100 protein-coding genes and 3 tRNA genes (2 of these 103 only partly in view) are annotated in these 115343 nt (G+C 65.7%); 41 read left to right on the forward strand and 62 right to left on the reverse strand.

Features of this window, described 5'->3' with window-relative positions; translation table 11 throughout:
• Together ACQR1F_RS09505 and ACQR1F_RS09510 are read left to right on the forward strand one after the other, a co-directional pair.
• Positions 1–195, forward strand: the 3' portion of a protein-coding gene (locus ACQR1F_RS09505) for an SDR family NAD(P)-dependent oxidoreductase (protein WP_316237726.1). It extends 591 nt beyond the left edge of the window; the window shows 195 of its 786 coding nt (coding positions 592–786); the start codon falls outside the window, past its left edge; its stop codon occupies positions 193–195.
• 1052 nt (positions 196–1247) lie between these two features.
• On the forward strand, positions 1248–1526 hold the full coding sequence (locus tag ACQR1F_RS09510; RefSeq protein WP_315800988.1) for a hypothetical protein: 279 nt from the start codon (positions 1248–1250) through the stop codon (positions 1524–1526).
• A gap of 114 nt (positions 1527–1640) precedes the next feature.
• Here ACQR1F_RS09510 and ACQR1F_RS09515 read toward each other — a convergent pair whose 3' ends face one another.
• Together ACQR1F_RS09515 and ACQR1F_RS09520 are read right to left on the reverse strand one after the other, a co-directional pair.
• On the reverse strand, positions 1641–2699 hold the full coding sequence (locus tag ACQR1F_RS09515; RefSeq protein WP_434912913.1) for a phosphotransferase family protein: 1059 nt from the start codon (positions 2697–2699) through the stop codon (positions 1641–1643).
• A gap of 226 nt (positions 2700–2925) precedes the next feature.
• Complete coding sequence (locus tag ACQR1F_RS09520) at positions 2926–4161, reverse strand: acyl-CoA dehydrogenase family protein (protein ID WP_434912914.1); 1236 nt, start codon at positions 4159–4161, stop codon at positions 2926–2928.
• 226 nt (positions 4162–4387) lie between these two features.
• Here ACQR1F_RS09520 and ACQR1F_RS09525 point away from each other — a divergent pair, with 226 nt between their 5' ends.
• Positions 4388–5056 (forward strand): TetR/AcrR family transcriptional regulator, encoded by a 669-nt coding sequence (locus tag ACQR1F_RS09525; RefSeq protein WP_316216031.1) that lies wholly within the window; start codon positions 4388–4390, stop codon positions 5054–5056.
• Positions 5057–5089: 33 nt separating this feature from the next.
• Entirely contained in the window at positions 5090–5335 is a 246-nt protein-coding gene (locus tag ACQR1F_RS09530) for a hypothetical protein (RefSeq protein ID WP_315800992.1), read from the forward strand.
• A gap of 164 nt (positions 5336–5499) precedes the next feature.
• Here ACQR1F_RS09530 and ACQR1F_RS09535 read toward each other — a convergent pair whose 3' ends face one another.
• Positions 5500–6726, reverse strand: coding sequence for a CaiB/BaiF CoA transferase family protein (locus ACQR1F_RS09535; protein ID WP_434892427.1), 1227 nt, complete (start codon positions 6724–6726; stop codon positions 5500–5502).
• 370 nt (positions 6727–7096) lie between these two features.
• Here ACQR1F_RS09535 and ACQR1F_RS09540 point away from each other — a divergent pair, with 370 nt between their 5' ends.
• The gene (locus ACQR1F_RS09540; RefSeq protein WP_434912915.1) at positions 7097–7672 is read left to right on the forward strand and encodes a hypothetical protein; all 576 of its coding nucleotides are present in this window, start codon (positions 7097–7099) and stop codon (positions 7670–7672) included.
• A gap of 138 nt (positions 7673–7810) precedes the next feature.
• On the opposite strand, the gene ACQR1F_RS09545 is transcribed toward ACQR1F_RS09540, so the two are convergent.
• Positions 7811–8551 (reverse strand): NUDIX hydrolase, encoded by a 741-nt coding sequence (locus ACQR1F_RS09545; protein WP_434912916.1) that lies wholly within the window; start codon positions 8549–8551, stop codon positions 7811–7813.
• Between the two features lie 107 nt (positions 8552–8658).
• Between ACQR1F_RS09545 and ACQR1F_RS09550 the strand changes: the two genes are divergently transcribed.
• On the forward strand, positions 8659–9696 hold the full coding sequence (locus ACQR1F_RS09550; RefSeq protein ID WP_434912917.1) for an SPFH domain-containing protein: 1038 nt from the start codon (positions 8659–8661) through the stop codon (positions 9694–9696).
• Complete coding sequence (locus ACQR1F_RS09555) at positions 9683–10612, forward strand: sugar kinase (RefSeq protein ID WP_315800997.1); 930 nt, start codon at positions 9683–9685, stop codon at positions 10610–10612. The genes ACQR1F_RS09550 and ACQR1F_RS09555 overlap by 14 nt, the downstream gene beginning before the upstream one ends.
• 85 nt (positions 10613–10697) lie before the next feature.
• On the opposite strand, the gene ACQR1F_RS09560 is transcribed toward ACQR1F_RS09555, so the two are convergent.
• From ACQR1F_RS09560 to ACQR1F_RS09580, 5 genes are all read right to left on the reverse strand, one after another.
• Entirely contained in the window at positions 10698–12653 is a 1956-nt protein-coding gene (locus ACQR1F_RS09560) for an alpha amylase C-terminal domain-containing protein (protein ID WP_434913006.1), read from the reverse strand.
• A gap of 20 nt (positions 12654–12673) precedes the next feature.
• Positions 12674–13045 (reverse strand): tRNA-binding protein, encoded by a 372-nt coding sequence (locus tag ACQR1F_RS09565; RefSeq protein ID WP_315800998.1) that lies wholly within the window; start codon positions 13043–13045, stop codon positions 12674–12676.
• A 509-nt stretch (positions 13046–13554) separates the two neighbouring features.
• Positions 13555–14547, reverse strand: coding sequence for an AraC family transcriptional regulator (locus ACQR1F_RS09570; RefSeq protein WP_316237719.1), 993 nt, complete (start codon positions 14545–14547; stop codon positions 13555–13557).
• A gap of 155 nt (positions 14548–14702) precedes the next feature.
• On the reverse strand, positions 14703–15677 hold the full coding sequence (locus tag ACQR1F_RS09575; protein ID WP_434912918.1) for an AraC family transcriptional regulator: 975 nt from the start codon (positions 15675–15677) through the stop codon (positions 14703–14705).
• Between the two features lie 188 nt (positions 15678–15865).
• On the reverse strand, positions 15866–16042 hold the full coding sequence (locus ACQR1F_RS09580; protein WP_434880624.1) for a hypothetical protein: 177 nt from the start codon (positions 16040–16042) through the stop codon (positions 15866–15868).
• A 371-nt stretch (positions 16043–16413) separates the two neighbouring features.
• Between ACQR1F_RS09580 and ACQR1F_RS09585 the strand changes: the two genes are divergently transcribed.
• Positions 16414–16821 (forward strand): hypothetical protein, encoded by a 408-nt coding sequence (locus tag ACQR1F_RS09585; protein ID WP_434912919.1) that lies wholly within the window; start codon positions 16414–16416, stop codon positions 16819–16821.
• Positions 16822–17421: 600 nt separating this feature from the next.
• On the opposite strand, the gene ACQR1F_RS09590 is transcribed toward ACQR1F_RS09585, so the two are convergent.
• The 8 genes from ACQR1F_RS09590 to ACQR1F_RS09625 all read right to left on the reverse strand — a co-directional run bounded on the left by ACQR1F_RS09590 (position 17422) and on the right by ACQR1F_RS09625 (position 26814).
• Complete coding sequence (locus ACQR1F_RS09590) at positions 17422–18396, reverse strand: ABC transporter ATP-binding protein (RefSeq protein WP_315801003.1); 975 nt, start codon at positions 18394–18396, stop codon at positions 17422–17424.
• Entirely contained in the window at positions 18393–19382 is a 990-nt protein-coding gene (locus ACQR1F_RS09595; protein ID WP_434912920.1) for an ABC transporter ATP-binding protein, read from the reverse strand. The genes ACQR1F_RS09590 and ACQR1F_RS09595 overlap by 4 nt, the downstream gene beginning before the upstream one ends.
• Positions 19383–19665: 283 nt before the next feature.
• Positions 19666–20583: an ABC transporter permease gene (locus ACQR1F_RS09600; RefSeq protein ID WP_434884247.1), complete on the reverse strand. Its 918-nt coding sequence runs from the start codon at positions 20581–20583 to the stop codon at positions 19666–19668.
• Positions 20580–21521, reverse strand: coding sequence for an ABC transporter permease (locus ACQR1F_RS09605; RefSeq protein ID WP_316237714.1), 942 nt, complete (start codon positions 21519–21521; stop codon positions 20580–20582). The genes ACQR1F_RS09600 and ACQR1F_RS09605 overlap by 4 nt, the downstream gene beginning before the upstream one ends.
• Before the next feature lie 12 nt (positions 21522–21533).
• Positions 21534–23135 (reverse strand): ABC transporter substrate-binding protein, encoded by a 1602-nt coding sequence (locus ACQR1F_RS09610; RefSeq protein ID WP_434912921.1) that lies wholly within the window; start codon positions 23133–23135, stop codon positions 21534–21536.
• Between the two features lie 225 nt (positions 23136–23360).
• On the reverse strand, positions 23361–24317 hold the full coding sequence (locus ACQR1F_RS09615; RefSeq protein ID WP_434912922.1) for an N-carbamoyl-D-amino-acid hydrolase: 957 nt from the start codon (positions 24315–24317) through the stop codon (positions 23361–23363).
• Positions 24318–24392: 75 nt separating this feature from the next.
• Complete coding sequence (locus ACQR1F_RS09620) at positions 24393–25922, reverse strand: aldehyde dehydrogenase family protein (protein ID WP_434912923.1); 1530 nt, start codon at positions 25920–25922, stop codon at positions 24393–24395.
• 10 nt (positions 25923–25932) lie between these two features.
• Positions 25933–26814: an NAD(P)-dependent oxidoreductase gene (locus ACQR1F_RS09625; protein ID WP_434912924.1), complete on the reverse strand. Its 882-nt coding sequence runs from the start codon at positions 26812–26814 to the stop codon at positions 25933–25935.
• A 107-nt stretch (positions 26815–26921) separates the two neighbouring features.
• On the opposite strand from ACQR1F_RS09625, the gene ACQR1F_RS09630 reads away from it, so the two are divergent.
• The gene (locus ACQR1F_RS09630) at positions 26922–27878 is read left to right on the forward strand and encodes a LysR family transcriptional regulator (RefSeq protein ID WP_434912925.1); all 957 of its coding nucleotides are present in this window, start codon (positions 26922–26924) and stop codon (positions 27876–27878) included.
• A gap of 83 nt (positions 27879–27961) precedes the next feature.
• Positions 27962–28285 carry a hypothetical protein gene (locus ACQR1F_RS09635; RefSeq protein ID WP_434912926.1) on the forward strand — a complete coding sequence of 108 codons (324 nt, stop codon included), beginning with the start codon at positions 27962–27964 and terminating at the stop codon, positions 28283–28285.
• A 137-nt stretch (positions 28286–28422) separates the two neighbouring features.
• Here ACQR1F_RS09635 and ACQR1F_RS09640 read toward each other — a convergent pair.
• From ACQR1F_RS09640 to ACQR1F_RS09650, 3 genes are all read right to left on the reverse strand, one after another.
• A tRNA-Gly gene (locus ACQR1F_RS09640) sits at positions 28423–28496 on the reverse strand.
• Between the two features lie 418 nt (positions 28497–28914).
• A complete protein-coding gene (locus tag ACQR1F_RS09645; protein ID WP_434912927.1) occupies positions 28915–29526 on the reverse strand; it encodes a TMEM175 family protein in 612 nt (203 codons plus the stop codon).
• A 159-nt stretch (positions 29527–29685) separates the two neighbouring features.
• Positions 29686–30492 carry a hypothetical protein gene (locus ACQR1F_RS09650; protein WP_434912928.1) on the reverse strand — a complete coding sequence of 269 codons (807 nt, stop codon included), beginning with the start codon at positions 30490–30492 and terminating at the stop codon, positions 29686–29688.
• Between the two features lie 372 nt (positions 30493–30864).
• Between ACQR1F_RS09650 and ACQR1F_RS09655 the strand changes: the two genes are divergently transcribed.
• Positions 30865–32766 (forward strand): acyltransferase family protein, encoded by a 1902-nt coding sequence (locus tag ACQR1F_RS09655; protein WP_434912929.1) that lies wholly within the window; start codon positions 30865–30867, stop codon positions 32764–32766.
• On the opposite strand, the gene ACQR1F_RS09660 is transcribed toward ACQR1F_RS09655, so the two are convergent.
• The gene (locus tag ACQR1F_RS09660) at positions 32763–34661 is read right to left on the reverse strand and encodes an acyltransferase family protein (protein WP_434912930.1); all 1899 of its coding nucleotides are present in this window, start codon (positions 34659–34661) and stop codon (positions 32763–32765) included. The genes ACQR1F_RS09655 and ACQR1F_RS09660 overlap by 4 nt on opposite strands.
• 234 nt (positions 34662–34895) lie before the next feature.
• Between ACQR1F_RS09660 and ACQR1F_RS09665 the strand changes: the two genes are divergently transcribed.
• On the forward strand, positions 34896–35375 hold the full coding sequence (locus tag ACQR1F_RS09665) for a hypothetical protein (RefSeq protein WP_315801373.1): 480 nt from the start codon (positions 34896–34898) through the stop codon (positions 35373–35375).
• A gap of 110 nt (positions 35376–35485) precedes the next feature.
• Here ACQR1F_RS09665 and ACQR1F_RS09670 read toward each other — a convergent pair whose 3' ends face one another.
• The 7 genes from ACQR1F_RS09670 to ACQR1F_RS09700 all read right to left on the reverse strand — a co-directional run bounded on the left by ACQR1F_RS09670 (position 35486) and on the right by ACQR1F_RS09700 (position 58643).
• Positions 35486–50557, reverse strand: coding sequence for a VCBS domain-containing protein (locus ACQR1F_RS09670; RefSeq protein WP_434912931.1), 15072 nt, complete (start codon positions 50555–50557; stop codon positions 35486–35488).
• A gap of 411 nt (positions 50558–50968) precedes the next feature.
• On the reverse strand, positions 50969–51319 hold the full coding sequence (locus ACQR1F_RS09675; RefSeq protein ID WP_315801018.1) for a hypothetical protein: 351 nt from the start codon (positions 51317–51319) through the stop codon (positions 50969–50971).
• Between the two features lie 80 nt (positions 51320–51399).
• Positions 51400–52383 carry a transglutaminase-like cysteine peptidase gene (locus ACQR1F_RS09680; RefSeq protein WP_434912932.1) on the reverse strand — a complete coding sequence of 328 codons (984 nt, stop codon included), beginning with the start codon at positions 52381–52383 and terminating at the stop codon, positions 51400–51402.
• Between the two features lie 298 nt (positions 52384–52681).
• Entirely contained in the window at positions 52682–54016 is a 1335-nt protein-coding gene (locus tag ACQR1F_RS09685; RefSeq protein WP_315801020.1) for an HlyD family type I secretion periplasmic adaptor subunit, read from the reverse strand.
• Between the two features lies 1 nt (position 54017).
• Positions 54018–56201: a type I secretion system permease/ATPase gene (locus ACQR1F_RS09690; protein ID WP_410051411.1), complete on the reverse strand. Its 2184-nt coding sequence runs from the start codon at positions 56199–56201 to the stop codon at positions 54018–54020.
• Positions 56202–56453: 252 nt separating this feature from the next.
• Complete coding sequence (locus ACQR1F_RS09695; RefSeq protein WP_316237701.1) at positions 56454–57983, reverse strand: TolC family outer membrane protein; 1530 nt, start codon at positions 57981–57983, stop codon at positions 56454–56456.
• A 574-nt stretch (positions 57984–58557) separates the two neighbouring features.
• Positions 58558–58643 (reverse strand) — tRNA-Tyr (locus ACQR1F_RS09700).
• Positions 58644–58860: 217 nt separating this feature from the next.
• On the opposite strand from ACQR1F_RS09700, the gene rlmB reads away from it, so the two are divergent.
• The gene (gene rlmB / locus ACQR1F_RS09705; RefSeq protein WP_316177041.1) at positions 58861–59691 is read left to right on the forward strand and encodes a 23S rRNA (guanosine(2251)-2'-O)-methyltransferase RlmB; all 831 of its coding nucleotides are present in this window, start codon (positions 58861–58863) and stop codon (positions 59689–59691) included.
• Positions 59692–59747: 56 nt separating this feature from the next.
• Here rlmB and ACQR1F_RS09710 read toward each other — a convergent pair whose 3' ends face one another.
• Both ACQR1F_RS09710 and ACQR1F_RS09715 read right to left on the reverse strand, forming a co-directional pair.
• On the reverse strand, positions 59748–60206 hold the full coding sequence (locus ACQR1F_RS09710) for a hypothetical protein (protein WP_315801024.1): 459 nt from the start codon (positions 60204–60206) through the stop codon (positions 59748–59750).
• Between the two features lie 67 nt (positions 60207–60273).
• Positions 60274–60735, reverse strand: a complete 462-nt coding sequence (locus ACQR1F_RS09715; RefSeq protein ID WP_315801025.1) for a hypothetical protein — start codon at positions 60733–60735, stop codon at positions 60274–60276.
• A gap of 370 nt (positions 60736–61105) precedes the next feature.
• Between ACQR1F_RS09715 and ACQR1F_RS09720 the strand changes: the two genes are divergently transcribed.
• Entirely contained in the window at positions 61106–61570 is a 465-nt protein-coding gene (locus tag ACQR1F_RS09720; RefSeq protein ID WP_316177037.1) for a hypothetical protein, read from the forward strand.
• Between the two features lie 194 nt (positions 61571–61764).
• Positions 61765–61839, forward strand: a tRNA-Thr gene (locus ACQR1F_RS09725).
• A gap of 53 nt (positions 61840–61892) precedes the next feature.
• Here the strand turns inward: ACQR1F_RS09725 and ACQR1F_RS09730 are convergent.
• The 3 genes from ACQR1F_RS09730 to ACQR1F_RS09740 all read right to left on the reverse strand — a co-directional run bounded on the left by ACQR1F_RS09730 (position 61893) and on the right by ACQR1F_RS09740 (position 64045).
• Entirely contained in the window at positions 61893–62489 is a 597-nt protein-coding gene (locus tag ACQR1F_RS09730) for a DUF2147 domain-containing protein (protein WP_434892408.1), read from the reverse strand.
• A gap of 94 nt (positions 62490–62583) precedes the next feature.
• A complete protein-coding gene (locus ACQR1F_RS09735; RefSeq protein ID WP_434912933.1) occupies positions 62584–63246 on the reverse strand; it encodes a DUF3313 domain-containing protein in 663 nt (220 codons plus the stop codon).
• A gap of 211 nt (positions 63247–63457) precedes the next feature.
• On the reverse strand, positions 63458–64045 hold the full coding sequence (locus ACQR1F_RS09740) for a TetR/AcrR family transcriptional regulator (RefSeq protein WP_316177033.1): 588 nt from the start codon (positions 64043–64045) through the stop codon (positions 63458–63460).
• Positions 64046–64364: 319 nt separating this feature from the next.
• On the opposite strand from ACQR1F_RS09740, the gene ACQR1F_RS09745 reads away from it, so the two are divergent.
• The gene (locus ACQR1F_RS09745; RefSeq protein ID WP_316237696.1) at positions 64365–64877 is read left to right on the forward strand and encodes a hypothetical protein; all 513 of its coding nucleotides are present in this window, start codon (positions 64365–64367) and stop codon (positions 64875–64877) included.
• A 67-nt stretch (positions 64878–64944) separates the two neighbouring features.
• Here the strand turns inward: ACQR1F_RS09745 and ACQR1F_RS09750 are convergent, their stop codons facing one another.
• A complete protein-coding gene (locus ACQR1F_RS09750) occupies positions 64945–65052 on the reverse strand; it encodes a hypothetical protein (protein WP_041750859.1) in 108 nt (35 codons plus the stop codon).
• A gap of 180 nt (positions 65053–65232) precedes the next feature.
• On the opposite strand from ACQR1F_RS09750, the gene ACQR1F_RS09755 reads away from it, so the two are divergent.
• Positions 65233–65478, forward strand: coding sequence for a hypothetical protein (locus tag ACQR1F_RS09755; RefSeq protein ID WP_315714645.1), 246 nt, complete (start codon positions 65233–65235; stop codon positions 65476–65478).
• A 227-nt stretch (positions 65479–65705) separates the two neighbouring features.
• Here the strand turns inward: ACQR1F_RS09755 and ACQR1F_RS09760 are convergent, their stop codons facing one another.
• The 4 genes from ACQR1F_RS09760 to ACQR1F_RS09775 form a co-directional block, all read right to left on the reverse strand.
• On the reverse strand, positions 65706–65945 hold the full coding sequence (locus tag ACQR1F_RS09760) for a DUF6719 family protein (protein ID WP_315737532.1): 240 nt from the start codon (positions 65943–65945) through the stop codon (positions 65706–65708).
• A 218-nt stretch (positions 65946–66163) separates the two neighbouring features.
• A complete protein-coding gene (locus ACQR1F_RS09765; protein WP_315801032.1) occupies positions 66164–66877 on the reverse strand; it encodes an outer membrane protein in 714 nt (237 codons plus the stop codon).
• 283 nt (positions 66878–67160) lie between these two features.
• Entirely contained in the window at positions 67161–67607 is a 447-nt protein-coding gene (locus ACQR1F_RS09770) for a hypothetical protein (protein ID WP_315801033.1), read from the reverse strand.
• Positions 67608–67768: 161 nt separating this feature from the next.
• Complete coding sequence (locus ACQR1F_RS09775; protein WP_316237695.1) at positions 67769–68110, reverse strand: hypothetical protein; 342 nt, start codon at positions 68108–68110, stop codon at positions 67769–67771.
• Between the two features lie 290 nt (positions 68111–68400).
• Here ACQR1F_RS09775 and ACQR1F_RS09780 point away from each other — a divergent pair, with 290 nt between their 5' ends.
• Both ACQR1F_RS09780 and ACQR1F_RS09785 read left to right on the forward strand, forming a co-directional pair.
• Positions 68401–68946 carry a tetratricopeptide repeat protein gene (locus ACQR1F_RS09780; protein ID WP_315801035.1) on the forward strand — a complete coding sequence of 182 codons (546 nt, stop codon included), beginning with the start codon at positions 68401–68403 and terminating at the stop codon, positions 68944–68946.
• Between the two features lie 146 nt (positions 68947–69092).
• Positions 69093–70481: a serine hydrolase domain-containing protein gene (locus tag ACQR1F_RS09785; protein ID WP_434907084.1), complete on the forward strand. Its 1389-nt coding sequence runs from the start codon at positions 69093–69095 to the stop codon at positions 70479–70481.
• A 97-nt stretch (positions 70482–70578) separates the two neighbouring features.
• Here ACQR1F_RS09785 and ACQR1F_RS09790 read toward each other — a convergent pair whose 3' ends face one another.
• Complete coding sequence (locus ACQR1F_RS09790; RefSeq protein ID WP_316216004.1) at positions 70579–72150, reverse strand: S10 family peptidase; 1572 nt, start codon at positions 72148–72150, stop codon at positions 70579–70581.
• A 238-nt stretch (positions 72151–72388) separates the two neighbouring features.
• Between ACQR1F_RS09790 and ACQR1F_RS09795 the strand changes: the two genes are divergently transcribed.
• From ACQR1F_RS09795 to ACQR1F_RS09815, 5 genes are all read left to right on the forward strand, one after another.
• On the forward strand, positions 72389–73072 hold the full coding sequence (locus ACQR1F_RS09795; RefSeq protein WP_315801038.1) for a hypothetical protein: 684 nt from the start codon (positions 72389–72391) through the stop codon (positions 73070–73072).
• Positions 73073–73090: 18 nt separating this feature from the next.
• Positions 73091–75238: a CHASE2 domain-containing protein gene (locus tag ACQR1F_RS09800; protein ID WP_434892405.1), complete on the forward strand. Its 2148-nt coding sequence runs from the start codon at positions 73091–73093 to the stop codon at positions 75236–75238.
• A 161-nt stretch (positions 75239–75399) separates the two neighbouring features.
• The gene (locus ACQR1F_RS09805) at positions 75400–76179 is read left to right on the forward strand and encodes an NAD kinase (protein WP_315714654.1); all 780 of its coding nucleotides are present in this window, start codon (positions 75400–75402) and stop codon (positions 76177–76179) included.
• A gap of 123 nt (positions 76180–76302) precedes the next feature.
• Complete coding sequence (locus ACQR1F_RS09810; protein WP_172107934.1) at positions 76303–76848, forward strand: response regulator; 546 nt, start codon at positions 76303–76305, stop codon at positions 76846–76848.
• 124 nt (positions 76849–76972) lie between these two features.
• The gene (locus ACQR1F_RS09815) at positions 76973–77557 is read left to right on the forward strand and encodes an Hpt domain-containing protein (RefSeq protein WP_315801040.1); all 585 of its coding nucleotides are present in this window, start codon (positions 76973–76975) and stop codon (positions 77555–77557) included.
• A 170-nt stretch (positions 77558–77727) separates the two neighbouring features.
• On the opposite strand, the gene ACQR1F_RS09820 is transcribed toward ACQR1F_RS09815, so the two are convergent.
• The 4 genes from ACQR1F_RS09820 to folE form a co-directional block, all read right to left on the reverse strand.
• Positions 77728–78903, reverse strand: coding sequence for a DUF2336 domain-containing protein (locus ACQR1F_RS09820; RefSeq protein ID WP_315801041.1), 1176 nt, complete (start codon positions 78901–78903; stop codon positions 77728–77730).
• A 289-nt stretch (positions 78904–79192) separates the two neighbouring features.
• A complete protein-coding gene (locus ACQR1F_RS09825; RefSeq protein ID WP_315801042.1) occupies positions 79193–80218 on the reverse strand; it encodes a lytic transglycosylase domain-containing protein in 1026 nt (341 codons plus the stop codon).
• A 149-nt stretch (positions 80219–80367) separates the two neighbouring features.
• Positions 80368–80793, reverse strand: a complete 426-nt coding sequence (gene hisI / locus ACQR1F_RS09830) for a phosphoribosyl-AMP cyclohydrolase (RefSeq protein ID WP_315801043.1) — start codon at positions 80791–80793, stop codon at positions 80368–80370.
• 27 nt (positions 80794–80820) lie between these two features.
• Positions 80821–81528 carry a GTP cyclohydrolase I FolE gene (folE, locus tag ACQR1F_RS09835; protein WP_315801044.1) on the reverse strand — a complete coding sequence of 236 codons (708 nt, stop codon included), beginning with the start codon at positions 81526–81528 and terminating at the stop codon, positions 80821–80823.
• Positions 81529–81755: 227 nt separating this feature from the next.
• Between folE and ACQR1F_RS09840 the strand changes: the two genes are divergently transcribed.
• Complete coding sequence (locus tag ACQR1F_RS09840) at positions 81756–82217, forward strand: iron-sulfur cluster assembly scaffold protein (protein WP_315801045.1); 462 nt, start codon at positions 81756–81758, stop codon at positions 82215–82217.
• Between the two features lie 134 nt (positions 82218–82351).
• Here the strand turns inward: ACQR1F_RS09840 and ACQR1F_RS09845 are convergent, their stop codons facing one another.
• A complete protein-coding gene (locus ACQR1F_RS09845) occupies positions 82352–83245 on the reverse strand; it encodes a hypothetical protein (RefSeq protein ID WP_315801046.1) in 894 nt (297 codons plus the stop codon).
• A 262-nt stretch (positions 83246–83507) separates the two neighbouring features.
• Between ACQR1F_RS09845 and yidD the strand changes: the two genes are divergently transcribed.
• Positions 83508–83858 (forward strand): membrane protein insertion efficiency factor YidD, encoded by a 351-nt coding sequence (yidD, locus tag ACQR1F_RS09850; RefSeq protein WP_315801047.1) that lies wholly within the window; start codon positions 83508–83510, stop codon positions 83856–83858.
• 163 nt (positions 83859–84021) lie between these two features.
• Positions 84022–84234 carry a hypothetical protein gene (locus tag ACQR1F_RS09855; protein ID WP_434912934.1) on the forward strand — a complete coding sequence of 71 codons (213 nt, stop codon included), beginning with the start codon at positions 84022–84024 and terminating at the stop codon, positions 84232–84234.
• Between the two features lie 9 nt (positions 84235–84243).
• Here the strand turns inward: ACQR1F_RS09855 and ACQR1F_RS09860 are convergent, their stop codons facing one another.
• Together ACQR1F_RS09860 and ACQR1F_RS09865 are read right to left on the reverse strand one after the other, a co-directional pair.
• Positions 84244–85482: a hypothetical protein gene (locus tag ACQR1F_RS09860; protein WP_434912935.1), complete on the reverse strand. Its 1239-nt coding sequence runs from the start codon at positions 85480–85482 to the stop codon at positions 84244–84246.
• 1 nt (position 85483) lies between these two features.
• Entirely contained in the window at positions 85484–86857 is a 1374-nt protein-coding gene (locus ACQR1F_RS09865) for an APC family permease (protein ID WP_434846315.1), read from the reverse strand.
• Between the two features lie 340 nt (positions 86858–87197).
• On the opposite strand from ACQR1F_RS09865, the gene ACQR1F_RS09870 reads away from it, so the two are divergent.
• Positions 87198–88409 (forward strand): alpha/beta hydrolase, encoded by a 1212-nt coding sequence (locus tag ACQR1F_RS09870; RefSeq protein WP_315801051.1) that lies wholly within the window; start codon positions 87198–87200, stop codon positions 88407–88409.
• A 21-nt stretch (positions 88410–88430) separates the two neighbouring features.
• Here the strand turns inward: ACQR1F_RS09870 and ACQR1F_RS09875 are convergent, their stop codons facing one another.
• From ACQR1F_RS09875 to ACQR1F_RS09885, 3 genes are all read right to left on the reverse strand, one after another.
• Positions 88431–88790: a hypothetical protein gene (locus tag ACQR1F_RS09875; protein WP_315801052.1), complete on the reverse strand. Its 360-nt coding sequence runs from the start codon at positions 88788–88790 to the stop codon at positions 88431–88433.
• Between the two features lie 138 nt (positions 88791–88928).
• Entirely contained in the window at positions 88929–90116 is a 1188-nt protein-coding gene (locus tag ACQR1F_RS09880; RefSeq protein ID WP_315801053.1) for an MFS transporter, read from the reverse strand.
• Between the two features lie 101 nt (positions 90117–90217).
• Entirely contained in the window at positions 90218–91633 is a 1416-nt protein-coding gene (locus tag ACQR1F_RS09885; protein ID WP_409997879.1) for a hypothetical protein, read from the reverse strand.
• A gap of 198 nt (positions 91634–91831) precedes the next feature.
• On the opposite strand from ACQR1F_RS09885, the gene thrS reads away from it, so the two are divergent.
• Entirely contained in the window at positions 91832–93904 is a 2073-nt protein-coding gene (gene thrS, locus ACQR1F_RS09890) for a threonine--tRNA ligase (protein WP_434912936.1), read from the forward strand.
• A gap of 105 nt (positions 93905–94009) precedes the next feature.
• Here thrS and ACQR1F_RS09895 read toward each other — a convergent pair whose 3' ends face one another.
• Positions 94010–94918, reverse strand: coding sequence for a hypothetical protein (locus ACQR1F_RS09895; RefSeq protein ID WP_434912937.1), 909 nt, complete (start codon positions 94916–94918; stop codon positions 94010–94012).
• Positions 94919–95224: 306 nt separating this feature from the next.
• Here ACQR1F_RS09895 and ACQR1F_RS09900 point away from each other — a divergent pair, with 306 nt between their 5' ends.
• Positions 95225–95788: a nitroreductase family protein gene (locus ACQR1F_RS09900; RefSeq protein ID WP_434912938.1), complete on the forward strand. Its 564-nt coding sequence runs from the start codon at positions 95225–95227 to the stop codon at positions 95786–95788.
• 198 nt (positions 95789–95986) lie between these two features.
• Here the strand turns inward: ACQR1F_RS09900 and ACQR1F_RS09905 are convergent, their stop codons facing one another.
• The 3 genes from ACQR1F_RS09905 to ACQR1F_RS09915 form a co-directional block, all read right to left on the reverse strand.
• Positions 95987–98458, reverse strand: coding sequence for a putative bifunctional diguanylate cyclase/phosphodiesterase (locus ACQR1F_RS09905; RefSeq protein ID WP_434912939.1), 2472 nt, complete (start codon positions 98456–98458; stop codon positions 95987–95989).
• A gap of 915 nt (positions 98459–99373) precedes the next feature.
• Entirely contained in the window at positions 99374–99544 is a 171-nt protein-coding gene (locus ACQR1F_RS09910) for an RNA polymerase sigma factor region1.1 domain-containing protein (RefSeq protein ID WP_315801056.1), read from the reverse strand.
• Between the two features lie 73 nt (positions 99545–99617).
• Entirely contained in the window at positions 99618–100694 is a 1077-nt protein-coding gene (locus ACQR1F_RS09915; protein WP_316215997.1) for a hypothetical protein, read from the reverse strand.
• A 273-nt stretch (positions 100695–100967) separates the two neighbouring features.
• Between ACQR1F_RS09915 and ACQR1F_RS09920 the strand changes: the two genes are divergently transcribed.
• Complete coding sequence (locus ACQR1F_RS09920; RefSeq protein ID WP_315801058.1) at positions 100968–101987, forward strand: patatin-like phospholipase family protein; 1020 nt, start codon at positions 100968–100970, stop codon at positions 101985–101987.
• Here ACQR1F_RS09920 and ACQR1F_RS09925 read toward each other — a convergent pair.
• Together ACQR1F_RS09925 and ACQR1F_RS09930 are read right to left on the reverse strand one after the other, a co-directional pair.
• The gene (locus ACQR1F_RS09925) at positions 101974–102402 is read right to left on the reverse strand and encodes a CBS domain-containing protein (RefSeq protein WP_434912940.1); all 429 of its coding nucleotides are present in this window, start codon (positions 102400–102402) and stop codon (positions 101974–101976) included. The genes ACQR1F_RS09920 and ACQR1F_RS09925 overlap by 14 nt on opposite strands.
• A gap of 304 nt (positions 102403–102706) precedes the next feature.
• Entirely contained in the window at positions 102707–103504 is a 798-nt protein-coding gene (locus tag ACQR1F_RS09930; RefSeq protein WP_434912941.1) for a rhomboid family intramembrane serine protease, read from the reverse strand.
• A 523-nt stretch (positions 103505–104027) separates the two neighbouring features.
• Here ACQR1F_RS09930 and ACQR1F_RS09935 point away from each other — a divergent pair.
• The 7 genes from ACQR1F_RS09935 (at position 104028) to ACQR1F_RS09965 (ending at position 110405) form a co-directional block, all read left to right on the forward strand.
• Positions 104028–104585 carry a PAS domain-containing protein gene (locus tag ACQR1F_RS09935; RefSeq protein ID WP_434912942.1) on the forward strand — a complete coding sequence of 186 codons (558 nt, stop codon included), beginning with the start codon at positions 104028–104030 and terminating at the stop codon, positions 104583–104585.
• A gap of 241 nt (positions 104586–104826) precedes the next feature.
• Positions 104827–105441 (forward strand): PilZ domain-containing protein, encoded by a 615-nt coding sequence (locus ACQR1F_RS09940; RefSeq protein ID WP_315801062.1) that lies wholly within the window; start codon positions 104827–104829, stop codon positions 105439–105441.
• Positions 105442–105773: 332 nt separating this feature from the next.
• A complete protein-coding gene (locus ACQR1F_RS09945; protein WP_434838385.1) occupies positions 105774–106400 on the forward strand; it encodes a transglutaminase-like cysteine peptidase in 627 nt (208 codons plus the stop codon).
• A gap of 271 nt (positions 106401–106671) precedes the next feature.
• Positions 106672–107583: a hypothetical protein gene (locus ACQR1F_RS09950; protein ID WP_434890700.1), complete on the forward strand. Its 912-nt coding sequence runs from the start codon at positions 106672–106674 to the stop codon at positions 107581–107583.
• A 420-nt stretch (positions 107584–108003) separates the two neighbouring features.
• On the forward strand, positions 108004–108426 hold the full coding sequence (locus ACQR1F_RS09955) for a hypothetical protein (RefSeq protein WP_434890701.1): 423 nt from the start codon (positions 108004–108006) through the stop codon (positions 108424–108426).
• A gap of 254 nt (positions 108427–108680) precedes the next feature.
• Entirely contained in the window at positions 108681–109196 is a 516-nt protein-coding gene (locus ACQR1F_RS09960) for a hypothetical protein (protein ID WP_315801066.1), read from the forward strand.
• Positions 109197–109592: 396 nt separating this feature from the next.
• On the forward strand, positions 109593–110405 hold the full coding sequence (locus ACQR1F_RS09965) for a dienelactone hydrolase family protein (RefSeq protein ID WP_410051410.1): 813 nt from the start codon (positions 109593–109595) through the stop codon (positions 110403–110405).
• Positions 110406–110512: 107 nt separating this feature from the next.
• On the opposite strand, the gene ACQR1F_RS09970 is transcribed toward ACQR1F_RS09965, so the two are convergent.
• The 3 genes from ACQR1F_RS09970 to ACQR1F_RS09980 all read right to left on the reverse strand — a co-directional run bounded on the left by ACQR1F_RS09970 (position 110513) and on the right by ACQR1F_RS09980 (position 111691).
• On the reverse strand, positions 110513–110665 hold the full coding sequence (locus ACQR1F_RS09970) for a hypothetical protein (protein WP_434913011.1): 153 nt from the start codon (positions 110663–110665) through the stop codon (positions 110513–110515).
• A 129-nt stretch (positions 110666–110794) separates the two neighbouring features.
• On the reverse strand, positions 110795–111094 hold the full coding sequence (locus ACQR1F_RS09975; RefSeq protein WP_315801068.1) for a hypothetical protein: 300 nt from the start codon (positions 111092–111094) through the stop codon (positions 110795–110797).
• 159 nt (positions 111095–111253) lie between these two features.
• Positions 111254–111691: a hypothetical protein gene (locus ACQR1F_RS09980; RefSeq protein WP_434892399.1), complete on the reverse strand. Its 438-nt coding sequence runs from the start codon at positions 111689–111691 to the stop codon at positions 111254–111256.
• Positions 111692–111766: 75 nt separating this feature from the next.
• On the opposite strand from ACQR1F_RS09980, the gene ACQR1F_RS09985 reads away from it, so the two are divergent.
• Entirely contained in the window at positions 111767–112072 is a 306-nt protein-coding gene (locus ACQR1F_RS09985) for a hypothetical protein (RefSeq protein WP_434907075.1), read from the forward strand.
• Complete coding sequence (locus tag ACQR1F_RS09990) at positions 112069–112236, forward strand: hypothetical protein (RefSeq protein WP_434912943.1); 168 nt, start codon at positions 112069–112071, stop codon at positions 112234–112236. Before ACQR1F_RS09985 ends, ACQR1F_RS09990 begins: the two co-directional genes overlap by 4 nt.
• Before the next feature lie 33 nt (positions 112237–112269).
• On the opposite strand, the gene ACQR1F_RS09995 is transcribed toward ACQR1F_RS09990, so the two are convergent.
• Positions 112270–112800 carry a gamma carbonic anhydrase family protein gene (locus tag ACQR1F_RS09995; RefSeq protein WP_315801072.1) on the reverse strand — a complete coding sequence of 177 codons (531 nt, stop codon included), beginning with the start codon at positions 112798–112800 and terminating at the stop codon, positions 112270–112272.
• A gap of 83 nt (positions 112801–112883) precedes the next feature.
• Positions 112884–113213 (reverse strand): DUF6949 family protein, encoded by a 330-nt coding sequence (locus ACQR1F_RS10000; RefSeq protein WP_009027540.1) that lies wholly within the window; start codon positions 113211–113213, stop codon positions 112884–112886.
• A gap of 196 nt (positions 113214–113409) precedes the next feature.
• On the opposite strand from ACQR1F_RS10000, the gene ACQR1F_RS10005 reads away from it, so the two are divergent.
• A complete protein-coding gene (locus tag ACQR1F_RS10005) occupies positions 113410–114108 on the forward strand; it encodes a hypothetical protein (RefSeq protein ID WP_315801073.1) in 699 nt (232 codons plus the stop codon).
• A 388-nt stretch (positions 114109–114496) separates the two neighbouring features.
• Here ACQR1F_RS10005 and ACQR1F_RS10010 read toward each other — a convergent pair whose 3' ends face one another.
• Positions 114497–114709: a DUF3126 family protein gene (locus tag ACQR1F_RS10010; RefSeq protein WP_006611186.1), complete on the reverse strand. Its 213-nt coding sequence runs from the start codon at positions 114707–114709 to the stop codon at positions 114497–114499.
• Positions 114710–114986: 277 nt separating this feature from the next.
• Positions 114987–115343 carry the final stretch of a serine O-acetyltransferase gene (gene cysE / locus ACQR1F_RS10015; protein ID WP_434895352.1) on the reverse strand. The gene runs 474 nt beyond the window's last position, so only the last 357 of its 831 coding nucleotides appear in the window; its start codon lies beyond the right edge, outside the window; the stop codon is at positions 114987–114989.

Genomic DNA, 115343 nt, shown 5'->3' on the forward strand with positions numbered 1-115343 from the left:
GACGGCGCCAAGGAGCGCGGCACCGAAGGCAAGATCGGCCAGCTCAATCCGTTGAAGCGCGCCGGCCAGCCGCATGAGATCGCCGCCATGGCCCTGTTCCTCGCCAGCGACGAGGCCTCCTACGTCAACGGCCAGGCGTTCCCGGTCGACGGCGGCCTCACCGCGTCGATGCCGTATGCGGGCAAGCCGATCTAATTGAATGGCTGCCTCACTCTCCGCTGTCGTCCCGGCGAACGCCGGGACCCATAACCACCGGCCGGAGTGAGGCAGGTAACCGACAGCGACATCCCTCGATGGATCACGCGGTATGGGTCCCCGCGTTCGCGGGGACGACACCTGTTGTTGCCGCACGACTGCGGCCCCTAAACCACGATTGCCCGCCATCCCCACCGCTGTCGTCCCCGCGAACGCGGGGACCCATACCCCCAGGGAGCGGTTTGAGGCAGGCTGACGGTTGGCTTTTGGCCCAACACATCTGCTGCGGCGTATGGATCCCGGCTCTGCGCACCGCCAGCGCGTTCACGCTGTCGATGCTTGGCCGCAATGACGATATCCAAACATGCGCGTTCATTCCCGCGACGCATCCGCGCCCGAGTGATCCCGAAATTCACCGCCCTCAAACAGAGGGCGCAGGGAAGGCCAGGCGTCGGCTGACGCCTGCGGCCCGCCTGCGAAAGAAATGCAGGCGGCAGGTACCACAGGTGCAGCCGAGAACACCCGGCCTTCCCTGCGCGATGGTCTTAACGCTTATACGCAGTCTCCCTGGTGCGCCGGGCTTGTTGGCCACCATCGCCGCGCGGCGCTCAGGCCAACGCGACTTGATACCAGCATCGGGGTATCAGGACCCTGCGACTTCACGTCCGCGAACTGCCGTTCGTCCGCGTAGCAAGCTACGCTGCGACATCTCCGCGGCCACCGCCTCCCCGCCTCGCGTGTCGTGACGATCGCGCGCAACGCCCCTCTCGTTGAGGCGGGATGGCGGCCATCAAATCACAAATTCCGAAAAAGCGAAAGTAAAATCTTTCGCCTGCCCAGGCTGAACGAGGCGATCACCTTGATCACGCTCGCAAACTTTCTTTGCCGGCGCGACCGCGTCGTGTCGCAGCGGACAGCGGTCCGGTTCAAGCGCAGGCATCGGCGCTCGCTGCGATTTTTTCAGCCCACGTCTTCGAACCGCCTGCTTCGAGCCTCCGTCGAACTTCGCAAGCGGACCATTCCGGCCTCGCCGAAACCGAAGGATGGATCAGATGTCGAGATTGTCGAAACTAGCCCTGCTCACCTTGGGCGCCCTGGCGGCCGGCGCGGCCATGACGAGCGCGAGCGCGCGCGAGACCCAATGGCCGGGCTGTGAGCTGGTCTCCTGGACGGCCTGCGGCACCGACGCACAGGTGCAGCAATCGCAGCGCCGCCAGAGCCGCGATACCTCGCCGATCTACATGAAGCAGACCGATCCGCGCTACAGCAACGCGCTGACCGCGGCCGGTGGTGGCGGCGGAGGTGGTGGTGGCGGCGGCGGTGGGCGCTGAGCCCGCGCCAACGCGGGCCTGATGAGGAGCCCGGATGAGCGAAGCGACATCCGGGTTCAGCACTTCTGCCGGTGAAGAACCCGGATGTCGCTTCCGCTCATCCGGGCTGCCAAGCTACGCCGCTCCGGCCTTCTGCGCGTAGGCCCAGGCCTGCTTGGTCATCGGCACCATGCGCTTGACGGACTCGATGGCCTTGTCGTTGGCGGCGGTGCCGTCGCGGATGCGGCCGATGATGCCCTGCAAAATGCCGGCGAGCCGGAACAGATTGTAGGCGAAGTACCAGTTGAGGTCCGGCAGCTCCGTGCCGGTGACGCCGCGATAGATCGCGGCCGCCTCCTCCATGGTCGGGATGTTCAGCGCCTTCAGGTCGACCCCGTCGAGGCCCGGCATGATCCACTGCATCAAGAGATAGGTGAAATCGGCCATGGGATCGCCGAGCGTCGACAGTTCCCAGTCGAGCACCGCGATGACGCGCGGCTCTGATGCGTGGAAGATCATGTTGTCGAGCCGGTAGTCGCCATGCACGATCGAGACGCGCTGCTGCACCGGCAAGGTGCGCGGCAACCACTCGATCAGCTTCTCCATTTCCGCAAGGTGCTCGGTCTCGGAGGCGCGATATTGCTTGGTCCAGCGATCGACCTGGCGGGCGAAGTAGTTGCCCGGCTTGCCGAACTCGGCGAGGCCGATCGCCGCCGGATCATAGCTGTGCAGCTTCGCCAAGGTCTCGATCTTGCTGGTGAAGATCGCGCGCCGCTCGGGCGCTGCGACATGCGGCAGGGTCGGATCCCAGAACACCCGGCCCTCCTCCATCGACATGATGTAGAAGGCCGCGCCGATGACGCTGTCGTCGTTGCACAGCGCATAGGCCTTGGCGACCGGAAAGCCCTGCTTGCCGAGTGCTGCGATGACGCGGAATTCGCGATCGACCGCATGCGCCGACGGCAGCAGCTTGCCGAACGGCTTTCGCCTGAGCACGTAGGAACGCGCCGGCGTGTTCAGGCGATAGGTCGGGTTCGACTGGCCGCCCTTGAACTGGAGCACGGTCAGCGGGCCCTGATAGCCTTCGACATGCTCGGCCATCCAGGCCGCGAGCTTGGCCTCGTCGAAGCGATGCCGCTCCTCGACCGGCTTGGTGCCGGAGAATTCTTCGTCCTTCTTGACGCCGTCGGCCACGACGAACTCCCTTGGTGTTACGTCTCATCCTACGAGCCGCGGCGATTGCCGTTGCTCGTTTTTTTCGTCATTGCGGGCGTCGCCTGCGATGCCCGTGAGAGGGCTCAGTTACGTAGGGTGGGCAAAGCGAAGCGTGCCCACCATCTTGCTTCGCGCTCGACAATGGTGGGCACGCCTCCGACTGCGCGCTTTGCGCACAGCCGGAGGCTTTGCCCACCCTACGAGTTCAATGCCGCGGCTCGTTGGCGTATTTCTTCATCTCGAGCCGGGCGATGGCGCGGTTGTGCACCTCGTCCGGGCCGTCGGCAAGACGGAGCGTGCGGATGTTGGCGTAGTCCTTGGCAAGACCCGCATCATCCGACACGCCGGCGCCGCCGAACGCCTGGATGGCGTCGTCGATGATCTTCAGCGCCATGTTGGGGGCGGCGACCTTGATCATCGCGATCTCGCCCTGCGCGGTCTTGTTGCCGACCTTGTCCATCATGTCGGCCGCCTTGAGGCACAACAGCCGGCACATCTCGATATTGGTCCGGGCCTCGCCGATGCGCTGCTCCCACACCGAATGCTCGATGATCTTCCTGCCGAACGCGGTGCGCGTCATCAGCCGGCGCACCATCTTCTCCAGCGACTCCTCGGCCTTGCCGATGGTGCGCATGCAGTGATGGATGCGGCCGGGGCCGAGGCGGCCCTGCGCGATCTCGAAGCCGCGGCCCTCGCCGAGCAGGATGTTCTCCGCGGGCACGCGGACGTTCTCGAGCAGCACCTGGGCGTGGCCGTGCGGCGCGTCGTCGAAGCCGAACACCGGCAGCATCTTCTCGACCTTGATGCCGGGGGTGTCGAGCGGCACCAGGATCTGCGACTGCTGCTGATGCTTGGCGGCCGACGGATCGGTCTTGCCCATCAGGATCGCGATCTTGCAGCGCGGATCGCCGACGCCCGACGACCACCATTTGCGGCCGTTGATGACGTAATGATCGCCGTCACGCACGATCCGCGTCTCGATGTTGGTGGCATCCGACGACGCCACCGCCGGCTCGGTCATCAGGAAGGCCGAGCGGATCTCGCCGTCCATCAGCGGGCGCAACCATTTGCGCTTCTGCTCCTTGGTGCCGTAGCGGATGAACACCTCCATGTTGCCGGTGTCCGGCGCCGAGCAGTTGAACACCTCGGAGGCCCACGAAATGCGGCCCATCTCCTCGGACAGCAGCGCATATTCGAGATTGGACAGACCGGCGCCGCGGAACTCGTCGTCCTCATGTGGCGACGGCGGCATGAACATGTTCCACAGCCCTTCGGCCTTCGCCTTAGCCTTGAGGTCCTCCAGGATCGGGATCACCTTCCAGCGATCGCCCTCGGCGTCCTGCTGCTTGTAGATCGGCACCGCCGGGCGGACATGCTTGGTCATGAAGCTGCGCACGCGCTCCAGCCATTCCTGCTGCTTCGCCGACATCGTGAAGTCCATGGGACTCTCCTTGGGTGTTTCCTCTGAAATTTTGGCCGCAGTGTCGGCCCGCCCACGGCGTCCGCGCAAGTGTGATCTTGCGCGACACGACCGCGCGAACCGTCGCTGCAGCGCCGAAATGTCGCCCCACGGAAGAACCGTGATTGACATTGCGGCCGTCTCAAACAATAGTTTCATACAATTGTTTGAAACGCAACTCCCCGCTTCATCGTTCGGGAGGACGAGCATGGCGACCGACCAGACCCGGACTGCGATCCTGATCGCCGCCGAGCGGCTCTATGCCGAACGCGGCTTCTCCGACGTGACCTTGCGCGACATCGTGGCGGAGGCGAACGTCAATCTCGCCGCGGTGAACTATCATTTCGGCTCCAAGGACGAGCTGATCGCCGAACTGTTCGTGACGCGCTCGATCGCGCTCAACCGCGAGCGCCTGCGCGAATTGCGTGAAGCCGAGGATGCCGGCGGCGGCCGCGCCGACATCTCCGACATCCTGCGCGCCCTCGTCGGCCCGATCCTGCGCGGCTGCCTCGGCCCTGAGAACCAGCGCTCGGCGGTGGCGCAGTTCATGATCCGCGCCTCGATCGAATCGGTGCCGCCAATTCGCCGCATCAAGACCAAGGAAATCGACCATCTGCGGAAGTTCGCTGGCGCAATGCAGCGCGCCCTGCCCGACAGCTCCGAGGTCGATCTGTTCTGGGGCCTGCATTTTGCGCTCGCCATGGCGCATCACACCATCCGCGAGAGTGAGCGCCTCACCAAGCTCTCCGACGGTCAATGCGACCTCGACGATGTCGAGGATGTGATCGCGCGGGTGGTGCGCGGCGCCGTGCTCGGCTTGACCACGCGCGAGAGCGCGGCAAAGTCGAAGGTCAAGATTGCAGCGCGCAGCCCGTAGCCGGGATCCCACCATCCACCATGGAGTCCACTCGTGACGTACCGACCGCACCTGTTACTCGCCTTCGTCGCGTCCACACTCGTGATGGTGACCGCCAGCGAGCCGGTGCTGGCCCGCGGCGCCGCCGCCAGCATCATGAACTCGCCGGGCTATCAGCGCCGTCTGCAGGAATCGCGGCAGCAGCTTGGCGCGCCACCGCCCGCCCGGTACGTTGTAGAGCCGCGCTATCATGCGCCGCGGCACAAGGCGAAGCGGCACCGTCATCACAGCCACAATTAGGAGCAAACTCTCTCCACGGGTCGTCCCGGCGAACGCCGGGACCCATACCGCATGATCCGTCTTGAGGCACGCGGAGAGATATCGAGAGTCAGCACGCCGGCCGGTGGTTATGGGTCCCGGCGTTCGCCGGGACGACACCGGAGAATGACGCGACTAGCGGTGCCCTACACGACGCCCTGCTGCTTCAACGCCGCGATCTTGGCTTCGTCATAGCCCAGCCCCGACAGCACGTCCTGGGTATGCTCGCCGAGCAGCGGCGGCGCGCGGTAGTCGGTGATCGGCGTGCCCGAGAAGGTTAGCGCGTTGCGGATCAGGGACAGCTGCGGCTCGAACGGGTGCTCGACCTTCACCTCCATGCCGCGCGAGCGGACATGCGGATCGGCGAACACGTGCGCAAAATCGTTGACCGGCCCGCATGGCACGCCGGCCTTCTCCAGCTCCTCCAGCCAATGCGCCACCGAGTTCTTCAGGAACAGGCCGGCGAAGATCGCCATGATCTCCTTGCCGTTGACGACGCGGTCGTTGTTCCTGACGAATTTCGGATCGGTGGCGAGCTGGGGCGAGCCGAGCACGGCGCAGGTGCGCGCGAATTGCGCGTCGTTGCCGACCACCAGCATCAATTCGCCGTCGGTGCAGCGGAACACGCCGGCCGGCATGCCGCCATTGCCCCAGGTGCCGCGGCGCGGCGGCGACTTGCCGTTGACCAGGAAGATCTGGGCGTAGTGCGACAGCGACGCGATCACGGTATCGAACAGGCAGACGTCGATGTGCTGGCCGCCGCCGTCATTGACGTCGCGGTGATACAGCGCCGAAAGGATGCCGATCGAGGTGTTCATGCCGGTCATGTAGTCGACGATCGAGGGACCGACCTTCATCGGCCCCGCCCCCGGTTCGCCGTCCATGTGGCCGGTCACGCTCATCAGCCCGCCCATGGCCTGGAAGATCGCATCATAGCCGGCGCGCGGTGAATACGGCCCGGTCTGGCCGAAGCCGGTCACCGAACAGTAGATCACGTCGGGATTGATCGCCTTGATGGCCTCGTAGTCGAGGCCGTAGCGCTTGAGATCGCCGACCTTGTAGTTCTCCATGAACACGTCGCAGTCCTTGGCGAGCGCGCGGATGATCTCCTGCCCCTCCGGCGAGGCGATGTTGACCGTGACGGACTTCTTGTTGCGGTTGGCGCAGATGTAGAAGGAATTGTTATTGTTGGCCTTGCCGTCGGGATCCCTGAGGTAGGGCGGACCGAACGCGCGCGCGTCGTCGCCGGTGCCGGGCCGCTCGATCTTGATCACCTCGGCGCCGAGATCGGCCAGCATCTGCGCCGACAGCGGTCCGGCCAGGACGCGGGTCAGATCGAGAATCTTGATGCCAGAAAGCGGCAGGGCCGACATGGAGTTCCTCCGGGAGTTTTTATTCCTTGGCGCGGACATGCCCTGGCGAGGGCCCCGCCCGTCACTCGCCGATACACCATTTCGCGACTCGGAGCACTGCGCTGGCGGCATGCCGCCTTGCCCGGCACAGGACGTCACCCCGAGCACCGCGCCCCGGGCGACCCAAATCCTGGGCGGTGGAAACTCGTCGCCGCTCCAAGACGGCCGCTCCGGCGCGGACATTGCCGGATTCGCGACGGCCGGCCACTTTCTTGCTTCATTTTGTGTGCGACCGGAGTCCAGACACATCCGGACACAGGGAACAAGGAGCCGTTAAGCGTTACAGCCACAGCTGGAGGCAGGTTTGATGTCTTACCCTCTGGAGCACGCCATGACGTCGATCTCTGCCTCCTCGATGAGCGGCTTTTCCCCGCTCGACCTGCTCAAGCAGGAGCTCACCAAGGAAGTCTCGGCCGGCAAGGTCAGCTCGACCGACCAGACCGCCTTGTCGTCGGCGCTCGACGACATCGATTCCGCGTTGAAGAGCGGCAGCAGCAGCTCGTCCTCGTCATCGACCTCCAGCACACCGCCCTCGCCCAAGGAGATGCAGTCGAAGATCGACGATCTCATCCAGAGCGAGGTCGACAGCGGCAAGCTGACGACGGACCAGGCAAGCGAGCTGAAGAACGTGTTCGCCAACGCCTTCTCCGGCGGCCCGGGCGGCGCGGGTGGTGCCGGTGGCCCGCCACCCGGTCCGCCGCCGAGCGACGACAGCAGCAGCGACACCACCTCAAGCACCTCGTCCTCGTCGTCGTCATCGTCCTCGTCCCAGGTCGAGGAGCTCCTGAAGAAGCTGCTCGAGGCGCTGCAGAGCTCGAACAGCAGCACGACATCGTCCTACAGCGCCAGCGGCACCAGCTCGTCGAGCTCGACCAGCAAGTCGCTGGTGGTGGACTTCTCGGCGTGACCGAACGAAGACGCGCCGCGTAGTCCGCACGGCCTCGTGGCGCACCGCCTTCTCATCCTGGTCATTGCGAGGCAGCCGGGTTCTCCCAGCCAGCGCGTGAGCCCCGCATGTCGCTACGCTCATGCGGGCTACGGGGCTTCACTCCGGCGCGTTGAATGTCCGCGCAAAATACACCGGCGCGGCCGCCGCCTTCAGGCGGTAGAGCTGGGCCGGCCGGTTCGGTCCCTTGCGCATCTTGGCGACCGGCTCGATCAGGTCGGCCGAGAGCATGCGGGTGCGGAAGGCGCTCTTTTCCAGCGGACGATCGAGCACGATCTCGTAAGTCCGCTGCAGCTCGGGCAAGGTGAACTCCTCCGGCATCAGATAGGCCGGGAGCGAGGTGTACTCGACCTTGTTGCGCAGGCGTTGCACGGCGGCCTGCAGGATCTCGGCATGATCGAACGCGAGCTTCGGCTTCACGCTCATCCCCGCGAGCGGAAACCATTGCGCATCGGCCGCGAGCGCGGCCTCCGCTGCTGACGCCGGGATCAGCGCGAAATAGGCGTGCGTCGCCGACCAGCCGCGCGGGTCACGGTGCGCGCTGCCCCAGCTGCCGAGCTGCTCCAGATAGGGACTGAGGACGCCGGTCTTCTCGGCGAGCTTCCGCCCCGCGCAAGCTTCGAGATCATCGTCCTTGGCCACGTCAACGAAGCCGCCTGGCAATGCAAAGGCGTCCGGGAACGGCTCCCCCTCGCCGTGGCCGCGCCGCACCAGCAGCACGTGCAGCGCCTCCAGCCGGATCGTGAAGATGACGATGTCCACCGTGGTCAGCGGCCGCGGAAAATCCAGTCCGCCCGCTCTCGCGGCCGCTCCGCCGCCCTGCCCCTGCCGTGTTGCCATACCGCCCGCCCCCGAATTCGTCCCTTGACACTAGCATACTTAGTTGTACTGTCCAACTTACTAAGTTGGCGTGACACACTTACGCCAGTCAACGTCAGGAGGCCGCCATGTTCGGCTTACGCTTCATCAAGGCCCAACCCACCACCTATCTCCTCAAGTACCGCGCCGGCAGCGTGGTCGAGGAAGGCGCCGGGCTCTCCACCTTCTATTATGGGCCCGCGACCTCGCTGGTCGCGATCCCGATCGGCAGCCGCGATGCCGCCTTCATCTTCCAGCAGATCGCCCGCGACTTTCAGACGCTGACGATCCAGGGCCAGGTGACCTACCGCATCGGCGAGCCGAGGAAGGCGGCCGCGATGCTGAACTTCACGCTCAAGCGCGACGGCAAGACCTACGAGTCCGATGACCCGGAGGAGCTGCCGCAGCGCGTGCTCGGCGCGGTCGAGGTGCTGGCGCAGCAGGCGGTCAAGGACATGACCCTGAAGGAAGCGCTGCGCGCCTCCGACCGCATCGCCGAGGCGATCGCGGCCGGATTGAAGCGCCGCGCCGACATCGATGCGCTGGGCCTGGACATCCTCGGCGTCGCCGTGCGCGCGGTGAAGCCGACGCCGGAGACGGCCAAGGCGCTGGAGGCCGAAGCGCGCGAGGCGATCCTGAAGACCGCTGACGAAGCCATCTTCGCGCGGCGCAATTTCGCCGTCGAGCGCGAGCGGGCGATCCGCGAGAGCGAGCTCGACACGGAGATCGCGGTCGAGCAGAAGAAGCGCTCTATCCGCGAGACGCAGATGGATGCCGAGGCCAGCGTCGTCGCAAAAAAGAACGAGCTGCGCGAGGCCGGCATGGTCGCCGATATCGGGCTCGAGGCCAAGCGCAAGGATTTCGTGTCGCTGAATGCGGCGAACACCCGCACTTTGGCGGATGCCGAAGCCTATCGCGTCGGCGCGCTGATGAAGATCTTCGAGGGCGTCGACACCCGCGTGATCCAGGCGCTGGCCGCGACCGGCATGCAGCCGGGCCAGTTGATCGCGCAGGCGTTCTCGGGCCTCGCCGAAAAGGCCGAGAAGATCGGGCAGCTCAACGTCTCGCCGGAGCTGCTGAACAGCCTGATGCAGAAGCCCGCGGAGGCGCCCCGTGTCCGGCAATGACCGCAAGGTGGTCTTGGTCGTCCGGAGAACGCGGCTCGAGGAGCTGATCGCAAGGTTCCTCACCGCGGACCAGGCCCGCTTCTATGTCGAGCATCTCGGCGCCGATTTCTCCGACTACGAGCGCGAGCACGCGGCCTATCAGGCCGCGCGCGCCACGGCGACGCAGACGCTGGAGCGCTGGGGCCGCTACCAGATCGTCGACCGCGGCTTCCTGCCGAACTTCATCTTCGGCCCCGCCGACATCGTCGCGGCGCTCGGCCCCGACGGGCTCGTCGCCAACACCATGAAATATCTCGACGGCCAGCCGCTGCTCGGACTGAACCCCGACGCTCAGCGCCATGACGGCGTGCTGCTGCCGTTCGCGCCGACCGATCTCGCGAGCCTGCTGCCCGAGGTCGCCGCCGACAAGCGCGCCGCCAAGGCCGTGACCATGGCGCGCGCGAGTCTCGCCGACGGCCAGGTGCTCCATGCGGTCAACGACCTCTTCATCGGCGCGCGTACCCACGTTTCCGCCCGCTATGAGATCGCAACGCGCGACGGTCGGGAACGGCAGTCGTCGAGCGGACTGATCGTCGCCACCGGGCTCGGCTCGACCGCCTGGTTCAAGAGCATCGTCACCGGCGCGCTGGCCATAGCCGGCCGTTACGGCGGCCACGGCGACGGCGACTACACCGCCCTGCCCTGGGACGCCCGGAGCTTGCGCTTCGCCGTGCGCGAGCCGTTTCCGAGCAGGACGTCGCAGACCTCCCTGGTCTGCGGCGGGCTGAACGGTGCCGAAACCTTGCGCCTGCGCTCGCTGATGCCCGAGAACGGCGTGATCTTCTCCGACGGCATCGAGGCGGACAATCTCGATTTCAATGCCGGAACGGAAGCAGTGATCGGGATCGCGGAGCGGCAGGGACGGCTGATCGTGTGAACCGATACCGAACGCCGCTGCAGTTCGCTGCTGGATGGTGGGCACGCCGCCGCCTTCGGCGGCCGCTTTGCCCACCCTACGATCCTCATTTCCTCGCGAACACGAGCACGCCGTTCGCCGGGATCGTCACATCAGCCGAGCTCGGCTGGCCGTGCAGCGGCGGGCCGCCGGCGGTGACGGAGCCATTGTTGCCGACGACGCCCGGGTTGACCCAGTTGTCGTAGACGTCGCTGTTGAACACCTCGAGCCAGGTGCCGCCTGCCGGAAAACCGATGGCGTAGTCGCGCCATGGCGTCTCGCTCAGGCTCACGATCACCATGACGTCGTCGCCCTGGCCATCCCAGCGGTGGAAGGCAAGCACGCGGTTGCCGTCATGGACGTGGACGATGGCGCAGCCCTCCGCGGTCAGCGCCGGATGGGTGCGGCGGATCGCGATCAGCTCTGACGTGAAGCGCATCGCATCCGCGGTGATCTTGTCCTCGCCGTCGAGCAGCGACCACTGGATCGTGGTGTCCAGGCTCGGCGTGTCGCTCCATGGTCTGTCCTCGAACAGCTCCTGGCCCATGAACAGCATCGGGATGCCCGGCGCGGTCAGCAACAGGCCGGTGGCGACGCGGCTGCGGCTGCGCGCATACCAGCAGCGACTGTCGACGGGATCAGCGAGGCGCGGAATGCGCGGCTCGCGGCCGGCATAGACGATGTCGTGGTTCTCGATCGAGTTGACCGCGCGCCAGCGCTTGTCGAGGCTGAGATCGGCGATCGCCGCGGCGATCGGCTGCATCGGGACGACAGCGCCCGCGCCGCCGGCCGCGCTCGCGATGGCGCCGCGCACCGACAACCGCAGGCCGTCGCTCCAGGTCGCGTCGAAGCCGGCGCCGCCCTGCGCGATGTCCCTCACCACCCACGGGTTGACAGGCCAGTATTCGGCGATCTGGATCGCATCCGGCTTCTCGGCGCGCAGCGCCTCGGTGAGCTGCTGGCAGGTCGCCCAGCCGCCGAAGCGGTCCATCACGCTGACCTCGTCGAAGCGCAGGCCGTCGGCGTGATACTCGCGATACAGCATGATGGCGTTGTCGACGAGGTATTGCCGCACGTCGGCGTTCCAATAGGCAAACACCTGGCCGCCGGCCCAGCCCTGGTCGGTGAAATACAGGCTGCGGTTGGGATCGCCATAGGCCTGACGGTCGAAGAACCAGATGCTGCTCTCGTCGAACCCGCCGCCGGCGTGATTGTAGACGACGTCGAACAGCACGGCGATGCCATGGACATGGCAGACATCGATCAGCGCGCGCAGCTGGTCGTCGCAATGCCTGACCACGCTGACATCGGCGTAAGGCATGGCGCCCGCCGCCGAGAGGATCTCGTTGGTTCGCTTGAAGTAGGCCGCGAGATGCGCCTGCTCGTGCTCGCCATATTCGGTCTCCGGGCTGAACAGGTCGGTGCCGTTGTAGCCCATGCTGAACATGGTCGGGAATTCCTGCACCGGCAGCAGCTCGATCGCGTTGACGCCGAGCTTCGCCAGATGCGGCACGCGCTCGATGACGTCGAAGAAGCAGCCGTCGGGATTGCCCGCCTTCATGTCGAAGGTGCCGACATGGAGCTGATAGATCACGAGCTCGTTGTTGGGCGGCGGCGTGAAGTCGGTGTCGTGCCAGGGAAACGCGCCGGGATTGCGCAGCACCGAGTGCGCCTGGGGAAACGGCGGATCGACGGTGAGCAGCCGCGCATGCGGATCGCGCTTGTAGCCGGACGAGCCCTCACCCTCGACGAAATACATGTAGGCGTCGCCGTCCTTGAGCGACGGCACGAAGATCGCCCAATGGCCGTTGCCGATCGGCGCGAGACGACAGTTCGCATCCTGCGCCCAGTCGTTGAACGGGCCGGAGACGTAGACCGCCTTGGCATACGGCGCGAACACGCGGAAGGTGGCGCCGCCGGTCACCAGGGTGCCACCCATCGGAGCCTGGAGAAGATGCATTTGCCTGAGCGATATCCGTAGGCCTTCGGGAAACGGCGGCAGCGTAACAGGTTCGAGCAGCATATCCACGGCCGGCCCTCCGCTCAGAACAGCCGCGCGCCGTTCGGCACGGCCTTGTCGGGCTGGAACAGCACGACGTTGCCCTGCTCATCGGGAAAGCCGAGCGTCAGGACCTCGGACATGAACTTGCCGATCTGACGCGGCGGGAAGTTGACGACGCCGGCGACCTGGCGGCCGACCAGGGTGGCCGGATCATACAGCGCCGCGATCTGCGCGCTGGAGCGCTTCGTGCCGATACCGGGCCCGAAATCGATCGTCAGCTTCAGCGACGGCTTCTTCGCCTCCGGATAGGGCTCGGCCGCGACGATGGTGCCGACGCGGATGTCGACGGCCAGGAACTGGTCAAAGCCGATCCCTGCTGCCGCCGGTGCTGTCGGATCGTGGGAGAGATGCATGGCGGCCTCATCAAACGCGGGACCGCGCGGGAAGGCTTGCGATCCCGACGCGGTTTGGGCCGGAATCTTTAATGGCCATACGGGCTCCTGACAATGCACCCGCCCGGCGACGGCACGGCATATGGACGATTGGCTGCGTTGGTGTGGCGGGCCGGTCGCAGGCTGAGAAGCCTCCAATCTCTGGCGAGCAAGCGGGGTACCGGCTTTCTGCATCGCCGAGCGGAGGTCCGTGAATCGCCATGGCGTGCTGCTACCCGCCACATCGTCGCATGCGCGCGTTTCCCCGCCCTGCAGCATGCCCGCCGCCGAGCGCAATGACCCTGACACGTCACCTGTAATGTCGCAGTTCGTTCGCTTTTGCCTCCAGACGCAGCACGGAGGCTTAGCCTGTCCGCGAATAGCGGACATCGTCAGCACCCGTCGCCGGGCACAACCTGCCTGCCGCGCGTTGCTGCCTCACTGCTCTTGCGCTCTTGGGATGGTCCTGGCCGGCGCTTCTGACAGGCGAGCTAGGCGGCGCGCCGCCCGCGCGACAGAGTTTCGGATGGAAGCTCACCGAACATGTCGCGATAGTCTCTTGCGAAGTGTCCGAGATTTCCGAAGCCGCAATCGAAGGCGACTGCAGAGACGGAGGTACGCTGATTGGGCCCCTCGAGCATCTGCTTTGCCTGTCGCAATCGCACCGTTTTCGCAAACGCCATCGGCGAATATCCGCGGCTCTTCTTGAACGCAGCATAGAGCGCGCGGACGCTGACGCCCGTCTGCGAAGCCAGCCCCTCGATCGTGATGGCGCGGTCCCAAGAGGCCTCGATATATTCCTCGGCCAGCCGAACGATCCGCGGCACGACGTCCTTTTCGGCTCTCTCCAACAGCTCGCTGAAATTGTGGCGGTGAGCCGACAGGAAGGAAACGATGAGAGCCTGCTCCAGTTCGACGAGGACCGCGCGTGGCAGCTCTGTCGCCGTCGCATCCAACTGATGAGCGAGGAACATCGCCAGATCGCGCAGGACCAGAGCGTTCGGCTGCAACGCCGCGGCAATCGGATCAAACTTGAGAACACCGGCCGGCTTTGCACCGAGCAGCGTCGTCAGTGTCTGCTCCAACGCCCTCGCGCTTATTCGAAGAATGAGCTGCTCATAACCTGGCTCGAACACAATCCTGTTGGCTTCGCCCGGCGCAACTATGCAGGACTGCCGCTCGGTTATCGCGACCGCCGTGCGATTTAGGACGGTCAAAGCGCTGCCTTTGAGGCCAATTTGCAGGCGCGCGAAGTCGCTCTCCGGGAACTTTACGACCGACCTTCCCCCACCATATGCACAGAAGCCAAGGCCGATATTCGCAAGCTGAAGGTAGTTTCCTACCCCCTGGAATTCATTTGCGTTGGTGACTGCGAAGCCAGTTGCCCCATAGACCGTACGCAACGCGTGCTCCATCGCCTCCGGATCGTCTGTACGAATGACGGGAGCGCGGCTCAGCAGGCTTACGGATCGGTCAAGGTTCATCCAAAGATAGTATCTCAGATTGACCGAACTCAAACCTGGGAAAAACCCGGTCAGCGGCGCGGTGTCGCAACTCGATCTTCGTGAAGGCCGATATAGCTTTTGAGGCCGCCCCAGCGCTCTTGAGAATGGTGTCGCCGACGCGTCTGTCAGGCGAGCTAGGCGGCGCGCCGCCCGCGCGACAGAGTTTCGGATGGAAGCTCACCGAACATGTCGCGATAGTCTCTTGCGAAGTGTCCGAGATTTCCGAAGCCGCAATTGAAGGCGACTGCAGAGACGGAGGTACGCTGATTTGGCCCCGAGAGCATCTGTTTTGCCCGACGCAATCGCACCGTCTTCGCAAACGCCATCGGCGAATATCCGCGGCTCTTCTTGAACGCAGCATAGAGCGCGCGGACGCTGACGCCCGTCTGCGAAGCCAGCCCCTCGATCGTGATGGCGCGGTCCCAAGAGGCCTCGATATATTCCTCGGCCAGTCGAACGATCCGCGGGGTGACATCTCTTTCGCCTCTCTTCAACAGCTCGCTGAAATTGTGGCGGTGAGCCGACAGGAAGGAAACGATGAGAGCCTGCTCCAGTTCGACGAGCACCGTGCGTGGCAGCTCTGTCGCCGCCGCATCCAACTGATGAGCGAGGAACATCGCCAGATCGCGCAAGACCAGAGCGTTCGGCTGAACCGCTGCGGCAATGGGATCAAACTTGAGAACACCGGCTGGCTTTGCACCGAGCAGCATCGTCAATGTCTGCTCCAACGCCCTCGCGCTTATTCGAAGAATGAGCTGCTCATAACCTGGCTCGAACATAATCTTGTTGGCTTCGCCCGGCGCAACTATGCAGGACTGCCGCTCGTTTATTGCGATCGCCGTGCGATTTAGAACGGTCAAAGCGCTGCCTTTGAGGCCGATTTGCAGGCGCGCGAAGTCGCTCTCCGGGAACTCGACGAGCGACCTTGCCCCGCTATATGCACAAAAGCCGAGACCGATGCTCCCGAGCTGAAGATAGTTGCCAACCCCCTGGAATTCATCAGCGTTGGTGACTGCGAATCCGGTTGCCCCGTAGACCGTCCGCAACGCGTGCTCCATCGCCTCCGGATCGTCTGTACGAATGACGGGAGCGCGGCTCAGCGGGCTCACGGATCGCTCCAAGTCCATCGAAGGATCAGTCCTCGCTTATAAGGCTCGTGTCAAAATACTGGAGCGCAAGTCTTCCGGACTGATCCAAGTCAACATCGGAAAAGCTCCCGTCGGGCGGCCGGCGGCAGGGCGCAACAGTTCGATCACGTCCCCGATTTATCGCATGTTATTTTGAAGGCGGTAATTGGCTAATGATGCAGCAAATCCTGAGCGATGTTTGCAGAGTTTGGACTTGAGAATGACTTCAGAATCGCCGCGCGACGCGCTTCAATCTCGTTGAGAGGGGCAAGGCGGCCGTCTCTCCAGAATGCGGCGGCAAGCGAGGAGGCGAACGTGGCGGCAAAGGCCGAGCAGAACTCCACCATGAAGTCAAAGCTCGCTGCGCGCATCCTGGCAGCGGCAGCCAAGGGTGAACGTGACCCGAACAAGCTGAGAACCGCGGCACTTTCGGGAGACGATGATGTTCGGAACACTGACACACTTCCCATGGGACACAGTCCTCATGATTGGCTCTCAAGCTCAAGCCGGTCTCGCTCGCCACCTGCTCGACGGCTTTGAGGCGCAATGGGATCAGCAGAGCAAGACAAGCGCCGCCCAACCGTCGACGCTGGACGCTTGAGATACCCGATCTTGCGAAGCAGGTCACCGAGACGATGGACTTATGACTTCGTCACAACGCGAACCTGGCAACGTCCACACGCCTGTCGATATGAGTCCGTATGGAGTGAGTCCTGTCATGCTTATCAAGACGGTCACGTTGCATTCTATCACTTATCTTGTAGGCATTACCAGTTCAGTGGCAGTACACCATGCCATCCCCTTGCCGGGCACAGCGACCATCTTCCAATCTGGCACCACTGCAATACGTTATCAGCAGATCGCCAATCGCTCGACCAAAAGCGATAAGTTGCCGATCTGGCAAGCAACGCGTCAACTCAACAACAAAGCACCCGTACAGAGGCCAGCATACACCGTGCCAATTTCCAAATTCGAAAACGACTGTAAACCGCCAATTGATGTCCCTGGCCGCTGCTTTGCAGACGCCGGAGGATACCGCAAGGTTGCGTCGTCCGCTCCCGCCCCAATTTGCGGCATACCGATTGCATCGAACCAAATCGGTCCTGCCGCGGCGGATCTGGTGTAGTCGTGGTGCAAAGATGACCAATATTCGAGGCGGCGACCTGTCCAATCCTGCAGTATTGAAATCGCTAAGTAGAATCCGCACAGCAAAGCTGCGCCTCGATCGGCCGACGTCGTGCCAGTCCCTAGAGGCCGACCTGTTGTCGCAGATCGCGCTTTGCGACGTTCTGTTGGACGAGATTCAATCGGTCGCTTGCAGCCTAAAGCTGGCGAGAGCCGTACCCGGTGAGCCGATGCCTGGTCGCAACCGGGCGCGGCTGCGATACCGTTCCTCAAAACATGATGGGCAGCGACGGCGCGCGGCGCAGCGATGTTGCGTGCCATCGAAGTTTCGTTCAGTCGCCACGTAGCGCGGATGGGCGCAGCGACATCCCGGTTCACCGACACGACACGTGAGGCCCCGCACGTCGGCTGGCGCCGACGTGTCCCACGGGCCGGCTGTCGCTCATGCGGGCTACGCGCCGCACCGAGATCCGCATGAGAAACGCACCGTCTCTCCTCCGTGATTGGCGCGGCGGTCGTGCATCAAGCTGTCATTGCACCTGCTTAGTGAGCACGCCGCCGCCTTCGGCGGCCGCTTTGCCAATCCTGCGCAAGGACGTAACTACACATTCTCCAAATGGCACGCCACCCACTGGTCCTCGCCTTTCAGCCGCAGCTCGGGAGCCTCTACGCGGCAGCGGTCGAAGGCCAGGGGGCAGCGGGTGTTGAAGCGGCAGCCTTTGGGCGGGTTGACCGGGCTCGGAACGTCGCCCTTGAGGATGATCGGTGTGCGCTCGGCGCCGGGTTCGGGAATGGGCACGGCTGACAGCAGCGCCTTGGTGTAGGGATGACCCGGTGTGGCAAAGATCTGCCGCCTTGGCGCCATCTCGACGATCTTGCCGAGATACATCACCGCCACGCGGTGCGTCATGTGCTCGACGATCGCGAGGTCGTGGCTGATGAACAGCAGCGCCAGGCCGAACTCGCGCTGCAGATCCTGCAGCAGGTTGACGATCTGCGCCTTGACGGAGACGTCGAGCGCGGACACCGCCTCGTCGCAGACGATGAGATCGGGCTTGGCGGCGAGCGCCCGTGCAATGCCGATGCGCTGGCGCTGGCCGCCGGAGAATTCGTGCGGCCGGCGGTTCACGGCGTCGCGCGGCAGCCGGACGATCTCCATCAGCTCGGCGATGCGCGCGTCGCGCTCCGCGGCGGTCTTCGCGAGGCCGAAATTGTTGATCGGCTCGGCCAGGATGTCGCGGATCCGCATCCGCGGATTGAGGCTGGAGAACGGATCCTGGAACACGACCTGGACGCGGCGGCGCATCTCGCGCAGGCTGCCCGGGGGAAGATCGTCGATGCGCTGGCCGTCAAGCACGATCTGGCCGGCGGTGACGTCGAACAGCCGCAGGATGGCGCGGCCGACCGTCGACTTGCCGCAGCCGGATTCGCCGACCAGGGAGAGCGTCTCGCCGCGCGCGATCTCGAATGACACGCCGTCGACCGCATGCACCTTGCTCTTGCTGCGGCCGAACAGCCCGCTGGAGATCGGGAAGTGCTTCTTGAGGTCGTTGACCTGGAGCAGCGGCATGGTCATGCGGCGGCCTGCTCCTTGGCGGCGAAATGACAGGCGGCGATGTGGCGCGCGGCCTTCTGCTCCAGCCCCGGCGCATATTGACGGCACAGGTCGGTCGCGAGCGCGCAGCGGCCGGCGAACACGCAGCCTTCGATGCGCTGCTTCAAATCCGGCACTTGGCCAGGAATCTCGGCGAGGCGTTTCGTCTCGCCCGACAGCGACGAGCCGAGCTTGGGCAGCGCGCCGAGCAGGCCCTGCGTGTAGGGGTGGCGGGGGGTGCGGAACAGCTCCTTCACCGGCGCCTCCTCGACCTTGCGCCCGGCATACATCACCATCACGCGCTCGGCGACCTCGGCGACGACGCCGAGATCATGGGTGATCAGGATGATCGCGGCGCCGACGCGCTGCTTCAGCTCCAGCATCAGCTTGAGGATCTGCGCCTGGATGGTGACGTCGAGCGCGGTGGTCGGCTCATCCGCGATCAGGAGCTTTGGATTGCAGGCCAACGCCATCGCGATCATCACGCGCTGGCGCATGCCGCCCGAGAGCTGATGTGGATATTCGCGCACGCGCCGTGCCGGCTCAGGGATTCCGACCAGCGTCAGCATCTCCACCGCGCGCGCCTCGGCCTGCGCCTGGTCGAGCCCCTGGTGCAGCCGCAGAGTCTCGCCGATCTGGCGGCCGACGGTCAGCACCGGGTTGAGGCTGGTCATCGGCTCCTGGAAGATCATCGAGATGTCGTTGCCGCGGAGCTGACGCATCTCGCGGTCGGACAGCGTCAGGATGTCCCGGCCCTCGAGCAGAATCGAGCCCGCGATCTTGCCCGGCGGCTCCGGAATCAGCCGCATCATCGACATCGAGGTGACGGACTTGCCGCAGCCGGATTCGCCGACGATGGCGAGCGTCTCGCCCGGGTTGACGTGGAAGGAGACGCCGTCGACGGCACGGTTGATGCCGGTCGGCGTACGGAAATGGACCTGGAGGTTCTCGACCTCGAGCAGCGGCATCAGATCGGCTCCCGGCCGCGGTTTGGGGCCTCATGCGGAGACATAGGGGCCTCATGGTTCGAGACGCGTCGCGCATTGCGACTGCCGAATATCACGACCAACTCGGCGCGGCGCTCCTCACCATGAGGCGTTAGCGCCGAGGCCGGTGCTGCACATCGGCGATGAGCAGCGTTGCCATGTGAAATGCTCCCACCCCTCACCCTGAGGAGCCCGCCGAAGGCGGGTGTCTCGAAGGGCCAGGCCCCTGCTCGGACCTCGTGGCTCGCCCGCCTCACTCCGCTGCTCATGGTGATTTGGCCATGCGCGGATCGAGCGCGTCGCGCAGGCCGTCGCCAACGAGGTTGACGGCGAGCACGGTCACCGACAGGAACGCGGCCGGGAAGAACACGATGTAGGGCTTGACCTGCCACAGCGCGCGGCCCTCGGCCATGATGTTGCCCCAGGACGGGATGGTGGGCGGCGTGCCGGCGCCGATGAAGGACAGGATCGCCTCGGTGATCATCGCGCTGGCGCAGATGTAGGTCGCCTGCACCAGCATCGGCGCCATGGTGTTCGGCAGGATGTGGCGCAGGATGACCATCGGCGTGCGCGTGCCCGAGGCAACCGCGCCATCGACATAAGGCTGCTCGCGCAAGCTCAACACGACGCCGCGGACGAGCCGGGCCACGCGCGGGATCTCGGCGATGGTGATGGCGAGGATGACATTGCCGACGCTGCCGCGCGTGAGCGCCATCAGCGCCACCGCGAGCAGGATCGGCGGGATCGACATCAGCCCGTCCATGCAGCGCATCAGCACGCCGTCGGCCCAGCGCAGGAAGCCGGCGACGAGACCGATCGTGAGCCCGATCAGCGACGCCGCCAGCGCCACCGACAGCCCGACCGTGAGTGAGACCCGGGTGCCATAGAGCACGCGCGAATAGACGTCGCGTCCCAGCGCATCGGTGCCGAACCAGAAATCCGCCGACGGCAACCGCGTGCGCTTGGCCGGCGCGATCGCGGTCGGATCGACGGTGAACAGGAACGGCGCGAACACGCCGATGATGACGAGCAGCAACAGCAGCGCGCCGCCGATCGCGACCGTCGGATGGTTGCGCAGGAAGCCGATGGCGCCGCGCCGGATCTTTGGCGCGACCATCAGGTCCGGCAGAACAGGCGCGAGGACGAGGCCCGGCGGCGGCGATGTTGATGTCGTGACGGTCAATAGCGGATCCTCGGGTCGACCAGGGTGTAGGTGATGTCGATCAGGAGATTGACGAGCACGTAGACGAAGCTGAACAACAGCACGATGCCCTGGATCACCGGATAGTCACGGCGCAGGATGGCATCGATGGTGAGCCGGCCGAGGCCGGGAATGGCGAACACGCTCTCCGTGACGACGGCGCCGCCGATCAGGAGCGCGATGCCGATGCCGACCACGGTGACGATCGGCACAGCGGCGTTCTTCAGCGCGTGAATGAACAGGATGCCGCCCTGCCCCAAGCCCTTGGCGCGGGCGGTGCGGATGTAGTCCTGCTGCAGCACTTCGAGCATCGCGGCGCGGGTGATGCGCGCGATCAGCGCGATGTAGACGCAGCCGAGCGCGACCGCCGGCAGGATCAGGTTCTGCAGCCACGGCCAGAATCCCTGGGCGAGCGGCGTGTAGCCCTGCACCGGCAGCCAATCGAACTTCAGCGCAAAGACATAGGCGAGGATGTAGCCGACCACGAACACCGGCACCGAGAAGCCGAACACGGCGAACGCCATGATGATCCGGTCGATCCAGGTGCCGGCCTTCCACGCCGCGATAACGCCGAGCGGCACGGCGATGACGATGGTGAGACACAGCGTCACCATCATCAGCGACAAGGTCGGCTCGATGCGCTGGGCGATCATCGAAGCCACCGGGAGATTGGTGAAGATCGAGGTGCCCAGATCAAAGTGCAGCAGGCGCCACACCCAGCTTCCGAACTGGACCAGGAAGGGCTGGTCCAGTCCGAGATTGGCGCGGATGCGCTCGACATCGGCCGGGCTCGCCTGGTCGCCCGCGATCACCACGGCCGGATCGCCCGGCGCGATGTAGAGCAGGCTGAAGACGAACAGCGCGACGATCGCCATCACCGGCAAGGTCGACAGCACGCGTCGGAGCGCATAAGCGAGCATGGATGTCAGTGCCTATGCGGTCTTCGACACGCCCCAGAACAGCGGGATCGGCCCCTTGGTCACGCCGGAGACGGTCTTGCGCCACGCGGTGTAGCCGAGGAAGAAGCCGGTCGGCGCGAACACGACGTCGTCGAGCGCGGCCTTGTTGATGCGCGCGGCGACGGTCTTCTCCTCGTCCAGCGACTTGGCGTTGAACCAGTTGGTGATCTCCTTCTCCACCGGCTCGCTGTTCGGCCAGCCGAACCACGCCTTGTCGCCATTGGCGCGTAACGCGTTGTAGGCGGCCGGGTTGATGCAGTCGGCGCCGGCGTGCCAGGTGTGGAACATGTGCCAGCCGCCCTGCGCGGGCGGCGTCTTCAGCGCCCGGCGCGCGCCGACCGTCCCCCAATCGGTCGCGACGAAATCCACGTTCATGCCGAGCTTCTTGAGAAGATCCGCGGTGACGTCGCCGAACGCCTTCGTGATCGGCTGATCCTGCGCGACGAGGCAGGTGATCGGTTCGCCCTTGTAGCCGGCCTCCTCCAGCAGCTTCTTGGCTTTCGCCAAGTCGCGCTTGCCCTTCAGGATGTCACCGCCCTCCTCGGTGTAGAGCGGCGTGCCGGGTGTGAACACGCCCGGCAGCGGCTTCCACAGCGCATTGTCGTCGCCGACCAGCGCGCGCATGTAGTCCTCCTGGCTCATCGCCATCAGGATGGCCTGGCGCGCCTTCACGTTGTTGAACGGCGGATACAGATGGTTGATGCGGAACGCACCGACATTGCCGAGGGGATCGCCGATGTCGACGCCGATGTTCTTGTTGCCCTTCAGCACCGGCACGAGATCGGTGATCGGGTTCTCCCACCAGTCGACCTCGCCGTTCTGCAGCGCCGCAGCGGCGGTCGCGGGGTCCGGCATGATCACCCATTCGACGCGATCGACCAGCACCTGCTTGCCGCCGGCGAGCCACACCGGCTTCTCCTGGCGCGGCACGTAGTCGGTGAACTTCTCGAACACCGCCTTGGCGCCTGGCACCCATTCGCCCTTGACGAACTTGAACGGGCCGGAGCCGATATATTCGGACATCTGCTTGAACGGATCGGTCTGCGCGATGCGCTCGGGCATGATGAAGGCGCACGGCGCGTTGCCCTTGCCGAGCGCGAACAGCATCTTCGGATAAGGCTGCTTCAGCACCCATTTGAAGGTCTTGTCGTCGACCGCGGTGAGCTCGCTCTGGATCGCCTTGAGCATCAGGCCCATCGGGTCGCGCGCCGACCAGCGCGTGAGGCTCGCGACGACGTCCTTGGCAAGCACCGGCTCGCCGTCGTGGAATTTCAGGCCGGGACGCAGCTTGAAGGTCCAGGTCAGGCCGTCGGAGGACACCTCCTCCGATTCCACCATCTGGCGCTGCGGCACGAACTGATCGTCGATGCCGTACAGCGTATCCCACACCATCGCGGCTGCGTTGCGCACGACATATTGGGTGCCCCAGATCGGATCGAAATTGGCGAGATTGGCCTGTGGCACAAAACGCAAGGTGCGTGCGGCAGCGCCTTGGGCGATCGCCGGCGCCGCAAATCCCGTCAGCGCCAGACCACCCGCGCCCGCCAATCCCTTCAATACCGTTCTGCGATCCATGTTCTCTCCTGATGCAACATGCCCAAGTTCAATTGCCGAAATTGTAAGCAAGGCCCATGCCACGCGTGTGGAGCGCGTTCATTTGAACGCAAATGAGGCATGGGGCGCAAGCCTATCGAAGCCCGGGCGAGCGCAGCGACCCCGGGTTCTCCGAGACTCCTCGTGTGAACCCGCATGTCGCTGCGCTCATGCGGGCTACGGACTTGCGCGCGATTGCCGAACGCATCATGCCTTCCGCACCGGCGAGCCGTCGGCCATCAGCGTCTCGCCCTTGCGCTCGACGATCATGCCGTAAGCGTGCGGCTGGCGATGGACGTCGAAGTTGAAGATCGTCTGCTTGTAGGATCTGCACAAATCGAGGTCACAGCGTGCCAGCGCGATCTCGTCGCCCTTGGTGGCGCAGGCCGCGACGATCTCGCCTGAAGGGGCGATGATGCAGCTGCCGGCGATGTGGTCGATGCCCTCCTCGACGCCGCCCTTGGCGACGCCAATCACCCAGGTGCCGTTCTGATAGGCACCCGACTGCATCACGAGGCGGTTGTGAAACAGCGAAAGGTCGTCATGCTCCGGCGCCGGCGGATTATGCACCGGCGTGTTGTAGCCGATCAGCACCATCTCGACGCCCTGCAGGCCCATCACGCGATAGGTCTCGGGCCAGCGGCGGTCGTTGCAGATCGCCATGCCGATGACGCCGCCAAAGGCGCCGGCGACGCCAAAGCTCTTGCCTGGTTCGAAATAGCGCTTTTCCAGATGCTGGAACTTGCGCCACGGCTCGTGCTCGGCATGCCCCGGCAGATGCACCTTGCGATATTTCGAGACGATGGTGCCTGTCTTGTCGACGAGAATGGCGGTGTTGTAGCGGTGCACGATGCCGTCCTCGACTGCGAGCTCGGCATAGCCCAGGCAGAAGCCGATCCGCAGATCCCTCGCGAGCGAGAACAAGACCTGCGTCTCCGGCCCCGGCATCTCGCGCTCGAAATATTGATCGATCTCGGCCTGATCGGCCATGTACCAGCGCGGGAAGAACGTCGTCAGCGCGAGCTCGGGATAGACGATCAGGTCGCAGCCATTGGCGTGCGCCTGCCGCATCAACGCCATCAGTCGCGCAACCACCGCGGTCCGTGTTTCGCTCTTGGCAATCGGGCCGAGCTGACCAATGGCGACGTTGACGAAGCGCGGCATGTTTCCGTTCCTTATTTCGGAACTAAGTGGTCGTTCCGTGGCGCGCAGCTCTTGCACCGATCATGCCATGCTTGCTCAGTCGCGCAAGCCCGGCGCGTAGCCGAACGCCACCGCCGGCTCGGCCGCGGTCTCGACCCACACGCTCTTCACCTGCGTGTATTCGTACAGCGCCTCGATGCCGGAGGAGCGGCCATGGCCGCTGTTGTTGTAGCCGCCGAACGGCGAAGCGACGTTGATGGTCTTGTACGCATTGATCCAGAACGTGCCGGCCTTGACCTGTGCTGCGACGCGATGCGCGCGCGCGACGTCCCTGGTCCACACCGCGCCCGCGAGGCCGAACTCGCTGTCATTGGCGATCGCGATCGCCTCCGCCTCGGTATCGAAACGGATCGCGGCGACGACGGGTCCGAACACCTCCTTGCGCGCGATGCCCATGGCGTTGGTGACGTTCTTGAGCACGGTCGGCCTGACGAAATATCCGCCCTCGCCCACGCCGCCGCTCGCGCCGGTGACGATCTCCGCGCCCTCGGCGGCGCCCTCGCGGATCAGCGACAGCACGTGGTCATATTGCCTGGCGTTGTTGATCGGCCCGATCTCGGTCTCCGCCGACAGCGGATCGCCGCATCTGATCTTCGTAGCACCTTGCGCGACCAGATCGACGAAGCAGTCATAGACCGCGCTCTGCACCAGCAGCCTGGAGCCGGCGACGCAGCTCTGGCCGGCACCGCCGAAGATCGCGGCCTGCGCGCCGATGGCGGCGCGTTCGAGGTCCGCATCGGCGAACACGATGTTGGCCGACTTGCCGCCGAGCTCGAGCACCGACGGCAGCAGCCTGCGCGCCGCGGCCTCGCCGATCAGCCGCCCCGTCGGCACCGAGCCGACGAACACGACCTTCTTCACGGCGGGCTGCGCCAGCGCCGCCTGCCCCGTGGTGTGGCCGAGACCCGCGAGCACGTTGACGACGCCCTTCGGCAATCCGGCGCGTTCGGCGATCCCCGCCAGCGCCAGCGAGGTCAGCGGCGTCAGCTCCGACGGCTTCAGCAGCACGGCGTTGCCCATGCTGATCGCCGGTGCGATCTGCCAACCCGCGGTGAAGACCGGCGCGTTCCACGGCGTGATCTGCAGCACCACGCCCATCGGCTCACGGCGCGTGTAGTTGAGATGGCTCGACGGCACCGGGATGACGTCGCCGTGGAATTTGTCGGCCCAGCCGGCATAGTACTCGAACATCTCCGCGACCTTGGCGACCTCGCCCCTGGTGTCGCGAATCGGCTTGCCGGCGGACAGCGCTTCCAGATGCGCCAGCGGCTCGGCTGCGGCGAGGATCGCCCGCGCCACCGCCTGCATCACGCGGCCGCGGCCCGCGGCGGTGAGCTTCGCCCATTCCGCCTGCCCCGCTGCCGCGACAGCAGCCGCCTTGGCCGCCACGTTGGCGCCGGCATCGGCATAGGTGAACAGCAATCGGCCGGTGGCGGGATCGTTGACCGAGACCGTCGCGCCTTCGCCGACGATGACGTCGCCGCCGACATGGGAGCCGACGGCTTTCAGATCCGGCCAGAACGGCAGCGCTGCGGCGCGCAGGCGGGGATCGATGAAATGAGTCATGGCGGTACGCTCACGGCTTCGGCATCGGGCCGAGCTGCAGCTCGACGATGCGGTTGAAATCATCGGCGTCGGCGATGCTCGCGGCGCTGTCGGCCCAGATGCGCGCGGTATCGCTTGCGATCGGCAGCGACAGTCCGAGCTCACCGATGAACTGCGCCGCGAGCCTGACGTCCTTGCGCATCAACTGCATGGTGAAGCCGGAATCGAAGGCGCCGTTGAGAATCCAATTGGGCACGTTGACGAGCGTGACGCCGGAGCGGCCGGAGCCGGCATTCAGGCCTTCGAGCAGCCGCCCGGCATCGACACCCGCCGCATCAGCGATGCGCAGCGCCTCCGCGGCGGTCAGCAGATGGGCGGCGCAGAGCAGATTGTTGACGATCTTGGCAACGTTGCCGGCGCCGACGCCGCCGACATGGACGCGCTTGGCGCTCATCCGCTCCAGCACCGGCAGCACGCGCGCAAGATCATCGCCGTCGGCGCCGATCACCATGGTCATGGTGCCTGCAGCTGCGCCCTTCGGCCCGCCGCTGACCGGCGCATCGACGAAGCCCATGCCGCGCGCCTTGAGCAGCTCCGCCAGCCGGCGCGAGGTCTCGGGATGCGAGGTCGAGGTGTCGACGATGACGACGCCGGGCCTGGCATGCGCGAGGATACCGCCGGCGCCTTCCACGACATCGGCGACGATGCCGGCGGTCGGCAGCGACAGGATCACGATGTCGGCGGCGGCGATCACGCTGGCGATGCCGTCGACAACCACAATGCCCTCGGCCGCCAGCGCCGCGCGCGTCGCGGCCAGCGTGTCGTAGCCGGTGACGGCAAAGCCCGCGCCCTTCAGCGTCAGCGCCATACCGCGCCCCATGTTGCCAAGTCCGATGATGCCAACAGCGGTCACGATGCCTCCTGCCAGATTTGCCTCGGCAGCGTAGCCGCACGATTCCGGAGCAGACATCAGCGCCGCCCGCCGCTAGTGTTGACTTCAAGTCAACGCTGTCGGAAGCCATGTCCGCCCTGCTCGATCACCACCGCCTGCATTATCTGCACGAGACGATCCGCCTCGGCTCGGTGCGCGCCGCCGCCGAAGCGCTCGACGTCAACGCGTCGGTGATCAGCCGGCAGATCGCGCTGCTGGAGAACGAGCTCGGCCTCACTTTGCTCGAGCGCCTCAGCCGCGGCATCCGCGCCACCGCGGCCGGCGCGCTGCTGGTCGAGCGCTTCCGGCAATGGCAGGCCGACCAGGCCGACACCGTCGCCAAGCTGCGCGAATTGCAGGGCCTCAAGCGCGGCCATGTCGACATCGTGCTCGGCGAGGGTTTCGTCAGCGATCTCATGTCCGGCCCGCTCAGCCGGTTCTGGCAGCGCCATCCCGACCTCACGATGTCGTTCGACCTCGCCGGCACCAACGAGGTCGTCAATGCCGTTGCCGAGGATCGCCATCACATCGGCCTGGTGTTCAATCCATCAGCCGATCCGCGCATCCGGATCGCCACCGCGAGCCGCCAACCGCTCTGCGCGATCATGCCGCCGGATCACGCGCTGGCGCGGCTCGGCCGTCCCTTGCGCCTGCGCGAGCTCGCCGACCACCCGCTCGGCCTGATGCATGCAAGCTACGGCACGCGTCAGGTCGTGGCGATGGCGGAGGCCGCCGAGCGCATCGCTCTGTCGCCGAAGCTCACCACCAGCTCGATCAACGTGCTCCGCCACTTCGTCAAGGGCGGCCTCGGCCTGACGCTCCTGCCCGCCTTCGCGATCGCCGCCGATCTTGCCGACGGCTCGCTCGCCGCGGTGCCGGTCGACAACCGCCTGCTGTCGTCGAGCGAAGCCTGCGTCATCACCCGGCGCGGCCGCGAGCTGCCGCATGCCGCCAGCCATCTGCTGCGCTTTCTCAGCGGCCAGATGCGGGCGTTCCGGGTCGGCGGAGCCGCCGGCAAGACCAGGACACGCGGCGCCGGACGTTGATCCGCGCCGATCATCACGGATCGTTTCCGGTTGCGCTGGCACAGGGGTTGAGATTGGATGTTGCAATTTCGGGAGTCGATCTCATGCGCCACGTTCTCGCGATCGCTTTCGGCCTGTCGGCGGCGACAGCAGCTCAGGCCGAGACCTGCCAGCTCATCGGCAACCAGATCCTGTGCGACGACGGGACGTCGGGGCAGCGGATCGGCAACAGTACCTATTGGAACGACGGCTCCTCGTCGCAGCAGATCGGGCGCTTCACCTACAACAACGACGGCAGCAGCTCGCAGCAGATCGGCAATCACACCTACTACAGCGATGGCACGTCGGCGCATACGATCGGAAACACGACCTATTTCAGCGACGGCAGGACGTGCCGGCGGATGGGCAATCGCGTCGCTTGCGACTGATCGGCCGGACCGGCTGGGGAGTCTGCACCGACGACCAGGGAAACCGACGTCCCCAGAAGATTGGGACTGCGACATCGCGTGAGCGCCCCATGACGAGGATCGCTTCTGGTCGGATGACGGAGTGGCCGCGGAAGCCTTGGAGCGGGTGAAGGGAATCGAACCCTCGTATTCAGCTTGGAAGGCTGCTGCTCTACCATTGAGCTACACCCGCATCGGGGCGTTCCCTAACATGGTCCGCGGCGGCTCTCAACCTCTTCGCCATGGCGTTTGGATGCGGATGCATCGGGATCCGCGGTTGGAACGGCTGGAATCGAGCGGGATCCGCGCCCCGAGCCGCGGCGCAGCGCGACGGCGCTGGTGGGTTCCGTAGTCGGCCCCCCTACCCTCGCGGCCCGGACCGTCCTATATTCCGGTCACCATCAACAACGAAAGGAGGTGATCCAGTGTCTTTCACCAAGCGCTGTCACCTCGCTGGGATCGCCCGCTGAGCGGCTCTTCATGAGCGACGTGTGAGCGCGTGATTCGTCAGCGTTTCAGCGCCATCGCGGCTCGGCAACGGGGCGGTCTCGGCCCTGGACCAGCGAGTTCAAGAACGGAAGCGCGGCGGGTCTCACGGCCCGCCGCGTTTTTTACGGCAGTTCCGCCTGCTCGCCGGCCAGCGCCGCCGGCGGGCTGCGGACGAACCGCCGCGCCAGGAAGCCGCCGAAGCCGAGCATCCAGAAATACTGCACGTACTCCGGGGCAATCGCCGCGATGACGATGCCCGGCACGAACACGATCACGGGAAAGATCGCGCCGGCGATTTCGGCATGGCGGCCACCGGGAAGCGCGAGCCACCACAGCGCGGCGTTCAGCGACGCAATGATCGTCAGATGCAGGCCATAGAGGACGGCCACCGCGCTGCTCAGCCTGTAGCCGCCGTAGAGCCCGTTGGTCACCGGCAGCAGCACGATCGACAACAGGAAGAACAGATTCAGGATGACCACGGGCCGGCCCGCGAACGGCTGCCGGGCCAGCCGCCGGTGGTGGCTGATCCAGAACACGCCGGCGATGATGAAGCTGAGGACCAGCCCGGCGAGCCGCCCGGAATAGGTGTGCACCAGGTCGATCCAACCGGGCATATGCGCGAAATTGGGCTTCGGCAGGTCGTAGGCGAGAAGCGTCATCGCAACACCGAAGATGGTGTTGGAGAGCGATTCCAGCCGGCGCATCTCGAACAGGTCGGACTGAGGCTCTGCCATGTCGAATCGGAAGCAACCGCGGCGAGGGACGGAGATGAGGACTCCGGTTCTATAGCAGCTCCGGCGCCGCGCTGCTCGACTTCGCTGCCGCCCTTGGGCGGCAGGCCGTCACGTCACTCGCCGCCGGCCTCCAGACCACCGGCCCTCGAGCGTCAGCGCTCACCGGCAGGCATAGGTGTGGCCATCGAAGCCGCGATAGCTGTGCGTCGCCGGATTGTAGCTGCGGAATTGGACGCAGGCCGGCAGTCCCGCGGTGCGCAGTCGCGGCCTGCCCTCCGCCTGCAGCCGGCCCGAGGTCGGGGTTGCGGTGGCAGGCCTTGCCATCACGATCATCGGCCGGCTGGCGACCATCCGCGATGTCCTGCCGGCATCCTTGACCGCTGCATCCCTGGCGGCAACCACAACGGCCTGCGCCTGGGCCGCCTTGCCGGATGACGGCTTGGCCGATGATGCCCCGGCTGGGGATGGCGTCGTCGCGGGCGGATTGGCCGCGGCCGTTCTGGGAGAGGACGGCTTGGCAGAGGACGACTTGGCAGAGGGCGGCTTGGTCGCTGGCGCCGCCATCGATGGCGATTTCACGGACGGCTTGGTCAGGGAAGGCTTGCCGGCGACTGGCTCTGCTGCCGCAGCCTTCTGAACCGCATCCTGCTTGTCCGTAACTGCGGCCTGCTTCGGCTCAGCCGACGCGGTGGGTATCGTCGCAACCGCTTCCGCAGCCGCGGCAGGCTTGACCTCGGGACCGGCCGGAATGTCGGCGCTGGCCGCCTGGCTCGGAACGGATGGCGCGGGATCGACCGACGCGGTCTTGTCGTCGGCTGGGGTCTTGTCCTCGGCGACGGGCGCCTCGACCGGCTTCTTGATCAGCTTCTTGCAGTCCAGCGGGAACACCAGCTCGCCCGATGCCGTCAACCCGATCGGCTCGCATCCGCCGAACGGCCCGCTCTCCTTGCCCTGATCCTTGGCCACCTCGCCTGCGGGTGGTGAGGAGCCGCCGGGCTCGGCGCTTCGCGCAAGCGAAACGCCAACCACAACCTGAAATAGAACAACGCCGCACAACAATCCGGCCCGGCCGGCCTTCTGCCCCAATGTACGCATGACACGCTCGCTCGACGCATGAACTCCGGCAAGGCCATCACGCCATTGAGGCAAGTCTGTGAAGGCAAGCCGCGGATTCCCGCTGCGATCTCAATTCGATGGCATTGTGTCCTGTTTGCACGACCAACGGTGCCGCAGGAATCCCTCAATGCGGTTGCAATCGGAGCCTACCAGGGTCGCCTGCGTGCAGTGACCGTCGGGAATTGACGGCCGCCGCCAGATGCGAGCGTCCGGACAGAACCCTTGAGCGCAACCGGCTATCGTCCCGACATCGACTGCCTGCGCGGCTTCGCAGTGATCTCGGTGATCGCGTTCCACTACGACATCTCGCCGTTTCGCAGCGGCTATGTCGGCGTCGACATCTTCTTCGTCATCTCGGGCTTCCTGATCACGCGGATCATTCATGCGGAGGTGCAGACCGGAACGTTCTCGTTCGCGGCGTTCTACCGGCGCCGTGCCCGGCGCATCCTGCCGGCGGCCCTGGCGATGCTGTGCGTGACCCTGCTCGCCGCCAGCGTGATCCTGTTGCCTGGGGACGCGGTGTCGGTGGCGCAACAGGCGCTGGCCGTGCTCGTCTTCTGCTCCAACATCCTGCTGTGGTCGCAGCAGGGCTATTTCGACGCCGCCGCCATCACCAAGCCGCTGCTGCACACCTGGTCGCTCGGGGTCGAGGAGCAGTACTATCTGCTGTTTCCCATGCTGGCGCTCGCCGCCTTCGCGCTGCGGCGGCCGCTGATGCTTGCGAGCTTCGCCGGGCTTTGCGCGACCTCGTTCCTGCTCTGCTTGATCCAGACCCGGCTGCAGCCCGCCGCCGCGTTCTTTCTGTTGCCGGCCCGGGTCTGGGAGCTCGCGCTGGGCGCGCTGCTGGCCGTGGAAGCCCTGCCGGCGCCGCACAGCCAGTGGCTCAGGATCACTGTGGCCGCACTGGGCTGGATCGCGCTCGGCGCCGCCGTCAACCTGTTCTCGCCGCACACGCCCTATCCCGGCACGGCCGCGCTGCTGCCGTGCCTCGGCGCCGCCGCCGTGATCTGGGCCAATCCGTCCCCGAGCAAGGCCGTGCTGACCGCGGTCAAACCGATGATCGCGGTCGGGCTGTGGTCCTACTCGCTCTATCTCTGGCACTGGCCCGTCGTCTCGCTGGCGACGGCGGTCTGGGGTCCGCCGAGCTCTATTCAGCACAAGCTGGCGCTGCTCGGCGCCTGCACCGCGATGGCGCTGACGAGCTTCTATCTGATCGAGCAGCCGGCGAGGCGCGCGCAGTCGCCGGTCACGGCGCACGCGCTGGTCGCGAGCGCATCGGTCGTGCTGCTGGCCTCACTCGCGATCATCGGGCTTGCCGGATTTCCCGCCCGCTTCTCGCCGCAGGAGCGGACGCTGGCGGAATTCATCAGCTACGATCATAAGTCCGCCTATGAGAGCGGCACCTGCTTCCTCGATCCGGGCCAGACCTTCGAGGCGTTGCAGCCGTCGTGCCTTGCCAAAGGCCCGCGCCCGCGCATCCTGGTGTGGGGCGACAGCCACGCTGCTCACCTCATCCCTGGCCTGAAGCGAGCCCTGCCCCAGGCCTCGCTGCTGCGCGCCAGCCTCGCGCAATGCGTTCCTCACGCCGAAGCAGGCCAGTCCGCCGCCTGTGCGGATTTCAACCGCCGGCTGCCACTTCTGGTGCGCGAGCTCACACCCGACATCGTCGTTCTCTCGGGCAATTGGACGCGCACCGCGATGACGCCGGCCGCACAGGCGAGCCTGCTCGCCACGATCAAGGCGATCACGGACAACGGCAGCAAGGTGGTGGTGGTCGGGCCGAGCCCGCAGTTCGACCGCCCACTGCCGCATCTGCTGATTGCCGCGAAGCGCTTCGGCGTCTCGACCGACGGGCACATGCTGGATGGTCTCGGCGAGGTCGACGGCTTCATGCGTGTTCTGCTGAAGGATTCAGCGCGGACCGACTACGTCTCGCTGCTCGCGCTGCTGTGCCCGGCCGGAGATTGCGTGCTCCAGACCTCCGACGGCGCGCCGCTCGCCTGGGACGGTGGCCATCTCACGGCGCAGGGTTCGGAGCTCGCAGGGCCACGGATCGTCGCGGCGTCGCCGGCATTGGCCGCGGCCGCAAGCGCGCCGCAACTGACGGCGAACAGCGCCAACTAGTCGTCCGACAGGAACCTCGCGAACACCGGCGCGGCGCGCTCGCCCATGCGCTGGGCCCCGGCCACGGTGAAATGGCCGGCATCCTGGAACAGCCACACGCCATGCTCGACGACCGGGCAATCCTGGTCGCAATAGACCTCCGAGGGCCTGAGCAGTGTCACCTTGGCGAGCGGCCTGATCGCCTCCGACAGAACGGCGTCGATCACGCGGTTGGTCGCGATCGCCTCGCTCTTCGGCACGGCATCGCACGGCTTGGCGGGTGCGTGCCAGCGCGGCCCCGGCAGCATGCGCAACTGATCGAAGGCGCAATTCACCGGACGGACCTGGCCGCCGACGACGAGGAAATGCCGGCCGGGCCGGTCGAGCAGACGGATAGTCTCGGCGAGATGACCGGCGACCGCGGCGTTGCGGGTCCGCGCCGCCGGCCCATCACCGAGATCGAGATAGTGCTGCCATGCCTGCCCGATCACGACGAAATCGGCCGGCGACTGCCGGATCCGCGGCAGCTCGCTGTCGCGCAGCTCGACGCAGACCTGGGCGCGAGGTCCCTCGGCGGTGAGCCCCGCGAGGGTGGGACATCCGCTCATGGTGGAGACGTGCCCGATCATGCCGCGCGCCTTCAGCGTCGCATCGAGCGCGGCGACATATTGCTGAACGTAGGAATCGCCGAGCAGCTCGACGCCGCGCGTGCCCTCGAGATCGCCGAACGCGCACAGCCGGCCGACGGCGCGGCCGCATTTGTTGAGGCCGAAGCCCTGCAGCTGGAACAGCGCGAGCTGATCGTCGGGCAGCCGCGACACGACGCCGTTGGCGCGGAAAGTGACGTGGGTGAGCGCGGCACCGACGATAAGCACCGTTGCAAAGCTCGCCACCTGCGCGACGCGCGGCCACGGCAACCGCCGCAGCGGCCGCTCGACGATGGCGAACATCAGCGTGGTCAGCACTGCCATCAGCGCGAGCTGCGCTGCCAGTCCCGCCGCGGTCTGCGCCGCATCGCCGAAGATGAAGCGGACGAAGAAGATCACCGGCCAGTGCACGAGATAGAGCGAATAGGACGCGGCGCCGACAACGCGAACCGGGTGAGCCATCACCAGCGACGTCGGGGCATTGGCCGCAATGATGACGGCCGTGGCGATGCAGGGCAGCAGCGCGGCGACGCCTGCCTGGGACTGATAGTAGCCGATGAGGAGAAGGCTGCCGAACAACAGAACATCACCGCAGGCGGCGGCGAGAGAGCGGGCGCGCGGCGACGCTGCCAGGCGAGCCTCGAGCGGAATGGCGAGCGCGCCGATGGCGAATTCGAACACCCGGAATGGCGTCAGGAAGAACACGGCGTCCGGATCGCGCGATGACCAGAGTGCGGCCGCGGCAAGGGACAACAACCCGATCGCGGCAATGGCGCGGAACACATGTCGGCGCGTGCCGAGCCACATCAGCAGCAGCGGCGCCAGCGCGTAGAATTGGACCTCCGCCGACAGCGACCACAGGTGCAGCAGCGGCAACTCATCCGCGCTCGGCGCGAAATAGGCGCTGGCCTCGCGCCAATACTGGATGTTGGCGATGGAGAGCAGCCCATGCGTCGCCTCCTTGGCGAGCTGGCGCAGGGCTTCCGGCGACAGGAACAGCCAGCCGACCGCGAACGTGGCCGCAATGGTTACAACCAGCGCCGGCAGGATGCGCCTTGCCCGCCGCAGATAGAACTCCGACAGCGAGAAGCGCCGGGCGCCGACATCGCGCAGGATCTGCCCGGTGATGAGATAGCCGGAGATGACGAAGAAGATGTCGACGCCGGCATAGCCGGCCGAGAAGCCGGTGATCCTCAGGTGGAAGAGGATGACGATGACGACGGCGATCGCCCGGAGGGCATCGATGTCAGCCCGATGACTGCGTTCCAATGTCGTCCACTCCGCGCATTCCTCGAGGCGGACGAGTTGCGCAGACACGGATGGCAACAGCAGGAAACAGTCATGACGTCATCGGACCCATCCGATGACACCGCGCCGGCGGCGGCGTGGCGGACGTGAAGGGGGTCTGCCGAAGTCGGCCGCAAGTTCGGCAATCCGTTGAACGATCGGCTTGAATACGGCAATCTGGCGGCGCTGAGGGACAATGCGGGGCTGAGGGCGGTGATGAACCTGTTGCGAAGAGAATGGCGGGCAGCGTTCGCGGGAATAGCCGTCGCGGCGCTGCTGGCGGCGACCACCGCAGCCTCGGCGCAAGCCGAGACGCCGGCTCCCGGCGCCGCAGCGCCTGCTCCCGCTCAGACCACGGTCGAGCGCAACGCCAAGGGCGTTGCCGGCAAGCCGATCCAGGTCGGCATCTATCTCAACGTCCAGTCCGACTGCTCATCCGGGCCCCTTCCCGCCATCCGCCTGGTGACGCCGCCGGGCAACGGCACCGTCACGATCAAGCGCGGCAAGGTCAGTGCCACCAACTACAAGCAATGCCTCGCCCTGGAAGTGCCGGGCTTCATCGCCTTCTACCAATCGAAGGCCGATTTCGCCGGCACCGACACGGTGACGCTCGAGGTCAAGTTCCCGCAGGGCCGCACCGAAGTGCAGCGGATCATCATCAACGTCGGCGTCGGGCCGGCGGGGCAGAAGATCTGAGCCGCAACGCATCGACGGCGCGACGACGCCTCCAGCGATGAAGCCGCCTCCAGCCATGAAAAAGGGCCGCCTCATCGGCGGCCCTTTTGCTCGTCCGACGCCGGCCGGGATCAGACGTGGACCTGCGTCTGGGCGTGGCTGTTGTCGAGGATCATCTTGATGACGTCGTCGCCGCCCGTGAGGTTGGTGCCGGTGTCCTTGATGGTCGCCACATTGGTCCAGCCGGAGCCGGTATTGACCTGCAGCGTCAGGTCGCCGTTGTTCAGCACGCCGCTGCCATTGGCCGAGGCGAGGCTGGAGTGCCCGCCACCGTCGACGAAGCGCACCGCGTCGGCGTGGTTGCCGGACACGCTCGCCAGCAGGCCGGAGAGGTCGATGACGTCGCCGGAGGTGCCCGTCTGGAAGTCCAGGATGGTGTCGAGGCCGCCGCCGGCCAGGTCACCGGCGTTCCACTTGAACGTATCCGAACCGCCGTTGCCGGTGAGCTGGTCGGAGCCGACGCCGCCGATGAGAACGTCAGCGCTGCCCGACCCGATGATCGTATCATTGTAGTTCGATCCGATCACGCCTTCCATATTCTTGTAGCTGTCCGTGCCGAGACCGGGAATGGACACGTTCGTGGCGGTCGAGCTCTGAGTCAGCGTCAACGTAAAGCCGGCCGTCGCGTCGGAGAAATCGAGCAGGTCGATCCCTGCCCCGCCGTCGATGGTGTCGTTGCCGCCACCGCCGCGGATGATGTCGTCGCCGTCGCCGCCATTGATCGTGTTGGCAGCACTGCTGCCGATCAGGATGTCGTCGCCCGAGCCACCGGTCACGCGCTCGATGTTGGCGATCGAGCTGAAGCCGGTGGCGGTGCCGGCTCCGAGATTGACCGTCACGTCCTCGCTGGTGATATAGGTCAGCGTGTCACTGCTGCTGCCGCCGAGATCGGCGGTCACCGCCTCGATATTGCTGAGCTTGGTTCCGTTGACGTCGGTGATGACGCCGCCGGCCAACGTGACGTAGATCAGATCCTGCGACGACGTCCCCTCGATGACGAACGTATCAGTGCCAGTGCCGCCGTCGACGATGTCGACGCCGTCATTGACGCCCCAGTAGAAGGTGTCGTTGCCCGAGCCGCCGATCGTGACGTCGTTGCCGCTGCCGCCCCGGATCGAGTCGTTGCCGGCGCCGCCATTGATGTAGTCGTTCCCGGCGCCGCCGAGCAGCGTGTCGTTGCCACCGAGGCCGTAGATGCCGTCATCGTCGGCGCCGCCATTGAAGTTGTTGCCGCCGCTCGACCCGATCATCACGTCGTAGCCACTGTTGGCGTTGGCCTCGAGCGGGTTGTCGACCGTGGCGGTGATAGCGTCGCCGTCATTGGCGCTGTAGCCGGACAGCCAAGGTGCCGAGCCGGTCACATAAGACTTGTCCGACAGCGAGTTGATGGTGAGATTGAAGGCGCCATTGTCGAGCGCGTTGAAGGCCAGATAGGTCGACACGGACGACACCGAATCGGTGGCCGTGACCTTGTAGACGTACAGGCCCGCGTCGTTGTTGTTCGGATCTCCGGTGAACTGATTGCCGGTCCGGTGGATCCAGCTGTCGTCGCCGGTCGAGCTGTAGACGAGGCTGTAGGTGTAGGTGACCGTCCCCGTTCCGCCTGAGAACAGCGTCGCCGCATCCAGGCTGATGACGTTCGGCGAGTCGGTGTTCTTCGACAGCGCATAGCGTCCATCGGCACTCGTGGTGTCCACAACCGACAGCGGCGCGGGCTCATTCGTGCCGTTGATGGTCACGTCGATGACCTGGCTGGCCGTGCCGTCGACCGACTTCACCGTCAGCGTGTCGTGCTTGACGTCGCCATTGTTGAGCGCCTGCACGTTGGCCGCCGAGTTGTTCAGCGTATAGCCCCAGGCCCCGGTCGCCGCATTGAAGGTGAAGGTGCCATACGTCCCTGCCAGCGACGCCGGCGTCTGGAACTGGGCTTCGCCGCTGTCGACGTCGGCAACCGTCAGGGTGCCGCCGGCCGTGAGCGTGCCGTCCTCCTTGACCGTCCCGCTTGCCGTGCCGGTGATCGACGCCGCATCGTTGACGCCGTTCACCGTGACGGTGACGGTCTGCGTGGTCGTCCCGCCATGGCCGTCGTCGATCTTCACCGTGTAGGTCTGATCGATATGGTCGCTGGCGCGCAGCGACTGGATGTCGGAATCGTTGACGGTGAACGTCCAGTTCACCTTGTGGCCGGCGTTGTCCACCGTGGCGTTGAACGAGCCGTAATAGTTGCTGCCCGCGGGGGTCGTGGTGGTCACCGTCTGGGCGTCGCCATCCACATCGGTGAAGGCGATCGCACCGGACGCCTTCTCCACGCCGGGCGTCAGGGCCGTGCTCGGTTGCACCGAGATGTCGTCGATGACGGCACCGCCCGCGCTCGCGAACTTGATGGTCGTCGTCGTCGACGTCGCCGTGAACTGGTAGGTCTGCTCCGTCCAGCCGAGGTTCCAGGCGCTCGTCGTCAGAACGGTCGTTCCGTCGACGCCCGACGTCAGGGCCGTACCGTAGGTCATCACGTAGAAGTCGACGGTATAGGTCATGCCGACGACGGTGCTGATGGTCTGGCTCATCGAGCTCGATGCGCCGTAGAAATCGGCCGAGCCGCCATCCGTGCGGCCGCCCACGACGGTGACGGCATGGGCGCCCCCGACCGTCCACGCATCCAGCGTGTAGAAGTTGCCGTTGTAGTAGCCGAACGAGCCGTTCTGGATCAGGTTGCCGGTCGGCGCCGCATACGAGGCGTCCTCGGTGACGCTTGCCGTGGTCGTTCCCGCCCCGAAGGTCGGCGCGTGGTTCGGCGCGGTGACCGAGCCGGTCTGGCCGCTGGTCACGTTCTCGGCAAAGCCCTGGCCGTCGGTGTAGGTGACGTTGGCCGAGATCTTGTGGCCGACGTCATCGGATCCCAGCGTGTAGGTCGAGCCCGTTGCGCCGTTGATGACGGCGCCGTCCCGCAGCCAGTGATAGACGACGTTCGACGCGGCGCCATCCGGATCGCTGCCGAGATTGGCGGTCAGCGTCTGGCCCTGCGTCGCCGTGCCCGACACGGTCACCGCCGCAGCGCCGTCGTTGACCGGCGTGATCGTCAGCGTGAAAGCGTCCGAGGCAGCATACTCGCCGTCGCTGGCATAGACAGTGGCGTTGACCGCGCCGGCGAAATTCGCCGGCGGGGTGCCGCTGAACGTGCCCGTCGTCGCGTCGAAGTGCAGCCACGCCGGCAGAGCGCTGCCGTCGCTCAGGTTCGCCGACAAGGTCAGCGGACCATTGCTGCCGTCGAAGCGTCCATCGACGTCGGCGAAGGTGTTGGACGGGATGGCGAAGCTGAACGGCTGGTCTTCCGCCGAGCTGCGGTCGGCCAGCGCGTTCTGCAGGGTCGGCGCGTCATTGTTGCCGATGATCTGGATCGTCACCGTCTTGGCGGTGCCGTCCTCGGTGTAGACCGTGAAGCTGTCGGTCAGCGTGGTCTGGTTTTCCTTCAGCGCCTGGACGGTCGGATTGTTGTTGTAGAGCCCGTAGGTCCACTTGCCGTCGCTGCCGATGTCGAACCAGCCGTAGCCATTGGCCGTGTTCGAAGAGGCCGCCTGCCACACGTCGTTGTGACCGTCGACGTCGGTCGAGTTGAGGTCGCCGCGGGCGATGCCGTAGAGCGGGCTGCTCTGGCTGTTGGCGATGCCGCCCTCCTCGGCGATCGTGCCGGTGGCGTCGCCGCTGATCACGGCCGCGTCGTTGACGCCGGTGACCGTGATCTTCAGCGTCGCGGTGTTCGACACCGCGCCCGACGGATCCTTGTCGGTATAGGTGAAGGTGTCGACGGCGTTGACGCCTGCGGCCAGCGCGTCGGCCTTGTCGGCCACGTAGGTGTAGGAGCCGTCCGAATTCAGCGTCAGATGGCCGTAGGCGCCCTCGATCGAGGTACCGATGCCCGTGCCCTGCGTCACGCTGCCGGTGCCGGCAACGACACCGGAGACGACCAGCGAGGACGTCCCGCTATCGACGTCGCTGTCGGCGACCGAGCCGCCGGTCGTACCGCGGACGACGCCATTCGCAGCCGCGATGTTGAGCGTGCCATCCTCAAGCACCGCGTTGGTGTCGGAGTTCGCCACCGGCGGGTGATTGGCGGGGATGACATCGACGCTGACCGTCTGCGTGGCACTCAGATCGCCGCCGCCGACATTGCCGTTGTCGTTGATGGTGATCGTGACCGATCCCGGATGGTCGCTGTTCGGCGTGAAGACGGCGGACGCCAGATAGGTGTTCAGATCGCTGATCTTGAACCCGCTCATCGTGAGCGTCTGGCTGGCATCGAAGACGCCGAGTGACGGAATGGATAGCGTGCCGCCGGAAATGTCGAACTTCACGAACTCGACGACATCGCCGTCCGCGTCGGAGAAGGTGATCGCGTTGGCGCCGGTGAAAGCGAACGCGACGCCCTCATTGGCGGTCACGTGCGCCGGGGCGTGGACCTCGGGCGCATCGTTCACCGGCGTCACGTTGATGGTCAGCTTGCCGATGTCCGTCTGTCCGGCCGCATCACGCACCGTGTAGTCCACGGTATCCGCGCCGTAGAAATCGGCCTTGGGCTTGTAGACATAGGTGCCGTCGGCATTGAAGTGGATGGTGCCGCCCTTGGCCGTCGTGAAGTCGCCCGCCACCACGCTCAGCGTGTCGCCCGTGTCCGGGTCGCGATCGTTGTGCAGAACGCCCTGCACCGGATTGGACACCGTCAGCGTCGTGTCCTCGTTCACGCTGGCTGTGTCATCCACGGCCGTGGGGGCATCTTCGATCGGATTGATGTTGATCGTGATCGTCTGCGTCGCGCTGAGATTGCCGCCGCTGCCGGTATTGCCGTTGTCGTTGATGGTGATCGTGACCGATCCCGTCGTGTCGTTGTCGGCGGTCGGCGTGAACACGGCGGAGGCCAGATAGGTGTTCAGATCGCTGATCTTGAACCCGCTCATCGTGAGCGTCTGGCTGGCGTCGATGACGCCGAGTGACGGAACGGACAGTGTACCGCCGGAGATGTCGAACCGCACGAACTCGACGACGTCGCCGTCCGCATCGGAGAAGGTGAACGCGTTCGCGCCGGTGAAGGCGAATGGCGTATCCTCGTTCGTCGTCACCTGCGCCGGCGCATGGATCTGCGGCGCGTCGTTGACCGGGGTGACCGTGACGTCGATCGTCTGCAGCGCGGTGTTGGCGACATCGGTATGGACGTTGCCGTCCGACAACGTGGCGTGGTCGGTGACCTCGGCGACGACCGACAATGAGAACGTGCCGTTGTAGTTTGCGGGCGGCGTGACCTGCAGCGGATGGCTGTCGAACGCGGCAATCGCTGCGGCGTCGTCGATCACCCATTTGCCGGCGTCGGCGCCGGTTCCGGCATGGCCGACCGAGAAGGTCGCCCCGGCCGGATAGCCCGAAATCAGCAGCCGCACGCTTTCCGAGCCGTCGGTATCGGTGACGGCGGCGCTGATGAGCTTCAGGTCGATCGTCTGATCCTCGGCGCCCGAGGCCGGGCCGAGGTCCATGAAGCTCAGCGTCAGCGAGTCGGCCTTCGGCGCGACGTCGACCGTGACATGCGCGGTCGCGGTGCCGCCATCGCCGTCGCTGACCGTGTAGTCGAAGCCGGCAACGCCGGAGAAGTTCTTGTCCGCCGTGAACACCGGGTTGCCGTTGCTCAGCGACACCGAGCCATGCGTCGCGTTCGACACGCCGGTGACGGTCAAGGTGTTGTTGTCGACGTCGGTGTCGTTGTTGAGAAGGCTGAGCAGCGCGTTGACCGTGAGCGGGCTGTCTTCGCTCGCTTGCACCACATCGTCGTGCGCCACCGGCGGCGTGTTGAAGACGCCGGTCAGCGTGCGCGTACCGTCGGTGAAGGCAAAGCTCTCGTAGTTGGTAAACGTGTCGGTCAGGCCGTTGTAGGTGACCTGCACGCCGATCAGCGTCACGCCGTCCGCCGCGAACACCTTGGTGTAGGTCGCGTCGGCAAACTTGAAACCGAACTTGACGGTGTCGCTGTCGGCGCCGCCGTCGGACACGACGCTGGTGTTGCCGGCAAACCGGGCGAGATCCAGCGTGTCGTTGCCGGAGCCGCCGTTGAACACGATGGTCGACGGCGCGATCGCGGTGCCGCTGATATCGGTGATCGTCACCGTGTCGCTGGCGGTGCCGCCGGTGATGGTGATGCGCTCGATCTCGTCGGCGCGGATGGTCGCGCCGTTCGGACCGTCGTAGCGCACCAGAATGTCGGTGGCGTTGCTTGCCGAGGGGTCGTTCAGCGTCGGATTGATCTCGGTGCCGGTCGAGGTCTTGCCGATGGTGAAATTGCGGGCATTGGCATCGCCGGTGATCGCGAGCACGTCGTAGTTCGGATAGGCCGCGCCGGACTCCGAGCCGCCGTCGACGACGTCGCTGCCGTCGCCAACGGTGTACAGGAAGGTGTCGTTGCCGGCGCCGCCGAACAGCCGGTCGTCGCCTGCCCCGCCCTTGATGACATCGTTGCCAGCACCGCCATACAGCGCATCGGCGGCGCTGCCGCCGACCAGGATGTCGTCGCCGCCGGAACCGTGGGCCTCGGTCACGCCGCCCAGCTTGTCGGTGCCGACGACCTTGTCGGTCACCGAGGCACGGTCGGTCACGCTGTGGGCGCCGACCGTCTCGCCGAGGACCGTCGCCGAGCTGTCGCCGAGATTGACGAACACCGGCGAATTCGGCGCGTCATAGCGCGTCGTCGTCACGGTGCCTGCGGCATCGACCCGGATGGTGAAATTGTTGGTGAAGACGTCGTGGTCGCGATCCTCGACCGCGAACGCGAAGTTGAGGTCGAGATACTGATCGGCCGCGCTCGGGGTCCCGATCGGCGCGGGGTGATCGAGCGGCTGCAGCAGAATGAAGTTGTAGGAGCCGGTGCCGGCCTCCGACAGCGTCACCGTGAACACCGCCGCATCGGCGGCATTGCCCGTCACCTGGCCGTTCTGCCCGATATAGCTGCCACCGCTCATGCGATAGGCGGTCAGCGTCGTATGATCCGCCGACATCACATAGGTCAGGCCGAAGCCGAGCGAGGTCAGCCCGGAGAGCTGGTGATTGGCCGCATCGTAGACGCGGACCGGCGACGAGCCGAAGAAGGTCACCGACGGACCGGAGCTGTCGCCGTCGGCTCCGTAGGTGATGCGCAGATCGACCGCGCCGGTCGAGACATTGCCGGCCGCCTCCGAGACCGCGACAATGTCGACATCCTGCGACTGCGGGGCATCGTCGTTGACGGTGATGATGATCTGGTCGTGCAGCGCGACGGAATCGCCGTCCGAATCGGTGGCGGTCACCGCGGTCGACAGATCGAGCGTGAGCGCGTTGTCATGGCCGGTGCCGGCGTGGTCCAGCGCGCCCTTCAGACGGAACGAATACTGCCCGGTGTTGGGGTCGACCTGGAACTCGAAGATCGTAACCCCGCCGGCCTTGGCGATCAGCGTGTTGTCGACGCCGATGCTGTAGGTCAGCGCCACGCCGCCCGACGTCAGCGACAGCAGCTCGGGCGCGAGGTTGGTCTTCTCGACCGTATAGGTGCCGGGCTTGTCGGCGCCGAACGACACCAGCGAGCTCAGATTGCCTGTGAAGTAGGAGTCGTTGCCGTTGCCGTCCCCGTTGAGGTCGCCGCCATGGTTGCCGGTGGCGGTCACCACCGTGCCGTTCGGCAGCTCGCTCTCGTAGACACTGGCTCTCAGCACCGCCGCGGTCGCGACAGGCGTGTCGTCGTCGATCGTCACCGCGAACGAGGAGCTGGCGCTGTCGCCATCCGCATCGGTGGCGGTGAAGCCGAAGCTCAGCTTGACGTCGTTCTCGTTCTGGCCGGCCGGATGATCGACATGCTTCAGCAGCGTGAAGCTGTAGCTGCCCGCGCCGGAATCATCGAGCGAGACCTTGAACACCTGGTTGGCCGCCGATGGCGGATTGCCGTTGGTCGGATTGCTGCCGGTGTAGCCATAGACCGTATTGCCGACGACCCAGAGCTTGACCTGGACGCCCTCGACGGTCAGCAGACCGGCGTCCGAGGTGGCGTTCTGGCCGTTGGTGATGCCGCTGAACGCGACCGCGCGGTTCACGCTGCCGCTGTTGTTGTCGTCGGCGCCCCAGGAGATCGCCAGCGAGCCGTTGGCCGTGACATTGGCGCCGGCGACGTCGCCAGTCGCCGCTCCGGTGTTGCCGCCGGAAAGACCATCCTCGTCGACGGTCCCGGCGTCAGCCGTGCCGATCGCAGGCCGGCCGTTGTCGTCATTGATAGTGACGGTGAAGTTGCCGCCGGAGGCGGTGTCGCCGTCGGCGTCGGTCGCGGTGAAGCCGAGCTTCAGCGACAGCGCGTTGGTCTGGCCCGAGCCGACGTGATCGACATTGTCCAGAAGCTCGAAAGTGTAGCTGCCGGAGCCATCGTCCGACAGCGTGATGTGGAACACCTTGCGGTCGTTCGTCGTGAGCTGGCCGCCATTGTCGTTGGCGACGCCCCAGATCTCTGTGTCCGACACGCGGATGAACTGCACCGCCGTGCCGTTCGAGGTCAGGGTCGGGCTGCCCGCGCCGGTGGTCTTGACCACATCGCCGGTATGGATCGCGCTGTCGAACGCCACGCTGCGATTGGCCGCGCCCGAATTGTTGTCGTCGGCGCCCCAATTGATGTTGAGCGCGACATTGGCCGCAGTCTGGGTCTGGAACACCTCGGCGCCGGCGGATCCCGTGGTGTTCTCGGTCAGCGTCGCGGCGGCCGCCGAACCGAGCACCGGCACGTCGTCCTTGACCGAAACGGTGAAGCTGTTGCTGGACGTGTCGCCGTCGCCGTCGGTCGCCGTGAAGCTGAAGGACAGCTTGACGATGTTCTCGCCGCTGCCGGCGGGGTGATCCAGGGTGCCGAGCAGCTTGAAGCTGTAGGAGCCGTCGTTCTGGTCGCTCAGCGACACTTCGAACACGCGGGTGCCGTGAGCAAGATCGCTGCCGGTGTAGCCGACGAGCACGCCGTTCTCGAAGCTGTACTTCACCGTCTGGCCGTCCGACGTCAGCGTCAGATTGTGGCCCGCGCTGTCCTCGGCGTCGACATTCGCGCCGGCGCTGGTGTAGCGGAAGGTGACCGAGCGGTCGCCGAGCCCGCCGCCCGCGGTCTTGTTGCTGTCGTCGGAGCCCCAGCTGATGTTGAGGTCGCCGCTGACCGAGGTCGACTCCTTGGAAGAATCGGTGCCGCTCGGCAGATCGTCCTCGTCGACGGTCCTGGCATCACCGGCCGCCGCCACCGGCGCGGTGTCGAGCACGTTGACCTTGAAGCTGCTGCTGACGCTGTCGCCGTCGGAATCCGTGGCCTTGAAGCCGAAGGTCAGCGGCAGGCTGGTGCCGGTCTGGCCGGACGCCGGGTGGTCGATGTTGTCGTACAGCGTGAACTTGTAGCTGCCGTCGCCAGTGTCGGACAGCTGGATGGTGAAGACGGTGCGGTGATCCGCGGTGACTGCCGTCAGCAAGGTGCCGTCGCCGGAGATCGTGTAGCTGATCGCCGAGCCGTCGGAGGTCAGGCCCGTGGCGCCGGCGACGGTGGTGAAGGCCACCGCGCGGTTGTGCCCGACACCCGTATTGTTGTAGTCGGCGCCCCAGGAAATGGCGAGGCTGCCGGTCTGGACCGTCGAGTTCGACGCATCCGGGTGGCTCGTGTCGTAACCGTCGGTCGGCAGATTGGCCTCGCTGACGGTCTCGTCCTCGGCGCAGCCGACGGTCGGCACGTCGTCGGTCACCGCAACCGTGAAGCTGCTGGTGGCGCTGTCGCCGTCGGAATCGGTGGCCTTGAAGCCGAAGCTCAGCGCCAGGCTGTCGGCACCCGACTTGCCATGGTCGAGGTTGTCGAGCAGCGTGAACTTGTAGCTGCCGTCGCCGTCATCGCTCAGCGTGACGGTGAACACCGTGCGGTGATCGGTAGTGACCGCGCTCAGCGTGGTGCCGTCGGATGAGACCACATAGCTGATTGCATAGCCGTTCGACGTCAGCCCTGCCGGTGCGGTCGTGTCGAAGAACGCCACCGAGCGGTTGTTGGTCGCGCCGGAATCATTGTCGTCGGCGCCCCAGGAAATCGCGAGATGCCCGGTCTGCACGGTCGAGTACGGCGAATCCGGGAAAACGACGTCGTAGAGATCGGTCGGCAGGTTGGATTCGCTGACCGTCTCGCTCTCGGCGTGCCCGATCGTCGGGACGTCGTCGACGACGGTGACCGTAAAGGTGCTGCTGCTCGCATCGCCGTCGGAATCGGTCGCAGTGTAGTCGAAGGTCAGCTTGACGACGTTGCTGCCCTGCCCCGCCGGATGATCGAGATTGCCGAGCAGCTTGAATGTGTAGGTGCCGGTGCCGTCGTCATCGAGCGAGACCTCGAACACGCGCTGACCGGAATTGAGGCTGTTGCCGGTGTAACCGACCAGCACGCCATGATCGAAGGCGTATTTCACCTGCTGACCGTCCGACGTCAGGCCGCTGAGACCGACATCGCTGCCGTTGGTCACATGGACGTCGGCGGCGGCGTTGGACGTGTTGGTGAAGCGGACCGAGCGATCGGCTGCGCCGTTGTCGTTGTTGTCGGCACCCCATTTGATGTTGAGCGCGCCGGTCACCTGGGGATCATGGCTGCCGCCATCATGACCGCCGAAATCGGGGCCGCAATCGCCGCCGCCGGCGTTGAGATCGGCTTCGTTGATGCTCTTGGCCGTCCCGGTATGCGCCTCCGGGCTGTCGTCGTTGACGCTGACCTTGAACGTGCCGCCGATCTGATCGCCGTCGGAATCGGTGGCGACGTATTTCAGAGTCAGCGCAATGCTGTCCTCGGTGTTGGGCACCGGGTGGTCGAGATTGTCGAGCAGCGTGAAGGTGTAGGAGCCCGAATCGAGATCGGACAGCTTCACCGTGAACACGGCGGCATTGGCCTTGTTGCTGGTCCAGTTGCCGTTGCCGTCGATGTAATGCTGTCCGTCGAAGCGGTAGGCCGTGATCAGCGTGCCGCCTTCGCTGACGGCGTAGGACAACGCGACGCCGTTCGACGTCAGGTGCTGCGCGGCGAGCGAGGAGGTGGCGTCGGAGGCGAAGGTGACGGCGCGGTCGCCGTTCACCGGTGACGCACCGGTGATCCCGACATTGCCGAGATTGTTGGCGCTGTCGGCGCCCCAGGAGATGCCGAGAGCACCCGTTGCGACGGTGTTCTGGCCGGGAACGTCGCCAGGCCCGCCCGCGAGCCCGGTGGCAAGCCCGTCCTCATCGACCACGCCAGTCGCAATCTCCCGGTTCAGCACCGGCGCGTCGTCGTTGATCTTGATCTTGAAGGTGTCGGAGACCGCATCGCCATCCGAATCCGTGGCGACGAAGCCGAGGGTGAGCGTGACGTCGTCCTCGGTATTGTGGCCCGGATGATCGATGTTGTCGATCAGCGTGAAGCTGTAGGACCCCTGCCCCTGGTCGGACAGCGACACCGTGAACACAGCGGCCTTGGTCAAGTCGCCGGTGGCATGGCCCTGGCCGTCGACATAGGTGTGATGGGCTTCATCGTAGCGGTAGGCCGTCAGCAGCGTGCCATCGGCTGACACGGTGTAGCTCAGCGCGACGCCGTTCGACGTCAGATGCTGTGCGGAGAGCGTCGAGATCACGTCGGAGGCGAAGGTGACGGCGCGGTCGCCATTGACCGGGGCGCCATCGATGCCGCCGTCGACATAGCTGTTGGCGCTGTCGGCGCCCCAACGGATGCCGAGGAAATCGGTCACCGTCAGATTGGCGCCCGCAGCGTCCTTGCCGTCCGCATAGGAGTTGCCGGGATTGCCGAGACCGTCCTCGTCGACCACCGAGTAGCTGACGCGCTCGCCGAACACCGGGGCGTCGTCGTTGACCTCGACATTGAAGCTGCCGTGGATCGCATCGCCGTCGGAATCGGTGGCGACGAAGCTGAAATTCAGCCCCTGATTATCCTCGCTGCCGTGGACCGCGTGATCGAGATTGCCGGTGAGATTGAAGGTGTAGGAGCCGTTGTCCTGGTCCGACAGCAACACGGTGAACACCGTGGCGCTGGCGAGGTCCTCCGTCGGCTTGCCGTTCGCGTCGACATAGGTCTCGTGGGCGGCGTCGTAGCGATAGGCGGTCAGCAGCGTGCCGTTCTCGGAAACCTGATAGCTCAGCGCCGTTCCGTTCGACGTCAGCCCTAGCTCCTCGAGCGAGGACACGGCGTCGGCAGCGAAAGTCACGGCGCGATCACCCTTGACCGGGGCGCCATCGATGCCGCCGTCGACATGGCTGTTGGCGCTATCGGCGCCCCACAGGATCGCGAGCGACCTGGTCACCGTCAGATCGGCGCCCACGACGTCGCTGCCGTGCGGATAGCTGTCGCCGGCATTGCCGAGGCCGTCCTCGTCGACGACGCCGGCACTCGGCGCATCGCCGAACACCGGCGCGTCGTCGTTGACCTTCAGGGTGAAGCTGTCGGTGACCGCGTCACCGTCCGAGTCGGTGGCGACGAAGCCGATATTGAGCGTGATGTCGTCCTCGGTGCCGTGCACCGGGTGATCGAGATTGCCTTTCAGCTCGAAGGTGTAGGAGCCGTGGTCCTGATCGGACAGCGACACGGTGAACACCGTCGCATGGGCCGAATCCGTCGGCTTGCCATCCGCGCCGACATAGGTCTCGTGCTCGGCGTCGTAGCGATAGGCCGTCAGCAGCGTGCCGCTCTCGGACACGACATAGGTGAGACCGAAGCCGTTCGATGTGAGATTCTGGGCGTCGAGCGTCGCGACCACGTCGGCCGCGAAGGTCACGGCGCGGTCGCCGTTGACCGGCGTGCCATCGATGCCGCCATCGACATGGCTGTTGGCGCTGTCGGCGCCCCAACGGATGCCGAGCGTATCGGTGACCTTCAGGTCTTCGCCATAGGCGTCGCCGTCGTCCTTGTAGCTGTTGCCGGCGTTGCCGAGGCCGTCCTCGTCGACCACCGAATAGCTCGGCTTCTCGCCGAAGGTCGGTGCGTCGTCATTGACCTTCACCGTGAAGGTGTCGGTGATCGCATCGCCATCGGAATCGGTGGCGACGAATCGGATGTTGAGGGTGATGTCGTCCTCGGTGCCGTGCACCGGGTGATCCAGGTTGCCCGACAGCGCGAAGGTGTAGGAGCCGTGGCCCTGGTCTGACAGCGACACCGTGAACACCACGGCGCCCGACAGACCCTCGCCTTCCAGCGGCTTGCCGTTGGCATCGACATAGGTCTCGTGCGCGGCATCGTAGCGATAGGCGGTCAGCACGGTGCCGTTCGCCGACACGTCATAGCGCAGGGCAAAGCCGTCGGAGGTGAGATCCTGCGCCTCGAGCGAGGCCACCACGTTCGCGGCGAAGGTGACGGCGCGGTCGCCGTTGACCGGCGCGCCGTTGACCGGCGCGCCGTTGATGCCGCCGTCGACATTGTTGTTGGCGTCGTCGGAGCCCCAGCGGATTCCGAGCGTATCGGTGACCGTCAGGTCCTCGCCATAGGCATCGTGGCTGTCGGCGTAGCTGTTGCCGGCATTGCCGAGGCCGTCTTCGTCGACCACCGAATAGCTCGGCTTCTCGCCGAAGCTCGGGCCGTCATCGGCGACGTTGACGGTGAAGGCGCTGTTGACGGGGTCGCCGTCGGCGTCGGTTGCAACCACCTTGAAGGTCAGCGGCAGCGACGCGTCGTTGGCGCCGTTGTGGTCGATGTTGTCGGACAGCGTGAAGGTGGCGCTGCCGGAGCCGGTGTCGGACAGCGACACGCTGAAGATGGTGCGCGCGCCCTCGCCCTCACCTGCCGTCGCGATGATCTCGGTGCCGTTGGCCGACAGCGTGTAGGAGATGGCCTCGCCGTTCGAGGTCAGGCCCAGCGCCTGCAGGGTCGCGATCTCGGACGCGTCGAACACCAGCGAGCGGTCGCCGTCGACCACGGTGCCGTTGGAGCCGCCATCGACCTTGCTGTTGCCGTTGTCGGCACCCCAGCCGATGTGGAGGTCCACGCTCGCGGTGGTCGGCTCGAAGCCGTCGCCGCCCGAGGGCTTGGCGTCGCCCACGATTTTGGCGCCGAGCTCGCTCTCCCCGCCGCCCTCACTGCCGCCGCCGGTGTGCTCGGCGACATTGATCGCCTCGACGGTGCCGGCGACCGGCGAATCGTCGTTGATGCCGATCACGATCGTCACCGGCGCGGTGTCGCCGCTGCCGTCGATGGCGATGACGTTGAAGGTGAGGTTCAGCGTGTCTTCGGTGCCGAAGACCGGATGATCGAGCGGCTGCAGCAGCGTGACCGTGTAGGTCCCCGCGATCGTCGAGTTGGCGTCGAGCGTGACGGTGAACACGTGATTGGCGACGATCGAGGGATCGCTGCCGATATAGCCGATCAGCTCCGGCTGGCCATTGACGGTGGTGATCGCAAAATGCACCTCCTGGCCGCCGGAGGTCAGTCCGGCGAGACCGGGCTGCGACGCCGCGAACGCAAAGGCGCGGCCGATCACGTCGGTGCCGAAGTCGACGTTGAGCGAACCGGTGAAGCTCGTCGCCACGCCGCCGATGTCGCCGCTGCCGCCGGGCCGGCCCTCGGACAGTCCGTCCTCATTGAGCACGACGCTGTCGGCAACGCCGGCGATCGGCGTCGGATTCGGCGTGACTGGCCTGTCGCCGAATTGAGTGCCGATGTCTTCGGCTCCCAGCAGCCCCAGCGGCATGCCGACAGTCAGCGGGTCGACCTTGAACGTTCCGAAGTTCGCGCCGGCAGGCACGCCCGGCGCTCCGGGCGTCCCCGCGGCCGGCAGCACCGACTGGTCGGTGGTGATCGGAAACAGTTCGGCAAACTGATCGCCATTGATGATTCGATCGGGGCCGACTTCGAAGCTGACATCCTTCAGCGGGGCGCCGTTGGTGTCGAAAACCGGGTCGATCGAGACCGTCGACTGATTATCGAACAGGATGATCAGGCGGTTGCCGATTTTGACGAAGGTCAGCCGCTCGCTGGCAATGTCGCTGAAATCGATCTGGTTCGGGCCGTCGAGATGGACCGTAACGGCTTGGTTGCCCTGCGGCTTCCCGATCTTGAGGTGCTTGGCCGAGGCGCTGGATGGCTGCGTGGACGTGCCGGTCAACTGGGCCAGCAGGACAGGAGCATTCATGCGCCAAAACCTCCAAATATGGGGCGCTTTGGTGGCGCCCCATTTCTATCGTTAAACTATTATTAAACGAGAATACGGGTCAATATTACCGGTTCTTGTTAATCAGACTTTAGGGACTTTGGGTAAATGCAGTCAAGTGCAGCGGCATTTGCGAAGGTAAACAAGGCTGTGCCTATGCTTCCGCCTAAGGGGCGGAGCTGCCTGAACGACAAGAATAAATGGAGGCGAGGCCTGCAGAATTACTGCCAATTCGCAGTTATTCAATCGCGCAATACTCGGGGAACAACACGCACGCTGTTGGGAATAAGAGCTTGCTGCCATCAAACGGCCGAAATGGAACCGGCCTCTCGCGAATTATTTGCGAAAGGCAGGAATTATTCTTGAAGAGGATTGAAGTCGCGGCAGATTGCCTCAGATGCGACTGACGACGCAGGCCACCGGTTCGTATTTGCGGAAATACAACAAAGCTTGGTCACCGATGCCATCGAGCCACACCCCGCGGCCCGCATAGCGATAGCCGTCGCCCATCGGGACGAGACGAACTGGAATCGCGCGATGGGGATGGAGGTAGAGCTGTGCGGTGACGATCTCGCCCGGCGCAAGCACGGGGCGTGAGCGCAGCATGTAGCTGCCGCCATTCTCGCAGGCGATCGAAAACGCCGCGCCCGGCAGCATCACCGCGTGAGCCTGCGCGCGGCCGATGAATCCACCGATCGCCGCCAGAGCCAATGCCCCGCAAATCATCACTTGTTTGATATTCACCCCGGCCCCCTGCTCGCCAGCTTCCCTGCGCGCATTAAGACCGTAAATGATCTCGGCTACAAGTCGTCCGCCTGCGACATTCAGAGCAGCAGCGGCCGACCCGGATCCCGGCCGCCGCCGATATCGGCTTCCGCCGCCGGCGCGACGTCGCTCTCGCTCTCGTGGTGCGGCCGCTCGGCATAGGGCGCCGCGAACAGGCTGACGCCGCGATGATCGATGGCAAACAGCGGCATGAAGGACTGCAGATCGCGGCCTTCCATCAGAGCGGCCCGCCGGTTGTCGAGCATGGACCATTTGCCGTCGAGCCGCACGGCGACGACGGCGTGATCCTGCCGCACGGCGAGGTCGCGGACCAGCAGCAGCTTGATATCCGATTCGGGCGTTCCCGCCGCCAGCAGCAGCGCGTATTTGGCGATCGCGTAATCCTCGCAGTCGCCGAGGCCGCTGCGCAAGGTCTGCAATGGCGAACTCCAGACGTCCGGCACGCCGTGTTGCTGGTCGTCGCTGACGTAGCGCACCGCCTGGTTGACGCCGCGATTGATCATTTCCGCGCGCGCGCGGCCGTCGCCAGCCGCAGCCGCCGACCGCGTCAGCGCGACGAAGATCCGCTCCGACGCCGAGCAGCGTGCGTCGTCGCCGTTGCAACGTTCGACCGAGATCCGCTCGCTTGCCATCGCGCCCTGGATGCCGCGCCATTTCACCCACAGCACGCCCTCGGGGGCACGGAACGTCATCAGGCCGAACGGCTCGTCGCTTGGCATCGCGACCGCTGGTGCCTGCGGGGCGTCGCTGACGGCTCCGGCGCGCCCGGATGCATCGGTCGATGCGACTTCCACGGGTCCAGAGGCGGAGCGACGCAGGCCGTCATGCTTGGCGAGCACGGCATTGATGGTGAAGAAACGGACGGGCGGCGGCACCGGCAGCGCGCCATCCGCAGTGCCCTGCGCAGACCTGCGGTTTGAAGTCTCGGCAAATGCGGCGCCGGCGCAACCGGCCCCCACCGACAAGGCAAGCACAAGCCCCAGCGCACGCGGGAGAACCCGCGGCCGATCGATCCGCAACATCAGTGACGCCCCGTATGCTCCGGGGCATCGGCCGACGTCATCGCGTCGATCCCTGTCCCGGTCGTTATCGGATCAGGGATAGGGCCGGCGCTGCTTCGGGCCGGTTAAACCGCAATGATGTTCGCCGCCAAGCTGCGAACGCGACTAATCACGGCCAACCGAACCGTGTCGCATTTGAACGATTCAGATTCTGGTAACGCTGCCGGCCGCGCAGGGCGGGCCCTGATGAGCGCAGCGGCGCCGGTGGCACGCACGCCTGCGCGGAGCCCGTACCCCGCGCGGGCACACTGCTCCTTGCTCAGCGCTCGCGCAGTGCCTCGTCACGCAGCATGCGCGCGGGCTTGACCAGATAGTCCAGCACCGATTTTTTGCCCGTCAGAATCTCGACGGTCGCGACCATGCCCGGGAGGATCGGAAGCGGCTGCTGGGCGGTGCCGAGATGGTTCTTCTCGGTGCGCACCATCACGCGATAGAAGGTCTCGCCGCGCTCGTTCTTGTCGCCCTTCTCGTCGGTGATCGTGTCGGCGCTGATGCGCTCGACGCGCCCGTGCAACGAGCCGTACACAGACGAATCATAGGCGCTGAGCTTGACCACCGCCTCGTGGTTGGGGCGGATGAAGGCGATGTCCTGCGGACGGATGCGGCCCTCGACCAGCAGCGTGTCGTCGAGCGGCGTGATCTCCATCAGGCTGGCGCCCGGCGCGACCACGGCGCCGATGGTGGTGACGTTGAGCTTGTTGACGATGCCGCGCACCGGCGAGCGCAATTCGGTGCGCCGTACCCGGTCCTGCGCCGACTTGATGTTCTCGTCGAGCACGGCGAGATCGCCGCGGGATTTCGCGAGATCGTCTTCGGCCTGGGCGCGAAAGGCGGTGACGATGTTGAGCCGGCGCGAGCGCGCCTCCTGCACCGCGGCCTCGGTCTTCACGATGCTCGCCTGCACCACCGCGAGCTGCCCGCGCATGTCGGTGGCCTGGCGGTCGGCACGCAGCATCTCGATCTCGGGCACCACCTTCTGGTCATAGAGCTTGCGGGTCAGACCCAGCTCGCGATTGAGCAGCGCCAGCGTCTCCGAGAAGCGCTTCTCGGTCGCCCTGAGCTCGTCGATCTCCTTGCTCTTCTGCTGCTCCTGCTGCTGCACCACGTCGACGTCCTGCGCGAGCTTGCGCGCATGCGCATCGAACACGGCACGCTCGCTCTGGACCGCGCGCGGGGCGTCGGCGACGAGGTCATCGGGAAACGCGACCGGGCTGCGGCCCTCGGTCTCCGCCGCGAGCCGGATCACCCGGGCGGCCATCGCGCCGCGGCGCTCGCGGATCTCGCCGAACTGCGAAGCAAAATTGGTGTCCTCGATCCGCGCCAGCGGCTGATCCTTGTCGACGATCGCGCCTTCCTGCACCAGGAGATCGGCGATGATGCCGCCTTCCAGCGACTGCACCACCTGGGTCTGGCGCGACGGCACGACCTTGCCATTGCCGCGCTTGACCTCGTCGAGCACGGCGAAATGCGCCCAGATCAGGAAGGTGAAGAACAGGCCGAGCGAGGCGAGCAGCAGCATCCGCGCCGTCTTCGGCGTGCGCAGCTCGACGGCAGCGCGGATGTCGTTGGAGAACGCGAAATCGCTGTGCGCCATGTCACCTCGTCCCCTGGACCGGCTTCGCGGTGTGGCTCGCGGCCGGCGCCGCCGCGGGCGGCTGCGGACGCAGCATGGTGAGGATCTGCGCGGTCGGCCCGTCGGCGACGATCTTTCCGGAGTCGAACACCAGGATGCGGTCGACGAGGGACAACAACGACGGCCGGTGGGTCGAGACGATGATGGACATCTCGCCCTTGGCCAGCAACTTCAGGCGCTCGAGGAATTCGCCCTCGCTGCGGACGTCGAAATGCGCGGTCGGCTCGTCGAGGAACAGCACGCGCGGCTTACGGATCAGCACGCGCGCCAGCCCGATCGCCTGCTTCTGCCCGCCCGACAGGCTGCGGCCGCCTTCGGCGATCATCATCTCATAGCCCTGCGGATGGCCCGCGATGAAGGTCTCGACGCCGGCGAGCCGCGCCGCCTCCAGCACCTCCTCATCGGTCGCTGCGGGGCGGCCGAGCGTGATGTTGTCGCGCAGCTTGCCGTAGAACAGGTCGGTGTCCTGCAGCACGAAGCCGATGCCGGCGCGCAGATCGGCCGGATCGTATTGCTGGATGTCGATGCCGTCGATCAGGATGCTGCCTTCGGTCGGCGGATAGAACGCGGTCGCGAGACGGCCGACCGTGGTCTTGCCGGAGCCGACGCGGCCGATGATGCCGATCTTCTCGCCCGGCTTGATGTCGAAGGAGACGTTGTCGAGCGCCTTGGTCTGGCTTCCCGGATAGGAGAAGCTGACATTCTTGAACTGGATGCGGCCCTGGTTGATCTCGCGCGCGACGTAGATCTTTTCCGGCGGACGCTCACGGTCCAGCGACATCAGCCGGTCGATCGAACGCAGCGCCGACGTCGTCTGGGTGAAGCGCGTCATCAGGCCGGCGATGCCTGCGATCGGACCGAGCACGCGCCCCGACAGCATGTTGGCCGCCACCAGCGCGCCGACCGAGAGCTTGCCGTCGAGGATCAGGAACACGCCGACGACGACCAGCAGCAGGCTGCAGAACTGGCTCGCGACGCTCGCCGCGGTCATCGCCATCGACGCCCAGAACTGGACGTCCTCGCTGGAGCGCGCCTGCGCCGCCACCGAGCGCTCCCACACCGTCTGCACGCGGCTCTCGCCGGCGACCGCGCGGACTGTCTCCATCCCGTTCAGCGATTCCACCAGGATGCCGTGACGCGCGGCGGATTGCGCCTGCATCTGCCGCATCGCGCGTTCGAGCGGCCGTTGGATCAGCAGCCCGACGGCAATCATCACCGGCAGCATCAGCAGCGGAATCCAGGCGATGGGACCCGCGATGATGAACAACACGATGATGAAAACGACCGCGAACAGCATGTCGGTCGCCGAGACCACGGTACCGGACGTGAAGAACTCGCGCACCGAATCGAAGTCGCGGAGCTGGTTGGCGAGGATGCCGACCGATGGCGGCCGCTTGTCCATCTTCAGCGACATCACGTGCTCGAAGATGTTGGCGGCGAGCACCACGTCGATCTTCTTTCCGGTCATGTCGATGATGCGGCTGCGCACCACCTTGAGCAGGAAGTCGAATCCGATGGCCAGCATGAGGCCGACGCCGAGCGCGACCAGCGAGGGGATCGCGCCATTCGGAATCACCCGGTCGTACACGCTCATCGTAAACAGCGGCGCCGCCAGCGCCAGGATGTTGACGATGAACGCGGCGATCGCGACATGGCCGTAGTTGGCGCCGAAGCGGCTGACCACCGACCAGAACCAGTGCGTCTTCGACACCTCGCCGGCCGCCGCCACGCGCGGATCGACGACTGCGGCGGGCCGCACCAGATAGGCGAAGCCGACATATCGCGCCGCGACCGCCTCGAAGCGCTCGATCGCCGGCTGTTCGCGGCGCGAGGGATCGACGATGGTGAGACGGCCGGCGGCCTCGTCGATCGTCAGCAGGATGCGCGTGGTGCCGTCGTGAAACATCAGCACGCAGGGCAGCACCAGCGCGGGTATCTCGCTCAGCGGCCGTTCGACCAGTTGCGCCTCGAGCCCGGCCCGCTGCGCGGCGCGCTCGTACAGCGCGATGCTGAGCACGCCGCTTTCGAGCGGCAGTCCGGACAGCAGCGCGCTGCGGCTCAAGGCGCGGCCGTGATGAGCTGCGAGGTAAAGCAGACTGTCGCTGAGAGGATCAGCTGCCGGTACGGCTGTGCTCATCTGCGGCATCACATGCGCCGTCTCTTCGAGCTCGAACCTTGTCGGACGAATATTCAACAACGCCTCGGAAATCCATCTGGCCCAACGACCCACGCGGGCCTGCACCCATCGCTTCTTGCTAATAATTTGCTCTAGCCTAGTTCTTTGGCCTGCACCCGACTTTTTCGAGACTTTTACGGGTGTTTCTCGACAATCTCAGCGCAAAGTAAATGCATATGGTGAAAAGCCGGCGCGAGATGCACCGGCTTTTGTTAGTTGCAGCTATTTCGACGCGGGCCCGTTGGGGCTCTGAGCAAATCCGCCGTACTTTCCGGAGGTAACAAACAACGTCGTATCCTCGGGATCGCTCGAGGCCCACCGATCGCCAAAGGTAATCGGTGCAGGATGCTTCGGCGTACCATCATGCAGGCCGAACAGCGGCACCGGGCCAGCAGAGCTCAGCGGCTGCGGTCCGGGCGCCGGCGCACTCAGCCGAATGGGAGCCAGACTGTAGCCGATGAAGCCGCTCGGCGTATCCACCGGCTCGGTCTCCGGAGGATGCCCGGTCTTCAGGTAGTTCAGCATCTGGCCCATCGCGGCGAGCAGCTGATAGTCCGCGAACACCACCACACCGCGCGCAGACACCAGCGACACGTTGGCGTTGAAGTATTGGTTCTGCGAGTTGAGGAGATCGATCAGCGTGCGCTGGCCGAGCTCATACTCCTTGTTGTAGGCGACGAAGGTGCGGCGGGCCGCTTCGACATCGCGGACGAGAGCCGAGACGCGATCAGCCGTGATGATCCGGGCCGCCCAGGCCTTGTCGATCGACTCCAGCGCATCGCGCTGCAGGCGAGCATGCTTCTGCTGCTCCTGGATCATCCGCTGCGCGGCTTCCTCGCGGCGCCAGCTGTTCTGGCCGCCGTTGAAGATATCCCAGGACGCAACGACCTTGCCGCTGACCTCGTCGTAACGATTGTTGTAGGTGATCGATTCCTTGCCGGTCGTCGCGCGGCCTTCCAGCGAAAGCGTCGGCAGGAAGGTGCCGGTGGTGGCATCGAAGCCGCGCTTGGCGGCCGTCACGTCCGCCGCGGCAGCGCGCAGGGTCGGATTGAACTTGTAGGCGATGTCGAGCGATTCCGCCTTGTCGCGCGGCATGTCGGACAGCCGGCCGGGGAAACGCAGATTATAGGGCTCGACGCCGACGACCTTGCGGTACTTCGCCCGCGCCACTTCGAGGCTGAGACGGAATTCTTCGAGCACGGCCTGTGCTGCCGCGACCCGCTCCTCGGCCTGCTGCGTGTCGCCCTCGCCGGCCCGGCCGCCCTGGAAACGGGCCAGCACGTTCTTGCGCAGTTCGAGATGAACCTTGAGGTTCTTGTCGGCCAGCGCGACCAGCCTGGAGTAGCGCACCACGTCGACATAGGCTTCGGCGGCATCGAGACCGATCAGCTCGGTTCGCTCCAGCACGCGGTACGCGGCGGCATCGACCCGCGCGGCCTGTCGCCACACTTCATTGATCGAGGAAAAACCATCGAACAGCAACTGGCGGACCACCACGCCGGCCTCGCGGCCGCGCAGGTAGCGGCCATTATTGCTCGGCGCCGGCGAGACATACTGCTTGAGCATCTCCGGCCCGGCGCTCGCATCGAGCCGGACCTGCGGCAGCAGCGTGCCCTGGGACTGGCGAAGCTCGGCTTCGGTGGCCCGCCGATTGGCTGCGGCCTCCCCGACGCCGGGATTGGTCTTCACCGCCTGGTTGATGGCATCCTGGATGGTGAACGGCTCAGCGCCCAATGCCGGGCTGAAGCTCATTCCCACAACACATATGAAAATGGGTGTATATACGATCTTCAACATAGGGAACCGATAACAAACCCGAGATCGGCTCGCAATGTGACTCGCCACAGTTGCGGCGAAAAATCGACCGGTTGTGGCAGAATAGCTACGCTCCGCCATATTCTCCGGAGCGGAGATTTCAGAATCTGAAGCAAAATCAAAGCAGTGGGAATGAAGTAAAGCCGAGGCGGTGATTTAAAGTCAGCTATTTATTTCACAAAGAAAAATCTCGCCTCGGAGAATGTCGAGTTTTTCGTGTTTGTCTTCAATATGGACCGCTTCCGCGGCATTAAGTGAGATGGGCCCTCAGGCGACACAGCGGAACGGCAACAGGCGATCAGTCGCACGCCATTGCCACGCCGGCCCGCCACGACGGCCGTGAGCAATCGCCGCCCCGGCATCAAGGAACAACGAAGGATCCAATGAATATCGCGACCGACCGCCGGGCCCGAGATGCGAGGCATATATTTCGACGCACGGTCTGCAGCGAAACAATGGCTAAGGGGGTCCATTGCCCTCGAAAAATCTCGTCGAGCTGAAAGGCAGTAGATGGTGGGGGAGGCAGGACTCGAACCTGCGAAGCCATGAGGCGGCTGATTTACAGTCAGCTCCCTTTGCCACTCGGGACACTCCCCCGTATCGATGGCAATTCGGGCCGGCCGCGGAACAGCAGCGTCGGGGACCATCAGCGCCATGGAGACGGTAAGACCGCGGGGCCCGGATGAGCGGGCGCGCGCGGCCGGGGCCCTTATGATCGAACCCGCCCCTCGAAGTCAACCAAGGGACGACGAATTTTCCCGCCTGAGCGGTGCCAAATTGCCAGAATCCGCAGGCCGTGACAGAAGCTCGTGCCATGAGCGAACGCGACCGAAAGCCCCCTTTTCGCCGTCCGGGCGGCAAATTCTCCGGCAAACCGCGCGGATTCGAGCGGCCGCAGCCGTGGCGTGAACGCGACCACGGCTCGGATGGCCCCGTCATTCTCTATGGCTGGCACACCGTGACCCTGGCGCTGGCCAATCCGAAGCGGAGGATTCGCAAACTTTACCTGACCGAGAACGCTGCGCGGCGGCTCGCCGACGAGCGGATCGAAACAAGGGTGACGCCGGAGATCGTGCGCCCCAGCCAGATCGACCAGCGGCTCGGTCCGGACGCCGTGCACCAGGGCCTGCTGGCGGAGGCAGATCCCCTGCCCTCGCCGGACATCGACACGCTCGCGGCCGAGGGGCTGATCCTGGTGCTCGACCAGATCACCGACCCGCACAATGTCGGCGCCATCCTGCGCTCGGCGGCAGCATTCGACGTGAAGGCGATCGTGACCACCGCCCGCCACAGCCCGGAGGCCACCGGCGTGCTGGCCAAATCAGCCTCCGGTGCGCTCGAACTGGTGCCGATCATCACGGTGCAGAACCTCGCTCGCGCCCTGACGCGCCTGAACGAGCGCGGCTTCCAAACGGTGGGGCTGGACAGCGCGGGCGAGCAGGACATCGCGGCGGTCGCCTTGCGCGAGCCGCTCGCGCTGGTGCTGGGCGCGGAGGGCAAGGGCCTGCGGCAATTGACGCGCGAGACCTGCAGCGTCGTGGCACGGCTCGACATGCCCGGCGCCATCAAGAGCCTCAACGTCTCCAATGCCGCCGTGCTCGCGCTCTATATCGGCGCGACCCGGATCGGATTGATGCCGAAATGATCAAACGCCCGCGCGCCGAGGCGCACGGGCGTTGGCCTGAACGAATGTCCGGCTGATCAGTAGTAGCGGCGCAGCACGCGCTGGCCGTGATAGTAAGGGGAGGCGCCCCAGCGATAGGCGTGGCGGCGATGGTGATAGCTGTAGACCGGCAGCGCCTGCTCCTCATAGGCCGGATACGGCGCGAAGGCGCCTGGACCACTGTAGGTCGGCCCCTGGTTGACGTAATAATACTGCCGGGTCGGCTCGGACAGCCGCTCATAGCTCGCGCCGCAGGCGCCGCAGCCGTGGCCATAGGTGTAGCCGGGCTGATAGAAATATTGCGGCCGATACGTCACCGTCGGCTGGTACGTCACGGTCGGCTGATAGGTGACCGTCGGCTGATAGGTGACCTGCGGCGCGCAGGGGGTGGCATAGCCGCACGGGCCGCAGGCGGTGGCGCCGCAGGCCGCGGCCGGTGCGCCGCCGGCGACGGCGAGACCGGCAATCGCGACAAGTCCTGAAATTACTCCACGCATAACTCTCTCCTGTTGATCTGTTCTTGCTTGTCTTGCTTGTGTTTGGCTGTCGATGGTGAATTGCTCGCTAGCGGCGGTAGGCCGGCGGCCGATTGGGATAGCCGCGTGGATCACCATCGGGCGGAGCCAGGATGACGGCAGGCGGATACATCGGCACCGCCGGCTCCGGCGGCTGCATCTGGGATTGAGCGCCCCACGAGCGGGAATAGCTCTCGGCGGGCTTCGGCAGCTTGCGATCGGCCGGCGGCTCGATCTCCATCCGGCCATAGCCGGGCCTCGCTCCGAGGGTCGGATAGTAATGGCCGACATATGGCTCGGGCGGGACCGTGCGGCCGCCATAGATCGTGGGCTGCATGTATTGACCCTTGCCGAGACTGGACTGGCCTTCGACGACAGCATAGGAGGCATCAATGCCGTCGATGACGACGGGCACGCCGGGTCGCTGGGGAATGACGATCTCGAAGCCTTCGCTCGCGAGCGCGGCGGAAGAGGTCCCGATCACAATCACAAAAGCCGTTGCAATACGCATGAATTCACGCCCCGGTTGCCGTCCTACAAATACCGCAACGCGCGCCCTGATGGGTTAAACGCGCACATCAATCTGCCGGTAAGACTAACGCGCGAGCCATCATTCCGGGTTAAAGCTCCGGTCGGGTTCACGCGTGAGGGTTAATGCCTGATCATCAGCCCGCGCGGTCGCGACCATCGTGCGCAGCCCGATCGTGGAGTCACCAGCCCGACGGCTCCCTCAACCGCCCGGTTGGCCCGCTAGCCCCGCACGCGACGATCGCGATCAGTGTCGACAACGCGCGCCGCCGGCCGTCGTGAAAAACGGCGTGACCGCGGAACGGCGGCGGCCGGAGGAACTTAGGAGTTGGGGCGCAACGACGGAGTCATCCATGATCAGATCTGCAATTCTCGGGGCTGCTGTTCTCGCGACCGCGCTGGCCGGCCCGGCCATGGCGCGCGACATGCACCACCGCCACCACATGGCCCGCCACGACGGCGCGATGATGCAGCAGCAGCGCGCCGACGCCGGCTGGACCAACAATGGCTGGAACAACGACTGGAATCGCCGCGGCACCGGCTTCTGGCCGGCTGACGTCGCCGCCGGTGCCGTCGGCGCCGCCGCGGGTGTTGCTGGCGCAGCCATCGGAACCGCCGGCGCCATCGCCACCGCACCGTTCCGCACCGCCGACGCCTATGCCTACGGTCCCGGCCCCTCTTACGGCCAACCGAGCTATGATCGCGGCCCGAACGGCTACTATGGCGACTGGAACAGTTACGCGACCCGCAACGGCCTGGTCTGCCGCCCCGGCACCATGTTCAAGGGCAGCGACGGGCTGATGCACATCTGCCAGTAAAGATCGAGCCGGAGCGGCTTCGACGATCGGCTCCGACAGGGGCGGCCCAACGGCCGCCCTTTTTGCTGGGCTGATGGGGAGAAGCGGCGCTCACGCGGGGAGTAGCCGGACTGCATCAACTCTGGTAGGAACACCGCGCTTCGCGAGACCTCGTCGCAAACTGACGACGAGATCTGCGCCACCAATGTGCCTTCGCCGGCTTAGCTCAGCGGTAGAGCAGCGGTTTTGTAAACCGAAGGTCGGGGGTTCAATCCCCTCAGCCGGCACCAGCTTCCGTGCAGTTGGGATTTGCTGCGGCAATGGCTGTCACCGGCTTTAGGCGTCAATTCGCCCTCGTCCTGGCGGCTGGCTTGGCGATGCCGCTCGCCGACGGCGGCCTGGGCGCAGTCCACTCTGGATCCGGCAACGGCCCGCCGCCCTCGCCGGTCGCTCCGATGAGTTGGCCGGGCACCTGATCAGTGACCAACGCCCAACCTTGCGTCGCGCAGAACAGCCCGAGCAGACAGCCCTTGACCGCCAGAATCTTCGGGCCATCGCGCCAGATCGAGACAGCATAGGTCTTGCCGTCCTCGGCGTTGTAGACCTCGCCGCTGTGGCGGCCGTCGGCGTTCAGCTTCAGGCCGAGCAGCATCTGGTGGCCGAGCAGCAGACGGCCGCGCCTGGCCGGATCGGGATTCAGCCGGTCGCGGAACGGCTGCCCCTTGGCATCCGCCACCTCCTTCATCCAGACGATGTAGCCGCAGACGCGGTCGGCCATCGCGCCACAGCGCTCGATGCGGACGCGGGCGCGGCCGTCCTCGGTCAACCATGTGCCGACCGGATCGCCGACGGGAGCGGCGTGACCACGGCCCTCCGCCATCGACAGCAGCAGACTGACGACGATGCGCAACCCGACGCGCAGAACGAATCTCAATGTCATGTCCAGGGACCTCATTGTCTCCATGGCCTCGAGCCACGCGCTCGTCCGATGCGGTGCCATCTGCCCGCGCGGCGCGATCGTTCGCACGGCCCGCTCACTGGAGCTGTGCGACCAGGGCCTCGGCGCCCTTGTCGATCCCGGCCTCGGCGGCCGCGAGCGCACCAACGCTGGCTTTGATGTCGTAGGGCGAGGGATATTGCTTGCTGACGAAGACGCTGAGCAGTCGTCCGCTCGCGGCATCGAAAATCTCCGCCGCATAGAACACCGAGCCGGTCAGTAGTCCTTCTCCGTCGCGTGCACTCTGCACGCCGTTGTAGACGGCTCCGGCGAGATCGAAGCGGGAGGCGATGCCGAGCACCGGCGTGTTGGCGACGGCGCCGGTCAGGGTCAGCCGCACGCGCAGGGTATTCGGCCCACGCTGATGGACGATCTGGAAGCGTGTCGAGAGACTTTCCAGGAAGCGCTGCTGCATGTAGGCGGCAAGCGCAGCCTTGTCCCGATCGGACATGTCGCCGAACTGGTGATCCGCGCCGCGATAGATCACGACCGGATCGAGTGTCACCTTGTCGTAGCTGCGCCAGTCGGCGGCGGCCGCGTAGCGGTAAGGCACCCGGCCCGATGGATCGGATGTGTTGGGCGCCAGATAGCGCGCCGACGCCACTCCGGAATAGGCCACCGGCGTCACCGTGTTGCACCCCCCGCAGAGGCCCGCTGCGGCGATCGCAGCGAAGCCGGACATCCGAAATCGACTCCTCATCCCCTTCTCCACGACTGCGGCGCCGTTGCCAGCGCCTCACATGATCATCTCTATAAACCGACTAGACGGTTTGTAAATAGCAAATCGAATGAGAAGGAATGCGCGGTCGACACGGACTTCCGGCGGCATCGAGCGCCATCGGACGCAAGCCAGCCCGACTTCGCTCAGATCGAACCGTCCAAGGCTGGAGATGGCGCCGAGCTCGAGGGTGTCACCGCTCCCCGGTCGTCCCGGCCTGCCGGAATGCAGTCCATTGCTGGTCGTCGAGCAGGCGGGCAAACAGACGGTCCAGGTCCGGCTGCTCCAGCGGCGAGACGCGCAGCATCGTCATCAAGGCAAGCCCACGTGCCGCCGCCCATCGCAGGACCGCGAGATCGGCGTCATCGGCCTCGCCGCGGATCTCGGCAACTCTCTCGGCATCCTTGGCACGGGCATCGGCCAGCAATCCCGGCTCCTGGGCGAGCGCCCCGAGCATGGCCTGCGCCACCGAATATTGCTGTGCGATCAGCTCCCGCGAGATCGCGATCTGCGTCGCGAGCTCGGGCTGATCAGCCGCTTTGCCGGCTTCAGCCCTGTACCTGCTGGCGAATTCGTCGAAATGCAGGAATTGCTGTTCCAGCAGAGCCTTGAGCACCGCTTCCTTGTTGGGAAACTGGTGCATCAGGCCGCCCTTGCTCAGCCCGCTCTCGCGGGCGATGGCGTCGAGCGTCAGCCGCCCCGGACCATCGCGGGCGATGATGGTGAGGGCGGCGGTGAGCGCGGCCTTGCGCGACCGCTCGGAGCGTGAAGGGTTGTCCATCGAAGACTGCGAAGTGCCCGGACGGTGCACGAAGGTTGCGAGCAGATGATCCCCGAAGTCCGGGGCGGCTCGGTCATAGGGGCGAGCCGCCCTCCTCTGTCAAGAAGAGCTCCGGAAAAACCCGCCGCTTAGGAACCATTTGTACGCGACTGGATTTCCGGTATCGCCTTTCGCGGGTGGGGACGAAACGGGTTCAGACTGTGGCAATATTGTTGTCACATCTCACCTAGAACTCCTGCTTATCCCCAGAAGTCACTGGTCTTCAACTTGATTTCGTCAGCCGCTTTTGTTGCAATTGAGGCATCGGGGGACAAGCGTCATGACGTGGAAGGAAGAGCGTGATGCGCTGATCGCGCAGACCATGGCCTTCGTGCAGTCGGTCACCGGCAAGCCCGCCGACTTCGCCCAGTTCGAGCTGCCGACCGTTCCGGTCGGCACCCCCATCACACCGCAGCAGGCCGTGGCCGGTCGCCCGACGCATGCCGCTGTCGAGCACGTGATGGCCAACACCGTCGAAACCGAGACACGTCGCGGCGGCAACGTGCAAGTTGAGATCCCCGATGCTGTGGGGGAGCCTGCAAGGCCGAGAGCGCCCGACGCCGTCGCGTCCGAGGCTTCGTTCGCCACCGCGAGCCCGGTCCCTGCGGAGCGTTTCACAAGCATCGCCTCGCAGCTCGATCTCCAGCGCGACATGCAGGCGGAGATTCGCGCCCGCGTCGCGCGCTTCCGGGCCCATCAGGAGCGCTTCAATCGGGAGCGTCAGGAATATTTCAGCGCGACACTCGCGCGCCTGAAAGCATCGGCCGGACGGAGCGCCCTCCCTGAGGACTAAAGGCGACCGCGCCAAGGATCTAAAATGGCCGAGGGTGCACAAACGTATCCGCAATCGACACGCCGGCTCACAGCCAGGCGCACAGCAGCGCCACATTGGCGACGAAGGCGAGCAGCAGCCCAAAGGCGAGCGTCAGCTGGATCCGCCCGCAGAAGATGTGGAGATCGGTTCCCATGGGCTTAACCATCTGGCGATTCTAGCCCCGGAGTCCCACGGATTCTTTTTTCAAAAATTTAGGACTCGTTTACGACTCGGCCGCCCGAAAAGGCCCCTTTCCTGCCTCAGGCGCGCCAGTGTCTCGCTGCACGTGCCGTTCATTCTCGGTTCATCCTTCGCTTCTCCGGAGCTGTTTGGAATGCCCTACGCGCTGTTTTGCAACGACGCCAAGTTGAGCAAGGCCTATCCGACCGAGGGAGACGTCTGGAGGCTGGCGCGGCAGAGTGGGCTGGTGGTGGACGTGATGATCAATGCGCGATCGACCGCGCATCTGCAGCTCGACAATGATTACGAGATCCGGCCCTGCGCCGCCGAGCCCGAGGAAGATCCCTGGCAGAACCGTGCCGAAGCCGAGCAGGAGTTCAACATCCCGTTCGCATCCTGAGCGGCTGCGGCGGGAAGCGCGCCTTGGATGATACCATTGGCTCTGTGTACGGCTGATCCCCGAGCCTCGGCGTGCCCAGACCGAAGCCGCCGGCAGAAGACATTCACGCATTCATGCCCGTCCGCTCCCGCGGACGACTTGCCTTGATCAAGGATTTTTCGACAGACAGACCCGCGATCAGCGGGCAGCCGGAGCTGCCCGCTGGAAGGTCGCCATGAAGCCCGTTCTCAGGGCGTCGCCGTCGCCAGCGATACCGTTTCGGCCGGAAGGGCGACACAGGCGCGCTTGCGGCTGACGCCGCGGATCGCGCCGGTCACCTTCAGCACCTTGCCCGACGGGCAGGACGCGGTTTGCACCAGCGCCACCTCGTAGGGGGCCAGCATCAACGGTTCGGACTTCAGAACGGTCTGGGCGGAGCACGGCAAAACAGCCGCCGACAACAACAGCACGGACACCAAGATACGCATGTGGGATGATCCATCAAACCGGCGGACTGATAATATCAACTGATGGCGAAAGTTTCACGAAGGTTTGAAAATTTTTTCGCACCGCGTGAGCGTCCTCGAAACCATCGCCGGCCACCCGCCGGACAGCAACACGCCCGCACCAGACGGCGCGGGCGTGTTGGAATTGAGGCGCGATACGCTCGACCCGGAAGCCGTCGGCCAGGGGCTCGCGACCTCGCTTAGTACTTGCTGGCGGCCGGCCCGCCCCAGCCGAAGCGGTAGTTCACGCCGACCTTGACCGTATGCTCGTCGCTGTTGAAGCGGCTGCCCACGACCGGAGCCGGTCCGCCCGTGAAGGTCGTATTGCCGAAATTGTAGTACTGGTATTCGGCCTTGGCCGACCAGTTCGGCGCGAACATGTATTCGAGGCCGGCGCCGACGGTGTAGCCGTCCTTGGTATTGCCGGACGTGGTGAAGCCCGTCGGCACGCCGGCGACGCTCACCCCGAGATTGTTGCCGTCCCGCCAGGCGTAACCGCCCTTGGCGTAGAGCAACGCCGGTCCCCAGGTGTAGCCGAGACGGCCGGTGACCGAGCCGAGCTGGTTGGCGCCGGTCGAGGTCACAACCGTCGCCCCCGGGAAGCCGAAATTGGTCGTGTTGCGGTCCATCCAGCTGTACTGGGCCTCGATGCCGAGCACCCAGTTCGGGGCAAACTGGTAGTCGAAGCCACCCTGCACGCCGCCGAGAAAGCGCCCGTTGTTGCCTTCCAGGCTATTGTTGCCCGCGAAGGCGCCGCCGAGGTGACCACCGAGATAGAAGCCGGTCCAGTTGTAGATCGCCTGAGGGGGCGTGTAGACCGGCGCCTTGGTGTAGGTGCGCGGAGGCATGTCGGCGGCGAAAGCCGGGGCAGCCAAGGTGGTCAAGGCCACTGCACTGATCAAAAACCGCTTCATGGGACGTCCCCGTTATTCGTTTGCGACATCTATCGAACATCATGGCCGCATTTGGGTTGCCCGGCGGCGGTGACGCAGCTGTGATTGCTGCTGCGGTGTCACCAGAGGGCAACAAAGGCCTTTTGTTCCATAGGCTTCCCGAATATTTCGTGAAGCTGACGCCTCGCCCGACATTTGGTCGCCGCAAGGCGACAAAGCGTTCGGCCCGTCCCTGATTTGTGATCGGACGAACCGCTTGGCAAGGCGCTGCGACGACGTGGCAGGCCGTCGAAAACGCCGCGGCCTAACGCGTGAGGCCGGCCAGCTCCGGGAATGGCGTGTAGGTCGACCCGGCACAGAGCTCACCGGCATCCTCGACCAGGCGGTCGAACCGGCCGTCGACGAACACCGCCGCCCGCTCCTGCGCCGGACGGTAGCTGCCGTCGGACTCGCGCGCCGCATAGCGGAGACAGCTCACATAACGCAGCCGGCCACCGACCGTCCGTTGCACCGGCTCCGCCATGACGCCGTCGCGCACCCCAACCGGATTGTTCAGGTAGGTCCTCAGATAGGACAGGATCTCGCTGCGGTGGTTGGTCGGAAACGGCTGGCTGCCGACGCCACGATCACCTGTATAGGCGATGCCGCGATTGTCCTCGCTCATGAACGCGGCCGGACCGCCGCTCGCGCAGCCGGCCAACAGCAGCGCCAGCACGGTCGCCGGCCACCAGCTCGATCTCCCCATCCCCACGGCGCCCAACTCTTGCAAGCCAATCCCGCGGTCGTTCTAGCTCAAAGCCGACACCCGGGAAATCCGTACCGGCTCACGCCTTCGTCAAGCCGCGACCGCCGGAGCGCTCTGGCGCTCCGGCGGTCGACGATCAGATCTGGCTTGGCCAGGCCGTGGCCGGATCAGCCGCGGCGGGTCGCCGGCGTCACGCGCTTGAGGCTCACCTTGTTGTGATGGCTGAGATGCGCGACGTGGCGATGCTTGTGGCGGACAAGCGAGGCATGCGGCTTGGTCTTCGTCTTGCCGACGGTGGGCTTCATCTCGTTGACCTTGTCGCCGGCCTGCATCGCGCCCGGCTTGGTGGCGTCGGTCTTGGCCGCATCGGTCTTGCTCACATCGGTCTTCGCGGTGCCAGTGGTCTGGCTGGACTTCGCGGACGTATCGGTTTTTGCAGGACCAGCGGCGAACGCGGGCGCAGCCAGGATCGACGCGGCGAGCAGCGCAACAGACATTGACTTCAGCATGGTCATCTCCGTGATGTGAAGATCTGGAGGCACCATCCAGTCCGGATAGGCTCGTGATCATGGAGACGACGATAGGGAACCGGCACTGAACCCACCCTGAAGTAAAGCGGTGTTTTCAGTTCATGGACATGAAGGGATAGTCATCGAGGTGACTGGTCTGTCATCATGTCGTCCGTATAATGCACCGATCGCGGCGCAAAATCCGCGCAAATGGCCGGGAATATTTCGCAGCTGCGGGAGTTCTTCTCCGTACGCAGTCACCTGTTGGATCGACAACTCGGGAGATACGAATGAAAAAGTCTGCGATCAGGATTGCCACGCTGGCTCTGTTCTCGATGGCCGTGGCCTCCGGGCCGCTGCTTCTGTCGAAGGCCTATGCCGCGGGCAGCGATACCCCGTCTGCGCCGCCGGCGTCGGATTCGGGCAAGAAGAAGAAGGACAAGAGCTCGAGCATCGAAGATCCGAAGTTCCTGGCGGCCTATCGCACGGCCTACACCTCGATCTATGATCGCGGCGACTACACCACCGCGATCCAGCAGCTCAAGGCGCTGAACCGCGAGGACGTCGCCGACGTCGCCAACCTGATCGGCTACTCCTACCGCAAGCTCGGCAACTACCAGGCCTCCAAGCAGTACTACGAGCAGGCCCTGGCGGATGATCCGAACCACGTGCGCACCTGGCAGTATTACGGCCTGTGGCAGCTCGAACAGGGCAACCGCGAGCAGGCCAAGTACCACCTCGACAAGGTCGCACAGCTCGCCGGCACCAACAGCCCCGAATATCGTTCGCTGGCCGACGCGCTGGAGAAACAGCCGGGCACCGGCCTCGTCTACTGACGGCGCGATCGGAGCAGCTCCGATCTCGACAGTGGCGCAACCCGAAAGGGTTGCGCCATTTTCGTTTGTCCCATGTCCCTCGTCCGCTATGGATAGGATGTCTCGCAGTTCATTTTCATCACGTCTTTTGGACAGGAGATTGCCTCGTGGAGCCCTGGCTTGGCACAGCACTCGATTACATCAAGGATTGGCTGGCCTTTCAGGTCGCGGTCTCCGAGCAGCCCGGCTGCATCCTTGCGATCGCCCATCGCGGTGAGATCGTCCTGGAGGCGGCCTACGGCCACGCCAATCTCGACAGCGGCGAGAAGCTGACGCCGCGGCACCGCTTCCGCATCGCCTCGCACACCAAGGCGTTCACCGCCGCAGCCCTCATGCGCCTGCGCGAGCAGAAGCGGTTGAAGCTCGACGACACCGTCGGACAATACGTCAAGGATCTGCATCCGGACGTCGCCGCGGCCACGCTGAACCAGCTGCTGTCGCACACGGCGGGCCTGATCCGCGACGGCAAGGATTCCGGCCAGTTCACCGACGGCCGCTCCTATCTCGACAAGGATGAGCTGCTGGCCGAGCTGAAGCTGCCGCCGGCGATCGATCCCAACAGCCGCTTCAAATATTCCAACCACGGCTACGGCCTGCTCGGCCTAGTCATCGAGGCGATCACCGGCGAGCCCTACCCGACCTGGCTCCAGCGCGAGATCATGACGCCACTTGCCTTGCGTGAAAGCGCGCCGGACATGACGCTGCTCGGCAAGGGTGTCCCGTTCGCGCGCGGTCATTCGCGCACCGTCCCCGTGGGCCGCCGCGTCGTGATTCCCGGCGACAATCCGACCAACGCGATCATGGCCGCGGCCGGCGTGGTCGCGACGGCAGCCGACACCGCCCGCTTCTTCGCCCAGCTCGCCCCGAACGCGAAGAAGAGCCTGCTGTCGGTCGCGAGCCGGCGCGAGATGATCCGGCGGCAATGGCGCGTGCCCCAAGACGTCGAAGAGGCCTATTACGGCCTGGCGCTCATGAGCGGGACGACCGCCGGCTTCGACTGGTTCGGCCATGGCGGCGGCTTTCAGGGCTACATCTCACGCACCTCGGTCATTCCCGCGCGCGACATCACGATCACCGTGCTGACCAATGCCGTCGACGGCTGGGCGCCCGGCTGGGCCAATGGCGTCAAGTTCATCCTGCAGGCCTTCGCCACCCATGGCGCACCGTCGCGCAGGACGCGCGATTGGACCGGCCGCTGGTGGACGCTGTGGGGCGCCGTCGATCTCGTCCCGTTCGGCGAGAGGGTCATGGTCGCCAATCCGGTGTTCATCAACCCGTTCCTCGATGCCGCCCGCATCGAGGTGACCGGACGCGATACCGGGCGCATCGTGCACGCGGCCGGCTATGCCAGCCATGGCGAGGCGGTCAGGCGAGTCCGCACCAAGTCCGGCGTCAGCGAGATCTGGCTCGCGGGCGCACGGGTGCGGCCCGAACGCGTGGTGAAGGCCGAGATGGAGCGGAAATATCCGAAAGGGCGCCGGAAGAAGGACGCGTAGGCGCAAACATGGTGCGTAGCCCGGGTATACGCGGGTTCTCGCACCCAGCTCGTGTGAACCCGGATATTGCTGCGCTCATCCGGGCTACTTGCTTGGCCTACTTCATCAGCGCCTCGGCCTCGCCGCGGAAGGCTTTGCGCGCGTCGTCGCGGGAATAGAACATGTGCCCGCCGGGATAGACCACGAGCTTGACTCGCGGCGGCCGCGCGAAGGCGGGCAGCTGGTCGAGCAGGATCTTCGAGCCGTAATACGGCGTGGCGAGATCGAACAGGCCGTGGCCGACCAGCAGTTTGAGCTTGGGATCGAGCGCGAGGATCTGCCGGAGCTCGGCGGTGGACTCCGGCGGGCTGGTGCCGCGGCCGAAATCCCATGACCGGTTCACGGCTCCGCTCAGCAGCTCATAGGAGCCCTCGGGGCGCCAGTTCAGCTTGCGCGTCGTCAGCTCGACCGCCGCACTGGTCAGCGGCGCAGTGAGTACGTCACCCGATGGATCGGAGCTGCGCGACCGACTCGAATCCGGATAGGGATCGATGCCGAGCACCGAGCCGTCATAGCGGCCGGTGATGCGGCCGTTCTTGCGGTCGAACTCGCGGCGAAACTCCGAGACGTCGAAGCGCCCGGCCAGCCTGCGGCTGACCGCCTGGTCGATGCCGGTCAGGCTCGCGACCTTGTCGGCGAGCCGATTGGTTGCTTCCACATCGGCCTCGCCCTTGACGAGGTCGAGCAGGAACTCGCCGCTGGCGTAACGCTCGACGTCGGCAAGATCGGCGCGGGTCACCGGCCCCTTCAACTGCTTGGCGACGGCGGCATAGCTCGGCAGGCTCGCGACATATTGCATCAGGCTCGAGCCGGAATAGTCGCGAAAATCCATCAGCGGCGACAGCAGGATCAGGCCGCTGATGCCGATGCCCTGGTCATGCTGCAGGTTGTTGACGATCTTCGGACCGCGAATGCCGCCATAGCTCTCAGCCGTGATGAACTTGGGCGATGCGAGACGGTCGTGCTTCTCCAGCCAGCGACGCACCACGAGCGACAGCGAACGCACGTCGCCATCGACCGAGAAGAACCGTTTGCGCACCTCGTCGCCGGTCGCGACGAAACGGCTGTAGCCGGTCCCGACGGGATCGATGAACACGAGATCGGTAAAGTCGAGCCAGGTGTCTGCATTCGGCATCAGCTCCGGCTTCGACGAGGGCGTCACGCTGGCCGCATCGATACCGATCCGCCACGGACCGGCATTGCCGAGCTGCAGATAGGCGGATGAGGCACCAGGGCCGCCGTTGAAGAAGAAGGTCACCGGGCGGCTGGCGCGATCGGCGCCATCGAGCTGATAGGAGGTGTAGGCGATGTCGGCCTGCGGCTCGCTCTTGTCGTCGAACAGGCGGATCGAACCGGCAGTCGCCGTGAACGACAGCGTGCGGCCGGGCAGTTCGAGCTTCTGCGTCGTGGTGGAGTCCGGCGGCAGCTTGTGCTGCTCGGCGGTCGATGCTGAGCCGGGCGGGCTCGCGGCGCGATTTCCAGCCGAGCCGGTGCGATGTGACCCCGGCGCCGCGGCGTCCTGCGCCGCCGGTGGCGCGTCCTCGGCGTGCAAGGCCGGCCCGGCGAGCACTGCCGTCAAGGCCAACGCCATCAGTCCCGGCCACGCGACGGACGATCTCAAACCTGCCATCAGCTCACTCCCTCGACCAGGCGATTGGCGTAACTCGCCATTTCTGCAAGCGCATGAACCGCGGCTTGGGAGCAAGCTCAAGCAACTCTTCCGTGATCCAGGTCACATCAGCACCCGTGCCTGGTCCCCTCAGGTGTGTTATGGGCTCGAACCTCTCCAGCGCTTCCGACGTCCCATCACCGGGACACCCAGGTTTGGGACAAGAGGCGCGCCGCCGATCGCGATCACGGAGTTCATCATGAAGTTGCCGACGCTCATCATCGCAGCCCTCACCGGGCTCGCCGGACCGGTCGTGATTGGACCGCCGGCGGCCTGGGCCGGCCCGCCGGCGGCGCTGGTCGAGGACGTCCAGGGGGATGTGGCCGGCGCCGAGCTGATGGACTATGTGGCGCCCGGCCAGGTGATCAAGCTTGGCCCGGATGGCGCCGTGGTGATGAGCTACCTCAAATCGTGCCGGCGCGAGACGGTCAACGGCGCCGGCAGCGTCACCGTGGGACCCGGCGAAAGCACGGTCGACGGCGCGACGCTCAAGAGCGACATCGTCAATTGCGACGCCAGCCACGCACAGGCCACCTCGCGCGAGACCAGCGAGGTCGCGGCCACGATCGTGCGCAGCGTCGGACCGGACAGCGCACCGGTGGCGCAGGCGATCATCTACAGCGCCTCGCCCATCTTCGAGGCCAAGGGCCGCGGCACGCTGGTCGTCGAGCGCCTCGACCAGCCCGGCGAGCGCCAGCAGGTCGAGCTCTCGGGCCGGCAATACAAGGGACGATTCTACGATTTCGCCGGCACCAGCCACCCGCTCACGCCCGGCGGCACCTATGTTGCGAGCTTCAGCAACGCGCGGATCGTGTTCAAGGTCGACGCACAGGCCAAGGCGGGGCCTGGACCCGCGGTCGGGCGATTGATCCGGTTCAACTGAGACCGAAGGCTTTTATCGGTGGCGATCGGACGCCGGACGCGCGACGCCATTGCCGTCATCGCCATCGCGCTGGCGTGCGCGGGCCTGTTCGTGTCGCCAGTCTTCGAGCGCGGCCGTGGCCTGTCGCTGGATGCGCTGACATGGCTGCGCTTCGAGACCTTCGGCAACCGTCACGATGCGGCGGCGAGTCCGGCGGTGGTGATCGCGGTCGACGAGGAGAGCTACCAGGCGCCCCCCTTCAAGGGTGCGCCGCTGTTGACATGGACCGGCGAGATCGGCCGCGTGATGACGGCGGTGCTCGATGGCGGCGCCAAGGTGGTCGGCTTCGACATCGTGTTCCAGACATCGATCGAGCAGTCGGAGATTCCGCTCGGCGACAGCACCCTCGGCGAGAAGACGCGCGGCTTCGATCGCGACTTCCTGCGCGCGCTCGCTGCCGCGGCCGCCGGCGGCAAGGTGGTGCTGGGCGAGATCTTTGCCGAGCCGCCGATCCTGCCCGCGCCCGGCCAGCGCATCGCGGTGCGCCAGCAGCAGAATCTTCGTCCGCTCAACACCTATACTGACAGCGACGATGTCGTCCGCCGCCATCCGCTGACGCTGTCGGTCGACGGCAAGGCAGTCCCGAGCATGGCGCTGGAACTGGCGGGGCGCGCAACCGGCACCGCGCCGCTCATTGCCGCTGACGGCGTCACACTCGGTGCGTACAAGGTGCCCGGCAGCGTGCCGAGCACCATGACCCTGAATTTTGCCGGCGGCGCCCAGGACATTCCGACCTACTCGTTCGCCGACTTGCGCGCCTGCGCGCTGAAAGGCGACAAGGACTATTTCCGCCGCGAGTTCGCCGGCAAGGTCGTCCTGCTCGGCACCGTCGGGATCGAGGATCGGCGGCTCACCTCGAAGCGCTTCGCAACCCGTGCCGAGGGCGCGCGGCGGCCGCGCTGCGTGCTGGACGAGCGCAGGATCGCCGAGACGTTCGCCCGCAGCACCATTGCCGGCGTCTACATCCACGCCACGGCGGTGAACAATCTGGTGCGGCAGGACGCGGCAACCGAACTCGGACGCCCTGCGATCTACGCCATCGCCGCAACCATCGCGCTGCTTGCCGCGCTGCTCGCCCGACTGCTGCGGCCCGCCTCCGCAGCGGCCATCCTGGCCGTGGCCGCCCTGCTCTACACCGTGCTCGCAACCGCTCTCTTCGACCATGCCTACGCGCTGCCCCTGGCGGAGCCGCTCGCAGCGGGCGTGCTCGCGCTGGCAGCGACCACCGGCTATCGCTTCATGGTCACCGACAAGGACCGCAGGCTGCTGCAGAAGAGCTTTGCCTATTACCTCGCACCGCACGAGATCGACCGCATGCTCGCTTCGCGCCGGCTGCCGCAACTCGGCGGCGAGACCCGCGAGGTCACCGTGTTCTTCTCCGACATCGAGGGCTTCTCGCGCCTCGCCGAGCAGATGACGCCGGAGCAGCTCATGGCCCTCACCAACGAATATCTCTCGGCCATGACCGACGTCATCGAAAGCCACGACGGCTATGTCGACAAATACATCGGCGACTCCGTGGTCGCCGTGTTCGGCGCTCCGCTCGACGATCCCGATCATGCGCGCAGCGCGGCGCGCGCGGCGCTCGACTGCAAGGCGAAGCTCGCCGAGCTCAACAATACGTCGACGGCGTTCCAGGGCATCAAGGTGGCACAGCGCATCGGCATCAACAGCGGCGCCGCGCTGGTCGGCAATTTCGGCTCGCAGCGCCGCTTCAACTATTCCGTGATGAGCGACGCCGTGAACGTCGCCTCGCGGCTCGAGGGCGCCAACAAGTTCTATGGCACCACGATCATCGCCTCCGAGAGCACGGTCGCGCTCGCCGGCACCGAGTTCGCCTGGCGCGAGCTCGACACCATCCGGGTCAAGGGTCGCGAGCAGTCGCTGAAGATCTACGAGCTGCATGGCCGCGCAGCCGAGCTCACGCCGGAGGAACAGGCCCTCCTCATCGGCTATGCCGCAGGCCTCGCGCATTGGCGCGCCCGCGAGCTGCCGCAAGCGGCGGACTGCTTCGCGCGGGGTGCACCGAGCGATCCTCCGAGCCGCTTCTTCGCCGAGCGGGCGAAAGCAACCCTGCGGACCGGCTCCTCGTCCTGGGATCCCGTGCGCAGCCTGCAGGAAAAATGACGCCCCGATGACTTCCGCGCGTGCGCGTATGTCCTGGCCACATCAGCCTCATCCCGGCCCCATTGCCCCAGGATACCGGCCGCGATGGACAAGCACGGGCAAGGTCGGCTAGACGACACGGCGCCTGTTACCGGCCAACCGACCAGCGAGCCCTGCGACGCATGACCACGTCCAAGCGATATGAGCGGATCGCCTTCGTTGCGAGTCCGAGCGCCGAGGCCCAGGCCGCGCTGACGCAGCTCTCCGCGCTCTATGGCAACTCCGATCCGGACCTGGCGGACGTCGTGGTCGCGCTCGGCGGCGACGGCCTGATGCTGCAGACGCTGCACGACCACATGCGCTCGGGAAAGCCGATCTACGGCATGCATCGCGGCACGGTCGGCTTCCTGATGAACGAATTCAGCACGATCGATCTGCACGGGCGGCTCGAAGCGGCGCAGGAATCGGTGATTCATCCGCTGCTGATGCGGGCGACGGATGCCGCGGGCGTCGTTCACATCCACCACGCCATCAACGAGGTCTACCTGTTCCGCCAGACGGCACAGACCGCGCGGCTGCGCATCCTGATCGATGAGCGCGAGCGCATGCCGGAGCTGATCGCCGACGGCGTGCTCGTCGCGACGCCCGCGGGCTCCACCGCCTATAATCTCTCCGTGCAGGGCCCGATCCTGCCGATCAACGCCGCGCTGCTGGCGCTGACGCCGATCAGCGCGTTCCGGCCGCGGCGCTGGCGCGGCGCCCTGCTGCCGAACACCGCCTATGTGATCATCGAGGTGCTCGAAGGCGACAAGCGGCCGGTCGCGGCGGTGGCCGACCATGACGAGGTCCGCAACGTCCAGCGGGTCGAGGTGCTTTCCGACAAGACGATCTCGATGCGGATGCTGTTCGACGCCGGCCACAGCCTGGAAGAGCGGATCCTGAGCGAGCAGTTCGGCTACTGACATCTCGGTTGTCCGCGCCTTTTTGCGCCTCAGCCGCCCCGCGCAACGCTTTGTTAACCCGCGGCTCCGTATGGTTAATGCGCGTTGACCACCTTCACCGGTGATCCCTCCGGGCCGGCCCAAATGTATCGCATCGACTTCAACAAGCTGCGCTTTCTCGTCTGCGACGACAACCCGCACATGCGCCGCATCCTGCGCACATTGCTGCATTCGTTCGGCGCCCGCGAGGTCAACGAGGCCGAGGACGGCGCGACCGCTCTCGAGATGTACACTCATTTCTCGCCTGATATCGTCATCACCGACTGGGCAATGCCGATCTTCGACGGCCTCGAGCTCGCGCAGATGATCCGGCAGCCGGAAGCCAAGGGCAATCCCTACGCGCCGATCATCATGCTGACAGGGCATTCGGAGAAGCGCCGGGTCACCGTCGCGCGCGACGCCGGCGTGACGGAATTCCTCGCCAAGCCGATCTCGGCCAAAGGCCTGTATCAGCGCATCCTCAACGTGGTCGCCAATCCGCGCCCCTTCATCAAGACAAAGACCTATTTCGGCCCGGACCGGCGCCGCAACACCAACACGGCCTATATCGGGCCCGAGCGCCGGATCGGCGGCGAGGCGGAGATTTTCCAGCAGCCGTCACTTCTGGATAAAGCGCGCTCCGCAGTTTAGGGGCGCGGCAGTGAGCCGGCGTTAACGCAATCCGGGGATCGGCGCCCAGCGCTCCAAGCTCCTCGGATATGAATCGGGGCGATGCGTCGAAGTGCGCTGGTCGGCATCATCAGGGGATATCGAGATGGCAAAAGACAAGACCCCGGCGATCCAAGTCAAGACCTACGCCTCGCATCACGTCATCACCCAGCCCAATCCGCTGAAGAAGGTGCTGCGTCGCGCCGAAGAGAAGGATCTCGACGATCCGATCGCGCGTGCCGAAGCCGCGCTCGAAGGGCTGTCCGGCGAGTTCAAGTCGTGGATGGACACCGAGGCCGATCGCCTGACGAAAGCCTATGCAGCAGTCCTCAAGACCGGCTTCGACGACGATGCCTGCGAGGAGATGTTCCGCGCGGCACACGACATCAAGGGCGACGCCGCGACCTTCGGCTATCCCGCCGCCGCCGAGGTTGCCGACAGCCTTTGCCGGATCATCGAGCACGCGCCGGATCTCGAAAAGGTCCCGGCCGAGCTGTTCGAGCATCACGTCAACGCGATCCAGGCGATCGTGCATGATCATACGAAGTATGACAGCGCGACGGTCGCAGGCGAACTGAGCCGCCGGCTGCGCCGCGTGGCGGACGACTATCTGATCCAGGTCAACCGCAACCGGCCGGAGCATCTCGAAGCGATCCTGGCGCCGAGCCTCGTGCCGAGCGATCAGCCGTAATCGGATGGCGATCACGTAGGATGGGCAAAGCGCCGCCGCAAAGGGGCGGTCGCGTGCCCATCATGGATCGGCAGTCTTTGCAGCAAGTCGGTGGGCACGACGCCCCCGCGCGCTCGAACGTGGCAATATCTGCGACGCGCCTTTGCCTACCCTACGGCAGCGCACACGGTTCACGCCGCGATCAGTCCGAACTCCAGCCCGGCGACGAAATCCTCGGCCATCACCTCGTCGCAGAACTCACGGGCCTCGTCGCGCGCGGATTCGGTGGCGAAGCGGCGCAGCAGGATCAAGAGCGGCGCCGCCGCGTCGCGGTCGGTGGCGCAATGGGTGAGCACGCGCTCCACCATCTTGCGGCGCAGGATCGCTGCCCCGCTCAAGGTGTCGGCAAAGCCGTTCTCGCGGCAGACCTCGAGCGCGATGCTGAAGGCGTCGAAGGTGGTGTCGGGAATGCCCGCCTTGCGCAGCAGCCCCTGCAGGCTGGCGCGGCCGCGATCGTTGAGCAGCGCCGCCACCCGCGCCCGTGGCATGTCGGCGAGCTCCGACAGCGCGATCTCGAATAATTCGACATTGCCGGAGAGCAGCGCGCGCAGGATCAGACCCGCGGTGAGTTGCGAGGTTGCGCGCAGATGCTGGACCAGCCCGCGCAGCTCCTCGCCGCGCGAGCGCGCCGCGATGGTGATGGTCGAGCGGTCGCGCGCCTCATTGGTGATGCGCCCTGCCCTGTCGGCGCTGAGCCAGTTCCTGGCGACCACGAACTGCGCCAGTGTCTCTGAGAGCTTGTCGACCAGCGCCGCGCGCGTCGCGGCCGGCAGATCGTCCAGCACCAGCATCGCTTCGCGGATGGCGGCGAGATGGCCGTGACGCTCGACGATGCGGTCCCAGGAAAACGGCGCCAGCTCGGCATAAGCATTCTCGATCAGCTCGAGCGCTGCAGCGGCGCTGCCGACCTCGGCGATCGCTGCGCACACCGGCGCCGGCAGGCCGACGCGGCGCGCGATCGCGCATTGGGTTTCGGAGTTACCAGTCGCGACGATGTCGACGAGGTCGGCATCGATCAGCAGCGGCGAATATTCGAGGATGATGGCGGCGACAGAAGCCTGGTCGGTGGCGAGCGCCTGGACGATGGCGGCCGGCGCCTCCTCCGAGCGGGCGAACACCTCCGCCATCGCCTGCCGCACCAGCGGCGACGGATCGTCCAACAGCATAAGGAGCGCGCCCTCCGCGGCGCCGCGATCCTCGTCGCAGAGATCCGACAACAACCACGCCCGCGCGAGCGCCCTGGTGGCCTCTGCCCGCTCACCGGCGGGTGCGGTTCTGACCCAACTGAGAAACTGCCGAACGATCATGGTCTTTCCGGCTTACGCAACTTGCAGACAAAGGCCACGAGGGCCTCAACAGCACCGAAAATAAACCACGACGCTTAACAAAGCGTTCACCATAAGTGGCTGGTTTTGTTGATGTTTTGTTAAGGCGACAGGTTGTTTCTATACTATGATACCACTCAACGCCTCATTTGGCCGTAATCCGACGGGGGAAATGCGGCCGCCGCCGACGGTGCGAGCCGCGGCGGGACGTCAAAAATAGTTCTTTTTGATCAATGGTTCAGCGACGCGTGCGACCGCCTGCGCCGGCGCATCAGCCCGAGAAGGTGCCGTGCGGATCGCTGAACAGGTCGAGCCTGCGCTGACCATTGCCGCTGGCATCGTTGCTGCCGCCCTCCGGCGGGGTCGCACTGGCAACCGATGAATGGCCCCACAACTCGCGCACGGTTGGCGAGACCGCCTGGCTCGACTGGCCGTCGACCTGGAATAGCGAACGAAACATCGGATCCGCCGGACGGTTGACGGCCGATGCGTCGGCCGTCGTCGAGGCGCCGGCCCGGGATGAGCCGCGCGCATCCGGAAACATCGACAGGAAGGTTGCGGTGTCGGTCGTCGGTAGCGCGCCGCCGCCGGCCGCATTGGCCGCGACATTCGTCCCACCGTAGAGCGCAAGCGCGCCCCGGGTGGCCGAGGAATTGGCGGCGCCGGCATAGCGCGTGTTCAGGACTGCATAGACCTGGGACACGCTGCGGGCTTGTCCGTCGCGATCGTAGAAGATCGGCCGGTTGGCCGCGGCGGCACCGGGAAACATCTGCGTAGCCGATGCGTTCGGCGTCTCCCGGGCGCTGGTGATCAGCTTCGCGGCGCCGCCGACGCCCATGAAATGCGCCATGTAGAGCTCGGCATCGGTCGGCCGGCGGCCGATCTTGCCGGTGAGCTGGAAGCTGTTCGATTGCGTGAGCGCAGCGGCCATGGCGGACGACGCCTGCGGGTCGTCGCGCAGCTTCATGATCGCCTGCCGCATGGCGGGATCGCTGACCGTATAGTCGCCCGACGATGTCCGGGTGATCGCGTCGGCATATTGGCCGTAGCCGAGATCGGCGCCGGCTTCCTTCACCGTGCCCAGCCAGGTCTGGTCGATGAACTGGTAGAGCCCGCGCGCTGACGACGTCGAGGCGCCGGCGGTCGGATTGAAGTCGGACTCCATCTTGGCGGTCGACAGCAGATATTCGAAGCTGGTGCCGACGCTGTCGGCGGCCTGCTTGATCGCGCCGGCGACCTTCGCCCGGACGCCATCGAGGAAACCGGTGGACGAGGAGTTGGATGCGTCGACCGACATGGGAAGACCCGCTGTTTGCAGATTCGCTGGCAGACGAACGCGCCGGAAACGTCCGGCAAAATGCGGCGGGTATGGTTAATGGCGGGTTAATTCGCTGGGCCCGGCCGGGCCAATGAACGACAGGACAGACCCGGAGGAAGGTCGCTGGCCTACTTGCGATAGACCTCGGCCGGATCGAACAGCCGGTCGGCCTCGACAAACACCAGCCGCGCGCCCTCGCCCTCAGCCCGCTCCACCTTGCGATAGAAGCAGGAGTGGCGGCCGGTGTGACAGGCCGCGCCGGTCTGCTCGACGCGCAGCCAGACCGCGTCCTGGTCGCAATCGGTGCGCATCTCGACCACGCGCTGGGTCTGGCCCGAGCTCTCACCCTTGCGCCACAACGCATTGCGCGAGCGGCTGAAATACCAGGCTTCGCCGGTTGCCACCGTCTTGCGCAGCGCCTCCTCGTTCATGTGGGCGACCATCAGCACGTCGCCGCTCACGGCGTCCGTCGTCACGCACGTGACGAGGCCGGCCGCGTCGAACTTGGGCAGGAAGGCCAAGCCCTCCTCGCGCTCGACTGAGGATGAGGACACGAAACTCTCGCTAAGATGTTGCTGGTCTTACCGTTGCGGCGAGCGCACCATCGACAGGAAGCGCCCCTGCTCGGCCGGATTGTCCCTGAACATGCCGGTGAAGCGGCTGGTGAAGGTGATGGCGCCGTGCTTGGCGACGCCGCGCACCGACATGCAGGTGTGCTCGGCCTCGATCATGACAGCGACGCCGCGCGGCTTCAGCACCTCGTCGATCGCAGCCGCGATCTGGGCGGTCAGATGCTCCTGGGTCTGCAGGCGGCGGGCGAAGATGTCGGTCAGGCGCGCCAGCTTGGACAGGCCGACGACACGCTCGACCGGCGTATAGGCGATATGCGCGCGGCCGTAGAAGGGCATCATGTGATGCTCGCATTGCGACGTGAACTCGATGTCGCGAATCAGGACGAAGTCGTCGTAGCCGGCGGTCTCGCCAAAGGTACGGTCGAGCACCTCGGCCGGGCACTGGTGATAGCCCTGGTACAGCTCGTCATAGGCCTCGACGACCCGGCGCGGCGTATCGACCAGCCCTTCGCGGGTCGGATCCTCGCCGATATAGTTCAGGAGCGTGTAAACCGCGGCCTCGGCTTCGGCGCGCGACGGCCGTGGCCGGTCCGGCCGCACGGCAGCAGCAAGAAAATCGGCAGGATCGAGCTCTGCAGCGCGGGGGTCGGTCAGCTTGGCGTCTAACGGCTTGCCCTCGGGCTTGGTGGTGCGCAGCGTCTTGATCAAAGTGTCCATCTCAACTCCGTTCGACCGGTCGGCGGTCCGACCGGAGTGTCACCGGCACAGCATCACCTTGAGGGCGTCACCTGCAGAGGCGCCACACGCAGGCTTGGCGCCTCTGGCGCCGGACGCCTGTGGATGTGGCTGGAATTCCTGCCAATCGTTTCCATATACTCGCAATATAGGGCGATGAAACCCGGCCGCCAAGGCCGCCACGCCGGTAATTCCGGGACGTCAGGCACATGCTGAACGACATCTACAACAAGCGCATCATCGAGCTGGCCGGCAACATTCCGCGGCTCGGACGGCTGGACCACCCGGACGCCACCGCCACCGCCCATTCCAAGCTCTGCGGCTCGACCGTCAAGGTCGACCTCAAGATGGATGGGCCCGTGGTGACCGACTTCGCCCACGACGTGAAAGCATGCGCCCTCGGCCAGGCCTCCTCCTCGATCATGGCCCGCCACGTTATCGGTTCCAGCGCCGCGGAGCTGCGCGAGCTGCGGGAGACGGTCCGGAGGATGCTGAAGGAAAACGGCGCGCCGCCGGAGGGCAAATGGGCCGACATCGCCCTGCTCGAGCCCGTCCGGGATTACAAGGCCCGCCACGCCTCGACGATGCTGACCTTCGATGCCGTGGTCGATGCCATCGGCCAGATCGAGGCGAAGGCCAACGGCGCGGAACCGGCCGCCGCCCAGGGCTGAGGCAACGCCGCTTCCCGCCCGCGCGAGCAGAATGACCGATCCGTAGCCCGCATGAGCGCGGCGACATGCGGGAGCAGTATTTCGACACGCCGATTCTTGGCGCGAGGCCCGGCTCACCCAGGCGACGTCGATGCCTATTGCTGTGGCGTCGCGGCGACGGTCGCGGGCGGCAACGCCTCGGCGGTACGCGACAGTTGCGCCTTGTCCAGCGCAACGGGGAAGCGGTCCTGCTGCTTGTCCTTGGCCTGCGGCTTCGGCGCGAGCTCGGCGACCGGTGTCGTGCCCTTCGGCGGCAGCACCTCGGCGATCAGATCCGTGGTCACGACATTGGTGAGCCGCAGTTCGGCGCGCGACAGCTCATGCAGGTCTTCCCACGGCGGCACGTTCAGCGCCAGCGACAGCAGATCGCCCGCTCCACCCATGTCGAAGGTGTATTTGGCGAGACGCCCGATGTCGCGCTCGACGATCATCAGGTCCTGCGCCGTGTAGCTCGCCGCCTTGGCGTCGTCGGCGCGGTCTCCCATCCAGATCTGGTGGACGCGGACATGGGCCGCATCCGGAACATAACGCGTGGTTCCGGCCAGCAGCAGGAACACGCACATCGACTCGCAATAGGCCTCGGGCATGACCCGCGGCCGATCACCCCCGCGGCTCGGGCGTTGGGTCATGCCGACGGTGGTGCGCATCTTCAAGCCGCGGAACCGGCGGCCCAAGGTGATCGCGTCATTGACGGAGCCGCCGCTGGAATCGAGCACCAGCGTGGTGCCAGTCAGGTCGCGATCCCTCGCGAAATCCTCGAAATCCTTTGGCGTATCGCCGGTGACGATCCCGACCGCGCTGACCCAGCCGCAATTCGGCTCGCAGGCGACCCAACCAAACCGCATCGGGAGTTTGCGCTCTTCGAGCGCGCCGCCGGCGCGCGCCGTGTTTGACATGATGGTGATCGCGCCACCGACCACCATCCCAAGCGCTGCAACACCGAGTAGCATCCAGCGCAATTCACGCGACCGCAGCAATCTCACGCGCAATCCGTCCCCCTCGTCAAGCTCGGTACGCAGTTCCTCGGTTTTCTTGCGGAAAGACCTGACAACTTGGCCTCAAATCCGTTATTAGTCTGTCACATCCTTGCCGAGAAACGTATCCGGGCAATCACCTACCGTCCAGCTGCGGCGTGCTGCGACGCCGCTGAAAACCGGCCATTGTTGCATCACATCACCACAAATGACCGAGAGCCGGGTTCCCTGCCGAGGAACCGGTCAGAAGCTCGCCCATCCATCTTGCATCGCGCTCATGAAGCACTCATGCTCTGACATCGGCTGCCATTCTGCGCACATCGGGTCGCTGCTGGCCCGACTCCCGCGGCGCGCTGCTCATGCGCTGATCTGGCTGTATCGCCACACATTGTCGCCACTGGTCGGCTACAATTGCCGGCATCTGCCGACTTGCTCGGTCTATGCCGATGAAGCCATCGAACGCTTCGGGCTCTGGGCGGGTGGGTGGATGACACTCGCTCGGCTGCTGCGCTGCCAGCCCTTTGGCACCTCGGGCATCGACAACGTCCCAACGACGGCTCCTGTGCGCGCCCGCTGGTACCTGCCGTGGCGCTACGCGCGATGGCGCGGCGTCAACGGCCCGGACTGATGTGCAGCGCAACAGACGCCTCGCCCGTCGATTGATCTGCAGCAAAAGGGCCTGGCGAAATCTGTAGTCAGGCTTATTCTTACGCCAAGAGCCGGCGCTCCCAGCAGGAACCGCGCTGCCTCGGCCTGCATTGATGTGACGCTTCCTTCGGGAGGAGACAACGATGCGCTGGACAATCAGTCCCAGAAGCAACCGATCGCGCAAGAGCATCGGTCCCGACCATGCCGACCACCACGATGCCCGTCAGGTGGACCTGCTCTGCATCATCGCTTTGTTGATCGTCGTTGTCGGTGCCTGGCGCTATCTCGCCGACAGCACCGCCCTGCCCCCGCCGACGACGTCCTACATCGTGCCCAGCCAGAGCGTGCACTGGTGAGATTCACCCCTACCATCTCGGCCAAAAGATGAAATCGTCGCGCCGCGGCGGCGGATAGAGAGGAACGGGCTCCGGCGTCCGCGGCACGCGCCGGGCGCGCGGCGGCGGCTGATAATCCGTCTCTGGAGGGGCGCTCGCTTCGGCCGACACCGTCGCGTCGGCAGGAGGCGATCTCACCGCGAGCAGGACATTCGATTCCCGCGTTCGCCAGCGATAGCCGATCCCGAACTCCAGCGGCTGCGCACGCTCGAACAGCTTCGCATAGCTCCTCTGGTACATGTCCGGAAACTTGTCGATCGGCCCGGCGTAGCGTCCGAACGGCAGGAAACGCCAGGCCCGCGCCTCATAGCTCGCGAGCGGGATGCCGGAATCATCCTGGACGACGGTCGCACTGTTCTTGAGCAGCCAGCTGCGGACCCGTCCGAAGCCGTTCTCATGCAACAGATAGGACGCGCTCTTCAGCAGGCTGTCGCCTGGCCCCAGCGGCTCGCAGAACTTGAGCAGCCCACTCGCCTTCACGCCGGAATCGGAGAGATCGGTGGAGAAGTAATAGAGCGTCTTCACGACCCCGTCGGCGCCGGCGAACAGAATACGCGCGCCCTTTGTCGCATTGCGCGCCGGCGGCTCGGAGTTGCCGTGCAATCCGCCGTTCTCGTCCAACCAGATCAGGCTCGCCTCGCGGATCGTCTTGCCGGTGCGTGCCAGGAACACGTAGAGGATCGGCAAGGTCCCTTCGAGCTCGCCTTCGCGCAGGTCGACCTTCATGTCCTTGGTGATGAAGAAGGAGAAGCTCAGGATCGACTGCAACGAGCGTTCGACATAGGACAGTGCCGGGCCAATGCCGCCGCGCGGCAATCTGGACAGGTCCGGGATCGGGCCGGTTGGCTCGAGCGCCGCCAGGACATAGGTCGTTGCCTTCGGGTGAAAGGCGTCGGCATAGAGAAAATCCGGCCCCGAGAAGAAATAGAACATCGCCGGCTGCGGGGCCGTCAGATTGGCATCCGTCCAGGCCCTGATCTTCGACAACTGCCGCTGCTCGAGCTGATTGAAGGCGTTGTCGAAGAAAGCCGCGTGCCGCCGCCACGCCGGATCCTGTACGAAGGGCGCGAGTGGCGAGCCCGCCGCCGGCGCGATCCCCGCCAGCACCCGCGCCGTATCATCCGGCGTGATGGTCTGAGCCCGAGCCTCGAAGCTCAGGGCAAGCATAAGACATGCGACGGCGAACCAGACTCTCGAGACCCACAGCATTTCAATCCGAACCCGATGCGAGCGTTGCGGCGACACGGCGCGACCGCGCGTGAGCGAACCAATAGATCACCAGTCCCGACGCCATTGCGCCTGCGCCGAGCCCTGCCTGCAACGGCCGCGTCATGACGAGATAGTACATCATGAAGAAGGTCACGCTGAGGAAGATCAACGGCGTGACCGGATAGCCCCAGGCGCGATAGGGTCGCGGGAGGTCCGGCTGCGCGATGCGCAGCTTGAACAGTCCGACCACAGCGAGAAACGAGCAGGACAACAGCGAGAACTGGACCAGGTCCAGCACCGCCTCAAAGCTCTCCGTGAACAGCATCAGGGTGGCCACCGTGAGCTGGAACAGCACGGCATAGGCCGGCGCCCCGTTGCGCGAGCGCCGCGCGAACACCGACAGCGCCGGAATGTCCTCGCCCATCGTCATCAGCACGCGCGGGCCGATCCACATCATCGCGGCGATGGAAGGAACCAGTCCGATGCAGATCATCGCGGCCACGAAGCGCCCGCCGGTCTCGCCGAAGATATGACTGCCCGCGATGCTTGCGACCTGGAGCTGGCCCGCGAGCGCGTCCATCGGTGCAGCCCGCAGGAAAACCGCGTTGAGCGCAATGTAGAGCACCAGAACGATCACGGTGCCCAGCAGCAGCGCGCGCGGCAAGGTTCGCTCAGGCGCATGCAACTCGCCGATGATGTAGGTCGCCGCGTTCCAGCCGGAGAACGCGTACATGACGAAAACCAGTCCAGTCGCGAACGCAGCGCTCGTCACGTGGCCGAGATCGGTCGTGGCCGGCAGGAACGTCACCGGTTGCGGGGCGGCAATGGTATAGCCGGCGATCAGGAAGGCGGTGATGAGCCCGAGCTTCAGCACGGTCGACAACAGCTGGAAGCGGCTCGACTGCCTGATGCCGCCGAGTTGCACTGCCGTCACGAGCCAGACTGCGCCCGTGGCGAGCAGCATCGGCGGAGCGCCCGGGATGACGGCACGGCCATATTCTCCGAACGCCATGGCCGCGAGTGCCACGGGCGCTGCGAAGCCCACGGTCGCCGAGACCCACCCGGCCATGAAGCCGATCGCCGGGTGGAACGCCCGCGTAAGCAAATTGTACTCGCCGCTGGAGCGAGGAAACATCGTGCCGAGTTCGGCGTAGGCCAGCGCCCCGCAGATCGACACCAGTCCGCCCACCGCCCACAGCGCCAGGATGGAGAAGCCGGATGGGATGTCGCGGACCTGGAAGCCGAGGCTGGTGAAGACGCCGACCCCGATCATGTCGGCGATGACGATGGCGGTCGCGACCGGCAGGGACACGGATGGAACCCGGTCGCCGTCCGCCCGGCCCAGGCTGGGATCGTCCGCCTCGGATGCAGCCATTTCGTCGAGGGACGCCGTGCGCCCCTTCCTCTGCCTCAGCCCAGGTTCCCGCCGAAGCATTCAAACATCGTTAACGGGCATTAAATATGACCTTCCTCAAGGGTATTTTTGAACCGATTTCGGCCGGGGCAGGCTGCGGCATTGCATCGGGCGGCCAAACGACCCACAATCGCGACACGTTCGCGTGGTGTGTCCCGGTGCGCCCGGGGTTGACCGGACACGATCCTTAACGCGACCTCAATTTCGGCGGCGCAGGTTGAACGAAATCCGCTGGTTGAAGAGCCGCGTTGGGGCTCGAACGCGTCTTTGGGGACGGATGATCGGGGAACACCAGAACGTCATGAGGTCTGTGCGCCAGGGCTTGCGCCTCTGGTGGCGCGCGGCATCGGCGCTGGCAATCTGTCTTTCCGTCACGCATTGCGGCAAGGCGCCGAATCCCGAGGCGTTGGCCGCCAACGCATCGACGGCCCAGGGGCTGACCTTCGACGACCGTTTTCCGGTACCTGAATTCAGCGACCGCTTCCCGTCCGCGCAGGAGAGCTTCCGGCTTCACACGCCCTCCGACTTCGCTTCGAAGCCCGCGCCCTCTCAGATCGCATCGCTGGAGCCGCAACGGCCGGAACGGCGGCAGCGTGAGGATCTGACGACCCTCGTCAGCATGAAGTCGTCGGCCTTTCCCTATTTCGGCAACAACCCAGCCTCCGACGCGCCGTTCCTGAACGTCAGCAACGGTGAGCGACGCGGCCACCGCAGCTTCTCCGGCCGCGTCTACTGGCAGGACCAGACCTACAACGACAGCCGCGTGCTGGTGCACGTCCCCGAACAGTTCGATGTGCGCAAGCCGGGCGTGATCGTCGTGTTCTTCCACGGCAACGGCGCCACGCTGGAGCGCGACGTGCGCGACCGCCAGTTGGTGCCGCAGCAGATCACGGCGGCCGGCGTCAACGCGGTGCTGCTCGCGCCGCAGATGGCCGTCGACGCCGCCGATTCGAGCGCCGGCAAGTTTTGGCAGCCCGGCGGCTTCAAGCGCTTCATGGACGAGGCTGCGGCCAGCCTCGCCCGCCTGACCGGCGATCCCGCGAGCGCGAAGACCTTCGCCGGCATGCCCATCGTGATCGTCGGCTACAGCGGCGGCTTTCTCCCTACGGCCTGGAGCCTCGAGGTCGGCGGCATCAGCGACCGCGTGCGCGGCGTGGTGCTGCTCGATGCGGTCTATGGCCAGCTCGACAAATTCGCCAACTGGATCGAGCGCAACCGCTCCGGCTTCTTCATCAGCTCCTACACCCGCTATACCGCGCGGCATGATCAGGAGCTGATGACCATGCTGCGCAATCGCGGCATCGAGGTCTCCGAGGGCATGGACCGGCCGCTGCGGCCGGGCAGCGTCGTCTTCGTCGAGACCGACGAGGGCATCACCCATCGCGACTACGTCACGCAGGCCTGGACCCGCCAACCGATCAAGGACGTGCTGATGAAGATGGCGGCCGCCCAGCCGCCGATCCGGATTGCGGCCGGAGCCCAGGATAGTTCGAACCGTGTGTCGAGCCGCTGAGCGGGCGGCCGACGCCGCGCTTCAGGACTTCGGCAGCTTCGGCATGTTCTCGACGAAGCCGTTGAAGCAGGCGAGCCGCTCGTCCTCTTCCTTGGTGAACTTGCAGTCGGCGACGGTCTTGGCCTTCATCGCTTTCGGCTTGGCTGCCGGAGGAATGACGGCGTCATAGCAGTTCAGCCGCTCCTTGGTTCCGTCGTCGATGTCCAGGCAGGCCTGGAGCTTGACGGCTGCCGATTGCGGCTTGGCCGGCGCGGCGGCGGCGGTCTTCGTTCCCTTCGGCTTGACCTGCACCAGCGGGCGGTCACCGACCATCGGCGCGCTCTGGGCCAGCGCAGGGGTGCACAGCAGCACTGCGGCCAAGCTCAACATCATCTTCTTCATGCCATATCTCTCTTGTCCGCCCCGTGGGCACGCGAGGACGTCCGCCGATGCTACTCGCCGGCCGAGGCAGAATCCACGCCCCCGGCAGCCCCCCAACGACATCGGCCTTTAATCCGGTCGGACCGGTCTTGCCAAGCGTCAACCCGCTGCTCGGGCCGGAACCGCGATCTGCGCGCGCTGGCGGCTGGCCAGGATCGCCAGCAATGCCAGGGTCAGGAACATCAGGGCGACGTAGCCGGTGGCGCCGAGCAGGTCGCGTGCAAACAGGCTGCCGCCGATCGCGGAGCCGATGGCCTGGCCGATATAGAGCACGGACGTGTTGAGCGACACCGAGGCCGAGGCGAGCGGCGGCGCGGCTGCCACCAGCCGAACCTGCTGCATCGAATTGGTGGACGCAAATCCCAACCCCCAGATCGCGACCGCCATCGCCATCAGGACGTAGGTGCCGGCCGCCAGCGTCCAGGCCGATACGCCGGCGAACATCAGGCAGGTGAACAACAGCGACGTCCGATAGGCCCCCCAGCCATCGACGATCCGGGTTGCGATGACGACGCCGAGAAAGCCGCAGGCGCCGTAGATCGCGAACACCAGCCCGATCTGGTTGGAGTCGGCGCCGGTCAGGCGCTTCAGCAGCGGTCCCATGAAGGTGAAGATCACGAACTGTCCCGACATCTGCAGGGTCGTGACCAGGAGCAGCAGCACCACCAGGCGGTTGCGGCCGAGCTCGGTCCAGGTCTTCAACGCGACCGGCGCGCCCTTCAGGCCGGATGGCAGGCGCCATGTCAGCAGCACGAAGCTGACCGCGCCGGCCGCAGCGACCGCGAGATAGGCGGCCCGCCAACCGGAATGACTGCCGATGAAGGTGATCATGGGCAGCCCCACGGCGGCCGCCAGCGACCAGCCGAGGAAGACATAGGCGATGGTGCTGCCGCGCTTCTCGACCGGGCTGATCAGCGCCGCGGTCCCGGCGGCCTGCGGTGTATAGAGAGCGCCGACCGCGAGCATCACCAGGCGCAGCGCCAGCAGGCTCGCATAGTCCGGTGCAAACGCCGAGGCGAGATTGCCGAGCGTGAGCACCAGGAGTGTCGCCGCCAGCAGACGGCGGCGGTCGAAGCGGCTCGTCAGCCAGGCGGTCAAGGGCGAGCAGATGCAGAGCACTACCGCGCCGAAGGTGATCAGCAGCCCCGCCGTCTGAATTCCAACGGCGAGATCCGAGGCGAGCTCCGGCAGCAGGCCAGCGGGCGCCAGCACCGAGCAGCCAGTGACGAGATTGCCGAGCATGAGCGAGGTCGGCGCAAGGCGCCCGGAAGCGGAAGCGGATGTCATCGCGCCTCAATAGCAGAGAATTTCATGCATTTGCATGAAAATGTCTCATGCCGTCCATGACTTTCTCTCGTCCTCCTCCCTTGTCCTGGCCGCTATTCTCGTCAGCGCGCGGGGGCAGGCTGCGCCGCCGAGGCCTGCGGCGAGGGAATCTGCCTCCAGGGAACCGGCGTGCCCGTCGGACGGACGATAGCCTTGGACGGCGGGCAGCTCTCGGTCAGCATCTTCAGAGCAGATTGCAGGCCTTCGCTGCTCACCGGAAATGTCGAGACATTGCGACGCGCAACATTCAACAGGGAATCGCTCAGCTCGGCAGACGGCATCAAGGACAGCGTTTTCACCTGGCTTGCATTCAGGAACACGCCCCAAGTCTCGCGATCGCCGGACCGCCGCGGCGGCGAGAGGAAATTGAGCCGCAGATCTCCGCTCGTCATCGCCAGCGGAGCCGGCGGCGGGCCGGCCGGCGCGATGCGCTCGACGTCGAGCTCGAAGCGGTCCTGATCGAAGCAGACCATCTGCAAGCGCGTGGTCTGGAACGTGCTCTCACCCTCCTTGCGTGCGAGAATGGTCTTGTAGGCAATCCCACGGCTGGCGGTCTCGAACATCCAGGGGCTTTCGACCCGCTGCCGCCGGTCGAGCGCGAAGCGCGCAATCTCCTCCCGCGTCAGGATGCGCATGCTCTCGAACGGGACAGACCGCGCCACCGTGAGCAGAGCGGGATCCGCGCCGAGCCTGGTGATGTAGTCGAGCACCATCTTGTCGGCCCGCGCCATCGCCTGCTGCATTGCCTGCGCCCGCATCTCGCGGGTCGGGACGCCGCCGGTGAAGTTCAGGATGACGCGCGGCGAATGCACCGCGAGCGTCGCATCCGCTGCGATCTCGCGCGTGGGCGCGCCGAGCAGCAGGTAGGGACAGGCCGAATTACAGATCGCCCCTCGGGTCCAGACCTCGCCGTGCAGTTCGCGCCCGGACAGCTTCAGCTTGGTGCAAGCGTCGCCCTCCTGAGGCTCGAAGCCGCACTCGCGCAAGGTGGTGCGTCCCACCCGCACGGCGGCCTTGCGCTCGCGCAGCATGTCGCCGATGGCGAGCGCCTGCTGCAGATTGCCGCCTGGCGAATTGAAGTAGATCGGCAATCGGCGCTCCCCGATCTGCTTCATGAACTTGCGAAACCGCGCGGCGGCGCTGCCGTCGATCTTGCCTTCGGCGGCGATCCAGCTGTCACAGCCATGTCCGCAGACATCCGAGGAGCCCTTGACGAGCGCGAATGCGATCGGCGTCGAGCCGTCTGCGATCCGCGGCGGCGACGCCCGGCGCACAGCCGGCTTGGACTCCGTGGCGGGCCTGACCGGGGTGGCCGGCCTCGCCTGTGCCGCGGGCTTTGGCTGGGCCGCCGGCCTCGTCATCGTCGGAGCGGCCGCGAGCGGCGACAGGCTCGACAGCACGCACATGATCAGCGCGGCCCCGACATGCGCGCCACCCCGCCGAAAAAGAGAGAGCGGCGCCTCCCCTGCAGACTCCATCGCCAAACGCGTCCCCACGCCCCGAACACTTGAAGTTGTATCATACCGGCCCGCGGCGGCAATCACCGCATCGCCCCGTCGGCCGCAATTGGCCGGTTTTCCCCTCCCTCCCCGGGTTGCAGCCTCCGAATCCCCTGCTATACCCCTTGCTCCCGCTTACCTGCGCTCGTTCGCAGGAGTGAGCTCAAGGAGAGACCCATGCCTGATTCCAAATCGCCCGACGCGAAATCCGCCGCCGACCAGTCCAAGCCCGGCTTCCAATACAGCCTCAGCAACCTGAAGCCCGCCGCCCCGGTCGAGAAGATCACCATCAGCTTCCCCGACGGCGCCCGCCGCGAATATCCCAGAGGCACCACCGGCTTCGACATCGCCAAGGGCATCTCGCCCTCGCTCGCCAAGCGCACCGTCGCGATGGCGCTGAATGGCGACCTCGTCGACCTCATCGATCCGATCAACGAGGACGCCAAGCTCGAGCTCGTCGACCGCGACGATCCGCGCGCGCTGGAGCTGATCCGGCACGACTGCGCGCACGTGCTGGCGGAAGCCGTGCAGTCGCTGTGGCCCGGCACCCAGGTCACCATCGGCCCCGTCATCGAGAACGGCTTCTACTACGACTTCTTCCGCAACGAGCCGTTCACCCCCGAGGACTTCGCCGCGATCGAGAAGCGGATGCGCGAGATCATCGGCCGCGACAAGCCCTTCACCAAGGAGGTGTGGGACCGCGAGAAGACCAAGCAGGTGTTCCGCGACAAGGGCGAGGCGTTCAAGGTCGAGCTGGTCGATGCCATTCCCGGCAGCGAGCCGATCAAGATCTACTACCAGGGCGACTGGTTCGACCTGTGCCGCGGCCCGCACATGACCTCGACCGGGAAGATCGGCAACGCCTTCAAGCTGATGAAGGTGGCGGGCGCCTATTGGCGCGGCGATTCCAACAATCCCATGCTGACCCGCATCTACGGCACCGCCTTCGCCAAGCAGGAGCAGCTCGACGCCTATCTGAAGCAGATCGAGGAGGCCGAGAAGCGCGACCACCGCAAGCTCGGCCGCGAGCTCGACCTGTTCCACTTCCAGGAGGAAGGCCCGGGCGTCGTGTTCTGGCATCCGAAAGGCTGGAGCATCTTCCAGGCGCTGATCGCCTACATGCGCCGGCGCCTCGCCGGCGAGTATGACGAGGTGAACGCGCCGCAGATCCTCGACAAGTCGCTGTGGGAGACCTCGGGCCACTGGAACTGGTATCGCGAGAACATGTTCGCGGCGCAGTCCGCCGGCGACGAGGCCGAGGACAAGCGCTGGTTCGCGCTGAAGCCGATGAACTGCCCGGGTCACGTGCAGATCTTCAAGCATGGCCTGAAGAGCTACCGCGACCTGCCGTTGCGGCTCGCGGAGTTCGGCGTCGTGCATCGCTACGAGGCTTCCGGCGCCATGCACGGCCTGATGCGCGTGCGCGGCTTCACCCAGGACGACGCGCACATCTTCTGCACGGAAGATCAGCTCGCCGAGGAGTGCCTGAAGATCAACGACCTCATCCTGTCGACCTACTCGGATTTCGGCTTCGAGGGCGAGCTGACGGTGAAGCTGTCGACCCGGCCGGACAAGCGCGTCGGGACCGACGAGATGTGGGATCACGCCGAGCGCGTGATGGCGACCGTGCTGAATGAGATCAAGGCGCAGAGCAACCACATCAAGACCGAGATCAATCCGGGCGAAGGCGCGTTCTACGGGCCGAAGTTCGAATACGTGCTGCGCGACGCCATCGGCCGCGACTGGCAGTGCGGCACCACGCAGGTCGACTTCAACCTGCCGGAGCGGTTCGGCGCGTTCTACATCGACGCCGACGGCGCCAAGAAGGCGCCGGTGATGGTACACCGCGCGATCTGCGGCTCGATGGAGCGCTACATCGGCATCCTGATCGAGCACTACGCCGGCAGCTTCCCGCTGTGGCTGGCGCCGACCCAGGTCGTCGTCACCACCATCACCTCGGAGGGCGACGAATATGCCAAGCAGGTGCTGGCGGCGCTGCGGCGGGCGGGACTGCGGGCCGAGATCGATCTGCGCAACGAGAAGATCAACTACAAGGTCCGCGAGCATTCGCTGCAGAAGATCCCGGCTTTGCTCGTCGTCGGCAAGAAGGAGGCCGAGACGCATTCGGTCTCGGTCCGCCGGCTCGGCCGCGACGGCCAGACCGTGATGCCGACGGCGGACGCCATCGCGGCGCTGGTCGACGAGGCGACGCCGCCCGACGTGCGGCGCCGCCAGCGCGAAGCGGCCTGACGTCGGCCTGACCCCGCGTAAGCGGGCCGACATGCGGGAACGGTGTTCCCGCATGTCGCTTGCGCTCCCCCGATCAACACGTTCCCTCGCCCTCATTGCGAGCGGCTACGCTGACAGAGTGGCAACGACATCAACGGAATCTCCGTCTTTGCCCGCCGCCTGCAGCGCCACCTCGGCGCATTCGGCCATGTAGAGAAACATCGTCGCGAGCATCCGCTCGATCGCCTCGCGGCCGCGCGGCAGGATGGTGATGGCGTCGGTGCCGCGGGCGAGCAGGCCCTTCTCTTCCGCATCGCGCAGCAGTGTCAGCACATGCTTGCGCGACACCGAGAAGCGCGTCGCCAGGGCGTTGATGGAGAGCGGCACGGGTTCATCCGGCGGAAACGGCTGCTCGGGCCCTGCGCCCTGGGCCAGGCTGAACAGGATCACCATGCCGGCGGTGCGCTCGGCAAACGGCTCCAGCTCGGGTGCACCATCGAGCACCCGCATGCCGGCGATGAAGCGGCGACCGAGTTCGAGCACGAATGTCTTCACGAAGGCCGGATCGCTCAGCGCCGTCCGATAGACCACGGCGGCCGGAAGCACCGCGCCCATGGCGTCGAACTGCACGCCCCAGCGCTCCCTGTGCAGCGCGATCAGCTTGTCGGTCGGCACCAGCGGACGCCGGCGACGGTCGAGATTGGCCGCGGACGCGACCAGCCCGGCCGCGCGCATCAGCGCCAGCATCGCCTCGCAGCGGCCGCCACTGCACAGGTCGAGCCTGGCGCACATGTCCTTCATGGCGCCGACGGTCAGGCCGAGCTCGCCGTCGCGCTGCTCGGCGAAGTGCAGGTACAGCGCGACATGCGGAAACAGCGCCCTTGCCCGATCGCTCAGCAACGCATTGAGGATGCGGTCGCCGCGGTAGAGCCGGACCGCGGCTGCGGTCGAGGCTCGCATCGCCTGGTCAAAGCCGGGTGTCGCGCGCAGTCGCGCGACGGCGTCAGGTGACGGTATCAGTACGGTCATCGGCACGTCAGAACTTGCACGTGGAGCAGCCCTCGGCGGATCTCTCAACATTATGTTTTTACCGCTCGACCTCAGGTTCGACAATTCGCACCCAATCTTGCGGCCTTGGACAGATGGCCGCAGCCAACGCCCGTTCCCGCGTCGCATTGCGCGAAGCTCTCGGCCGGACACCGCGAGAGCTGCAGGGACTGACCTGGGGACATGAGGCGCAGTGCGGAGGCGGTAGAACCGATCAAAACGACGTGCCGTGGCCTCGTTGCCGACGGGGGCGCATGCTATCTGTCGCACATGCAACCAACGAGACCTGACGACGTGACCGACGCGATTGAACTGCTGAAGACCCGCCGCTCCGTGAAGCCGCGCGAGATGAGCGGCCCCGGCCCCTCGCCCGCCGAGCTCGACACCATCCTGACCATCGGCGCCCGCGTGCCGGACCATGGCAAGCTCGCGCCGTGGCGCTTCATCGTCTTCGAGGGCGACGGCCGCCGCCGCGCCGGAGAGATCATCGCGTCCGCGTTCGCCAGGAAGAACCCGCAGGCGAGCGCGGCCGAGCTCGAGGTTGAGAAGAACCGCTTCATGGAAGCGCCGCTGGTGATCGGCCTCGTCAGCTTCACCCGGCCGCATCCCAAGGTGCCGGCCTATGAGCAGGAGCTCTCGGCCGGCGCCAGCGCAATGAACATCCTGACCGCGGCCACCGCGCTCGGCTATGGCGGCTGCTGGCTGTCCGGCTGGTACATGTTCGACCGCGACGTCATGGATGGGCTCGGGCTGAAGCCTGAGGAGAAGCTCTCCGGGTTCATTCACATCGGCAAGCCGACCAAGCCGAGCGAGGACCGCCCGCGCCCGGCGCTCGCGGACATCGTGACGCGGTTCTGAGCGCGACAATCTCCGCTGTCGTCCCTGCGAACGCATGCGAACGCAGGGACCTATAACCACCGGCGGCAGTCGCGACACAAGCTCGTTCGACACGACATCCGTCACCACATCTTCCTGGGGTTATGGATCCCGGATCGGCGCGCGCCTACGGCGCGCTTGTCCGGGACGACGGTTGAGGGTGTGGCGGCCGTCATCCCATCACGCCGCCTTGGACGATCGCCCACCGAACTGCGCCAATAGCCCCGCGATCTCCGAGGCCGGCTTGGCGGCGCTGAACAGAAAGCCCTGGACCTGGTTGCAGCCTTCGGCGCGCAGCCAGTCGAGCTGATCCGATGTCTCGACGCCCTCGGCGGTGGTGATGATGTTGAGACTCCTGCCGAGGCCGGAGATGGCGCGGACGATGGCGAGGCAGTCGGAGCGCTGCGCGAGGTCCTTCACGAAGGAGCGGTCGATCTTGATCTTATCGAACGGGAAGCTGCGGAGATAGCTGAGGCTGGAATAGCCGGTGCCGAAATCGTCCATCGAGATGCGGATGCCGAGCTGGCGCAGCTGATGCAGCGTCGCCAGATTGGCCTCGGTCTCCGCCAGCAGGATCGACTCGGTGATCTCGAGCTCGAGCCGCTCCGGCGCCAGCGCCGACTGTGCCAGCGCCTGCACCACGACCTGCACCAGATTGCGGCTGCGGAACTGCACCGCCGACAGGTTCACCGCCACCTTGATGCCATCGGGCCATCGCGCCGCCTCGTGACAGGCCTCGCGCAGCACCCATTCGCCGAGCGGCACGATCAGTCCAATGTCTTCGGCCACGGGGATGAAGTCGGCCGGTGAGATCATGCCCTTGTCGGGATGGCGCCAGCGCAGCAGGCATTCGAAGCCGGAGATCGCGCCGGTCGCGACGTCGACCAGCGGCTGGTAGTGCAGCTCGAATTCGCCCTGCGCGAAGGCGCGGCGCAAATCGTGCTCCATGTCGCGGCGCTTCTGCGCTTGGCGGTCCATCTCCTTTTCGAAGAACCGATGCACGCGGCCGCCGTCCTGCTTGGCGCGGTACAGCGCCATGTCGGCGTTCTTCATCAGTTCCTCGCAGCTCGCGCCGTCGCCCGGCGACAGCGCGATGCCGATGGAGGCACCGATCACGAGCTCATTGCCGTCGATGTCATAGGGAGCGCTGAGCGCCGCGATCAGACGCGCGGCGCTCTCGCTGGCGTCATCGGCGCCGCCCTGACGGATGATCACCGCGAACTCGTCACCGCCGAGCCGCGCCGCCAGCTTGCCGCCATGCATCTGCTGCGTCAGGCGGCCCGCGACCGCCTGCAGCAGCCGGTCGCCCATCGGATGGCCGAAGGAATCGTTGACGGTCTTGAACAGGTCGAGGTCGATGCACATCACCGCGATGCGCCTGTCCGCCGACAAGGCGCCGTCGAGCTCCTGCGTGAGGCGCTGCTGGAAGAATTCGCGGTTCGGCAGGCCGGTCAGCCCGTCATGGTGCGCCATGTAGGCGATGCGCGCCTCGGCGCGGCGGCGCTCGGTGATGTCGACGATCGCGACCAGCACGCCGTCGCGGCCATCGAAGCTGATCTCGCGGCCATAGGTCAGCACCTCGATCTCGCTGCCATCAGCCTTGCGATGGCGCCAGTCGCGGTGAAACAGATCGCCGTCGGCGAGCCGCAACAGCGCGTCATCGAGGCTTTCCCATTCGCCCGGCGGCCAGAGATCCCAGACGTTCATGCACAGGAGATCGGCCCGGCCATAGCCATAGTGCCCGACCATCGCGTCGTTGACGTTGAGGATCTGCGCGGTCTTGGCGTCGAGGATGCACATCGGCACCGGATTGGCGTCGAACAGCAGCCGGAACGAGGCCTCGCGCCGCTTCAGCGCGGTCACATCGGCAATGGTCAATGAGATGATGTCGCCGAAGGCGTGGGCGCCGAGCCTGAGACTGCGCGCTTCGCTGTCGAGCTCGAACTGGTCGCTTCGCCCGTGCGTGACCACGTCGAACAGCCGCGCCATCACCTCGGGCGTGCACAACATGTTGCCGCCCTGCTTCAGCCGATGCCATTGCAGCGTCGCCGACGGCAGCCTGAGCAGGTCAGCGGCCGCGCGATTGTGATGGACCACCTGGAAATCGCAGGGCATGCCGACGCTGTCGCGGATGGTCGCGAGCGAGACGACGCCGTCATCGGTCGTCGAGAAGATCGCGTCGAGCAGATTGTACTGCGTGGCACGCTCGTTGACGTAGGTCCCGACCAGCGTGCTGCCCCACCGCGAATTGGTCGGCAACGCCAGGACATCATAGCTGCGGACCATGCCGTCGCGCACGCAATGCGCATAAGCGAGATAGGGCTGGCCGCTGACGAGCGCGCAATTGGCGGCCTCCACCAGCACGGTGGCACAATCCGGCGACACGGCCTCCACCGCGACGTCCCAGCGTTCGTCCTGCAGCCATTGCTGGACGTAGCGACCGCTGCGCGAAATCTGCAGGCCGCCGTCGTCGTTGTTGAGCACCGCGATGTGATCGGCGAGCCGGCCGAGGCTGCCCAGCATCACGTCCTCGTAGCGCGGCAGGCGCTGCCCTGGCCTCAATGCGGCCTGCCATTTGCGCCTGAGCACCGGGATGTCGTCAAAGAGATCGCTGCTGATCGTTGTCAACGCCTTGGTCGTCGCGGCACTCATCATTCCCACTCGATCGCCCACCCTGTCGGTCCCGGCGGTATCTGAAGCAGACGCGGCTTTAACGAGCTGTAAATGCATTGGCTTCGCGCATGGCGCGCAGCGATTGTGACAGTTTTAAGTGGTTCCATGGTTATCGCGCATTAGCGACTGTGACAGCGTCGCTTCACGTTCATCGCCGCTGTCCCAACGAGAGGGAGATACGGCACGGATGCGGATGTGACTACGCGATCTCGCGACACGATCTGCCCGAGTTTTGCTGATCGAACCGCCCTCTTCAAACAGAGGGCGCAGGGAGAGCCGGACCTCGACTGAGGCCCGTGGCCCGCCTGCGAAAAAAATGCAGGCGGCAGGTACCACAGGTCAGCCGGAAACCCGGCCCTCCCTGCGCGATGGTTGAACGGCTGCTTCGCGTTCTCCCTGGTGCGCCGGGCTTTCTGGCCACCATCCCCACGCAAGGCGAAGCCTCAACGTGAGTTGATATCAGCATCGGGATATCAGGACCGCGCGACTTGACCGTGCGCAGCGGATCGTTCGTCGGCACGAGAGACCCCGCGCTGCAATCCACCACGCCCACCGCTCCCCGCCTCGCGTCTCGTGACGACCGCGATACGCCCCTCATCTCGAGGCGGGATGCGCGGAAAGATCCACCTGATTTGCCCGACGGCGCAAGGACTAATAACTGCGACAAAGTAACCCGACGGGCAGACGTCGCGAGTTTAGCGAGTCGTGTCGCGCACCACTGCTTCGACGATCACCGCCGTCGTCCCGGCCTTGAGCGGGGACCCATAGCCACCGGCCGCGGCGAGGCGGGCCGCTGACAGCTACGTCCCCGATAGCATCCGCGGTATGGGTCCCGGCGTTCGCCGGGACGACACCGTTGGTGGAACGCGATCCTGCAAAAACTCTGCGCTCGCATCACTCCTGCTCCAGACGAATGCCTGCGTCGCTGAGCGCCTCCATGAGCCGCTCGATGTCCTCGGATGCGACGGTGTTGCCTGGACAGATCTCATTCAGCTCGTCGAACGTGATCCATCCCTTACGCTCACCGATCGCGATGGCATGGCGGATGATGTCGGATATCTGCATGCGGCTCTCCCCGGAGATGGGTTCTCATCAATAGCGGGGAGAGTCGGTTTGCCCCTGCAGGCTTTCGCGCGTCCTACCGCGCCAGCACCTCGACCTCGCCGTCGACGCCGTTGACGACGCTGAAGGAGCGCTCGAACACCTTGCCTTCGTTCTTGGCGATGGCGCGGTAGTCGCCTTCGGACAGCACGACCTTGGGGAAGGCGCCGATCGATTCCTTGATCACGTCGCCGCCGGGGTTGATGACCGACCAGGCGGTGTTGGCGAGCGCCTCGCCGCCCTTGTCGGAGACGAGCTTCAAGGTGATGACCGCGGCACGGTGCGTCACCGTGACGTCGGTGAGCTTGCCGGCCTGGACGCGGATGTCGGAGCGCACCACCGAGTTCGCGTCGCCATAGTTGGAGACGATGTAATAGGTGCCTTCCGGCAGCATCAGCATGTCGCCGGCGGCGACGTTCGGCACCAGCGGCGCCCGCTCGCGGCCGTCGAACTGGCTGCCCTTGTAGATGGCGAACGAGATCTGGTTCTGCGGGATCTTGCTGGTGCCGACCCTGCCCTCGAGGCGCAGGCCGCCGGCCGGCAGCACGAAGGATTCGCGATCGGTCTCCGTCTTCAGGTTCACCGACCTGACCGCGCTGACGAGGCCGAGCGCGACATGCACGACATAGGTGCCGGGCGGCAGCACGATGTTCGGCGTCGGGCCGCGATCCTCGCGCAGCATCTTGAAGGCGCCAGATTCGTCCGGCCGGTCGGCGAACACGCGCCAGACCAGACCGCCATTGATGTTCGGCAGGTCCTTGCCGAACCGCGCCGACAGCGACAGCACGCCCTGGTTGGGAGTCGCAGCCGGCGGAGCGGCCACCGGCGGGATCGCGGCCGGCGCGCCGGGTGGGATCGCGGCGACCGGAGGTCCCGGCAGCGCCTGCGGGGCCGGCGGCGGAATGGGCCCGGCGGCGGGGCCGGAGGGGGGCGCCAGGCTGACCGCCGCGCCGGGATCGGGCACCGAGGCCGGCGGAACCGGCGGTGGCCGGTCGCCGAACAGTTGCGCCGCGGCCGGCGACATCACGAAACCGGTCAGCGGGCACGACAAGGCGAGCACAAGCCATAGCCGCCCGCTGCGCCGGAATCTGGTGAACCCGCGACCTGTCGTCATCGTCCTGCTTTTGACCGAAAACGCGGCAAATTCAAGCCTCTACTCAACCTTCCCTGAGGAACCGCGCGAACGGCGCGCGACCTGGTCGCATTCTCCGGCGCCTGAGCGCCCGCGGCGCGCAGTCTGCCCGGCGGAGCGTTCAAATCAGCGGCATCCGGCACTCCCGTCGACCCGGCATAAAGGATGCTTCTGGTAGGCTGGTGCTAGGCTGTCATGCGTCATGAGTCCGTTGGCGACTCGTTGCACACAGTATGCGTAGGCGTGGAGATCTCGGTGCTGGATATTCTGAAAGGACGCCGTGCGAGCGGAACCGAAGGTTCCGATGTCGGTCTCGGGACGATCCGCAAGCCGGTGATCGGGCTGGCGCTGGGTGGCGGCGCGGCGCGCGGCTTTGCCCATATCGGCGTCATCCGGACCCTGATGGCCCACGGCATCGTGCCCGACGTCGTGGTCGGCACCTCGATCGGCGCCGTGGTCGGCGGCGCCTATGCGGCCGGCCAGCTCGATACCCTGGAGGAATGGGCGCGCAGCCTGCAGATGCGCAACATCCTCGGCTATCTCGACATCCGCCTCAATGGCTCCGGCCTGATCGGCGGCGAGAAGCTCGCCGCGCAGCTCGAAGCCTCGCTCGGCCGCATCACGATCGAGGAGCTGCCGATGAAGGTCGCGACGGTGGCAACCGAGATTCGCACCGGACACGAGATCTGGCTGACCCATGGCAGCCTGGTCGATGCGATGCGCGCCTCCTATGCCCTGCCCGGCATCTTCGCGCCGGTCCTGATCGGCGACCGCTGGCTGGTCGACGGCGCGATGGTCAATCCGGTGCCGGTGTCGGCGGCGCGGGCGCTCGGCGCCGAGATCGTGATCGCCGCCAACCTGTCCAGCGACGTGTTCACGCATTCGACGACGATCTACGCGCATGGCCAGCCGGTCCAGGTGCCGGAGACGGTGATGGAAAGCACACCGCCGAAGCGGCGCTTCCGCAGGCTGTTCTCGCCGGAGCGCGCGGTGAAACGGCAGTTCTTCGGCGAAGGCGGCCGGCCGGGCATCTCGTCGGTGATGGTCGACGCCTTCAACATCATGCAGGACCGCATCACCCGTGCGCGCCTCGCCGGCGATCCGCCGGACCTGCTGATCTCGCCGCGCGTCGGCCAGATCGGCTGGTTCGACTTCCATCGCGCGGCCGACCTCATCGCGTTCGGCACAAGGGCGGCCGAACGTGCGCTGGATTCAATCCAGGAGGCGATCGGCGCAGTCACGCCGACCGGCGGCGGAGCGACTACGCCGTCTTGATATACTGGCGGAGCGCTTCCTGCTCGGTCTCGTATTCCTGGACGCGCCACTTCACGACGTCGCCGATCGAGATCAGGCCGACCACGCCCCCCCCCTCGATCACCGGCAGATGGCGGAACTTGCCGTTGGTCATCATCTCCATGATCGAGGCGACCGTATCCGCCGGCTTGCAGCTCACCACCCGCCGCGTCATCACGTCCGACACCGGCTCGGTCAGCGCCGCGGCGCCGCGCTCGCCGAGCGCGCGGACGATGTCGCGTTCCGAGAGGATGCCCTCCATCCGGCTGCCCGACATCACCAGCACCGCGCCGATCTTGCGCTCGGCGAGCCGCTTGGCAGCCTCGGCGAGTGTGGTCTGGGACTCGACGCTCTCGACCTGGTGGCCCTTGATGTCGAGGATCGCACGTACTGTCATTGCTCGTCTCCTTGAAAGGCCGGTGCGCCTTCTTGAACGAGGCGTCGTTGCGGCCGATGCTTCCAGCGATCGTCAGTCAAGCGAGTCTTCAATCAACAGTCTGGCAGCGCAACCGATCCAACGCATCCGGCCCGACCGCGTCTGATCCAACGCAGCGGATCGCGTTGTGGTTGCAACGCCCTTCGCAGGCCTGCCGCATGGCACAAAAGGGCCTGCTTTCGTTTGCCCGGAATCGTGTCCCGGTTGTGGTGGACGCAAATGATGAATGAAATCACCCGCGCTCGCAAGCGCAGGATCGCGGCAACTAATGGTCGGCCGCGTCGGACGGCAACGCAGGCGCAGCATCGCCACGCACATGCGGGATGGGATCGAACAGCGCAAACAGGATCAGTCCGGCGATGAAGCCGCCGATATGCGCCTGCCAGGCGACGTCGGCGCCCTCGGCGCCGGGCGTGATGCCGCCGATGCCGAACACGATGTTGACGCCGAACCACACCGCCAGGAAGCCGAGGACCCGCGGATTGCGCAGCGCACGCGACAGCGACAGCGCCGGCACCCTGGCCGCTGCATCGGCATCGCCGCGGGTGAACGACAGGAAGCTGCCGCTCACGAAGGCAAAGCGCATCGCCGCCGCCATGGTGCCGGACACGGAGGCCGAGGCGCCGATCATCGGCGCCAGCGCGTGCTCATGGGTGAGCAGATGAGCCAGCGCACCGGCCGCCGCCGTCACCGCCAGGAACAGATAGAACCTGAGCGCTCCGAAGCGGCGCGCGAGCGCGCTGCCGAACGGCAGCAGCCACAGCACGTTGAAGCCGATATGCGCCAGATTGGCGTGCAGCAGCGAGTAGCTGAAAAAGGTCCAGATCTTGGCCGGCGTGCCGCCGGGAAACGCCCCGTCCATCAGGGTCTGGTCGTATCGTTTCGGGACGAAGGCGAAGAGGTCGATGATCCAGTCGTTCCACGCGTCCGGCAACAGCACGCGCAGATGGATCACCGCGATCAGCAGGATGTAGGCGGTCAGCGCGCCCGGCAGATTGAGGATCGGCTCCCGCGCCTGCTGGAGCGGCGGATCCTGCGTGAGGTCTGACGAGGAGGAATCCAACGGAACGCACGCCTTCGACGAGAGGAACAGATCCGTCAGATAGGCGGCTTTGGCCGGCCTGTGCAAGCGCACGGCGGCAGAGTTGATGCGCGGCGCGGCGGCAGCGGCGGCGAAAGGGCGACGGATCCGCCAAAAGAACGAGGGAGGGTCCTGAGAAGACCCTCCCTCCGAGACTTGCCGGCCTTTGCCGCGTCCGGAGCGCCCGGGGTTGTTGTCCCCACCCCGCCCCGTCGCGACGACCAGACTTGTTTGACGCCGCCTGCGTGTACCTCACCGTATCGCGGCGGACCTTGCACCGTCCGGCCGCGATCTGATGAACGCATTGTTAACGATCGCCGGGACGCCGCCAAGCTCATCGTTAATTTAACCTTAACGCGCGGAAGGCCGGGGTAAAGCCGGCACGATCGCACCATCGGCATGGACGCTGCACCACCCCTCCTGCGAAAATCAACCAGGGAGGCGCCTGGACGAAAGCGGGACAGCAATGTCCCCCGTGACGTCGAGGGCGCGAGGGGTTACCGAGATGAAACATCCGTCCAATCGCGAGCTCTTCGCCTATTGGAACGACAGGCGCGGCCATGCCAAGGCGCCGGAGCGCTGCGACTTCGAGCCGTCGGCCGTGCGCGAGCTGCTGGGCGACATCTTCGTCCTGTCCTGCGATGCGGACAGCGGCTTTCCGTTCCGCATGGCCGGCACGCGGCTGTGCGCCCTGCTCGGCGGCGACGTCAAGGACAGCAGCTTTCCGGCGCAGTTCGCGCCGGCCAGCCGCCGCGAGATCGAGGAGATCACGGCGGTGGTCTGCGAAGAGACGCTGCCCGCGATCGCCGGCGTGACGGCGCAGGCGCCGGATCGCACGACCGCGCATTTCGAACTGCTGCTGCTGCCGTTCGCGACCCGCGCGCATGAGCCGATCAGCCTGACCGGCCTGCTCGCCCCGTTCGAGACGCCAAGGGGCGCGCTCGGCCCGCTGGAGATGGTGTCCTGGCGCTATATCCATCCGCCGGTCGAGCCGATCGTGCCGCGCGCGCTGCGCAAGCTCGCACTCGCCCGCGGCCTGATGGTGTATGAGGGACTGCGCTGACTTCCTGCAGATGCGTGTCCCGTAAGCCTCGTCGGGGCCCCAGCTCTCTCCCCGTCATTGCGAGCGCATCATCCGGACAAGGCCCGGAATGACGGAGAGAGCCGTCATCAGCGGCAATGCTCGTCTTGCGCGAACAAGATGAACGCCTGCGGTGCTGCGATAACGCTGAATTAACCGTGCAGGACTTAGTTTCAACACTGGATCATCCGGCACGCTAAGAGCCGGCTTTGAGTGGCGAAACATGGCGTTGCCGAACAAAAAACTCTCTCTTCCGGCCGCCGAGGAGCGCCGCCGTTTCCAGCGGGTCAAGGTCCACCTGCTCGGCCGCTACATGCTGCCCGACCGCCGCGAGTTTCCCTGCCAGGTGATCAACATGTCGCCGGGCGGGCTGGCGCTGCTCGCGCCCGGCATCGGCAATGTCGGCGACCGCGTGATCGCCTATCTCGACCATATCGGCCGCGTCGAGGGCAAGATCACCCGCATCATCGACAACGGCTTCGCGATGACCATCGGCGCCACCGCGCGCAAGCGCGACAAGCTCGCCGCGCAGCTGACCTGGCTTGCCAACCGCGACATCCTCAACCTGCCGGAGGATCGCCGCCACGACCGTATCATTCCGCGCAACCCGATCGCGGTGCTGACGCTCGAGGACGGCACCAAGATGACCTGCCGCATCATCGACATGTCGCTGTCGGGCGCGGCGATTGCGGCGGAGACCAGGCCGCCGCTGAAATCGCAGGTCATGCTCGGCCGCGTCCAGGCGCGCGTGGTGCGAAATCTCGAAGGCGGCTTCGCGATCGAGTTCATGCACGCCCAGCTCGCCGAAACGCTCGAAGACAGCGTTACCGCGCGGTAAAGCCGCAAGCCTCTGAAATCCCGCAACTTCACGGAGCACACGGCGTCCGGCACCACGGGCGCCGTGTGGCGTTCGGCCATCGCACAGGCAGTCCAGCGCAGTTAATGGTTGGCGGGAAAAGCGCACGGGACCCTGCAACGGCAGCGGTTCCCGGCTTAATGCAGCGCATTCGATTCAACCGCGAATGATTCAAATTTTAGCTAGATTCGATTCAAGTGAAAGTCGAATAAGCCCTTTGTTTTACTTGGATTTGCGTCAAATCCATCGTGGCGATTTAGCGGCAGCGAAAAATCTTTGTGAGACAGATGGTCCCAACGAAAACGGGGGCCAAAATGGTCAAGCGGACGGGACAGGCAACAGGGTGGGCGGTCGCAGCCTTCCTGATGGCGATGGGCGGGGTGGCGCATGCCGGTGATGACCGGGTGCTCTATGCGAGCCTGGGCGACACCGCACGGGCGCCGATCGGCTGGGTCGAGTTCTGCACCGAGACCCCCGAGGAATGCCGCGGCGGCGCGTCGCAGCCCCGCGACATCGTGCTGTCCCAGACCGCCTGGCGCGATCTGCTAAAGGTCAATCGCTGGGTCAACGAGAACGTCAAGCCGATCACCGACATGGACCATTGGGGCGTGGTCGAGAAATGGTCGCTGCCGACGGACGGCTACGGCGACTGCGAGGATTACGTGCTGTTGAAGCGCAAGCTGCTGATCGATGCCGGCTGGCCCCGCGAGGCGCTGCTGATCACGGTGGTGCGCGACAAAAAGGGTGAAGGACATGCCGTCCTCACCGTGAAGACCGACAAGGGTGAGTACGTGCTCGACAATCAGAACGAGAACGTCGTCGCCTGGACCGAAACCGGCTACCGCTTCGTCAAGCGGCAGTCGCAGAGCGACCCGAACGTGTGGGTCTCGCTCGGCGACGGTCGCCCGGCAGTGGCCACCGCCAGCGCCAGAGAACGCTAAGGCGTCCGCGAGCGCTGATCAGAGAGGCGAGACAGGAATTCGAGTTACGCGACCCGGTCACATCCCCACCCCTCCCCGTCCCAGACCGGTTCGCGCGCGGCCAGCTCTCCCCCAAGGGCTGGCCGCAACTTTTTTGAGCCAGCCGGCGACTGCTGCAGCCTGATAACACAATCCAAGATCAGCGATGTCCCAAATCGACACGCGACGATTGATCGCGCGGAGACTGTGGTGCTAGAGTGCCTCTCCTTTAGCGCGAGGCATTGCTATGGGAATGAACCTCGATGCCGTGATCTATTTGCAGCGGAACGGGCATCTGACCGGCAGCAAGAACAGAATTCTCGATATCGGACCGCAGACCATCTATTTCGCGCGCGCCGAGCAGATCATGGAAATCGTCGAGCGCCTCGGACAGCCGCGTCCCGACGCAATGACCGTTGATCGGCTCGTCCACTTCTCAACGCCGAGAGCGGACGAAAGAACGACGATGCTTTCCGAGATCACGGATCTCGCAAACATCGAATATGAGGCGATCGATGTTTGTCCCGGGCTGAAGAACACCAACATCCTCGATCTCAACTTCGACGAACTTCCTTCGCGACTCCGCGGCCATTTCGACGTGGTTCTCAACTTCGGCACAACCGAGCACATCGTCAATCAGTGGAACTGTTTCGAAGTGATGCATGACGCCATGAAGGTCGGCGGTGTGATCTACCATCAGCTGCCAGCGAGCGGCTACCTCGACCACGGATACTTCTGCTACACGCCGCTCTTCTTCCGAGAGCTTGCCCAGGCCAACGGCTACGAGATCGAGTGCCTCGCAGTCACCCATGCGGGCGAAAACCGGATCGACGCTCTCGGCATCACTTGTCTCGCCGGCGATACGATGTTGAATGAGCCGGCCCATCTCGCCGACAACAATCGCGTCCCCCAGCTCAATCTGCACGTCGTCCTGCGGAAGACGATCGACCAGGCGTTCCGCCCCTCGCTCGAGATCGCCACGACCCACGGCCAACTGAGCGAAAGGATGCGAGCTCGCTACAGCGACCTCCTCCAGTTGCAGGATCGCGTCGAGGCGCTTCAGTCGGAGCTCGATAGAACCGTGAGCCCCCGCCTGATCCGCTGGCTGCAGAAGAACTACGCTCTGATGCGAGGGAGCGGGCGCGCGCCCGTCCGGCTGCCATAGCGAAAGGTGGCCTCCCGCTGCTCGCATTGTGATGCCAGAGAAGCGTAGCTGGCATCCGTGTCTGCCATCGGGCGCGGCTGCGACGCGTCACAGCGCGCGCCTCCGAGCTGCCTCTCGTCGATCACGATCTGCGTCTTGGACTACGCACGCACGCGCCCCCGGCCGCCCAGAGCAACGGTTAAAACATACCACATCGGTTCGCCATCGCGCGCAACAAAATCGACTTCAGATCGAATTCTGAGTTTGAAGTTCGGCGTCCTGCCGCCGGTCGCGGACGGTGAGAGGCACGGCATCGCTTCGCGTGAGGCCGTCTCGATGCGCAACTTTTTTTGGCCTTGCTTTGACGATACGTCGCAGGCGGGGCGCGGCAACGGCCGGCCAACCTTGTTTTCCCTCGACCGTCGGGTTTAGGTTGTCGGCATGATGATGATCCTGCGAAGCGCGACCTTGCTTGCCGCGGCCCTGACCCTGGCGAACTGCTGCATGTCCGGCACCGGCTGCTCGGGACCGCTGGCCTCGGCCGGCACACCTGCAGCCGCGCCGGCGATGGCCGCTACGCCCGCCGTGATTACCGCGCAGCCGGCGAGCGCTGCGGCCGACTGGGACGGCCGTGTCGCCACCTCCGACGCCGACACCGAGATGGTGGCGGAGCCGGACATCGGCACGCCGCGCAAAGGCGCCAAGCGCCGTGGCGACTCGCGGGTCGACGTGATGTCCGCGCAGTCGAGCTCCGGCTATCGCGGCCGGATGAGCTGGGAGGAGGAACAGGCGGCCGACCTCGCCGACGAGGCTCGCCTCAAGCAGAAGCTCACGATCTGCCGGAACTGCAGCGCAACGCAGTAAGCATTTGTCCGGCCGCAGTTTTCGGCTGGTCGCGACCGCGGCCCGGAACCGGCATGGTGCATGCGGCGACCGCGCGATTTCGGGCTTGCAGGCCTCGCTTTTGTCGGATTTCCTAATCAAACCTTGACGACTTGGTTCGTTCGCCAGATGCACGATTTGCGGGCTCGGCGGACAGCATTCTCTGCTCGAGTTTTTCGCCTCTCCCAGTTTTCGGGAGGAGCATCCGAAGCTTTTTCAATTTGGGTGGTTTCGTGATGAATCCGGTGACGCGCGACACCAGACGCTACCCCGAGAAGCTCAGCCCGAGCCCCGTCAAGGGCGCCCAGCCGATCGCGCTCGCCGCCGCGACGCTCGTGGTGCTGGTCGCGGGCATCGGCGGCATCATGTTGTGGCGTGCCTATGGCGGCGCGCCGGAAGCCGAGCGCGGCGCGGTGACGCGGCAGTTGCAGGCGCGCACGGTGCAGGCATCCGAGCAATTGGTGGAGAAGACCAAGGGCCTGGAGGCCACCCAGCAGGAATCGATCGATCAGTTGCAGATGATGCAGGAGCAACTGCAGAGCATGCGCCGCCTGCTCGCGGCCCAGCAGGCCGACACCAAGCGGCTGTCGGACCAGGTCTCGACCCTGAAGGACTCCATCGATGGCCTGCGCCAGTCTTTCGCCAGCACGCAGAGCTCGGAGCAGGCCGCGCCTGCTCCACGCAACCGCAGCATCCGCGCCCGCGCCCATGCCAGCCGCAGCAGCCATCGGCATCGTCGCAACCGATCCTGAGACGCCCGGTTCTGACGCCTGCTCGTAGAATTCCCGCCGAATTTTCCCGGGACCCTGTGAAGTGCTTCACAGATTGAAACCGGGAGTCACGCCATCCTGCCTGCACCGGATGGCGAGCCAATTTCAGGATGGCACAGGGCCAATTTCAATATCCGGGGCTGGCAAGGTCGTTGGCGCCATACTGCGCCGACGGCCTTGTTCTTTGTGGCGGCGCGTTCGACCGCCCGGAACGGATCCGACGGCCGCGGCTCTCCGGCTGGTGACTTGCTTTTCCCAGCCAATTCTCGGCTCAATGCGCCCTGAAGACGCAGAGGAGCCCCCATGTCCGCCGATCCAGCACTGACGTCCGATGTCATCGGGCTGACCACAGTCGCCCCCTTCTCACGCCGCGGCTTCATGACAGCGTCCGCTGCCGTGACGGCCGGCTACACGCTGGCTGCCGGCCCGGTGCGGGCCGAGGTCGTTACCACCGACACCAATGGCCTGAATGCCGGAGATGCGAAGATCAAGGTCGGCGACCGCGACATGCCGGCCTATTTCGCGCGCCCCGCCAGCGCCAGCAATCCACCCGTCGTGCTGGTCGCGATGGAGATCTTCGGCCTGCATCAGTACATCAAGGACGTGACGCGTCGTCTCGCCAAGCTCGGCGCGCTCGCCGTGGCGCCGGACTACTACTTCCGCAGCGGGACCGACCTCACCAAGATCACCGAGATCAAGGACCTGCTGCCGATCGTGAATGCCAAGCCCGACGCGGAGCTGCTGTCGGACCTCGACGCCACCGTGGCCTGGGCCAAGTCGCAGGGCGGCGACACCTCGCGTCTCGGCATCGTCGGCTTCTGCCGCGGCGGCCGCAACGTGTGGGAATATGCGGCGCATAGTTCGGCGCTGAAGGCGGGCGTTGCGTTCTACGGCCCGCTGATCGACCCGCCCAATCCCGCCTGGCCGAAGAGCCCGACGCAGCTTGCGCCGGAGATGAAGGCGCCCGTGCTCGGCCTCTACGGCGAAGCCGACACCGGCATTCCCGTCGCCAGCGTCGAGGCCATGAAGGCCGCGCTCGCCGCAAACAAGAAGACCGCCGAGTTCAAGATCTATCCCGGCGCGCCGCATGGCTTCCACGCCGATTACCGCCCCAGCTATCGCAAGGACGCCGCGGAGGACGGCTGGGCGCAGATGCAGGCCTGGTTCAAGAAATATGGCGTGCTGAGCTGACAGCCGCGGCCCGGGACGAGCGAACACGGAAGACTGCCCCGCGAGACTTCCCGCAAGTCGCTTGCCGGCTGTCGCTTGCGCTCATGCGGGCGCCGGACAGGCGGCTGTTAGCGCGGCCGACGATCGTCGCGACGAATCTTCGCCAGCTGCCTGCCGCCCTGCTCGAGCTCCCAGCCCATCCAGACCAGCGCGGCGCCCAGGCTGACGACGACGCCCATGAAGACAAACGTGAGTTCAGGGGATGTGAGTGTGTTCATCATGCCTGGATCCCATGCAAGCGTTGCGCCAGCTACTTCTCCGTGCCGCTCCGCCGATCGGAGCGGCAACAAATGGTCACGAGATGTCGTTAAGGCGAAGTGACCGGATCGGCCGGCCGCCTCGCCCAAGCTTCATTCACACACCTCGACGTTGCGATAGCGCCAGCCGTGCGCTGTCCGCACACGCTTGCGCGCGACGTAGCAGCCGCCGAGATCCTCGTAGGTGTACGGGTAGTAGTAGGGATAGCCTCCGTATCCGTAGTAGCCGGGATAGCCGAAGCCAAAGCCGAACCCGAGTCCGAAACCCGGGCCAAAGCCATGATGGCCGAAGCCATGATGGAAACCGCCCGGCCCGTGCGCCGACGCCATGCCCGGCATCATTGCCGCCGCAATCACGGCACCCGCCAACAATCCCATCAATCTCTTGCGCATCGATCCGTCTCCAAATTCAACCGGCATGAGAGCGTCAGTGTACTCCGGTGCTCCCAGCCGGAAGTCTCTAAGCCGGATTTGGAACGGCGCGCGGGCAAACCCGCTCACATCTGCGCGATCTCGATGTCGTTGCGTGACGTCTGGAGCGGCGGGCAACATTCAGCAACCACGACAGATGCTCTTCACCTTCCGGTCGACCGTGTTGTTCTCCTGCTGAATCTGCACATCGGTCGCATCACCGGTACGGTTCGGGCCTGTTGCTGCGGTCCCTCCGTCTCCTCCACGACCCATGCCGGTCGTGACAGCGGAATTGCTCGCCCCCGCCCCGCTCGCGCCGGAGCCGGACGATTGCGCCGTGCCCAGGCTGTTAGTCCCGTTGGCACCTGCCGCGCCCGGTTGCGATGACTGTGAGGGATTGCTGCCGCTTCCGGCGGTCCCGGTCGTGCCGGTGCCGGCGGCTCCCGCGCTCGGCGCGCCGCCGGCGCTCGCTCCACCGCCAGCGCCGCCCGCACCGCCGCCACCGCCTTGCGCGAACACCGCAGTGGCCGTGCCGAGGCCTGCAATCACGATCAAAGTGCTCAATGAAAACCTGGCCATGGGACCGTCTCCCTTTACACTTCAACCCGACCGGACGGACCGCGTTCCGGAACGAATGTTGATCGGAGAGGATTGATGGGGCGAGGAGAGCAAGGAGCCGTGCGCAAGCTGATCGCCTTTGACGAGGACACGTTCGACAAGCTCAAGCAGCTGGGCCGCGATCAGATGCTGAGTCTGCAGGACCTCGCCGACGAGGCGTTCATGGACCTGTTGGAAAAGCACGGCGTACCGGCGGATCTGAAGGACGCGCTGCGCAAGAGCGCTGCGGAGGATGGCAATGGCGCAGGCAAGCCTGCGCGCAAACGGAAGAACGAGCCCGACGACAAATCCAGAAACCAGTCGAAGCACAAACCGAAACAGAGGAGCAGGACATCAGCATGAGCACCGGCCCCGATCCGTTCGAACAGGGCGAGCGCGCCGCGCGCGAGAACATTCCGGCCGAGGCCAATCCCTATCAGGACGGCAGCGAACAGCATGCGCTGTGGGCGAGCGGCCACGAACGTGTCGCCAGCGCAGCGGAGGCAGGCGAGTCCGAAGGGACGTGAGGAATCTCCGACAGCTCCATCGGCCGTGATGTCTCAGCCGATCTTCTTCAGACCCTTGGTGTAGCGCGGTCCCTTGGCGACATAGGCCTTGGCCGCGATGCCCATGCGCTCGACCTGCGCCGGCTCCAGCGTGCGAACGACACGCGCGGGCGCACCGATGATCAGCGCGTATTCCGGAAAATCCTTGCCCTCGGTGATGATGGCGCCGGCGCCGACGACGCTGCCGCGGCGGATGTGCGCGCCGTTCATGATGATCGAGCCCATGCCGATCAGGGCGTCATCCTCGACCGTGCAGCCGTGCAGAATGACGTTGTGGCCAACGGTGACGTTGCGGCCGACGCGCAGCGGAAAGCCGGGATCGACGTGACAGGTGGCATTGTCCTGGATGTTGGAGCTCTCGCCGATCTCGATCCAGTCATTGTCGCCGCGGATCACCGCGCCGAACCAGACCGTGACCTCCTTGGCGAGCTTCACCCGACCGATCACGGTGGCATTGTCGGCAATGTAGTAGTTGCCGTCCGCCGGCAGCTCGGGCGCCTGCCCGTCGAGTTCGTAGATGGCCATCGAGGTCTCCCGTTCGCAGGCGACCTTGGCACAGCCCCCGGAGCGATTTCAAGCAAGCGCCCCGGCGGCGCCCGGCACGGGAACTAGGCCAGCACGCCCGCGGCGCGCAGCGTCATCACCACGAAGGTGCCGCACATCATGCTCCAGAAGCCGGCGATCACGGTCGCCAGCATCACGAACTCGAAGCGACGGCGCTCGATGCGGGCACCGCGCAGCGTGTTGCGCATGATGATGAAAGGCGCGGCGAACACCAGGAATGGCACCGCGGCGAACCGCCGGGGCGTGACGCCCTCCTGCAGCAGCTCGAAGCCCGGCGGACGTTCGGCATAGGCCTGGTAGCCGCTCGCCAAGGCGCCGGCCAAGGCGAAACCGATGAGGAGCGAGAACAGGGAATTGAACGCCTCTGCCGACATCGTACGCACTCACACACTTGCAAAACTGCCCGATGCTGGTTTGGCAAAAAGCGACCGCACCCGCCACATTATCCTTAAGGAAGGGTTAATGGCGGCCGCGGCCGGTGCGCGGCTCCCTGCAGGTAAGTTTCTGCAGAATGCCGCATCGCCGTGGCATAGTCGGCGCTGATTCGGTCCTTGAGATCCCCTGCCCGCCATGACGATGTTTTCGGTCCGCAGTGCCCGCCCTTCGAACGGACATGGCCACGCCGTGCCGATCATCCTGGGCTGCGTGCTGACGGCGGCCGCAGTCGCCCTCGTCGCCTACCTGCTCTGGCCCACCTGGCGCGCCAGCACCTTCAAGGGGCCCGAACGCCTGCCGGTCAGCATCGGCGGCACCGTGTTCAACGTGCCGGCGGCCGCCATCCGGGTGAAGATCCAGCGCCATACGGGGCCGCAGGAGCGCGTCGATCTCGGCTTCGAATATCCCTCGCTCACCCCGCCCGAGGCGCTGCATCACGTCAGCGCCGACCAGATCGACCAGGCGCCGCACCCGATCGATCGCATCTTCGTCTCGATATCGGCACATCACGACGCGATGTCGCCGGAGACGCGACTGAAGACGATCTATCCGCGCTATCTCAATCCGGCTGCCGTGCCGGTGCAGGACGGATTGAGCATGCGAAGCTTCCGCGCGGGCACAGCGTACGACATGGAGGATCTGTTCACGGCCGAGCAGCCTGTGCTGGTCGCCCGCTGCACGCGTGATGCCGCCACGCCGGGCATGTGCCTCAGCGAACGCCGCGTCGAAGGCGCGGATCTGACCTTCAGGTTTCCGCGCGGCTGGCTGTCACAGTGGCAGGACGTCGCCGCGGCCATGGAGCGGCTGACGGCGCAGATGCATGCGGTGAAGTAGTTGGTCGTAGCCCGGATGAGCGCAGCGACATCCGGGTTCTCCGGCACAACGTGTGACCCCGCATGTCGCTTACGCTCATGCGGGCTACGCGATGCGCGCCGTTCTACTTACTCACACGCTCCCCCCAGGGAGTTGACGGTCGGCGGATGAGCGTCGACACCTTGGCGAGGTTCTCGTGAATGCGCCCTCTCCCCTTGTGGGAGACGGCATGGAGGACCGAGCGGCAAACGCACTTGGGTGAGGGGTATCTCGCGACGAGCGCCGCTGGCGGAGAGAGACCCCTCAAGCGAGCCCATTGATAGGCCGGCGTCGCCCTCTCCCACAAGGGGAGAGGGCGCATTCACTGGCACCGCGCCTGATCGTGCATTCTCAAGCGTGGCGAGAGGATCTACTCCACCAGATCGTCTTCCAGGATCGCCATCTGGAATTGGAACGAGCGGTCGTCGTCCTCGTCGTCGACGAACAGAACGCCGATGAACTCTTCGCCGATATAGACTTCGGCGGAGTCTTCCTTCTTCGGCCGCGGCACCACACGGATCTTGGGATTGCCGAACACGCGCTTCAGATACGCGTCGAGCTTCCTGACTTCCTGAACGTCCACGGTGATCTCCAATCGACAGCGAGGTTTGCAGATGATGCGGACGCTACAGCGCGAACGTCCGTGTCCTTATGAATTCGACATGCCGGCCCAAGGATCGAGGCAAGACGAGCGGCGATGTCGAACGCACTGAAAGGGACGCCGTGGATCTCACATTCATTCCGCCAAGACAAACTCAAGACAAACGGCGGATCGTCAAATCCACAGACGCCGATGTGTTGGCACGAATTTCCCTGGATGAGAAGGTCTTGACTTCGCTGTCGACGGAGGCGCTCGCGGCTCAGATCCCGATCGCGTTGATCATCTGATCCATGGTGCGCGACGGCTCCGCACAACCGGCCTCGCCGACGATCTTCGCCGGCACGCCTGCGACGGTGACGTTGTTCGGCACCGGCTTCACGACGACCGAGCCGGCGGCAATGCGCGCGCAATGACCGACCTCGATGTTGCCGAGCACCTTGGCGCCGGCGCCGATCAGCACGCCATGACGAATCTTGGGGTGCCGATCCTCGTTCTCCTTGCCGGTGCCGCCGAGCGTCACGCCATGCAGAATCGAAACGTTGTCCTCGATGATGGCCGTCTCGCCGCAGACGAAGCCGGTGGCGTGATCGAGGAAGATGCCGCGGCCGATGCGCGC

The sequence above is a fragment of the Bradyrhizobium sp. HKCCYLS3013 genome (assembly GCF_051167615.1).
In the GTDB taxonomy this organism is placed as follows: domain Bacteria; phylum Pseudomonadota; class Alphaproteobacteria; order Rhizobiales; family Xanthobacteraceae; genus Bradyrhizobium.

What these genes read in the sequence shown, in the direction of transcription:
- ACQR1F_RS09510 (WP_315800988.1), top strand. Translation starts at nt 1,248, where the DNA reads ATGTCGAGATTGTCGAAACTAGCCCTGCTCACCTTGGGCGCCCTGGCG.
- ACQR1F_RS09520 (WP_434912914.1), bottom strand. Translation starts at nt 4,161, where the DNA reads ATGGACTTCACGATGTCGGCGAAGCAGCAGGAATGGCTGGAGCGCGTG.
- ACQR1F_RS09525 (WP_316216031.1), top strand. Translation starts at nt 4,388, where the DNA reads ATGGCGACCGACCAGACCCGGACTGCGATCCTGATCGCCGCCGAGCGG.
- ACQR1F_RS09535 (WP_434892427.1), bottom strand. Translation starts at nt 6,726, where the DNA reads ATGTCGGCCCTGCCGCTTTCTGGCATCAAGATTCTCGATCTGACCCGC.
- ACQR1F_RS09540 (WP_434912915.1), top strand. Translation starts at nt 7,097, where the DNA reads ATGACGTCGATCTCTGCCTCCTCGATGAGCGGCTTTTCCCCGCTCGAC.
- ACQR1F_RS09545 (WP_434912916.1), bottom strand. Translation starts at nt 8,551, where the DNA reads ATGGCAACACGGCAGGGGCAGGGCGGCGGAGCGGCCGCGAGAGCGGGC.
- ACQR1F_RS09550 (WP_434912917.1), top strand. Translation starts at nt 8,659, where the DNA reads ATGTTCGGCTTACGCTTCATCAAGGCCCAACCCACCACCTATCTCCTC.
- ACQR1F_RS09560 (WP_434913006.1), bottom strand. Translation starts at nt 12,653, where the DNA reads ATGCTGCTCGAACCTGTTACGCTGCCGCCGTTTCCCGAAGGCCTACGG.
- ACQR1F_RS09565 (WP_315800998.1), bottom strand. Translation starts at nt 13,045, where the DNA reads ATGCATCTCTCCCACGATCCGACAGCACCGGCGGCAGCAGGGATCGGC.
- ACQR1F_RS09570 (WP_316237719.1), bottom strand. Translation starts at nt 14,547, where the DNA reads ATGAACCTTGACCGATCCGTAAGCCTGCTGAGCCGCGCTCCCGTCATT.
- ACQR1F_RS09580 (WP_434880624.1), bottom strand. Translation starts at nt 16,042, where the DNA reads ATGGTGGAGTTCTGCTCGGCCTTTGCCGCCACGTTCGCCTCCTCGCTT.
- ACQR1F_RS09585 (WP_434912919.1), top strand. Translation starts at nt 16,414, where the DNA reads ATGCTTATCAAGACGGTCACGTTGCATTCTATCACTTATCTTGTAGGC.
- ACQR1F_RS09590 (WP_315801003.1), bottom strand. Translation starts at nt 18,396, where the DNA reads ATGACCATGCCGCTGCTCCAGGTCAACGACCTCAAGAAGCACTTCCCG.
- ACQR1F_RS09595 (WP_434912920.1), bottom strand. Translation starts at nt 19,382, where the DNA reads ATGCCGCTGCTCGAGGTCGAGAACCTCCAGGTCCATTTCCGTACGCCG.
- ACQR1F_RS09605 (WP_316237714.1), bottom strand. Translation starts at nt 21,521, where the DNA reads ATGCTCGCTTATGCGCTCCGACGCGTGCTGTCGACCTTGCCGGTGATG.
- ACQR1F_RS09610 (WP_434912921.1), bottom strand. Translation starts at nt 23,135, where the DNA reads ATGGATCGCAGAACGGTATTGAAGGGATTGGCGGGCGCGGGTGGTCTG.
- ACQR1F_RS09615 (WP_434912922.1), bottom strand. Translation starts at nt 24,317, where the DNA reads ATGCCGCGCTTCGTCAACGTCGCCATTGGTCAGCTCGGCCCGATTGCC.
- ACQR1F_RS09620 (WP_434912923.1), bottom strand. Translation starts at nt 25,922, where the DNA reads ATGACTCATTTCATCGATCCCCGCCTGCGCGCCGCAGCGCTGCCGTTC.
- ACQR1F_RS09630 (WP_434912925.1), top strand. Translation starts at nt 26,922, where the DNA reads ATGTCCGCCCTGCTCGATCACCACCGCCTGCATTATCTGCACGAGACG.
- ACQR1F_RS09635 (WP_434912926.1), top strand. Translation starts at nt 27,962, where the DNA reads ATGCGCCACGTTCTCGCGATCGCTTTCGGCCTGTCGGCGGCGACAGCA.
- ACQR1F_RS09645 (WP_434912927.1), bottom strand. Translation starts at nt 29,526, where the DNA reads ATGGCAGAGCCTCAGTCCGACCTGTTCGAGATGCGCCGGCTGGAATCG.
- ACQR1F_RS09665 (WP_315801373.1), top strand. Translation starts at nt 34,896, where the DNA reads ATGAACCTGTTGCGAAGAGAATGGCGGGCAGCGTTCGCGGGAATAGCC.
- ACQR1F_RS09670 (WP_434912931.1), bottom strand. Translation starts at nt 50,557, where the DNA reads ATGAATGCTCCTGTCCTGCTGGCCCAGTTGACCGGCACGTCCACGCAG.
- ACQR1F_RS09680 (WP_434912932.1), bottom strand. Translation starts at nt 52,383, where the DNA reads ATGTTGCGGATCGATCGGCCGCGGGTTCTCCCGCGTGCGCTGGGGCTT.
- ACQR1F_RS09685 (WP_315801020.1), bottom strand. Translation starts at nt 54,016, where the DNA reads ATGGCGCACAGCGATTTCGCGTTCTCCAACGACATCCGCGCTGCCGTC.
- ACQR1F_RS09690 (WP_410051411.1), bottom strand. Translation starts at nt 56,201, where the DNA reads ATGCCGCAGATGAGCACAGCCGTACCGGCAGCTGATCCTCTCAGCGAC.
- ACQR1F_RS09695 (WP_316237701.1), bottom strand. Translation starts at nt 57,983, where the DNA reads ATGAGCTTCAGCCCGGCATTGGGCGCTGAGCCGTTCACCATCCAGGAT.
- rlmB (WP_316177041.1), top strand. Translation starts at nt 58,861, where the DNA reads ATGAGCGAACGCGACCGAAAGCCCCCTTTTCGCCGTCCGGGCGGCAAA.
- ACQR1F_RS09710 (WP_315801024.1), bottom strand. Translation starts at nt 60,206, where the DNA reads ATGCGTGGAGTAATTTCAGGACTTGTCGCGATTGCCGGTCTCGCCGTC.
- ACQR1F_RS09715 (WP_315801025.1), bottom strand. Translation starts at nt 60,735, where the DNA reads ATGCGTATTGCAACGGCTTTTGTGATTGTGATCGGGACCTCTTCCGCC.
- ACQR1F_RS09720 (WP_316177037.1), top strand. Translation starts at nt 61,106, where the DNA reads ATGATCAGATCTGCAATTCTCGGGGCTGCTGTTCTCGCGACCGCGCTG.
- ACQR1F_RS09730 (WP_434892408.1), bottom strand. Translation starts at nt 62,489, where the DNA reads ATGACATTGAGATTCGTTCTGCGCGTCGGGTTGCGCATCGTCGTCAGT.
- ACQR1F_RS09735 (WP_434912933.1), bottom strand. Translation starts at nt 63,246, where the DNA reads ATGAGGAGTCGATTTCGGATGTCCGGCTTCGCTGCGATCGCCGCAGCG.
- ACQR1F_RS09740 (WP_316177033.1), bottom strand. Translation starts at nt 64,045, where the DNA reads ATGGACAACCCTTCACGCTCCGAGCGGTCGCGCAAGGCCGCGCTCACC.
- ACQR1F_RS09745 (WP_316237696.1), top strand. Translation starts at nt 64,365, where the DNA reads ATGACGTGGAAGGAAGAGCGTGATGCGCTGATCGCGCAGACCATGGCC.
- ACQR1F_RS09750 (WP_041750859.1), bottom strand. Translation starts at nt 65,052, where the DNA reads ATGGGAACCGATCTCCACATCTTCTGCGGGCGGATCCAGCTGACGCTC.
- ACQR1F_RS09755 (WP_315714645.1), top strand. Translation starts at nt 65,233, where the DNA reads ATGCCCTACGCGCTGTTTTGCAACGACGCCAAGTTGAGCAAGGCCTAT.
- ACQR1F_RS09760 (WP_315737532.1), bottom strand. Translation starts at nt 65,945, where the DNA reads ATGCGTATCTTGGTGTCCGTGCTGTTGTTGTCGGCGGCTGTTTTGCCG.
- ACQR1F_RS09765 (WP_315801032.1), bottom strand. Translation starts at nt 66,877, where the DNA reads ATGAAGCGGTTTTTGATCAGTGCAGTGGCCTTGACCACCTTGGCTGCC.
- ACQR1F_RS09775 (WP_316237695.1), bottom strand. Translation starts at nt 68,110, where the DNA reads ATGCTGAAGTCAATGTCTGTTGCGCTGCTCGCCGCGTCGATCCTGGCT.
- ACQR1F_RS09780 (WP_315801035.1), top strand. Translation starts at nt 68,401, where the DNA reads ATGAAAAAGTCTGCGATCAGGATTGCCACGCTGGCTCTGTTCTCGATG.
- ACQR1F_RS09790 (WP_316216004.1), bottom strand. Translation starts at nt 72,150, where the DNA reads ATGGCAGGTTTGAGATCGTCCGTCGCGTGGCCGGGACTGATGGCGTTG.
- ACQR1F_RS09795 (WP_315801038.1), top strand. Translation starts at nt 72,389, where the DNA reads ATGAAGTTGCCGACGCTCATCATCGCAGCCCTCACCGGGCTCGCCGGA.
- ACQR1F_RS09805 (WP_315714654.1), top strand. Translation starts at nt 75,400, where the DNA reads ATGACCACGTCCAAGCGATATGAGCGGATCGCCTTCGTTGCGAGTCCG.
- ACQR1F_RS09810 (WP_172107934.1), top strand. Translation starts at nt 76,303, where the DNA reads ATGTATCGCATCGACTTCAACAAGCTGCGCTTTCTCGTCTGCGACGAC.
- ACQR1F_RS09815 (WP_315801040.1), top strand. Translation starts at nt 76,973, where the DNA reads ATGGCAAAAGACAAGACCCCGGCGATCCAAGTCAAGACCTACGCCTCG.
- ACQR1F_RS09820 (WP_315801041.1), bottom strand. Translation starts at nt 78,903, where the DNA reads ATGATCGTTCGGCAGTTTCTCAGTTGGGTCAGAACCGCACCCGCCGGT.
- ACQR1F_RS09825 (WP_315801042.1), bottom strand. Translation starts at nt 80,218, where the DNA reads ATGTCGGTCGACGCATCCAACTCCTCGTCCACCGGTTTCCTCGATGGC.
- folE (WP_315801044.1), bottom strand. Translation starts at nt 81,528, where the DNA reads ATGGACACTTTGATCAAGACGCTGCGCACCACCAAGCCCGAGGGCAAG.
- ACQR1F_RS09840 (WP_315801045.1), top strand. Translation starts at nt 81,756, where the DNA reads ATGCTGAACGACATCTACAACAAGCGCATCATCGAGCTGGCCGGCAAC.
- yidD (WP_315801047.1), top strand. Translation starts at nt 83,508, where the DNA reads ATGAAGCACTCATGCTCTGACATCGGCTGCCATTCTGCGCACATCGGG.
- ACQR1F_RS09855 (WP_434912934.1), top strand. Translation starts at nt 84,022, where the DNA reads ATGCGCTGGACAATCAGTCCCAGAAGCAACCGATCGCGCAAGAGCATC.
- ACQR1F_RS09860 (WP_434912935.1), bottom strand. Translation starts at nt 85,482, where the DNA reads ATGCTGTGGGTCTCGAGAGTCTGGTTCGCCGTCGCATGTCTTATGCTT.
- ACQR1F_RS09865 (WP_434846315.1), bottom strand. Translation starts at nt 86,857, where the DNA reads ATGGCTGCATCCGAGGCGGACGATCCCAGCCTGGGCCGGGCGGACGGC.
- ACQR1F_RS09870 (WP_315801051.1), top strand. Translation starts at nt 87,198, where the DNA reads ATGAGGTCTGTGCGCCAGGGCTTGCGCCTCTGGTGGCGCGCGGCATCG.
- ACQR1F_RS09875 (WP_315801052.1), bottom strand. Translation starts at nt 88,790, where the DNA reads ATGAAGAAGATGATGTTGAGCTTGGCCGCAGTGCTGCTGTGCACCCCT.
- ACQR1F_RS09880 (WP_315801053.1), bottom strand. Translation starts at nt 90,116, where the DNA reads ATGACATCCGCTTCCGCTTCCGGGCGCCTTGCGCCGACCTCGCTCATG.
- ACQR1F_RS09885 (WP_409997879.1), bottom strand. Translation starts at nt 91,633, where the DNA reads ATGGAGTCTGCAGGGGAGGCGCCGCTCTCTCTTTTTCGGCGGGGTGGC.
- thrS (WP_434912936.1), top strand. Translation starts at nt 91,832, where the DNA reads ATGCCTGATTCCAAATCGCCCGACGCGAAATCCGCCGCCGACCAGTCC.
- ACQR1F_RS09905 (WP_434912939.1), bottom strand. Translation starts at nt 98,458, where the DNA reads ATGAGTGCCGCGACGACCAAGGCGTTGACAACGATCAGCAGCGATCTC.
- ACQR1F_RS09910 (WP_315801056.1), bottom strand. Translation starts at nt 99,544, where the DNA reads ATGCAGATATCCGACATCATCCGCCATGCCATCGCGATCGGTGAGCGT.
- ACQR1F_RS09915 (WP_316215997.1), bottom strand. Translation starts at nt 100,694, where the DNA reads ATGACGACAGGTCGCGGGTTCACCAGATTCCGGCGCAGCGGGCGGCTA.
- ACQR1F_RS09925 (WP_434912940.1), bottom strand. Translation starts at nt 102,402, where the DNA reads ATGACAGTACGTGCGATCCTCGACATCAAGGGCCACCAGGTCGAGAGC.
- ACQR1F_RS09935 (WP_434912942.1), top strand. Translation starts at nt 104,028, where the DNA reads ATGAAACATCCGTCCAATCGCGAGCTCTTCGCCTATTGGAACGACAGG.
- ACQR1F_RS09940 (WP_315801062.1), top strand. Translation starts at nt 104,827, where the DNA reads ATGGCGTTGCCGAACAAAAAACTCTCTCTTCCGGCCGCCGAGGAGCGC.
- ACQR1F_RS09945 (WP_434838385.1), top strand. Translation starts at nt 105,774, where the DNA reads ATGGTCAAGCGGACGGGACAGGCAACAGGGTGGGCGGTCGCAGCCTTC.
- ACQR1F_RS09950 (WP_434890700.1), top strand. Translation starts at nt 106,672, where the DNA reads ATGAACCTCGATGCCGTGATCTATTTGCAGCGGAACGGGCATCTGACC.
- ACQR1F_RS09955 (WP_434890701.1), top strand. Translation starts at nt 108,004, where the DNA reads ATGATGATGATCCTGCGAAGCGCGACCTTGCTTGCCGCGGCCCTGACC.
- ACQR1F_RS09960 (WP_315801066.1), top strand. Translation starts at nt 108,681, where the DNA reads ATGAATCCGGTGACGCGCGACACCAGACGCTACCCCGAGAAGCTCAGC.
- ACQR1F_RS09965 (WP_410051410.1), top strand. Translation starts at nt 109,593, where the DNA reads ATGACAGCGTCCGCTGCCGTGACGGCCGGCTACACGCTGGCTGCCGGC.
- ACQR1F_RS09970 (WP_434913011.1), bottom strand. Translation starts at nt 110,665, where the DNA reads ATGATGAACACACTCACATCCCCTGAACTCACGTTTGTCTTCATGGGC.
- ACQR1F_RS09975 (WP_315801068.1), bottom strand. Translation starts at nt 111,094, where the DNA reads ATGCGCAAGAGATTGATGGGATTGTTGGCGGGTGCCGTGATTGCGGCG.
- ACQR1F_RS09980 (WP_434892399.1), bottom strand. Translation starts at nt 111,691, where the DNA reads ATGGCCAGGTTTTCATTGAGCACTTTGATCGTGATTGCAGGCCTCGGC.
- ACQR1F_RS09985 (WP_434907075.1), top strand. Translation starts at nt 111,767, where the DNA reads ATGGGGCGAGGAGAGCAAGGAGCCGTGCGCAAGCTGATCGCCTTTGAC.
- ACQR1F_RS09990 (WP_434912943.1), top strand. Translation starts at nt 112,069, where the DNA reads ATGAGCACCGGCCCCGATCCGTTCGAACAGGGCGAGCGCGCCGCGCGC.
- ACQR1F_RS09995 (WP_315801072.1), bottom strand. Translation starts at nt 112,800, where the DNA reads ATGGCCATCTACGAACTCGACGGGCAGGCGCCCGAGCTGCCGGCGGAC.
- ACQR1F_RS10000 (WP_009027540.1), bottom strand. Translation starts at nt 113,213, where the DNA reads ATGTCGGCAGAGGCGTTCAATTCCCTGTTCTCGCTCCTCATCGGTTTC.
- ACQR1F_RS10005 (WP_315801073.1), top strand. Translation starts at nt 113,410, where the DNA reads ATGACGATGTTTTCGGTCCGCAGTGCCCGCCCTTCGAACGGACATGGC.